The 115343-nt window shown below is 65.0% G+C and carries 99 protein-coding genes, 2 other RNA genes and 1 pseudogene (2 of these 102 running past the window's edge); 77 read left to right on the plus strand and 25 right to left on the minus strand.

From position 1 onward, the window contains the following. A protein-coding gene (locus RE429_RS06900) for a UxaA family hydrolase (protein WP_414473581.1) crosses the window boundary here: on the minus strand, positions 1-280 show its start. It extends 1256 nt beyond the left edge of the window; 280 of the gene's 1536 nt are visible here — the first part of the coding sequence; it begins with the start codon at positions 278-280; its stop codon lies beyond the left edge, outside the window. A gap of 39 nt (positions 281-319) precedes the next feature. Beyond that, entirely contained in the window at positions 320-1015 is a 696-nt protein-coding gene (locus RE429_RS06905) for a GntR family transcriptional regulator (protein ID WP_414473582.1), read from the minus strand. Positions 1016-1166: 151 nt separating this feature from the next. Here RE429_RS06905 and uxaC point away from each other — a divergent pair, with 151 nt between their 5' ends. From uxaC to RE429_RS06935, 6 genes are read left to right on the plus strand one after another with little or no spacing between them, the layout of a single operon-like run. Next, a complete protein-coding gene (gene uxaC, locus RE429_RS06910) occupies positions 1167-2570 on the plus strand; it encodes a glucuronate isomerase (protein ID WP_414473583.1) in 1404 nt (467 codons plus the stop codon). A gap of 50 nt (positions 2571-2620) precedes the next feature. Next, positions 2621-3808 (plus strand): ABC transporter substrate-binding protein, encoded by a 1188-nt coding sequence (locus tag RE429_RS06915; protein ID WP_414473584.1) that lies wholly within the window; start codon positions 2621-2623, stop codon positions 3806-3808. A gap of 15 nt (positions 3809-3823) precedes the next feature. Then, complete coding sequence (locus RE429_RS06920) at positions 3824-4909, plus strand: ABC transporter ATP-binding protein (protein ID WP_414473585.1); 1086 nt, start codon at positions 3824-3826, stop codon at positions 4907-4909. Beyond that, complete coding sequence (locus tag RE429_RS06925; protein ID WP_414474141.1) at positions 4909-5817, plus strand: ABC transporter permease; 909 nt, start codon at positions 4909-4911, stop codon at positions 5815-5817. The genes RE429_RS06920 and RE429_RS06925 overlap by 1 nt, the downstream gene beginning before the upstream one ends. 4 nt (positions 5818-5821) lie before the next feature. After that, complete coding sequence (locus tag RE429_RS06930; RefSeq protein ID WP_370436671.1) at positions 5822-6664, plus strand: ABC transporter permease; 843 nt, start codon at positions 5822-5824, stop codon at positions 6662-6664. 7 nt (positions 6665-6671) lie between these two features. After that, positions 6672-8159: a mannitol dehydrogenase family protein gene (locus RE429_RS06935; RefSeq protein WP_414473586.1), complete on the plus strand. Its 1488-nt coding sequence runs from the start codon at positions 6672-6674 to the stop codon at positions 8157-8159. Here RE429_RS06935 and RE429_RS06940 read toward each other — a convergent pair. Genes RE429_RS06940 through RE429_RS06955 form a run of 4 tightly spaced genes read right to left on the minus strand, consistent with a single transcriptional unit; the run spans position 8149 to position 13756 of the window. Then, entirely contained in the window at positions 8149-9267 is a 1119-nt protein-coding gene (locus RE429_RS06940; protein ID WP_414473587.1) for an adenylate/guanylate cyclase domain-containing protein, read from the minus strand. The two genes, RE429_RS06935 and RE429_RS06940, sit on opposite strands and share 11 nt — an antisense overlap. Positions 9268-9273: 6 nt before the next feature. Next, positions 9274-9639, minus strand: a complete 366-nt coding sequence (locus RE429_RS06945; RefSeq protein WP_370436674.1) for a response regulator — start codon at positions 9637-9639, stop codon at positions 9274-9276. Then, positions 9639-12944 (minus strand): PAS-domain containing protein, encoded by a 3306-nt coding sequence (locus tag RE429_RS06950; RefSeq protein WP_414473588.1) that lies wholly within the window; start codon positions 12942-12944, stop codon positions 9639-9641. Before RE429_RS06950 ends, RE429_RS06945 begins: the two co-directional genes overlap by 1 nt. Then, positions 12941-13756 (minus strand): ABC transporter substrate-binding protein, encoded by an 816-nt coding sequence (locus RE429_RS06955; RefSeq protein ID WP_414473589.1) that lies wholly within the window; start codon positions 13754-13756, stop codon positions 12941-12943. Before RE429_RS06955 ends, RE429_RS06950 begins: the two co-directional genes overlap by 4 nt. Positions 13757-14831: 1075 nt before the next feature. Here RE429_RS06955 and RE429_RS06960 point away from each other — a divergent pair. Next, complete coding sequence (locus RE429_RS06960; protein WP_414473590.1) at positions 14832-15395, plus strand: class I SAM-dependent methyltransferase; 564 nt, start codon at positions 14832-14834, stop codon at positions 15393-15395. Positions 15396-15529: 134 nt separating this feature from the next. On the opposite strand, the gene RE429_RS06965 is transcribed toward RE429_RS06960, so the two are convergent. Continuing rightward, positions 15530-15781 (minus strand): hypothetical protein, encoded by a 252-nt coding sequence (locus RE429_RS06965; RefSeq protein WP_414473591.1) that lies wholly within the window; start codon positions 15779-15781, stop codon positions 15530-15532. Positions 15782-16335: 554 nt separating this feature from the next. Here RE429_RS06965 and RE429_RS06970 point away from each other — a divergent pair. Both RE429_RS06970 and RE429_RS06975 read left to right on the plus strand, forming a co-directional pair. Further along, positions 16336-17013: a DUF1194 domain-containing protein gene (locus RE429_RS06970; RefSeq protein ID WP_414473592.1), complete on the plus strand. Its 678-nt coding sequence runs from the start codon at positions 16336-16338 to the stop codon at positions 17011-17013. A 339-nt stretch (positions 17014-17352) separates the two neighbouring features. Then, a pseudogene (locus tag RE429_RS06975) lies at positions 17353-18110 on the plus strand (IS5 family transposase). Positions 18111-18123: 13 nt separating this feature from the next. On the opposite strand, the gene RE429_RS06980 reads toward RE429_RS06975, so the two are convergent. From RE429_RS06980 to RE429_RS07000, 5 genes are all read right to left on the minus strand, one after another. Continuing rightward, positions 18124-19293, minus strand: coding sequence for an alpha/beta hydrolase family esterase (locus tag RE429_RS06980; RefSeq protein WP_414473593.1), 1170 nt, complete (start codon positions 19291-19293; stop codon positions 18124-18126). A 252-nt stretch (positions 19294-19545) separates the two neighbouring features. Beyond that, on the minus strand, positions 19546-19704 hold the full coding sequence (locus tag RE429_RS06985) for a hypothetical protein (protein ID WP_414473594.1): 159 nt from the start codon (positions 19702-19704) through the stop codon (positions 19546-19548). Between the two features lie 240 nt (positions 19705-19944). Continuing rightward, positions 19945-21822, minus strand: a complete 1878-nt coding sequence (locus RE429_RS06990) for a DEAD/DEAH box helicase (protein ID WP_414473595.1) — start codon at positions 21820-21822, stop codon at positions 19945-19947. Positions 21823-21875: 53 nt separating this feature from the next. After that, a complete protein-coding gene (locus RE429_RS06995) occupies positions 21876-22193 on the minus strand; it encodes a hypothetical protein (protein WP_414473596.1) in 318 nt (105 codons plus the stop codon). A gap of 84 nt (positions 22194-22277) precedes the next feature. Further along, complete coding sequence (locus RE429_RS07000) at positions 22278-23060, minus strand: IclR family transcriptional regulator C-terminal domain-containing protein (protein WP_414473597.1); 783 nt, start codon at positions 23058-23060, stop codon at positions 22278-22280. 177 nt (positions 23061-23237) lie between these two features. Between RE429_RS07000 and RE429_RS07005 the strand changes: the two genes are divergently transcribed. The 33 genes from RE429_RS07005 (at position 23238) to metH (ending at position 61576) form a co-directional block, all read left to right on the plus strand. After that, positions 23238-24419, plus strand: coding sequence for an ABC transporter substrate-binding protein (locus RE429_RS07005; protein ID WP_414473598.1), 1182 nt, complete (start codon positions 23238-23240; stop codon positions 24417-24419). A gap of 93 nt (positions 24420-24512) precedes the next feature. Next, entirely contained in the window at positions 24513-25376 is an 864-nt protein-coding gene (locus RE429_RS07010) for a branched-chain amino acid ABC transporter permease (protein WP_414473599.1), read from the plus strand. A 10-nt stretch (positions 25377-25386) separates the two neighbouring features. Beyond that, positions 25387-26379 (plus strand): branched-chain amino acid ABC transporter permease, encoded by a 993-nt coding sequence (locus tag RE429_RS07015; protein ID WP_414473600.1) that lies wholly within the window; start codon positions 25387-25389, stop codon positions 26377-26379. After that, complete coding sequence (locus RE429_RS07020) at positions 26376-27140, plus strand: ABC transporter ATP-binding protein (RefSeq protein WP_414473601.1); 765 nt, start codon at positions 26376-26378, stop codon at positions 27138-27140. The genes RE429_RS07015 and RE429_RS07020 overlap by 4 nt, the downstream gene beginning before the upstream one ends. Beyond that, entirely contained in the window at positions 27121-27837 is a 717-nt protein-coding gene (locus tag RE429_RS07025) for an ABC transporter ATP-binding protein (protein WP_414473602.1), read from the plus strand. The genes RE429_RS07020 and RE429_RS07025 overlap by 20 nt, the downstream gene beginning before the upstream one ends. Before the next feature lie 8 nt (positions 27838-27845). Then, positions 27846-28640, plus strand: a complete 795-nt coding sequence (gene pcaD, locus RE429_RS07030) for a 3-oxoadipate enol-lactonase (protein WP_414473603.1) — start codon at positions 27846-27848, stop codon at positions 28638-28640. After that, entirely contained in the window at positions 28633-29025 is a 393-nt protein-coding gene (pcaC, locus tag RE429_RS07035; protein WP_414473604.1) for a 4-carboxymuconolactone decarboxylase, read from the plus strand. Before pcaD ends, pcaC begins: the two co-directional genes overlap by 8 nt. Before the next feature lie 39 nt (positions 29026-29064). Next, entirely contained in the window at positions 29065-29790 is a 726-nt protein-coding gene (pcaH, locus tag RE429_RS07040) for a protocatechuate 3,4-dioxygenase subunit beta (protein ID WP_414473605.1), read from the plus strand. Further along, positions 29790-30416, plus strand: coding sequence for a protocatechuate 3,4-dioxygenase subunit alpha (pcaG, locus tag RE429_RS07045; protein WP_414473606.1), 627 nt, complete (start codon positions 29790-29792; stop codon positions 30414-30416). The genes pcaH and pcaG overlap by 1 nt, the downstream gene beginning before the upstream one ends. 11 nt (positions 30417-30427) lie before the next feature. Further along, positions 30428-31273, plus strand: a complete 846-nt coding sequence (locus tag RE429_RS07050; RefSeq protein WP_414473607.1) for a CoA transferase subunit A — start codon at positions 30428-30430, stop codon at positions 31271-31273. A 2-nt stretch (positions 31274-31275) separates the two neighbouring features. Next, positions 31276-32064: a CoA-transferase subunit beta gene (locus RE429_RS07055; RefSeq protein WP_414473608.1), complete on the plus strand. Its 789-nt coding sequence runs from the start codon at positions 31276-31278 to the stop codon at positions 32062-32064. A 2-nt stretch (positions 32065-32066) separates the two neighbouring features. Then, positions 32067-33269, plus strand: coding sequence for a 3-oxoadipyl-CoA thiolase (pcaF, locus tag RE429_RS07060; RefSeq protein WP_414473609.1), 1203 nt, complete (start codon positions 32067-32069; stop codon positions 33267-33269). Between the two features lie 18 nt (positions 33270-33287). Continuing rightward, the gene (locus RE429_RS07065) at positions 33288-34352 is read left to right on the plus strand and encodes a 3-carboxy-cis,cis-muconate cycloisomerase (RefSeq protein ID WP_414473610.1); all 1065 of its coding nucleotides are present in this window, start codon (positions 33288-33290) and stop codon (positions 34350-34352) included. 168 nt (positions 34353-34520) lie between these two features. Next, positions 34521-35690: a 4-hydroxybenzoate 3-monooxygenase gene (gene pobA, locus RE429_RS07070; RefSeq protein ID WP_414473611.1), complete on the plus strand. Its 1170-nt coding sequence runs from the start codon at positions 34521-34523 to the stop codon at positions 35688-35690. Between the two features lie 70 nt (positions 35691-35760). Continuing rightward, the gene (locus tag RE429_RS07075) at positions 35761-36639 is read left to right on the plus strand and encodes a hypothetical protein (protein WP_414473612.1); all 879 of its coding nucleotides are present in this window, start codon (positions 35761-35763) and stop codon (positions 36637-36639) included. A 78-nt stretch (positions 36640-36717) separates the two neighbouring features. Further along, the gene (locus RE429_RS07080; RefSeq protein ID WP_414473613.1) at positions 36718-37968 is read left to right on the plus strand and encodes an extracellular solute-binding protein; all 1251 of its coding nucleotides are present in this window, start codon (positions 36718-36720) and stop codon (positions 37966-37968) included. A 156-nt stretch (positions 37969-38124) separates the two neighbouring features. Continuing rightward, complete coding sequence (locus RE429_RS07085; protein WP_414473614.1) at positions 38125-39057, plus strand: carbohydrate ABC transporter permease; 933 nt, start codon at positions 38125-38127, stop codon at positions 39055-39057. Beyond that, positions 39054-39905 carry a carbohydrate ABC transporter permease gene (locus RE429_RS07090; protein WP_414473615.1) on the plus strand — a complete coding sequence of 284 codons (852 nt, stop codon included), beginning with the start codon at positions 39054-39056 and terminating at the stop codon, positions 39903-39905. Before RE429_RS07085 ends, RE429_RS07090 begins: the two co-directional genes overlap by 4 nt. 9 nt (positions 39906-39914) lie before the next feature. Continuing rightward, entirely contained in the window at positions 39915-40595 is a 681-nt protein-coding gene (locus tag RE429_RS07095; protein ID WP_414473616.1) for an N-acetylmannosamine-6-phosphate 2-epimerase, read from the plus strand. Positions 40596-40722: 127 nt separating this feature from the next. Continuing rightward, positions 40723-41793: an ABC transporter ATP-binding protein gene (locus RE429_RS07100; RefSeq protein ID WP_414473617.1), complete on the plus strand. Its 1071-nt coding sequence runs from the start codon at positions 40723-40725 to the stop codon at positions 41791-41793. Positions 41794-41872: 79 nt separating this feature from the next. After that, the gene (gene msrP, locus RE429_RS07105; RefSeq protein ID WP_414473618.1) at positions 41873-42817 is read left to right on the plus strand and encodes a protein-methionine-sulfoxide reductase catalytic subunit MsrP; all 945 of its coding nucleotides are present in this window, start codon (positions 41873-41875) and stop codon (positions 42815-42817) included. 53 nt (positions 42818-42870) lie between these two features. Further along, a complete protein-coding gene (msrQ, locus tag RE429_RS07110) occupies positions 42871-43461 on the plus strand; it encodes a protein-methionine-sulfoxide reductase heme-binding subunit MsrQ (protein ID WP_414474142.1) in 591 nt (196 codons plus the stop codon). Positions 43462-43722: 261 nt separating this feature from the next. After that, positions 43723-44418 (plus strand): molybdate ABC transporter permease subunit, encoded by a 696-nt coding sequence (gene modB, locus RE429_RS07115; RefSeq protein WP_414473619.1) that lies wholly within the window; start codon positions 43723-43725, stop codon positions 44416-44418. Further along, on the plus strand, positions 44418-45524 hold the full coding sequence (gene modC, locus RE429_RS07120; RefSeq protein ID WP_414474143.1) for a molybdenum ABC transporter ATP-binding protein: 1107 nt from the start codon (positions 44418-44420) through the stop codon (positions 45522-45524). The genes modB and modC overlap by 1 nt, the downstream gene beginning before the upstream one ends. 78 nt (positions 45525-45602) lie before the next feature. Further along, a complete protein-coding gene (locus RE429_RS07125) occupies positions 45603-46868 on the plus strand; it encodes an aminopeptidase (RefSeq protein WP_414474144.1) in 1266 nt (421 codons plus the stop codon). Beyond that, positions 46865-48802: a dipeptide ABC transporter ATP-binding protein gene (locus RE429_RS07130; protein ID WP_414473620.1), complete on the plus strand. Its 1938-nt coding sequence runs from the start codon at positions 46865-46867 to the stop codon at positions 48800-48802. The genes RE429_RS07125 and RE429_RS07130 overlap by 4 nt, the downstream gene beginning before the upstream one ends. Positions 48803-48814: 12 nt before the next feature. Then, positions 48815-50581: a M14 family zinc carboxypeptidase gene (locus RE429_RS07135; protein WP_414473621.1), complete on the plus strand. Its 1767-nt coding sequence runs from the start codon at positions 48815-48817 to the stop codon at positions 50579-50581. Between the two features lie 44 nt (positions 50582-50625). Then, on the plus strand, positions 50626-51969 hold the full coding sequence (locus tag RE429_RS07140) for an erythromycin esterase family protein (protein ID WP_414473622.1): 1344 nt from the start codon (positions 50626-50628) through the stop codon (positions 51967-51969). Between the two features lie 176 nt (positions 51970-52145). Further along, positions 52146-53798, plus strand: a complete 1653-nt coding sequence (gene ettA / locus RE429_RS07145) for an energy-dependent translational throttle protein EttA (protein WP_414473623.1) — start codon at positions 52146-52148, stop codon at positions 53796-53798. A gap of 158 nt (positions 53799-53956) precedes the next feature. Beyond that, a complete protein-coding gene (locus RE429_RS07150; RefSeq protein ID WP_414473624.1) occupies positions 53957-55432 on the plus strand; it encodes an AMP nucleosidase in 1476 nt (491 codons plus the stop codon). A gap of 274 nt (positions 55433-55706) precedes the next feature. Beyond that, complete coding sequence (locus tag RE429_RS07155; RefSeq protein WP_414473625.1) at positions 55707-56720, plus strand: ArsR/SmtB family transcription factor; 1014 nt, start codon at positions 55707-55709, stop codon at positions 56718-56720. After that, entirely contained in the window at positions 56720-57625 is a 906-nt protein-coding gene (metF, locus tag RE429_RS07160; RefSeq protein ID WP_414473626.1) for a methylenetetrahydrofolate reductase [NAD(P)H], read from the plus strand. The genes RE429_RS07155 and metF overlap by 1 nt, the downstream gene beginning before the upstream one ends. A gap of 195 nt (positions 57626-57820) precedes the next feature. Beyond that, positions 57821-61576: a methionine synthase gene (gene metH / locus RE429_RS07165; RefSeq protein WP_414473627.1), complete on the plus strand. Its 3756-nt coding sequence runs from the start codon at positions 57821-57823 to the stop codon at positions 61574-61576. A 75-nt stretch (positions 61577-61651) separates the two neighbouring features. On the opposite strand, the gene RE429_RS07170 is transcribed toward metH, so the two are convergent. The 3 genes from RE429_RS07170 to RE429_RS07180 form a co-directional block, all read right to left on the minus strand. Then, positions 61652-62422, minus strand: a complete 771-nt coding sequence (locus RE429_RS07170; protein ID WP_414473628.1) for an N-acetylmuramoyl-L-alanine amidase — start codon at positions 62420-62422, stop codon at positions 61652-61654. Positions 62423-62426: 4 nt separating this feature from the next. Beyond that, positions 62427-63152 carry a TerB family tellurite resistance protein gene (locus tag RE429_RS07175; RefSeq protein WP_414473629.1) on the minus strand — a complete coding sequence of 242 codons (726 nt, stop codon included), beginning with the start codon at positions 63150-63152 and terminating at the stop codon, positions 62427-62429. 87 nt (positions 63153-63239) lie between these two features. Next, positions 63240-63518, minus strand: a complete 279-nt coding sequence (locus RE429_RS07180; RefSeq protein WP_370436716.1) for a hypothetical protein — start codon at positions 63516-63518, stop codon at positions 63240-63242. A gap of 359 nt (positions 63519-63877) precedes the next feature. Here RE429_RS07180 and RE429_RS07185 point away from each other — a divergent pair, with 359 nt between their 5' ends. The 26 genes from RE429_RS07185 to RE429_RS07310 all read left to right on the plus strand — a co-directional run bounded on the left by RE429_RS07185 (position 63878) and on the right by RE429_RS07310 (position 93638). Next, positions 63878-64543, plus strand: coding sequence for a transglycosylase SLT domain-containing protein (locus RE429_RS07185; RefSeq protein WP_414473630.1), 666 nt, complete (start codon positions 63878-63880; stop codon positions 64541-64543). Between the two features lie 47 nt (positions 64544-64590). Continuing rightward, positions 64591-64971, plus strand: an RNA gene (gene rnpB / locus RE429_RS07190) — RNase P RNA component class A. 310 nt (positions 64972-65281) lie between these two features. Continuing rightward, positions 65282-65779: a division/cell wall cluster transcriptional repressor MraZ gene (gene mraZ, locus RE429_RS07195; protein WP_414473631.1), complete on the plus strand. Its 498-nt coding sequence runs from the start codon at positions 65282-65284 to the stop codon at positions 65777-65779. After that, positions 65776-66825: a 16S rRNA (cytosine(1402)-N(4))-methyltransferase RsmH gene (gene rsmH, locus RE429_RS07200; protein ID WP_414473632.1), complete on the plus strand. Its 1050-nt coding sequence runs from the start codon at positions 65776-65778 to the stop codon at positions 66823-66825. The genes mraZ and rsmH overlap by 4 nt, the downstream gene beginning before the upstream one ends. Continuing rightward, a complete protein-coding gene (locus RE429_RS07205; protein ID WP_414473633.1) occupies positions 66822-67217 on the plus strand; it encodes a hypothetical protein in 396 nt (131 codons plus the stop codon). The genes rsmH and RE429_RS07205 overlap by 4 nt, the downstream gene beginning before the upstream one ends. A gap of 5 nt (positions 67218-67222) precedes the next feature. Next, positions 67223-68986: a peptidoglycan D,D-transpeptidase FtsI family protein gene (locus tag RE429_RS07210; RefSeq protein ID WP_414473634.1), complete on the plus strand. Its 1764-nt coding sequence runs from the start codon at positions 67223-67225 to the stop codon at positions 68984-68986. A gap of 2 nt (positions 68987-68988) precedes the next feature. Beyond that, positions 68989-70455: a UDP-N-acetylmuramoyl-L-alanyl-D-glutamate--2,6-diaminopimelate ligase gene (locus tag RE429_RS07215; RefSeq protein ID WP_414473635.1), complete on the plus strand. Its 1467-nt coding sequence runs from the start codon at positions 68989-68991 to the stop codon at positions 70453-70455. Then, a complete protein-coding gene (locus tag RE429_RS07220; RefSeq protein ID WP_414473636.1) occupies positions 70452-71882 on the plus strand; it encodes a UDP-N-acetylmuramoylalanyl-D-glutamyl-2,6-diaminopimelate--D-alanyl-D-alanine ligase in 1431 nt (476 codons plus the stop codon). Before RE429_RS07215 ends, RE429_RS07220 begins: the two co-directional genes overlap by 4 nt. Before the next feature lie 7 nt (positions 71883-71889). Then, positions 71890-72975 carry a phospho-N-acetylmuramoyl-pentapeptide-transferase gene (gene mraY / locus RE429_RS07225; protein ID WP_414473637.1) on the plus strand — a complete coding sequence of 362 codons (1086 nt, stop codon included), beginning with the start codon at positions 71890-71892 and terminating at the stop codon, positions 72973-72975. Between the two features lie 4 nt (positions 72976-72979). Beyond that, positions 72980-74371 (plus strand): UDP-N-acetylmuramoyl-L-alanine--D-glutamate ligase, encoded by a 1392-nt coding sequence (gene murD, locus RE429_RS07230; protein WP_414473638.1) that lies wholly within the window; start codon positions 72980-72982, stop codon positions 74369-74371. A 2-nt stretch (positions 74372-74373) separates the two neighbouring features. Then, complete coding sequence (locus RE429_RS07235) at positions 74374-75516, plus strand: FtsW/RodA/SpoVE family cell cycle protein (RefSeq protein ID WP_414473639.1); 1143 nt, start codon at positions 74374-74376, stop codon at positions 75514-75516. Further along, positions 75513-76634, plus strand: a complete 1122-nt coding sequence (murG, locus tag RE429_RS07240; protein ID WP_414473640.1) for an undecaprenyldiphospho-muramoylpentapeptide beta-N-acetylglucosaminyltransferase — start codon at positions 75513-75515, stop codon at positions 76632-76634. The genes RE429_RS07235 and murG overlap by 4 nt, the downstream gene beginning before the upstream one ends. Then, on the plus strand, positions 76631-78046 hold the full coding sequence (gene murC / locus RE429_RS07245) for a UDP-N-acetylmuramate--L-alanine ligase (protein ID WP_414473641.1): 1416 nt from the start codon (positions 76631-76633) through the stop codon (positions 78044-78046). Before murG ends, murC begins: the two co-directional genes overlap by 4 nt. Further along, positions 78043-78966, plus strand: coding sequence for a UDP-N-acetylmuramate dehydrogenase (gene murB, locus RE429_RS07250; protein ID WP_414473642.1), 924 nt, complete (start codon positions 78043-78045; stop codon positions 78964-78966). Before murC ends, murB begins: the two co-directional genes overlap by 4 nt. Positions 78967-79030: 64 nt before the next feature. Continuing rightward, positions 79031-79954, plus strand: a complete 924-nt coding sequence (locus tag RE429_RS07255) for a D-alanine--D-alanine ligase (RefSeq protein WP_414473643.1) — start codon at positions 79031-79033, stop codon at positions 79952-79954. Next, a complete protein-coding gene (locus tag RE429_RS07260) occupies positions 79921-80883 on the plus strand; it encodes a cell division protein FtsQ/DivIB (RefSeq protein ID WP_414473644.1) in 963 nt (320 codons plus the stop codon). Before RE429_RS07255 ends, RE429_RS07260 begins: the two co-directional genes overlap by 34 nt. Then, entirely contained in the window at positions 80880-82202 is a 1323-nt protein-coding gene (gene ftsA, locus RE429_RS07265; protein WP_414473645.1) for a cell division protein FtsA, read from the plus strand. The genes RE429_RS07260 and ftsA overlap by 4 nt, the downstream gene beginning before the upstream one ends. Before the next feature lie 103 nt (positions 82203-82305). Continuing rightward, on the plus strand, positions 82306-83982 hold the full coding sequence (ftsZ, locus tag RE429_RS07270; RefSeq protein WP_414473646.1) for a cell division protein FtsZ: 1677 nt from the start codon (positions 82306-82308) through the stop codon (positions 83980-83982). Between the two features lie 269 nt (positions 83983-84251). After that, positions 84252-85196 (plus strand): UDP-3-O-acyl-N-acetylglucosamine deacetylase, encoded by a 945-nt coding sequence (gene lpxC, locus RE429_RS07275; RefSeq protein WP_414473647.1) that lies wholly within the window; start codon positions 84252-84254, stop codon positions 85194-85196. Between the two features lie 177 nt (positions 85197-85373). Continuing rightward, a complete protein-coding gene (locus tag RE429_RS07280) occupies positions 85374-86270 on the plus strand; it encodes an outer membrane protein assembly factor BamD (protein WP_414473648.1) in 897 nt (298 codons plus the stop codon). A 12-nt stretch (positions 86271-86282) separates the two neighbouring features. Continuing rightward, positions 86283-87959 (plus strand): DNA repair protein RecN, encoded by a 1677-nt coding sequence (recN, locus tag RE429_RS07285; RefSeq protein ID WP_414473649.1) that lies wholly within the window; start codon positions 86283-86285, stop codon positions 87957-87959. A 169-nt stretch (positions 87960-88128) separates the two neighbouring features. After that, entirely contained in the window at positions 88129-89334 is a 1206-nt protein-coding gene (locus RE429_RS07290) for a multidrug effflux MFS transporter (RefSeq protein ID WP_414473650.1), read from the plus strand. Positions 89335-89415: 81 nt separating this feature from the next. Beyond that, the gene (gene ligA / locus RE429_RS07295; protein ID WP_414473651.1) at positions 89416-91575 is read left to right on the plus strand and encodes an NAD-dependent DNA ligase LigA; all 2160 of its coding nucleotides are present in this window, start codon (positions 89416-89418) and stop codon (positions 91573-91575) included. Between the two features lie 46 nt (positions 91576-91621). After that, on the plus strand, positions 91622-92491 hold the full coding sequence (locus RE429_RS07300) for an AraC family transcriptional regulator (RefSeq protein WP_414473652.1): 870 nt from the start codon (positions 91622-91624) through the stop codon (positions 92489-92491). Between the two features lie 140 nt (positions 92492-92631). After that, on the plus strand, positions 92632-93342 hold the full coding sequence (locus RE429_RS07305) for an AzlC family ABC transporter permease (protein WP_414473653.1): 711 nt from the start codon (positions 92632-92634) through the stop codon (positions 93340-93342). Continuing rightward, positions 93339-93638 carry an AzlD family protein gene (locus tag RE429_RS07310; protein WP_414473654.1) on the plus strand — a complete coding sequence of 100 codons (300 nt, stop codon included), beginning with the start codon at positions 93339-93341 and terminating at the stop codon, positions 93636-93638. Before RE429_RS07305 ends, RE429_RS07310 begins: the two co-directional genes overlap by 4 nt. Positions 93639-93748: 110 nt before the next feature. Here the strand turns inward: RE429_RS07310 and RE429_RS07315 are convergent, their stop codons facing one another. After that, positions 93749-95569 carry an aminopeptidase P family protein gene (locus RE429_RS07315; RefSeq protein WP_414473655.1) on the minus strand — a complete coding sequence of 607 codons (1821 nt, stop codon included), beginning with the start codon at positions 95567-95569 and terminating at the stop codon, positions 93749-93751. 293 nt (positions 95570-95862) lie between these two features. On the opposite strand from RE429_RS07315, the gene RE429_RS07320 reads away from it, so the two are divergent. Beyond that, positions 95863-96087, plus strand: coding sequence for a hypothetical protein (locus RE429_RS07320; protein ID WP_414473656.1), 225 nt, complete (start codon positions 95863-95865; stop codon positions 96085-96087). 150 nt (positions 96088-96237) lie between these two features. On the opposite strand, the gene RE429_RS07325 is transcribed toward RE429_RS07320, so the two are convergent. Beyond that, a complete protein-coding gene (locus tag RE429_RS07325; protein ID WP_414473657.1) occupies positions 96238-97158 on the minus strand; it encodes a 50S ribosomal protein L11 methyltransferase in 921 nt (306 codons plus the stop codon). A 156-nt stretch (positions 97159-97314) separates the two neighbouring features. Here RE429_RS07325 and RE429_RS07330 point away from each other — a divergent pair, with 156 nt between their 5' ends. Further along, positions 97315-98190, plus strand: a complete 876-nt coding sequence (locus tag RE429_RS07330; RefSeq protein ID WP_414473658.1) for an SDR family NAD(P)-dependent oxidoreductase — start codon at positions 97315-97317, stop codon at positions 98188-98190. A gap of 36 nt (positions 98191-98226) precedes the next feature. Here RE429_RS07330 and RE429_RS07335 read toward each other — a convergent pair whose 3' ends face one another. Next, on the minus strand, positions 98227-99498 hold the full coding sequence (locus tag RE429_RS07335) for a class I SAM-dependent methyltransferase (protein WP_414473659.1): 1272 nt from the start codon (positions 99496-99498) through the stop codon (positions 98227-98229). A gap of 305 nt (positions 99499-99803) precedes the next feature. After that, positions 99804-102209 carry an ATP-dependent helicase gene (locus RE429_RS07340; RefSeq protein WP_414473660.1) on the minus strand — a complete coding sequence of 802 codons (2406 nt, stop codon included), beginning with the start codon at positions 102207-102209 and terminating at the stop codon, positions 99804-99806. A gap of 141 nt (positions 102210-102350) precedes the next feature. Between RE429_RS07340 and RE429_RS07345 the strand changes: the two genes are divergently transcribed. Beyond that, positions 102351-102617 (plus strand): hypothetical protein, encoded by a 267-nt coding sequence (locus RE429_RS07345; protein ID WP_414473661.1) that lies wholly within the window; start codon positions 102351-102353, stop codon positions 102615-102617. Between the two features lie 220 nt (positions 102618-102837). After that, complete coding sequence (locus RE429_RS07350; RefSeq protein WP_414473662.1) at positions 102838-103896, plus strand: acyltransferase family protein; 1059 nt, start codon at positions 102838-102840, stop codon at positions 103894-103896. Positions 103897-104047: 151 nt separating this feature from the next. On the opposite strand, the gene RE429_RS07355 is transcribed toward RE429_RS07350, so the two are convergent. After that, positions 104048-104590 carry a thioesterase family protein gene (locus RE429_RS07355; RefSeq protein WP_414473663.1) on the minus strand — a complete coding sequence of 181 codons (543 nt, stop codon included), beginning with the start codon at positions 104588-104590 and terminating at the stop codon, positions 104048-104050. A gap of 181 nt (positions 104591-104771) precedes the next feature. On the opposite strand from RE429_RS07355, the gene RE429_RS07360 reads away from it, so the two are divergent. Both RE429_RS07360 and RE429_RS07365 read left to right on the plus strand, forming a co-directional pair. Then, a complete protein-coding gene (locus tag RE429_RS07360; protein WP_414473664.1) occupies positions 104772-106187 on the plus strand; it encodes an FAD-binding oxidoreductase in 1416 nt (471 codons plus the stop codon). Between the two features lie 81 nt (positions 106188-106268). Beyond that, positions 106269-109838, plus strand: coding sequence for an AsmA family protein (locus RE429_RS07365; RefSeq protein WP_414473665.1), 3570 nt, complete (start codon positions 106269-106271; stop codon positions 109836-109838). A gap of 56 nt (positions 109839-109894) precedes the next feature. On the opposite strand, the gene RE429_RS07370 is transcribed toward RE429_RS07365, so the two are convergent. Genes RE429_RS07370 through fumC form a run of 3 tightly spaced genes read right to left on the minus strand, consistent with a single transcriptional unit; the run spans position 109895 to position 111708 of the window. Then, positions 109895-110110, minus strand: coding sequence for a ribbon-helix-helix domain-containing protein (locus tag RE429_RS07370; RefSeq protein WP_414473666.1), 216 nt, complete (start codon positions 110108-110110; stop codon positions 109895-109897). Further along, positions 110111-110299 (minus strand): DUF4169 family protein, encoded by a 189-nt coding sequence (locus RE429_RS07375; RefSeq protein WP_414473667.1) that lies wholly within the window; start codon positions 110297-110299, stop codon positions 110111-110113. Between the two features lie 14 nt (positions 110300-110313). Further along, on the minus strand, positions 110314-111708 hold the full coding sequence (gene fumC / locus RE429_RS07380; protein WP_414473668.1) for a class II fumarate hydratase: 1395 nt from the start codon (positions 111706-111708) through the stop codon (positions 110314-110316). 88 nt (positions 111709-111796) lie between these two features. Between fumC and RE429_RS07385 the strand changes: the two genes are divergently transcribed. Further along, complete coding sequence (locus tag RE429_RS07385) at positions 111797-113191, plus strand: cytochrome P450 (RefSeq protein ID WP_414473669.1); 1395 nt, start codon at positions 111797-111799, stop codon at positions 113189-113191. Between the two features lie 61 nt (positions 113192-113252). Here the strand turns inward: RE429_RS07385 and RE429_RS07390 are convergent, their stop codons facing one another. Together RE429_RS07390 and ssrA are read right to left on the minus strand one after the other, a co-directional pair. After that, complete coding sequence (locus RE429_RS07390) at positions 113253-113864, minus strand: SspB family protein (RefSeq protein ID WP_414473670.1); 612 nt, start codon at positions 113862-113864, stop codon at positions 113253-113255. A gap of 24 nt (positions 113865-113888) precedes the next feature. Continuing rightward, positions 113889-114265: a transfer-messenger RNA gene (gene ssrA, locus RE429_RS07395) on the minus strand. Between the two features lie 155 nt (positions 114266-114420). Here ssrA and RE429_RS07400 point away from each other — a divergent pair. Both RE429_RS07400 and RE429_RS07405 read left to right on the plus strand, forming a co-directional pair. Further along, positions 114421-115215 (plus strand): thymidylate synthase, encoded by a 795-nt coding sequence (locus RE429_RS07400; protein WP_414473671.1) that lies wholly within the window; start codon positions 114421-114423, stop codon positions 115213-115215. Positions 115216-115220: 5 nt separating this feature from the next. Then, positions 115221-115343: the 5' end (the start) of a DUF2293 domain-containing protein gene (locus RE429_RS07405; RefSeq protein ID WP_414473672.1), read on the plus strand. Its footprint extends 183 nt past the window's final position; only the first 123 of its 306 coding nucleotides appear in the window; it begins with the start codon at positions 115221-115223; the stop codon falls past the right edge of the window.

A 115343-nucleotide genomic window follows, 5' to 3' on the forward strand; every position in this document is an offset into this window, starting at 1 on the left:
AATCGCGGGAGAACGCGTGCATCTCCACATTGTGTTCGTGGACCCATTCGCCGGGTTCGATGGGTTTGGAAGCAAAGCCGATGATCTGGCCGAACTTGAGGATCGCTTCCCCTTGCGCGATGGGCGCAACGGCCATCTTGTGGCCCTTGGGGACCCGGTTTTTGGCCATGACCCCGTGCGCGGCCGCTCCAGGGGCGATGGAATCGACGGCCACCACAAGATTGTCGCGCTCATGGAGGCGCACGATCCGCGGGGACGAGGCCTGCTTGTCCAACATCATCGATCCTTCCGGCGCGCCAGGTCCTCCAAGGCGGATGGCTCAGGCGCTGAGAACGTCCGGAGACGGTTCCGTCTCCGGCTCAAAAAGATGCGGGTGCTGCGCGGCGAGTTCCGGCAGCGTGCGCAGGATCTCACAGAGGTGCTGGTGCATCGCCTCATGCGCGGCCATCGGATCCTTCTCCTTGATGGCCTTCACGATGAGAACGTGCTGCGCGAGCACCACATGGCGCGGGACGGCCTTCGTCATGTCGAGGAAACGCACGCGGTCCATCTGCGGCTTGATGTCCTCGATCATCCGCCATGCCGCGGGGCGGCCGGCCGTTTCGGCAAGCAGCCGATGAAACTCTTCGTCGAGCGCCAGAAATTCTTCCGTCGAGGCAGAGCGCTGCGCGCGCCGCTGACGGGTGAGGCTGGCATCGAGCTCCGCAAGAATGACGGGCGTCGCGTTGACGGCTGCATCGCGCACGACCGCGCATTCCACGGCTTCCCGGATGAAGCGGGCATCTTCGACGGCGGCTCGCGAAATCTTGACGACCTGGGTGCCCCGCTGAGGAAGAACGCGCACGAGCCCGGCTTCGCTCAGCTTGATCAGCGCTTCCCGGACCGGCGATCGGCTGACCCCGAACCTCTGGGCAAGGTCCTGCTCCGACAGCATCTCTCCCGGTGCAATCTGCATGGTCACGATGGCCTGGCGCAAGGCGCGCGTGACCTGCCGGGCCATGGGCTCGCGGCTCATATCGAGCTTTGCAAGGGAGGGTCTATTAGTCATAAGTGGCACACTACCATACTAGTAGGCCATTGCAAAGCCGCTCCAATCGCTCTAATCTCCGTTGCACAATCTCGATAACTGACCGGGAAGGTCGAGCGTAACGTCTAGGGAGAAACCCATGCTGATCCATCCGGACCGGCTGTTCCCCATCGAGCCTGCGGCGCGGGATGTGGCGCGACGGCTCTATGAGGGCATCCGCGATCTGCCGATCGTCTCGCCGCATGGCCACACGGACCCGCGCTGGTACGCCGAGAACGAGCCCTTTTCCGATCCGGCGACGCTGTTCGTCATTCCCGATCATTACATTTTCCGGATGCTCTACAGCCAGGGCGTGAGCCTCGAGGAGCTCGGCATTCCGGCACGGGACGGCAAGGTGGCCGAGCGCGATCCCCGCGCGATCTGGCGGCGTTTTGCTGCCCATTACCATCTCTTCCGCGGCACGCCCACGCGCGCGTGGCTCGATCATACGTTCGCGACCCTGTTCGGCTTCACGGAGCGTCTTAGCGCCGCCAATGCGGATGCCTATTACGACCGGATCGATGCGGCCCTGCGCATGCCGGAGTTTCGTCCCCGCGCCTTGTTCGAGCGCTTCCGCATCGAAGCCATCGCCACGACGGAAAGCCCGCTCGATCCCTTGAAGTATCACGAAATCATTCGTCAGTCGGGCTGGGGAGGGCGTGTCGTCACGGCCTATCGTCCCGATCCGGTCGTCGATCCCGATTTCGAAGGTTTCCGTGAGAACCTCGTCCGCTTCGGCGAGATCACGGGTTGCGACACCTCCACATGGACCGGCTATCTGGAAGCGCATCGCAAGCGGCGCGCGTTCTTCCGCACTTACGGTGCGACCTCGACGGATCACGGGCATCCGACGGCGCGAACCGCCGATCTGTCGCGGGCGGATGCGGAGGCTCTGTTCCAGCGCGTCGCGACGGGGAAGGCCGGCGCCGAGGATGCCGAGCTGTTCCGCGCTCAGATGCTTACCGAGATGGCGGCCATGAGCGTCGAGGACGGCATGGTCATGCAGATCCATCCCGGTTCGTTCCGGAACCACAACGATGCGATCTTCGGCCGCTTCGGCCGCGACATGGGGGCCGACATTCCCACGCGCACCGATTATGTCAGGGCTCTGAAGCCCCTCCTGGACAGGTTCGGCAACGAGCGCAGCTTCACGCTCATTCTCTTCACGCTCGACGAGACGAGCTATTCGCGCGAGCTCGCGCCGCTCGCAGGTCATTATCCCGCGCTCAAGCTCGGTCCGGCCTGGTGGTTCTTCGATGCGCCGGAGGGCATGCGCCGTTTCCGCGAGCTGACGACGGAAACGGCCGGTTTCTACAATACGGTCGGGTTCAACGACGACACCCGGGCCTATCTCTCGATCCCGGCTCGCCACGATGTGGCGCGCCGCGTGGATTGCGCCTTTCTGAGCCATCTCGTGACCACTCATCGCCTCGACGAGGATGAGGCGCATGAGGTGGCCTACGACCTCGCATACCGCCTCGCGAAAGAGGCTTACAAGCTGTGAGAGCTGACTGGGCCGGCAAAGAGGCCAGTCGCACAGAACGGGAGGAAGACATGACGAACCTGATCACCAGACGAACCTTCGTCGGGGGCGTCGCTGGCGCCGCCGGCGTCGCCGCCTTCGGCGGGCCGAGCTTCGCGCAGCTGGCGCTGCCCAAGGAGCCGGTTGCGCTTAACGTCATCGACGTCGCCGGCAACCTGGCGCTGACCCAGAAGGCCATCGAGAACTACCGCAAGGCGAAGCCGAACCTGGTTTCGCGCATCACCTTCACCAAGGCTCCGGCTCCGGAGCTCGCGGGCAAGATCAAGGCGCAGCAGGATGCGGGCCGCGTCGACATCGATCTCGTGCTCACCGGCACCGATGCCTTGTCGGCCGGCATCGACCAGAAACTCTGGGTCGAACTGATCCCGCAGCACGCGAACGCGCTGCCGAAGCTCGACGACATCTATCTTCCGCCTGCCGCCAAGATGCAGACTCTGGCGAAGGGGCAGGGCGTCGTCGTCACCTATTATCCGTCGGGTCCCATTCTGGAGTACATGCCCGACCGTGTGAAGAAAGTTCCGACGACCGCCGAGGAACTGCTGGCCTGGACCAAGGAGAACCCGAACCGGCTGATCTATGCCCGTCCGGCGAATTCCGGCCCTGGCCGCACCTTCCTCATGGGCCTGCCTTATCTGTTGGGAGACAGCAACCCGCAGGATCCCGCCAAGGGCTGGGACAAGACCTGGGCGTACCTCAAGGAGCTCGGCCAGAATATCGAATATTACCCCTCCGGAACGGGCGCGGTCATGAAGGAGCTGGGCGAAGGCTCGCGGGACATGACGGTTTCGACCACGGGCTGGGACATCAATCCGCGCGTCCTCGGCGTCGTTCCGAAGGAGGCGAAGGTCGCCGCGCTGAAAGGCTTCCACTGGGTCGCGGATGCTCACTACATGTGCGTCCCGAAGGGCCTCTCGAACGAGAAGACCGCTGTTCTTCTCGATCTGATGAGCTTCCTCCTCACGAAGGAGCAGCAGGCCTACACCTACGACGAGGGCTATTTCTATCCCGGCCCCGCCGTGAAGGACGTTACCCTCGACATGGCTCCCCCGGAAAGCCAGGCTGCGATCAAGGAATACGGCCGGCCTGAATACGAGAAGTGGATCGCCGAAAACCCGATCGAACTGCCGCTCCAGCCGGAGCAGATGGTGGTCGCGTTCCGCATGTGGGACGAGCAGGTCGGCGGAGCGAAGCGTAAGTAAATCTGAGGACCCGCGATGACGATAGCTCTTTCACAGTTCAACGAAGTCCGGCTCGACCGCGTTAGTCGCGAGTTCGGAGCGCTCAACGCTCTTCGCGACGTCTCCCTGACGATTCAGCGGCGCGAGTTCATCGCCCTGCTCGGTCCGTCCGGTTGCGGCAAGTCGACGACATTGAACTGCATCGCGGGTCTTCTACCTGTGACCGGCGGCGCAATCTGGCTCGACAAGAACCGGATCGACACGATGCGTCCGGAGGAGCGCGGGTTCGGAATGGTCTTCCAGAACTACGCGCTCTTTCCCCATCTCAACGTCCGCCAGAACATCGGCTTCGGCCTCAAGATGCGTGGAACGCCGAAGGCGGAGATCGACCGCAAGGTCAACGAGGCGCTCAGCCTCGTCCGTCTTCAGGGGCAGGAGAACAAGCTGCCGGGCCAGCTCTCCGGCGGCCAGCAGCAGCGTGTCGCCATCGCCCGCGCCATCGTCATCGAGCCGCCGCTCGTCCTCATGGACGAGCCGCTGTCGAACCTCGATGCCAAGCTGCGTCTCGAGATGCGGGCCGAGATCCGGCGCATCCACAACGAGCTTGGTGCGACGACCATCTACGTCACCCATGATCAGGACGAGGCGTTGTCGCTCGCGGACCGGATCGTGGTCCTGCGCGACGGCGTCGTCCGCCAGGTCGGAACGCCAAAAGAGCTCTACGAGTCGCCCGCCCATCTCGACGTCGCGGATTTCATGGGATTCCGCAACAAGCTCAAGGGCACGGTCGTGTCCGTCGAGAACGGCAGGGCGCTCCTCGATGTGGAGGGGACGCGGATCAGCGGCGTCGCCCGGGAGAACCTGTCTGTGGGCTCTACGGCCTATGCGGCAATCCGCCCGGACGATCTGGTCCTCGGCGAGGCGGGCGGCAATGCGCTGAAAGTCAAGGTCGATACGATCGAGTATCGCGGGCGTGAATTCGTGGGAACGGCGCATTCGGAGGGTGGCCTCGACTTCGTCTTCCGCTCCGATCAACCGGTCGAGCTGGGATCGACCGTTCACCTGCAGGCCGACGATCAGCGCATTCTCGTCTTCGCCGAGCCGATCAAGGGGAAGAAATGATGGAAGCTCTCGCTCCCACGACCCACGCCGAGCAAGGCCCCAGTCTGCGGCAGCGACTGGCGGCCAAGGGCTTCGACGCCGTCACGCTCCTGGTCGTTCCTGCCGCCATCTTCAGCCTGCTGCTCTTCGTCTATCCGTTCGCCTTCGGGTTCATTCTCTCCTTTGAGCCGAAGAACGGCGGCTGGCTGGCCAATTACCAGCGCTTCTTTTCCGATTCCTACCTTTATGGCACGATCGCCAACACGCTCGGGCTGTCCATTCCCGTCACGCTCGTGAACCTGCTCTTGGCCGTGCCGATTTCGTTCCGCGTACGGCTCATGCGGCGCCAGCGCCTTCTGACCACGATCCTCGTTCTGCCGATCACCCTCGGTACGGTGCTGGTCGCCGAAGGGCTCCTGAACTATCTCGGCCCTCAGGGCTGGTTCAACCGCACCCTCGTCACGTTCGGGATCATCGACCATCCCGTGAGGCTCGTTCACAATTACTGGGGCGTCTTCGCCTCTCTCGTGATCACGGGGTTTCCGTTCACGTTCCTGCTGACCCTGTCCTACGTGACCGGCATCGATCCGGCCCTGGAACAGGCGGCGGCGACCCTCGGCGCGAGTGCGTGGCAGCGCTTCCTTCATGTCTATCTGCCGCTCCTGATGCCGGGATTCGCCATCACGTTCTGCCTGTCGTTCGTGCAGGCCTTCTCGGTCTTCCCCTCAGCGGTCCTGCTCGGCGAGCCCGCGGGCTCGACCCGTGTGATCTCCATTGCCGCCTATCAGGCCGCTTTCGAGGAGTACGATTACTCCATGGCCTCCGCGGTCGCGATGATCATGGGCTTCGTTCAGCTCGGCATCGTCGTGCTGGTGCTCGCGTCCCGCGGGCTGTTCTACCGTGGGCCGGCCTCCGGCGCGAAAGGATAAGGCAATGATCCGCGACACGACGCTTGGCGCGAAGCTGTGGGCCGTGGCCGTCTGGAGCCTGGTCGGTTTCTTCATCATCAACCTTCTGGCCATGATCGCCACGGTGGTGACGAGCTCCTTCGCCACCCGCTGGCTGGGGACATGGCTTCCGCTCGGTTGGACGACGCGCTGGTACTCATCGGCCTGGAACGAGTTCCAGCTTTGGGACGTGCTGATCGTCACGTTCCAGGTCGTCGGACTGGTCGTCCTGATCTCGGGCGTGCTTGGCGTGACGGCGGCCTATGCTCTGGCGCGCCGCGATTTCGCCGGCAAGCGCCTTCTGGTGCTGCTCTTCCTGTTGCCGCTTCTGATCCCGCCGATCACCTTCGGCATTCCTTTGGCGACCGTTCTCTACCGGACGGGACTCGCGGGCACGTTCTGGGGCGTCGTCGTGGCCAATCTCGTGCCGACGGTTCCCTTCGTGATCCTCGTCATGATTCCCTTCATCGAGCAGATCGACCCGAAGATCGAGGCGGCGGCGCGCGTGTTCGGAGCGAATACCTTCAAGCTCTTCATCCACGTGCTTCTGCCGCTTCTGCTTCCGGGCATTCTCGCGGCGCTGCTGCTGGTCCTGGTGCGAACCATCGCAATGTTCGAGCTGACCTTCCTCGTGGCGGGCCCGACGAGCCAGACGCTGGTCGTGGCGCTCTACTACGCGGTCTTCGCTGCGGGCGTTCGCGCGGTGCAGTCCATCGATGCCATGGCGGTGGTCTATATGGCCACCACCCTGGTATGGCTCATCATCGCGCTGCGCTTCGTCAATCCCACGCAGATCGTCACCCGGGCGAAGCAGCAGCCTGCCCATTGAGGATGCCATGTCGAAACGCCTGAGCGATGCTACGCTCGCCGATCTTCCGAATGCCGTCATGCGCCCACGTTACGATCGCCGCGCCGTCACGACGGGGATCGTGCATCTCGGCGTCGGTGCGTTCCATCGCGCTCATCAGGCCGTCTATGTCGACGACGTCCTGGCGCAGGATCCGCACTGGGGAATCGTGGCCGCGAGCCTGCGCAGTCCCGATACCTCCGATGCCCTGGAGCCGCAGAACGGGCTCTACACTCTCTCGATTCGTTCGGGTGAGGGGGAGGCACTTCGGGTCATCGGCTCGATCGGGCGCGTGATCGTCGCACCCCAGGCCGTGGACGATCTCCTGGGCGTCATGACCGATCCGAGGACGCGGATCGTCTCCCTGACCGTGACCGAGAAGGGCTATTGCCATGATCCGGCAACGGGAATGCTGAACGAGACCCACCCGGATGTGGTGCACGATCTCCAGAACCCCCATCAGCCCCGGTCGGCACCCGGCTTCATCGTCGAGGCTCTGCGCCGAAGAAGAATGGCGGGCATCGCGCCGTTCACGGTTCTGACCTGCGACAACCTTCCTTCCAACGGCCGGACGGTGAAGCGCGTCCTGACGCGGTTTGCGGAACTGTCCGATCCCGCATTCGGACGGTTCGTCGCAGACGAGGTATCCTGTCCGTCGACCATGGTCGACCGGATCGTTCCCGCGACAAGCGACGAGGATCGCCAGCGGATCCGTGAGACGCTGGGATTGTCGGACGCATGGCCCGTGGTGACCGAGCCCTTCACGCAATGGGTCATCGAAGACCGGTTTCCTCAAGGCCGCCCGGCCTGGGAGGAATCGGGAGCCCAGTTCGTGACCGATGTGGAGCCCTACGAGCATATGAAGCTTCGGCTTCTCAACGGAAGCCACTCGACGCTCGCCTATCTCGGCTACCTCGCCGGTTACGAAACCGTTGCGGACACGATGGCGGACGGATCCTTCGAGCGGCTGATCACGGGCCTCATGAACCAAGAGGTCACGCCGACGCTTCATATGCCGGCCGATGCCGACCTCACCGCCTATAAGCGCGCCCTGATCGAGCGATTCAAGAATCCCGCGCTGCGGCACCGGACGTGGCAGATCGCCATGGACGGCTCCCAGAAGCTGCCGCAGCGGCTGCTCGGCACCGTTCGGGACCGGTTGCGCGAGAATGCGTCCATCGATCGGCTCGCGCTCGGCGTCGCCGCCTGGATGCGCTATGTGACAGGCGTCGACGAGCAGGGCGGAGTGATCGACGTGCGCGACCCCATGGCCGTTCGCCTGCGTGAAACGGCTGATCGCGCCGGTGGTTCGCCTGAGCGGTTGGCCGGTGGCCTGTTCGCCATGCGGGAGATCTTCGGAGATGATCTTCCCAGAGATCCGCGCTTTACCGGCCCTGTCGGCACTGCACTGGCACGGCTCTACGCTCAGGGCGCCAAGCGGACCGTCGCCGAGTGGATCGCGACCGTCAGGCCTTGAGGCCCTCGATATTGTAGATCGGCACGGGACGGCTTAAGCCCTTCAACGGAAAGTCGCCGAGCGAAACCGCGTCGGCAATGCCCTCCACCTCGTTCGCGATGCGCTGCGTCACCAGGATCTGACCGTCGCGCGCTTGCGAGCAGAGGCGGGCCGCGACATTCGTCACGGTGCCGATCGCCGCGTAGTCGAACCGGCCTTCGAAGCCGATTCGACCGAGCGTCGCATAGCCCTGGGCGATGCCGATCCCGAACCCGATGGAATAGCCGCGAAGCCGCCAGTCATGCGCGAGCGCCCGGGTGCTCTCGCGCATGGCAACGGCGAGCCGCACGGCCCGGTCGGCAGGGTCGGGGCAGGGCACGGGATCGTTGAAGAAGATCATCATGCCGTCCCCGGTAAAGCGCTCGAGCGTTCCCTCGGCTCCATGGATCAAGGGTCCTAGGTTGGAGTGATACGCTTTCAGCAGCGCCATCACCTCCTCGGGCGCGGCGAGCTCGGCAAAACTCGTGAAACCGCGCAGATCGCAGAAGAGGACGACGATCTCCCGGCGATGATGCTCGAGGATTTCGGCATTGCCTCCTTTCGAGGCGATCATGTCCGCGAGCTGGGGCGCGAGAAAGCGTCTGAGGTCGCGGAGCCGATCGAGCTCCTGCACCTGCCGCTCGACCCGCGCCTCCAGGTTGCGGTTCAGCACAGCCAGTTCGGCCGCCTGCGCCTGAACGGTGTCGTAAAGCATCTTGATCCGCAGGAGAGAGCGGACCCGAGCGACGAGAGTGGCGGGCTCGAACGGCTTGGTGAGATAATCGTCGCCGCCCGCATCGAGGCCCGCGACGACATCCTTGATGCTGGACTTGGCAGTCAGAAGAATGATGGGAACGGCGCGAAAAGCCTCGTCGCTCTTGAGGCGCTTGGTGACTTCGATGCCGTCCATCCCAGGCATCATGATATCGAGGAGGATCAGGTCGGGGCGCAGCGTCTCAACCTGTTCGAGGGCAGCATGGCCACTGGTCGCTGTCGCGATCTCATAGCCTTGCGCCTCCAGGCGCACCCGGACGATCTCGATGTTCTCCTCGATGTCATCGACCACCAGGATGAGAGGATGCTCGCGCATGACGGATCATTCCAGGAGTTCGCGAATCTTCGCGAGAATCTGACGCGGGCTGAACGGCTTGGCGATGTAGCCGTCGCACCCGGCGGCCCACGCCTTTTCCTCGTCTCCCGAGAGGGCATAGGAGGTGACCGCGATGATCGGAGGCGGCTCAATCGTGCCGTTCGCCTTGATGTGCCGGATGGCTTCATAGCCGTCCAGAAGGGGAAGCTGAATGTCCATCAGGATCAGGTCGGGGCGGAACTCTGCCGCCGCCGTCACGGCCGCCAGTCCGTCATGGGCCTCGCAGATGTCGAATCCGGCATTGGTCAGAAGATCGCGCAGGATGCGCCGGTTGTCCTCCGTATCCTCAACGATCAGGATCCGCTTGCCCATCACGCGGCCTCCGTGGCGCGGGTGTCCAGCGGGAGATCGATGGTGAAGGTCGAGCCTTGCCCCACGACCGATCGGACATGAATCGTTCCGCCATGCATCTGTACGATGCGTTTCGAGATGGCGAGCCCGAGGCCTGTTCCCGTGCCTCCGTTCACGGCGTTCGACCCCTGCTGGAAAGCCTCGAAGATGAGCTTCTGATCTTTCGGGGAAATCCCGATGCCCGTGTCCTGAATGACGATTCTCAGCCGCCCGCTCTCCACCTCGGCCGCGACTGAAACAGAGCCCTGATTGGTGAATTTGATGGCATTGCCGACGAGGTTGACGAGCACCTGGGTCAGCCTGCGCTCATCGCCGCTGCCATAGGGGAGACCCTCGGGCATGGAAACCTGGAGCGAAAGTCCCTTGGCTTTCGCGAGCGGCTCCGCCGTCGTCACGGCGGCATGGACCAGATCCGAAACGGAATAGGGCTCGGTTGCTATCATGAGTTCGCCTGCCTCGATCTTCGACAGGTCGAGGATGTCGTTGATGAGAGCGAGCAGGTGACGACCGTTCACCTGCACGCGGGTGAGAACCCCATGGGCCTTTTCCGGCAGATCGCCGTAGAGACCATCGATCAGGAGTTCGGTATAACCGAGAACCGCATTGAGCGGCGTGCGAAGCTCATGGCTTACATTGGCCAGGAAACGGGATTTGGCCTGGCTTGCCTCCTCTGCCTGTTCCTTCGCCTGCCGCAGGACATCCTCGAAGAGCTTCAGGTCCGTGATATCGAAATAGGTGAGCATGCGGCCCCCGTCGGGCAGGGAGATGATGCGGTACTGGAGCACCTGGCCACTCTTCAACCGCATCTCCGTCATGGCCGTGAAGCCGTTCCTGATCTCCTCGACGCGCTGCGTCTTGTACGCGTCCCACTCCTCCTCCGAGACGTCATAGCTGCCGAGTTCCCGGCTCTCTTCCATATCCTCCTCGAGGGAGCGGGGCCGCTCGTAGAACCCTTCGGGCATCTGCCAGATTTCGCGATAGGCGCGGTTGGCCAGGCGAATATGAAAATCCGGATCGAGGAATAGAATGCCGTATTGAATGGTTTCGAGAACGGCGTTGAGATCGCGCAGCGCCGCTTCGGTTTCCTTCTTCGCCTGCTTGAGCTGCGCTTCTCTTTGCTTCAACTCGGTGATGTCGTTGAAGGCGAAGAGAAGGGCCGGCGAAGATTCGTAATCGGCGAAGGTGGCATTCACCAAGGCCCAGAACTGGGTTCCGTCGTGGCGATGCAGAAGGACTTCGATATCCTGGACCCGGCCTTCCTGGGACAGAATATTCAGGATGCGATCCCGGTCGACGGGGTTCGCATAATAGTTCGGTGCGGATGTTCCCCGCAATTCCTCCTGCGTGAGACGGATCGCTTCGGCCGTGCGGGCATTCGCATAGAGGATGCGCCCATCCGACATCCGCGTCACCACGAGGGGGAACGGTGCCAGCTCCAGAAGGCGCCGCTGCCGCTGCTCGGCGAGGGCGACGGCGTCGAGGGCCCGCTTCTGGTCCGTGATGTCCACATAGGTGAGCATGCGCCCGCCATCGGCCAGGGCGACGCAGTGGTAGCGAAGCACATGATTGTTCGGAGACTGAATCTCGATCGGCGTCTCGTCGCAATGCCGGATGTCTTCCATGCTGCGTTCAACGAAGGCATCCTCATATTCCGGTTCGATCCCCATGGCCTTGCCGTGATGCGCGATCACGTCGCGAATCGGGGTGCCCTTGAGAAGCTGCGTTTCCGATACGGCCCACATGGTCTTGTAGGCACGGTTGGCGAGGCGGATCCTCAGGTCGGGGCTCAGGAAAAGAATGCCGTAATCGATGGTGTCGAGAAGGGCATTGAGCTCGCGATGGCGGGCGAGTTCCCGCTCGGCGCGTTCGCGCTCGCTCAGCTCGCGGGCCAGCTCCTCGTTCAGCTTGGCCAGGCTCTCGCTGCGCTCGCTGAGCGCCGACTCGCGCGCGTCGATCTGGCGGGCCATCGTGGTAAAGGCCTCGGCCAGCTCGCCAATCTCGTCCTCGCGCTTCATGTTGAGGTGTGTTTTGAACTCGCCCTTGGCGACGGAACTCGTGGCGCGCACCAATAGGCGCAGCGGTACCGCAATCTGGCTTCTGAGGGTCGAGCTCAGGATCGCTATTTCGAGAAGCAGCGCCAATGCGCCCATGAGGAGAATGAGGCGCGCGGTCTTCCACGCACTCTGGGCCGCAAGATCCAGCGGATAGACCGTGGCGAGAGTCCAGGCCGGGCCGCTGAGTTTCGTGACGGCAATCACTTGGTTGTTGCCCTGGTCGCGAATGACCGTCTGCTGAGGTGAGCGCTCGAGCGTCAGACGGTAGATTTGCTCCAGGCGGGGATCTCCCGTCTCCGAGATAGGCAGCGAACCGCTGCGCGCCTGAATGGCGTCCATGAAGCGTGGATGCGCGATGATCCGTCCTTCATCGGAAAAGAGGATGTTGTAGGTTCCGTCCACATCCGTGCTCATGGCACGCCCGATCAGGTCATGAACGAGAATGTCCTGCCCGATCTGGATGGCGGGGCGATTGTCCAGGAGCGCGGGGCGCGTCACCGATACGAGCCAGTCGTTGATCCCATAATCGAAGTAGAGTTCCGACCAGCGCTCTTTGGCCGGATTGCCTGTTGATCCGGTATTGGCGACGAGAATGCCGTCCTTCTTGTCCAGGAGCAGGTTCAGCTTGCCGGAAATCTCCCAATCCTCGGCGCGCAGAGCCCAGGGCTGATCCGGCCAGTACATGAGGAGCGCCCCTTCGGGAGTCATCACGTAGAGATTGGCGAACTGGCTCTTCCAGGCAGGACCGAACTGCGTGATCAGGTCGAAAGCGACCACGAGCCGTCGCTTGAGATCCCGCTCGATCATCACATTCTTGCCGATGAAACCGGTAACGCCATAGGTCTTGAAGACATTCTCCGTCAGTCGCGTGGTTCCGTCGGAGAGCTGCTCGAAAAGAGCAGCGAAGCGCAGCTCGGCCCCTTGGAGATCCATCTGGCTGATTTCGCGCAGGTAGCTTTCCGAGAAAGTGCGGACATTGCTGCTGGCAAGGTCGAAAATGGCGCTTTCCCTGACCCGTCTCTGTTCAACGTAGCGCTCCAGATTTTCCGTCGCTTGCTGCTCGAAGCCGGTCTTCACATGCCAGTAGCTCAGGATGGTCGCGGCGGCGACGACGAGGCTGATGCGGATCGCGATCTTGCGGAGCGTCTGCAATGTGAGCGAGCGCTTCGGACTGGTGACCTTGCGGCGCTCCGTGTGTGCGGGACTTGTCATGGAACGGCCCTGGCGAGAGGCGGCAGGTCCCGGATGCCGAGTTTGCGGGCGATCTTGGCGTTGAAGAACAATTCGCCCTCGCGATTGTACGAGAGGGGGATATCGCTGGGCTTGACGCCCTCGAGGATACGGAGCGCCGCATGACCCGCCCAGCGCCCCTGTTCCTGCGGGCTTTTGACGACCCCGATCAGGCTCACGGCCGTCAGCCATTCGAAGTCCGTTCCACTCGGGATTTCGCTGTTCTCCTCGGCAAGGCGGCTCGCGTCGGCAAGGTTCCAGTCCGGCAGTGCCCCGACGCCGAGGATCATCAGCATGTCGACTTCCTTCTGGGCGCGCAGGAATGCGGCCTTCCAGTCCGCAAAGGATTGGACGAAATAGGTCCTGTCGTAGGTGATCCCGAACAGGCGCTCGTGATAGGCGAGTTCCTTGCGCTTCACCGGCGTATCCTCGGCGAGGAATCCGAGCCTCGGGCCGCGTGCATGCCGGCGCATCAGTCTGACGATCTGCGGAATGGAGGAAACCTCAACCATGCCCGTGGTATTGCGATATGGAAGGCCGTAAGTGGCGGCATCCCAGTTCAAGCCGCAGAAGACCACAGGAAGACCCGTGTCGCGCAGATAAGGCATGACGAGATATTTCGCGGCAGGGTCGTCATTGATCGTGACCACATCCGGCCTGAATTCGTCGATGATGCGCAATGCATCGAGAGCAGAGGCTTGGATATCGGTCTCCGACGGGCGCCGCTTGGTATCCATATGGAATACGCGCAGTTCGATAGCCTTTCCGCTCAGGGTTTCCTGAAGTGCGGCCACGATCCGATCGTTCCATTCGTTGCCGGCATGATAGGAATCGACGTGGAGGATTTTCTTCCGGGTTTCTTGGGCGTGTCCAGTTTCTTGGGCGTGTCCAGCCTGGATCGGCGGAGCGAGGATCATGGCGCAGGCAAGGAGGCCAGCCAGTGCCACATCCCGCAGCCAGGGCCGTGCATGTTCGAAACATCTTAACATGGCATATTCCGATCGCGTGAACGTTCGATTGCCTTCGGCGGACGTATGTCCTCCTCACATTGTGCCGCGGGCCTATGCCTTGCTTGTGAGTTTCACGCTTCGAACCATACTATGCGCCGATAACCGCGGCTCCCAACTCTTTTGCGCTCTCACACCTCTTTAGGGGTAATCCCGTCTATCGATCGGCTCCCTGCCATCTGAAGCTCACCCGTGGACGAAAACACCTGCAGCGTATCGGTTGCCGCGGCAACCGAGGCCGTCCGGCTCGCGGGCTTCGTCCTTGTCGGGCCGTCGTACAACTTCGCCTCGAAGCGAGGTCTGCAGTTTAATTGCAGGGGATCTATCGGTCTGTGATCTGGATCACACGACGATGCCGGCGACGGCATTGTCCGATCGGGACCGTGCCCACGCCACGAGCGTCGCAGTGGCTGCAATCGATCCGGCGTCGCACCGGCGAGGCAATCGCCGGTCCCGAACAGAGCAAAGGGGCGTGACGCCGTGCCACGAGAGGGAGCCCTTTGCCAGGCATGCCGATCGATATCGTCATGTGATCGAAGTCACAGAAATCCAGTCATGAGCGGGGGAGGATCGGCGACATCGACAAGGGTCGACTTCGATGGCGACCGATTAGAATCCGGAGGCACACCACAATGCGGAATGTTGCTTGGCTGAATGACATCGACGTGTCGCATCCCGGCGGGCCTACGGGCGCGGCCAGGGGCGCTTCCGAAAACATGCCCTTCGTCATGGCGATCATGAACGCGACCATCGGGCGCGAGCTGAACCACCGGAGGCCGGCGCGATGCTCGCCTCACGGAGCACAATGATGAGCCTCTATTCTCGCTATATCGGGCCGAAAATCGTGAGCTGTCTGTGCGGCATGGATGACGTTACGGCCGAACGGGAGCGGGTCATTCCTCTCGCAAGAGGTGTGGTTCTCGAAATCGGGATGGGGCCGGGATTGAATCTGCCATTCTACAATCCGCTTCACGTGACGAAAATCATCGGCGTCGATCCCAACGATGCCTTTCTGCACCTCGGCGAGGTCCGCCATCGCAGCAGCCGCGTGCCCCTGGAGATCATGCGTGCGCCCGCTGAAGAACTGCCCCTGAGCGACGATACCGTCGATACGGCCGTGATCACCTACACCTTGTGCTCTGTCGATGATCCCGAGCTGGCGCTCGGAGAAGTCCGGCGGGTCCTCAAACCCGACGGGAGAGTGCTCTTCCTGGAACATGGATTGTCGCCGGAGGACGATGTGGCGCGTTGGCAGCAGCGGCTGAACCCGATTTGGCGCGCGCTCGCGGTGGGCTGCAACCTCACGCGCCCGGTGGCGGAGCTTCTTCAGCGGGCGGGATTTTCGATCAGTGACATGGAGGAGTATTACCTTGGCGGCACTCCCCGCGTTCTCGGCTTTCATTGTCGCGGTGTCGCCCTGCCTTGATCATCGGGACGGCGCCGCTCGGTGCGGCCACTCGGTCCGATATCTGCGCCAGAGCATCGAACGTGAGTTCGATTCCATGTCCGACGCCGTAGGCAACGCACCGCCATAAATGTATGGCGGTGCGCCTTCATTCGTTAATTGAGAGCGTATGAGGGAGCATCGCCCATGAGGGCGGCCCTGGCGGCGAGCAGCAGCGCCTCGCCGAGTTCGCGGGCATGCTCGGCCGTCATCGCCACCGGCATCTGCCGGCGCACGCCGCTCTCGTACTCCTCCGGCGTGGCTGCCATCTCGATGACCATCATCGCATCGTGCCCGTCGAGCGTGCCGACCGAGAACGACGTAAGGGCTCCGATCAGATCCATGTTCAGATCCATGTCAGGCTTCATTGTTCTTATCCCTCTGGCTTGTGGTGTGTGCCCCTACGGCATACCGGGCAATCTACTCCCGCCGACACACCCTGTCTGCTCTCCGCCCGGAGAGTGGATACTGTTACACGCGATGGATCGAAAACGCATTGGGCCGCGGCGGGCCTTCAAATACGTTCAAGCGTGCTTGAAGGGATGGTTCCGCACGGCTGGTGAGACCTGCAGGAGCATCGCATTCCGCAGATCCTCTCGCTCCGGGCATGAGATCGCGTGCGAACGGCGATCGCGCATGACCACGACAAGCCGGGGAAACGAGCCTGGATGCTTCTCTTCTCGGACGGAGCGCTCATCTTTTCGCCACCCTGTCGTATCAAAGTCGAGCCCGGTGCGTTGAGGGAAGGGCAGCGGGTGCTGAACATGACCTGAGGGCTGGGGCGGAGGTCATCATGCTTCGTCGTTTCTGGTGCACTGCCGTGTGCCTTGTTCTCACGGGCGGTTTCCTCGATGGACCGCCGGCCCTGGCCGAACCCCAACTCGACGTGGCTCTCGTGCTTGCCGTTGACATATCCTCTTCCATGGAGGCGGAAGAGCAGAGTCTTCAGCGCGTCGGTTTTGCCGAAGCATTCCGCTCTTCTCTCGTGCACGAGGCGATCCAAAACGGCACTGCAGGCCGCATCGCAGTGACCTATATCGAATGGTCAGGCGCCAAGGATCAGACGGTGATCGTGCCCTGGACTGTCATTGACGGACCGGACAAAGCGAAAGCCTTCGCCGATAGCCTCACCAGCAGACCCATCCGGCAGGCCGGCATGACATCGATTTCCGGTGCCATCGACTTCAGCCGTACCCTTTTCAGCGATGTCGGCAGGATCGCCGCGCGCCGCGTGATCGACATTTCAGGCGACGGTCCCAACAATGACGGACGCAAGGTCATCCTTGCACGGGACGAGGCGGTTACGGAGGGCATCGTCATCAATGGTCTGCCGATCATGTTCAACCGGAGTCAAAACAGTCCGGAAATGGACGGCCTGGATGTCTATTATCGCGATTGTGTCGTCGGCGGTGTCGGCGCCTTCGTGATCCCGCTCCACGATCCTGAGCAGTTCGCCATGATCATTCGTAGCAAGATCATGCGGGAGATCGCAGGAATCGAGGATCGGCAGCCAAATGTCATCCCGACGCAATCACGCATGAACTGTGTCACAGGCGAGAGGAAGGCCGACGACGACCTCAGCCTACAGAAAGATCCATAAGGTCTGCACGCGTGGTCCGGTTCGTGGAGGTTGTTACGAGCCGCGTGCTGCTCGTCAGAGGCAGCATCGGATGGAGTCCCAAAAGTGCAGATCCACTGATGGCGTTCGATGCTCCCGTCAGAATGCAATATGCAATTTCCGCTAGAGCATCGGACCCAAAGGTGGACCCACTTTTGGGATCCAATCCGATGCTCCACTCCATAAATGGCGCATCGTTCGGAGGGAAAAACCGGGTCCACTTTTTCGCACGATGCGCTAGGGCCAATCCACATTCAGGATTCACACGAGCGAAGAAAGCTGACTCACTGGGTTGCAGGTGGTTTGATTCGGAGCCGGACGATGGGTGTGAAGCGATACGAACTGAGCGAAGCCCAGTGGCGGCGCATCGCCCCCCTGCTGCCGGGCAAGGTGGGCGACCCCGGCCGCAGCGGGGCGGATAACCGCCTGTTCGTCAACGGCGTCTTGTGGGTGCTGCGCTCTGGAGCATTCTGGCAGCATCTGCCCGAGCGCTACGGCAAATGGAAGAGCGTCCACGCCCGCTTTACCCGCTGGACCAAGGCCGGGGTCTGGGAGCAGGTGTTTGCCGAGCTGATCAAGGATCGCGACAATCACTATCTCATGCTCGACACCACCCTGGTGCGCGTCCATCAGCAGGCCGCCGCCGGAAAAGGGGGGCCGCCACTCAGGCGCTGGGGCGTTCCCGCGGGGGTCTGACCACCAAGATCCACATGATCTGTGACGGCCTCGGCCGACCGCTGCGCTTCCTGCTGAGCGCCGGCCAGCGCCACGACTGCCTCGGCGCCAAGGCGCTGCTCGACGGCTTCCAGGCCCGGTCCGTCCTGGCCGATCGGGCCTATGACACCAACGAGCTGCGCCAGACCATCGCGGCGATGGGCGCCGAGGCGGTCATTCCCTCAAGCCGATCGCGCAAGCAGCCGATTGCCCATGACGCCACCGCCTACAAACTGCGCAATCGGATCGAACGCTGCTTCAACAAGCTCAAGCACTGCCGACGCTTTGCAACCCGGTACGACCGGCGCGCCTGCCACTTCCTCGCCTTCATCCACCTCGCCGCCATCATGCTCTGGCTGTGCTGAATGTGGATTCGTCCTAGCGCATGAGCCCCGCGGCCTTCAGGGCTTTCGCGATCACTCCAGTGACGTCGGGAACGGGTGAGGGGGCGGGCTTGTCATGCTCAGGCCCACTCTCGGCCAGTTCGGGTGTCCGTTGTCGGGCATCGGATTCCTGGACGGCGAGCGGTCGTCGCTTGGCGACGGCATGGTTCGTGAGGCCCCAGAATTTCGCGATGTGGTAGCTTGACGAGATGCCGGTCTCGAGAAGGAATGGACCCGCAACGCCATACTGGTTCTCGGCGGTGCCGGTCGCGATCGGCGTACCATGGGCCATACCGTTGATGATGTACTCCTCGATCACATCCTCGCCGGCGGCATTCGTCCAGACGCGGCGCGGATAGCCGTCCACCGTCTCTTTCCGGCTCGGAGAGGCCGACAGGCTATGGACATCGGTCCATTGCTTGAGGATCTCGTCAGCGTTCACCGGCTTCACGGTGGCATCGGCGCTGCCGTGCCAGACCGACACCTTCGGCCAGGGTCCCCGATGGGGCGATGCATGGCGCACCAGGTCCCCCCATTCCGTGGCGGGGCGCGTCTGTCCCTGGAACATGCATTCGAATGCTTCCGGGACGCTGGCGGCGCATCGATAGGGCAGGCCGGCAACGATGGCTCCGCCCGCGAAGACTTCCGGATAGGTTGCCAGCATGGCGGCCGTCATGGCGCCACCGGCCGAGAGACCCGTCACGAAGATGCGGTCGCGATCGACGCCGTGGTCGCGGACGGCGCGTTCGACCATCTGGCGGATCGAGGCGACCTCGCCCTGGTCACGCTCGGTGTCTCCCGGCTGAAACCAGTTGAAGCAGCGCTTGGGGTTGTTGGCCTCCTGCTGCTCGGGAAGGAGCACGACGAAGCCGTAGCGCTCGGCCAGGACCGACCAGCCGGAGCCGTGATCGTAGCCCGCCGCACTCTGAGTGCAGCCGTGTAGAACCACGACAAGGGCCGGAGAATGCGCGAGCTCCGGTGGCGCAAAGGTGAACATGCGCAGATTGCCCGGATTGGGACCGAAATTCTGCACTTCGGTGAGACGGCCGGGCACTCCGGATGAAGGCTCGAGCAACGCTGCGTTCGTCGCTGCGGCCTTCATCAGCCCGTCCCACTGGCGGCGGTAACGGGCCAACTGGCGGATCATGCTTCCCAGGCGCTGCATCGAGCTTGTCCTTCAAGACACTGATCGAAGGATAACGCCAGACGGATGTCTGTGTTGCAATGCAAAAAAGTGAATATTGCGTCGCAGCAGCGTTCCGCAGATGTCCGAAGAGCAAGATGCAAGGCCAAGATGCAAGGCCAAGTTACAAGGTAAGGTCGCATCAATTGAGGGCGTATGAGGGAGCATCGCCCATGAGGGCGGCCCTGGCGGCGAGCAGCAGCGCCTCGCCGAGTTCGCGGGCATGCTCGGCCGTCACGCCACCGGCATCTGCCGGCGCACGCCGCTCTCGTACTCCTCCGGCGTGGCTGCCATCTCGATGACCATCATCGCATCGTGCCCGTCGAGCGTGCCGACCGAGAACGACGTAAGGGCTCCGATCAGATCCATGTTCAGATCCATGTCAGGCTTCATTGTTCTTATCCCTCTGGCTTGTGGTGTGTGCCCCTACGGCATACCGGACAATCTACTCCCGCCGACACACCCTGTCTGCTCTCCGCCCGGAGAGTGGATAATATTACCGTGGTGCCGGCCTGACATTTCCAGCCTGACGGTTCATGGGGGTGCTCCACCGTCGCAAAAAGATCAGGCCGGAACACGAGAGCGTTCCGGCCTGCCTGGGAATTACCAGCCTGGGAATTACCTGTCTGGGAATTAGCGTCGCTTATCTGCGTCCCGTTTCTTGTCCTTCGGGCGCTGGGAGGTTTGCGCCTCCTTTTTACCCCGGAACGGCTTGGAGTCCTGAGGGCGTTTCCCCTCCTGCGGGCCTTTGCGCTCCGAGAATTCACCCTTGCTCCTGGGCCCTTTGGGCTTGGGTCCGCCGGACTTGGGTCCACTGGACTTGGGGCCGTCCCAGGACTTGCTCTGCGGAGCATCGGCCGGCTCGATCCGGATATCTTCATCATTCGCCTTGCGCACGGCTGCGGCGAATTTCGGCGCATGAGACTGGGCGATCTGGAATTTCGATTCCCGGTCGAAGATCTTGATCGATCCGATTTCCTTCTTGGTCACATGGCCAAGGCGGCAGATGATCGGCAAAAGCCAGCGCGGATCGGCGTTGTTGCGGCGCCCGACGCTCATGCGGAACCACACCATGTCCTCCGACGCGCCATAGGCATGATCGCCCGCCTCTCCGCGGCGACCTCTCTCCCCACGCTCGCCGTGTGACCGCTCGTCCTGCCGCTCGCGCTTGTCCTTGCGCTGCCGCGGCCCGCGATCTTCGCCAGGATCGAAAACCTCTTCGGGCGCGGGCAGTCTCGCGCGATGGAAACGCGCCAGAGCTTTGGCAAGCTCTTCCGCCGACTTGGATGCAAGAAGGGCGTCCGCCATGGCGAGATCCTCGTCCGTGGTCTCTTCCGAGAACATCGGATCCTGCATCAAACGGTCGCGGTCGAGCTTGCGGATCTCGTCGACGGAAGGCGGTCCGGCCCAGGAAGCGTCGATCCCTGCCTGATCGATCAGGCGTTCGGCTTTGCGGCGGCGCGTATAGGGCACGAGCATGACGCACACGCCCTTGCGCCCGGCACGGCCCGTGCGGCCGCTGCGATGCAGGAGCGTTTCATGGTCGTTCGGCAGGTCCACGTGGATGACGAGTCCGAGATCCGGCAGGTCGATGCCCCGTGCGGCCACGTCGGTGGCGACGCAGACCCGGGCCCGCCCGTCGCGAAGCGCCTGGAGGGCGTGGCTGCGCTCGCTCTGGCTGAGTTCGCCGGAGAGCGCGACTGCGGCGAATCCGCGCTCGACCAGGCTCGCATGGAGGTGACGCACCGCCTCGCGCGTATGGCAGAACACCATCGCGCCGCGGCTCTCGTAGAAGCGCAGCACGTTCACGGTGGCGAGTTCGGTCTCGTTCGGCGCGCAACGGACGGCACGGTATTCGATGTCCCCGTGGGACTCGTTCTCGACCAGGGTGTCGATGCGATGCGCATCGCGCTGATAGCGGCGCGCGAGCGCCACGATGTTCTTGGGCAGGGTCGCGGAGAACAGAAGCGTGCGGCGCTCCCCGGGCGTGGCGTCGAGAATGAATTCCAGGTCCTCTCGGAAACCGAGGTCCAGCATCTCGTCGGCCTCGTCGAGCACGACGACCTTCATCTGGGATGTATCGAGGCGCCCGCGCTCGAGGTGGTCCCGCAGGCGTCCGGGCGTGCCGACGACGATATGACAGCCGTCCTCCAGCGCGCGCTGTTCCCGGCGCACATCCATCCCGCCCACGCAGGAAACGACCCGCGCGCCGGCCGGGCCATAGAGCCAAATCAGCTCACGATTGACCTGGAGCGCCAGCTCCCGGGTCGGGGCGATGATCAGCGCCAGGGGCTCGCGAGGCGCTCCGAAGCGCTCCGCGGCGCCCAGCAGGGTCGAGGCCATGGCCAAGCCATAGGCCACGGTCTTGCCCGATCCGGTCTGGGCGGAGACGAGGAGGTCGCGATCGAGGGCTTCCGCGTCGAGAACGGCCGCCTGGACGGGGGTGGGGTCGTTGTATCCTCGATCGACAAGAGCGCGCTCGAGGCTTGGATTGGTCTTGGGAAAAGGCATGAGTTTAGGGCTGAACCGGTTTGAGGGAGCTTTCCAAGCTCCGATGAGGATGATCAGCCGGAGGCGGCACCGTCGTCTATTTCGTCGATCGACACCAGGAAAACGACATCGATATTGATGTCACCAGAGTCTTCGTCGTTTTCGACCTCGTCCTCATCCTCGTCGTCCAGAACCTCATAAAACGCATCGATTTCGTCTTCGGATGCGGGTCTGGTTGTCAAGGCAGCTGAGCCGTCCCAAAGGAATCGGCCCTCGCTCTTAAACGACTTGAGGTCATCTTTAAAGCTCTCACTCAAAAAGAGCTCCTGAGCCTGCTCCTGATCGGCATTGGTCACTGCAACCGCTTTGCCGGCAATTTCCAGGGTAACCATGGCATGTCCTTCATCGCTTAAGCTGGGGCTCTTAGGCTAACGCGCATCCGGGCGATTCGATCATCGCGGCCAGGCCCGCGAGCCCTACAATGTGTAGCGCAGGGCCTCGCTGGCGGCCCTCAGAGCCGGCAGGAAGCGTTCCTCCATCTCGGAGGCGGGTACGCGCGCCGCCTGAGCGCTGATGTTGAGGGCGATGGATGCCTGTCCGTTCTTCTGCACGAGCGGCACGGCAATGGAGCGAAGGCCGAGCTCCAGTTCCTCGTTGATGATGGCATAGCCCTGCCGGCGCACGGCGTCCAGCAGGGACCGGAATTCATTCCTGTCGGTGACGGTCCTCGGCGTGCGCGCCTCAAGGCGTACGCGCCGCAGGTAGGCCTCGACGGTTTCGGGCGGCTGATAGGCCAGGATGGCCCGGCCAAGGGAGGTGCAATAGGCGGGCAGCCTGCTTCCGACACCGAGGCCGATGGACATGATCCGGCGCGTGGCCGAGCGGGCGATATAGACGATGTCGTCTCCGTCCAGCACCGCGGCAGAGCTTGACTCGCCCGTCTCCTCGGAGATCCGTTCGAGGAAAGGCTGAAGGCGGGTGGGAATCGCCGTGGAGGAGAGATAGGCATAGCCGAGCCTGAGGATGCGCGGGCTCAATGAAAAGTAGCGCCCATCGAAATCCGCATAATGGAGACGCGTCAGGGTTCGCAGATAACGACGGGCGGCCGCCCGGGTGATGCCGGTGATCTTGGCGACGTCGGACAGGGTCAGCCGTGGGCGGCCGGCATCGAAGGCTTCGATGACCAGGAGGCCCTTTTCGAGACTCGCGACGAAATCGCGATCCTCGCGCTCCGGATTGTCCGTCTCCTGCGCCTGCATTCTCATGTCCGAAAGAGAGGGGTTCGACTCATGGAGCCTTGACACCCGGGGTGTGAATCGTCCTTGATGTGCGGAATGGTAATCAATGTTCGCAAAGCGCACAAGTGTGAGTGACCAGAAGCAGGGGACCGGGATCCGTCGAACGAGATTCCCTGGCTCGCGGGGAAGGAGACGAGGATGACAGCAGGCAAGAGATTACTGGGCGTGGCCGTCGGCGCGTTGCTGATGGGCTGCGTCTCCGCTTACGCCGATACCATCAAGGTCGGCATCATCGGCCCGTTCTCGGGGCCGTTCGCCCTGCAGGGCAAGAACTTCCAAGCCGGCGTGGAAGCCTACATGGCGCTGAACGGAAAATCCGTGAAGGGCCACGACATCGAGGTCATCTATCGCGACCTTCCGGCCGCCAATCCCGCTCAGTCCCGCGCCCTGGCGCAGGAGCTCGTGGTCAAGGAGAAGGTGCAGTATCTGGGCGGCGTCTACTTCACGCCGGACGCCATGGCGATCACGCCGCTGCTGGCGCAGGCCAACACGCCGCTCGTCATCTTCAACGCGGCCACCTCCGCGATCATGAACACGTCGCCGCTCGTGGTCCGCACGTCGTTCACGACGGCCCAGACGACGCACCCCCTCGGCAAGATCGCCTCCGACGAGGGTGTGAAGAAGGCCATCACCGTGGTGAGCGATTACGGGCCCGGCGTGGATGCCGAGAACGCGTTCAAGAAGGCGTTCGAGGCAGCAGGCGGCCAAGTGGTCGAGGCTGTCCGCATGCCGATGAACACCACCGATTTCAGCCCGATCATGCAGCGCGTGCGCGATTCCGGCGCGACGGGCCTCTTCGCTTTCCTGCCCTCCGGCCCTCCCACCCTGGGCTTCGTGAAGGCCTTCAACGAGACGGGCCTGAAAGCGGCCGGAATCAAGTTCTACGCGCCCGGCGATCTGACCCAGGAATCCGACCTGCCGGCTCTCGGCTCCGCGGCCGAAGGCCTGAAGACGAGCTTCCACTATTCGGTGGCGCACGACAGCCCGGAGAACAAGGCCTTCGTCGAGGCCGCGGTCAAGGCCATCGGCTCGGCGGGCCAGCTCTCCTTCCCGGCAGCCGGCGCCTATGACGGCATGCATGTCATCTACAAGATGATCGAGGCCACCGACGGCAAGCAGGATGCGAAGAAGGCGGTCGAAGCCGTCAAGGGCCTGTCCTGGACGAGCCCGCGCGGGCCGGTGCGCATCGAGCCCGAGACCCGGCACATCACGCAGAACATCTATCTGCGCGAGGTCGCGAAGGGGGCGGACGGAAAATACGTCAACAAGGAGATCCAGACCTTCCCGGATCAGAAGGATCCTGGTTTCGCCGCCCAGTAAGGCACACCGACGAAAGGCGGGCGCAGTCCCAAAAGGGGGCTGCGCCCGCCAACTCATTCCTTCCGGCGATATGCGAGCGAGCGGACGCTTTTCATGCAGACCATCCTCAGCATTGCCATCGACGCTCTGGCGTTCGGCATGGTGCTGTTCATCATCTGCATCGGCCTGTCTCTCACGATGGGCCTGATGCGGGTCGTGAATCTCGCTCATGGCGCCTTCGCGATGATCGGGGGCTATATCGCTTCCTATGCGGCGCGCGATCTCGGACTTGGCTATGCGGCTGCGGTTCTTCTGGCGATCGTCGGCACGATCGTCATCTCGATTCCGCTCGAGCGCTTTCTCTATCGCCGGATCTACGGCAGCTCCGAGCTGACCCAGGTGCTGATGACCATCGGCATCACCTTCTGTGTCATCGGCATCACCAATTATTTCTTCGGTCCGACCCTGAAGATCATTCCGCTGCCTCCGCTTCTCAGCGGGCCGGTCGACATGGGCTTCCGCACCATCGCGGCGCACCGGCTCTTCGTGATCGCCTGCGGCGCGGCCGTGGCGGGCGGGCTGTGGTATCTGATCGAGCGGACGAGCTTCGGGATCAAGCTCAGGGCGACGGTCGACAATGCGGCCATGAGCGACGCGCTCGGCGTGCGCACGCAGGTGGTCTATGCCGTCAGCTTCGCCATCGCCATCGGTCTCGCCGCATTCGGCGGAGTGGTCGGCGCCGAGTTTCTGCCCATCGAGCCCTATTATGCCCTGCGCTACATGGTGACCTTCCTCGTGGTCGTCTCGGTCGGCGGGGCCGGCTCCATTCCCGGCGCTCTCATCGCCTGTCTCGTCCTCGGGCTGGTGGATACGGCCGGCCGCTATCTGATGCCCGATTTCGGCAATTTCTTCTTCTATGCTGCCGTCATCCTCATCGTCTGCCTCTTCCCGCGCGGCTTCCTCGGGAGGGCGCAGTAAAGTGCAGGTCATGGCTCAGGCAGGAACGGTATCGGCAACACCCCGGGAAAAGGGCCTCCGGTGGCGGGACGTCATCGGAATTGTATCGATCGCCGCCTTCGGGGCGGCGGGCTACTGGCTGTTTCCGGACAATCTCGCCCTGCTCACCCGTATCGTCGCGGTGGCTCTGCTGGTGCTGTCGATCGATCTGATCGTCGGCTATTGTGGCGTCGCCACCCTCGGGCAGGCCGCCCTGTTCGGCGCCGGGGCCTATGCCGCCGGCATCGCCTGCGTGAACGGGGTGACGGAGCCGCTGACCCTGATCGCCATCGGGGCTGCCGGGGGTGCCGCGGCGGGTCTCCTCATGGGCGCTGTCATGCTCCGTGCGCACGGGTTGGGCCAGCTGGTTCTCTCCATCGCCATCGTGCAGCTCTTCCATGAGGCGGCGAACAAGGCCTCCGCCTATACGGGGGGCAGCGATGGCCTCCCGGGCCTGATGGTCAGTCCGCTCTTCGGAGTCTTCGAATTCGATCTGTGGGGGCGCACGGCCTATCTGATGGGGCTTGCCCTTCTTCTCGTCGTCTTCGTCGTGCTCAAGTTCGTCGTGTCCTCGCCCTTCGGGATGCTGTGCCGGGGCATCAAGCAGGATCCGGTGCGCATCCGCGCCATGGGCTCCTTCGTGTTTCCGGTCCTCCTGAAGATGTTCGTGATCTCGGGAGCGGTCGCCGGGATGGGAGGCGCCCTGGCGGCCATATCCACCCAGGTCGTCGGCCTCGACAGCGTGAGTTTCGAACTCTCCGCCAATGCCCTCGTCATGCTGGTGATCGGTGGGCTCGGCACGCTCTACGGCGCATTGATCGGCACTGTGATCTTCATGGGCTTCGAGCACGTGGTCTCCGCCTTCAACCCGTTCCATTGGATGACGATCGTCGGCGCATTGCTGATCGCCGTGGTGCTGGCGGCGCCGGGAGGCTTGAGCAGCCTGACCGAGAAAATCGCCTCGGTGAGGGGAGGCAGGCCATGAGCGCTCTGTTTCGTGTCGAGGGCCTGTCCAGATCCTTCGGCGGCCTGGCTGTCAGTCGCAACATCTCCCTGTCGATGCCGGCCGGTGAGCGCCTTGCCTTGATCGGTCCCAACGGAGCCGGGAAGACCACCTTCGTCAATCTCGTGACGGGCCAGATCAAGCCCAGCGCCGGACGCGTCCTGCTGAACGGCGAGGATGTCACGCAGCTCGGCGCCGTGCGGCGCGTGCGAAAGGGTCTGGTGCGGACCTTCCAGGTCACCCGCCTCTTCTCCGAACTGACGCCGGAGGAGCATGTCACTCTCACCGTGCTGCAGCGGGACGGGAGGGCCACGCGGATCTTCAGCCGCTTCCGTGGAAATTCCGGCGTCGCGGACGAGGTCGAGGGCATTCTCGAGACGCTCGGCCTGACCGAAGTCGCGCGCCGCAAGGTCGGACAGATCGCCTATGGACAACAGCGCCTCCTGGAGATCGCCATCGCGCTGGCGCTCAAGCCGAAGGTGCTCCTGCTCGACGAGCCGGCCGCCGGCGTGCCTTCCGCCGATACCCCGCGCATCGAGCAGGCCCTCGAGCGTCTTCCATCGAGCCTCGCCGTGCTCATGATCGAGCACGACATGGACCTCGTGTTCCGCTTCGCCAGGCGCGTCGTGGTCCTGGCGGCGGGCGAGATCATCTTCGAAGGTCTGCCGTCGGAAGTGGCCGCCGATCCGAAAGTGCGCGAAGCCTATCTGGGGAACTATGCCAATGCCCGCAGCGTCGCTTGAGGTCAAAGGCCTGAGTGCGGGCTACGGCCCGACCCTGGTGCTGGAGGACGTGTCCTTCTCCGTACCGGCCGGGGCGCGCCTGTCCATTCTCGGCCGCAACGGCATGGGAAAGACCACGCTGCTCTCATCCCTCATGGGGATGAACCGGCGCTACGGCGGCGAGATCCTGGTCGGCGGCAGGGATCTGGCGTCCCTGAAGAGTTCGGAACGCGCCCGGCAGGGCATCGGGCTCGTGCCGCAGACGCGCGACATCTTCCGTTCGCTCACCGTGGAGGAAAACCTGATCGTCGGGATCAAGGATCGCCCGCGGCAGGTCATCCAGGAGGCCTACGACATGTTCCCGCGCCTCCACGAGCGCCGGAGCAATCTCGGCTGGCAATTGTCCGGGGGAGAGCAGCAGATGCTCTCCACCGCCCGCACCATCCTCGGGAAGCCCTCGGTGCTTCTTCTCGACGAGCCGCTCGAAGGCCTGGCTCCGGTGATCTGCGAGGAGCTGATGGCGGCCTTCACGCGCCTGGCGTCCAGCGGCGAGATGACGATCCTGCTCGTGGAGCAGCGCCTGGAGAGCGCCCTCGACTTCGCCGAGGCCGTCCTGATCCTGGAGCGAGGGCGCATCGTCTGGCAGGGCACGAGCGAGGCTCTGCGGGCGGACCACGGCCTTATCGAACACTATATCGGCGTCGGCTCGCTGCATTGAGGCAAGGCATGGCATTCGTTCGCGCTAACGGCATCGTTCTCCATCATCAGGTCACCGGCAGGCCCGATGCGCCGGCGCTCGTCTTCAACAATTCTCTGGGCAGCGACTTTCGCACCTGGCAGACGGTCGCGCCTCACTTCGCAGACCGCTTCCGTGTCGTGCTCTACGACAAGCGGGGCCATGGCCTTTCGGATGCGCCTCCCGCCCCCTACACGATGGACGATCACACGGACGACCTCCTCGCGCTGCTCGATCATCTCGAGATCGGGAGCGCCGCTCTCGTCGGATTGTCGGTCGGCGGCATGATCGCCCAGCGTGCAGCCGTGCGAGTTCCCGGACGCGTCAGGGCGCTCGTTCTCTGCTGCACGGCCGCGAAGATCGGCGCGCCGGAACTCTGGGCGGAGCGGATTGCCGCCGTGGAGAAGGGCGGCATCGAACCGATCGCCGACACCGTTCTGCAGCGCTGGTTCACGCCGGACTTTCACACGAACCGCCGGGACGAGGTTGCCGGCTGGCGAAACATGCTCGTGCGCATCCCGGCTCACGGCTATGCCGGGACCTGTGCCGCCATCCGCGACGCGGACCTGACGGCGGACGCAGGAAGAATCGATGTTCCGACGCTGTGCATCGCCGGCGATCAGGACGGCTCGACGCCTGCCGACGTGGTGCGCAACACGGCGAGCCTCATTCCCGGCGCGCGCTTCGAGCTGATCGAGGGATGCGGGCACATCCCGTGCATCGAAAAGCCCGCGGCGCTCACGCAACTGATCCAGAGCCATCTTCAGGAGGCCTTCCTTGTCTGACGAAACGAGAAGCGAACGCTACAGGGCGGGCATGGCGGTCCGCCGACAGGTTCTCGGCGATGCGCATGTGGACCGGGCCAGCGCGCAGATGAGCGACTTCGACGCCGATTTCCAGACCTTCATCACCGAAGGCGCCTGGGGGGCCGTGTGGACGCGCCCGCAGTTCACCAAGCGCGAGCGCTCCATCGTCACCATCGCGCTGCTCGCGGCGCTCGGACACGATGAGGAGGTCGCCATGCATGTGCGCGCGACGCGCAACACGGGCGCGACAAAGGACGATATTCGCGAGGCTCTCTTCCATGTGGCGGTCTATGCGGGCGTGCCCGCCGCCAATCACGCCTTCAAGGTGGTGAAGAAGGCCTACGAGGAAATGGAACAGGCGTGAAGACACACGGCACGTTCGGCTTCATCAGGGAGGGCAGCCATGTCGGATGAGGGATCATTCTATCAACGGGACAGGAATTGGCACCCGCCGGCCCTCGCACCGCAATACAAGACGACGGTCCTCCGCTCCCCGCAATATCCGCTTCTGTCTCTCGAGGGCACCATCTCCGAGATGACCGGGCCCGTGTTCGGGCACGGCAAGCTCGGGGCCCTCGATAACGACCTGATCCGCAACTACGCCAAGACCGGAGACGCGATCGGCCAGCGCATCGTCGTCTATGGCCGCGTGCTCGACGAGAACGGGCGCCCGGTGCCCGGCGCGCTTCTGGAGTTCTGGCAGGCCAACGCGGGCGGGCGGTACAGGCACCGCAAGGAGAGCTATCTGGCGGCGCTCGATCCGAATTTCGGAGGATGCGGACGCGCGATCACGGATGATGAGGGGCGCTACTGGTTCCGCACCATCAAGCCCGGGGCCTATCCCTGGCCGAACGGCGTGAACGACTGGCGGCCGGCGCATATCCATTTCTCGATCTTCGGCCATGCCTTCGCGCAGCGTCTGATCACCCAGATGTATTTCGAAGGCGATCCGATGATCTGGCAATGCCCCATCGTGTCGACGATCCCGGATCGAGCGGCGGTGGAGCAGCTGATCGCCGCCCTCGACCGGGAGAACACGCTCCCGATGGATGCGCTGGCCTACAAGTTCGACATCGTCCTGCGCGGCCGCCGCTCCACGATGTTCGAGAACCGCATGGAGGGGAACTGATGGTTCAGAAGCTGGGACGATTGAAGGAATCCCCTTCTCAGACGGCAGGACCCTACGTTCATATCGGCGCCACGCCGAATTGGGTCGAAATCACGGGCGTGTGGAAGGAGGATCTCGGCCTCGTCCTCGTCGCGCCCGAGACGAAAGGAGAGCGCGTCGTCGTGAAAGGCCGCGTCTTCGACGGCAGCGGGACTCCGCTGAAGGACGCGCTCATCGAGATCTGGCAGGCGGACGCCGAGGGGCTCTACAACAGCCCCCAGGAAAGGCGCGGCCAGGCCGATCCGCATTTCGCCGGCTGGGGCCGCCAGCCGACCGACGGCGTGACCGGCGAGTTCAAGTTCGAGACGATCAAGCCCGGGCGGGTGCCCTACAAGGACGGCCGCCCGATGGCGCCGCATATCACGTTCTGGATCGTGGCGCGCGGCATCAATGTCGGCCTGCACACCCGCATGTATTTCGGGGACGAGGAGACCGCGAACGCCGAATGCCCGGTGCTGGCCCGCATCGAGCATAGGGTCCGCGTCCAGACCCTCATTGCATCGCGCAGCGAGGAGAACGGCATTCCCACCTACACCTTCGACATCCATCTCCAGGGTGAGAAGGAAACCGTCTTCTTCGATATCTGACAGGGATCAGCATGGCCCAGTTTCAAAGCCTTCAGGAGGCCGTCAGGGACAACCTCCACGACGGGGACACCGTCGCGTTCGAGGGGTTCACCCATCTCATTCCGCATGCGGCGGCCCATGAGGCGATCCGCCAGGGACGCAGGGATCTGACGCTGATCCGCATGACTCCCGATATCATCTACGACCAGATGATCGGCATGGGACTCGTGAAGAAGGTCGTCTTCTCCTATGCGGGCAATCCCGGTGTCGGTCTGCTGCGCCGGATGCGCGACGCGATCGAGAACGGCTGGCCGCGCTCCATCGAGACGGTGGAGCACAGCCACGCCGCCATGGCCAATGCCTACGAGGCCGGGGCGGCGGGTCTGCCTTGCGCGGTCTTCCGCGGCTATCGCGGCGCCGGCCTGAAGGATGTCAATCCTGAGATCCGCAGCGTCACGTGCCCGTTCACCGGCGAGGAACTGGCGGCCGTTCCCGCGCACCGTCCGGACGTCGCGTTCATCCATGCGCAGAAGGCGAGCCGGCGCGGGGACGTGCTGGTCGAAGGCATCATCGGCGTGCAGAAGGAGGCGGTCCTCGCGTCCAAGCGCGCCGTGGTGACGGTCGAGGAGATCGTCGATGATTTCGACGACCTTCATCCCAATCTCTGCGTTCTGCCCCATTGGACGATTACCTCCGTCGCGCATGTGCCGGGCGGCGCGCATCCCTCCTACACCCACGGCTTCTACGAGCGCGACAACGCCGCCTATCTCGAATGGGACAAGGTCTCGGCGGATCGCGATCTGTTCATGCAGTGGATGAAGACGAACGTTCTCGAGAAGGGCCCGGAGGCCTTCGCAGAGCGCGTGAAAGGGCTGTGACCATGGCGAGCATCACCGACTTTACGCCCAACGAGATGATGACGATCGCGGCGTCCCGCGCGCTCTCCAACGACGACGTGTGCTTCGTCGGAATCGGTGCGCCGTCGGCAGCCTGCAACGTGGCGCGCCTCACCCATGCGCCGGACATCACCCTGATCTATGAAAGCGGCACCATCGGCACCGCGCCGGATGTCCTGCCGCTTTCGATCGGCGACGGAGAACTCTGCGAGACGGCGCTCACCACCGTCTCTGTGCCCGAGATGTTCCGCTACTGGCTGCAGGGCGGCCGCATTTCCATCGGCTTCTTGGGCGCCGCCCAGCTCGACCGCTTCGGCAACATCAACACGACCGTGATCGGCGACTACAACAAGCCCAAGGTCCGTCTGCCCGGCGGGGGCGGCGCACCTGAGATCGCGTCCTCGTGCAGGCAGGTCTTCATCACCATGAAGCAGGCGACGCGCGGCATGGTGGAGACGATCGATTTCTACACCTCTTTCGGGCATGGCGAGGGCGGCGATCACCGCCGGCGCCTCGGCATCACCACGAAGGGGCCGACGCTCCTGATCACCGACCTCGCGCTCTGGAAGCCGGATCCGGAGACCAAGGAGTTCACCGTGGTGTCGCTGCATCCGGGCGTGACGCGAAGTCAGGTGCAGGAGACCTGCGGCTGGAAGGTGCGCTTCGCCGAACGCGTCGAGGAGACGCCGCCGCCGACCGAACTCGAATTGACCACCCTGCGCGAACTCCAGGCGAGAACCGAGCGCGCCCATGGCGGCAAGAAGGGAGCGTGACGATGCGGGACGCGTATATCTGCGCCTATGTGCGCACGCCGATCGGACGTTTCGGCGGAGCCCTGTCGAGCGTGCGCGCCGACGATCTCGCGGCGGTCCCGCTCAGGGCGCTCATGGAGCGTTGCGGCAAGGTCGATTTCGAAGCCGTCGATGACGTGATCTATGGCTGCGCCAACCAGGCCGGCGAGGACAACCGCAACGTGGCTCGTATGGCCCTGCTGCTGGCGGGACTGCCCGGATCCGTCCCCGGCACCACCATCAACCGGCTCTGCGGCTCGGGCATGGACGCCGTCATCGCGGCGGCGCGCGCCATCAAGGCCGGCGAGGCGGAGCTGATGATCGCGGGCGGCGTCGAATCCATGTCGCGCGCTCCCTTCGTCATGCCGAAGGCGGAGACGGCCTTTTCCCGCAACGCCGAGATCTACGACACCACCATCGGCTGGCGCTTCGTCAATCCCCTGATGAAGAGCCAGTACGGCGTGGATTCCATGCCCGAGACCGGCGAGAACGTGGCGGAGGAGTTTCGCGTTTCCCGCGCCGATCAGGATGCCTTCGCCCTCGGCTCCCAGCGGAAGGCCGCTGCCGCGCAGGCGAGCGGGCGCCTGGCCCGTGAGATCGTTCCCGTCTCGATCCCCAGGCGCAAGGGCGAGGCGGTCGTGGTGGAGAGCGACGAGCATCCGCGCGACACCACCCTCGATCAGCTCGCCAGGCTGCCGACCCCGTTCCGCAAGGACGGGACGGTGACGGCGGGCAATGCGTCCGGCGTGAACGACGGCGCGGCGGCGCTCATCGTCGCGTCGGAGGATGCGATGCTCAAATTCGGGCTCGAGCCCATCGCCCGTGTGCTTGGCGGGGCCGCCGCGGGCGTTCCCCCGCGCATCATGGGCATCGGTCCGGTGCCTGCTACGCGCAGGCTCTGCGCGCGTCTCGGGTTGCAGCCCTCGGACTTCGACGTGGTGGAATTGAACGAGGCGTTCGCCAGTCAGGGTATCGCGGTTCTGCGCGAACTCGGGATCCCTGAGGACGCTCCGCACGTCAACCCGAATGGCGGCGCGATCGCGCTCGGCCATCCGCTCGGCATGTCGGGGGTGCGGATCGCCGGGACGGCGGCCCTGGAGCTGAAGCTCACGGGCAGGAAACGGGCGCTCGCCACCATGTGCGTCGGTGTCGGTCAGGGCATCGCCATCGCGCTCGAAGCCGTATGACGGGTGAGGAACATGCTCATGCACGGACAGTCCCATTCCATGCTGAAGGCTCTCGTCGGGGATGAGGCGGTAGGAGCCTTCTTTTCCGACGAGGCCGAGCTTTCGGCCCTGCTGGAGGTCGAGGCCGCGCTTGCCGCGGCGCAGGCCGGGGCCGGGCTGATCGGGCGGGAGGCCGCGCAGAGGATCGCCGAGGCCTGTCGCGGCTTTCGTCCCGACTGGGACGGGCTGGCCAGAGGTCTTGCGCAGGACGGGGTGATCGTTCCCGCCTTCGTCAAGCAGCTGCGGGCCGCGGTCGGAAAGCCGCATGACAAGGCCGTGCATCTTGGCGCGACGAGCCAGGACATCATCGACACGGCTCTCGTGCTTCGCCTGAAAGGCATCATCGCAATCCTCGAAGAGCGCATGGCCGACCTGATCTCGGCCCTGCGCGATCTGCGCGCCCGGGATGGCGCGGTGAGGTTGATCGCTCATACGCGCATGCAGCAGGCATTGCCGTTTACCGGGGCCGACAAGATCGACACCTGGCTGCAGCCGCTGGAGCGCCATGCGGAGAATCTGGAGGCTCTTGCACCGCGCCTTCTGGTGGTGCAGCTCGGCGGGCCCATCGGAACGCGTCACGAATTGAAAGACCGCGGCGGCGCGGTGGCCGACGCAATGGCGGAGGTTCTGGGGCTCGGATCCGGACCGTCCTGGCATTCTCAGCGCGATCGCATCGGCGAGTTCGGCGCCTTTCTCTCCCTCCTGTCAGGCACGCTCGGCAAGCTCGGGCAGGATGTGGCGCTGATGGCGCAGAATGAAATGGGTGAAGCGCGCCTCGCAGCGGGCGGCGGGTCCTCCGCCATGCCGCACAAGTCCAATCCTGTTCAGGCGGAGGTCCTGGTCACGCTCGCCCGCTTCAATGCAGGTCTGCTCGGCACGCTGCATCAGGCGCTCGTGCATGAGAACGAGCGCTCGGGAGCGGCATGGACACTGGAATGGCTCGTCTTGCCTCAGATGGCCGAGTCGACGGCGGCGGGGTTGAGCAAGGCGCAGGCGCTCATCGCGGGCATGCGCTTCCTGCCGTCCTCGGCGGACGAACACTAGGCGTCATCCACGATGGCCGCCACTCGTCCGCTCCCGCCGCAATCAGGGCAGGGTCGCTGGTTCAGCCGGCCCGATCCGCTGCAGGTCGGGCAGGACGAGAGCGGGGGAGCCGACAGGAGCGAACAATCATAGGCGCTGCAAGGGGATGCAGCGCAGGAGGAAACGAGGATGCGCACCAAGGTTGCGATCGTCGGCGCAGGTCCTGCGGGGCTGCTGCTCGGACAGCTCCTGCACAAGCAGGGGATCGAGACCGTCATCATCGAGCGGCGCAGTCGCGATTACGTGCTGGGCCGCATCCGGGCGGGCGTTCTGGAGCAGGGAACCGTCGAACTTCTCGAAAGGGCCGGCATCGGCGAGCGCATGCACGCGGAGGGCCTGGTGCATGACGGGGTCGAGTTCTGCTTCGACGGCGACAGGCACCGCTTCGACTTCCGTAAGCTCATCGGCCGCTCGGTGACGGTCTATGGGCAGACGGAGGTCACCCGCGATCTCATGCAGGCGCGTGACGCGTCCGGAGACGTCTCCATCTACGAGGCGGATCACGTCTCGATCCACGATTTCGGCACGGACAAGCCCAAGGTGCGCTTCGTCAAGGACGGCGTTCAGCAGGAGATCGCCTGCGATTTCATCGCGGGATGCGACGGCTATCACGGTGTGTGCCGGGCCAGCGTGCCTGCCGGCGCCCTGACGACCTTCGAGCGCATCTATCCCTTCGGCTGGCTCGGCATCCTGGTCGACCGCCCGCCGGTGGCGGACGAGCTGATCTATGCCCATCACGAGCGAGGCTTCGCCCTCTGCTCGATGCGTTCGCCCAGCCGCAGCCGCTACTATGTCCAGGTTCCCTCGGGCGAGAAGGTGGAGGAGTGGTCGGACGAGCGCTTCTGGGACGAGTTGCGCCGGCGCGTGGACGAGGAGACGGCGGACCGGCTGGTGACGGGCCCTTCCATCGAGAAGTCCATCGCGCCGCTGCGGAGCTTCGTGGCCGAGCCTTTGCGGTTCGGTCGTTTGTTCCTGGCGGGCGATGCGGCCCATATCGTGCCGCCGACGGGAGCCAAGGGCCTGAACCTCGCGGCCAGCGATGTGGGAGCCCTCGCCGAGGCGATGACCGAGTATTTTCATGAGCGCTCGTCTGCCGGCATCGACGGGTATTCGGCCCGCGTTCTCGCCCGGGTCTGGAAAGCGGAGCGGTTTTCCTGGTGGATGACCTCGATTCTCCATACCTTTCCGAATACCGATACTTTCGGACGGCGGATGCAGAGGACCGAATTCGATTATCTCGTCGGCTCCGAGGCGGCCTCGAGATCCTTGGCCGAGAACTATACCGGATTGCCCCTGTAGGTCTTCTCAGGTGTGAACAGTCTTTAAGACCAGTATGGACACTAGCCGACCAATATGAGACCAGTTAGGGGTGACCCTGACTGGCCCCGAACCCCGCTTCCGGTCCCTGTACCGGCAATCCGTGCCTGGCACCCGTATCAATGAGGACGGGCTGGGCCTGCTCGGCCATTGCGCCTGGATCATCGACGGCGCCACGGGGCTTTCGCCCGAGCCGCTGACGGATGGCGACAGCGACGCCGCGTGGCTCGCGGAAAGGATCCATGAAGCCCTGGAGAGGCTGACGGGCGAGGGGGAACCCTGGGATGATCTCCTCCGTCAGGTGGAGGCAGAGATCCGCCTGACCTTCGAGACCGCCACCGCGCATCGTTCCGGTCACCACGTCCACCATACCCCTTCGGCTTGCCTCGGGCTCGTCCGCGCTCGCGGGTCCGGCCCCGGATCCATGCGGGTCGAAGGCCGCTTTCTCGGCGACGTCGTGGCTCTGGTTCCTGTGGAGCAGGGAGTGGCCCGCTGGACCGACGAGCGGGCGAAGCCCTTCGAGAGAAAGACGCTTGCGGCACTCGAAGCCGGGGGGCACGCACCGGGCCTGATGCCGGAGGCGGTCCGGCGTCAGATTCAGGATAATCGCACCAGGCTCAACCGGCCGGACGGCTATTGGGTCGTCAATCCGTCCCGTCCCTGGGCCGGGCGCGAGTTGCGGTTCGAGGCCCAGGTGAGGACAGGCCAGCCGATCGTCCTCGCGACGGACGGTTTCATGCGCCTCGTCGATGTTTTCAAAGCCTATACGGATCTCTCTCTCCATGCTGCGCTCGCCGAGGGCAGGGGGGACGATCTGATCGAGGAATTGCGGGCGCTGGAACGCGGCGACCTCCTGTCGGGGGCGTATCCGCGTGTCAAAACGCACGACGATGCGACGGTGCTCGTGATCGCAGCCGAGACGAGCGGCTAGAGAGGATTCCGGCAGGCGGACCCAAGGGGATGCTTTCCGGTGGGAGGAAGAAGGACTTCAACGATGAGGGAACCTGCAATGAAACTGACCCGACGCATTCTGATGGGCGCTGCCGCCGGCAGCCTCCTTTTGTCATCCGGCGCCGCGATGGCCCAGCAGACCGAGCTGACCTTCTGGAGCTGGCGCCAGGAAGACAAGGCGTTCTATCAGGACGCCATCAAGAAGTTCCAGGCGAAGGAGCCGGGCATCTCGGTCAAGTTCGAGACCTATGCGCCCGAGAACTATCAGACCATTCTCTCCACGGCGCTGGCCGCCGGGCGCGGCCCGGACGTGATCCAGGTTCGCGCCTACGGCAACCTGGAAACCATCGCGACGCCCGGCTATCTGGTCGCCCTCGACAAGCAGGTCGTGCCGGAGCTCGCCAACTTCCCCGAGGCGGCTCTCGCGGCCGAGACCCTGCGCTCCGACGGCAAGGCCTATGCAGTGCCCTTCGCCATGCAGGCCCAGCTCGTGGTCTACAATAAGAAGCTCTTCCAGAATGCCGGCGTGAACCCGCCGAAGACATGGGACGAGCTGATGGCCCTGTGCCAGGCGCTGAAGGCCAAGAACGTCACGCCGTTCGCCAACGGAACCGCGACCGCCTGGCAGAACGAGACCATCGTCGGCGGCCTTCTGTCGTCCATGCTCGGCAAGCAATTCGAGGACGACATCGTCTCGGGCAAGGCCAACTTCACCGATCCGCGCTTCGTCGATGCCCTCGCCAAGCTGAAGGACGTCAGCCAGTACTTCTCGCCGAACTTCTCCGGCGTGGACTACCCGTCGTCCCAGCAGCTCTTCGTGGCGGGCCGCGCGGCCATGTTCGCGGGCGGCTCCTATGAGGTCGCGAACTTCAAGAACCAGAATCCGACCCTGGATCTCGGCGTGTTCCCGGCGCCGGTCCTGAAGGCGGGCGATCAGGCGCTCATCGCGACCTACTATGACGGCGGCTATGCCGTGAATGCGAAGAGCGAGAAGAAGGAGGCGGCCCTGAAATTCATCCGCTATCTCGCCACGCCAGAATACGGCACGGCCTTCACCAACACGCTGAAGAACCTGTCGCCGATCCAGGGGATCAAGATCGAAGACCCGATCACGCAGGAGGTCGCGAAGCTCGCCGAGAACTCCATGTCCTACCTGATGCTCGTGCGCTTCCGCTACCAGGAGCCGAGCGGGTCGGTGCTGCTGCAGTCGAACGTCCAGAAGATGCTCGCCGGACAGCAGACGCCCGAGCAGGCGGCCGCCGAGATCAACAAGGGCATCGCGACCTATTACAAGCCGTTCCAGAAGTAAGCTTCCAATTCCCGTCATCCCCGGACCTGGTCCGGGGATCCACGTCCTCGGCCCGCGCTGCTCTCTCGAGGCGTGGATGGCCGGGACTGATCCCCGGATCAAGTCCGGGGACGGCCATGACGGCGGGATGCTCTCAAGGATCTTCAGAGTCTGTCCATGCCCGTCTCGTCCAAACAGGCCCGCACATGGAAGCACCGCAGCTGGGTGGCGTTTCTTATCGTGCCGCCCGTCGTGTTCATGTCGCTGTTCGTGGTCTACCCGATCCTGTCCGCCTTCGCCTATGCGTTCTATGAATGGCGCGGGCTGGCGCGCGGCGATTTCGTAGGGCTGGCGAACTTCAGGGAAGTGTTGTTCGGGGCCACCATGGGGCCGACCGTCTGGAACGCCTTCCTGCACAACGTCTATGCCCTCGTCGCGCTCATGATCATCCAGAACGGCGGCGGGTTCTTCCTCGCATGGCTGCTCTACAAGGAGCCCTTCGGGTTCCGCTTCCACCGGATCGCAGTGTTCGTGCCCGTGGTGCTCTCCACGATCATCGTGGGCTTCCTCTGGAAGCTCTTCCTCAATCCGAACTTCGGCATCGTCAACCAGGCGCTCTATTCCCTGGGGCTCGATTCATGGGCCAAGCCCTGGCTCGGAGATTCGTCCACGGCGCTCGGCGCGCTCATCCTGGCCAATGCATGGCACTTCGTCGGCTTTCCGACGCTCGTCTATCTCGCCGGCATGCAGCGTATTCCGCCCGATATCATCGAGGCGGCACGGCTCGACGGCACCAGCGAGTGGCAGCTCCTCAGGACCATCGTGTGGCCCCTGGTCGCCCCCAGCACCACCATTCTCTTCACGCTGCTTTTCATCGGTGCGTTCAACTGGTTCGAGATCCCCTACGTGATGGTCGGCCTCGACGGATCGCCCTTCGGCACGACCGACGTGCTCGGCCTCGTCTTCTACCGCACGGCCTTCGGCAACCAGAGCGCGAGCATCCAGAACTTCGGGATGGGCTCGGCCCTCGCCACCCTGATCTTCCTCTTCATCGTCGTCTTCGCGTCCACGCTGACCTTGTGGTTGCGCCGCCGGGAGATTCAGTTTTGACCGCTCTGGCCAAGTCCTCCGCATCGCGGGAGCCGATCTCCTTCGCGCTTCTGGCGCAGGTGATCCTCATCGCGAACTCGTTCATCATGCTCTATCCGGTCGTGGTGATGGTGCTCTCAGCCTTCAAGTCCACGGGCGAGATCTTCGAGCATCCCTTCGCCCTGCCTGATTTCACGCAGGTGCAGAACTTCGCCAAGGTCCTGGGCGAAACGGCGATGCCGACCTATTTCTTCAACTCGATCATCGTGACCGGTGTCTCGATCCTGCTGATCCTGGCGCTCGGCACGATGGCGGGCTATGCGGTGGCCCGCTACGAGTCGCGCACCAACACCTTCATCCTGCTGTTCTTCCTGGCGGGCCTGATGCTCCCCCTGAAGCTCGCCGTCATCCCGCTCTTCATCCTGCTGAGGGACCTGAACCTGCTCGACAGCCGCTGGAGCTTGATCGTCACCTATACGGCGATCGGCCTGCCTTCGGCCGTGTTCATCATGGCGGGCTTCCTGCGGTCGCTCCCGGCGGAGCTGGAGGACGCCGCCCGCATCGACGGCGCTTCGGAGCCGCGCATCATGTGGTCCGTCATGCTGCCGCTGGCGCGCCCGCCCATGGCCATCGCGGCCATTCAGAACGCGGTGCCGATCTGGAACGACTTTTTCTTCCCCCTCGTGTTCATTCAGACGGACGCCTACAAGACGCTGCCGCAGGGGCTCACCACCTTCATGGGGGAATACACCACCGATTGGGGCATGCTGTTCGCGGGCCTCACCATCGCGGCGGCACCCATCACGCTTCTCTACATCGCGCTGTCGCGCCAGTTCATCCAGGGTTTGACCGCGGGCGCGGTGAAGTAGGACATGGTCATGTTGATCCCGAAAGGCACCCTCGTCGTCTCCTGTCAGGCCCGCGCGGACAATCCGCTGCACGGCCCCCTCCACATGTCCGCCATGGCGCTCGCTGCGGAAGCGGGCGGCGCCGGCGGCATTCGCGCCAACGGCGTGGACGACATCGCGGCCATCCGCGCCGTCACGAAGCTCCCGATCATCGGAATCGCGAAGGTCTGGGACGACCGTTTCCCGGTCTACATCACGCCCGGTTTCGACGACGCTGCGCGGATCGCGAAGGCGGGCGCCGACGTGATCGGTCTCGACGCGACGGCGCGTCCCCGCAACGGGGAGCCGGTGGATCGCCTGATCGCCCGCATACGCCGGGAGCTCGGCAAAGAGGTGTTCGCGGATGTCGCGACGCTCGAGGAGGGCCGGGCCGCGCATGCCCATGGCGCCACCTACGTGGCCTCGACCCTCGCCGGCTATACCGAAGAGACGGCCGCCCGCAAAGGGGAAGGGCCCGACTGGGAGCTGCTCGAGGCTCTCGTCGCTGCGCTCCCGGTGCCCGTCGTCGCCGAGGGCCGCTTCGATACGCCCGAACTCGCGGCGGAGGCGCTCCGCCGCGGCGCCCATGCGGTGGTGGTGGGCACGGCGATCACCAATCCGCGCGAGATCACGAAGAAATTCGTCCGGGCCACCCAGGCCCAGAGCCCCTAGAGCATCGGACGTGAAAAGTGGATTTGCACTTTTGGGATTGAATCCGATGCTCCCGCCTTGGAAAGAGCGCATCGTTCGCGCGAAAAACCGGGGCCACTTTTTCGAACGATGCGCTAAGGAGAGCAGAATGGCCCATGTCACGATCCGCGACGTCCGGAAGTCTTTCGGCCCCGTCTCGATCATCAAGGGTATCGATATCGACGTTCAGGACGGCGAGTTCGTCATTCTGGTCGGTCCCTCGGGCTGCGGGAAGTCGACGCTCCTGCGGATGATCGCGGGCCTTGAGGACATCACGGGCGGCGACATCCGCATCGGTCCTCGCGTCGTCAACGACGTTCCGCCGAAGGATCGCGACATCGCCATGGTGTTCCAGTCCTACGCCCTCTATCCGCACATGACGGTGGCGGAGAACATGGCGTTCTCGCTGAGATTGAAGGGCGTGCCGCAGGCCGAACAGAAGAAGCGTGTCGGGGATGCGGCCGCCTCTCTCGGCCTGACGACGCTTCTCGACCGCTACCCGCGCCAGCTCTCGGGCGGCCAGCGCCAGCGCGTCGCCATGGGCCGCGCCATCGTGCGCGACCCGCAGGTGTTCCTCTTCGACGAGCCGCTCTCCAACCTCGATGCCAAGCTGCGCGTGCAGATGCGCGCCGAGATCAAGGAACTGCATCAGCGCCTCAAGACCACGACGATCTACGTGACGCACGACCAGATCGAAGCCATGACCATGGCGGACAAGATCGTCGTGATGCACGACGGCATCGTCGAACAGATCGGCGCGCCCCTCGAACTCTACGACCGTCCGGCCAACCGCTTCGTCGCAGGCTTCATCGGGTCGCCGGCCATGAATTTCATCGAGGGACGCCTGGAGCAGGGCGGATTGGCTCTTCCGAGCGGAGCCCTTCTGCCGCTGGAGGCGCCGCCCGCGGCCGCTCCGGGGGCGAGGCTCACCTACGGCATCCGGCCCGAACACCTCCACGTGGAGCCGTCCGGAACGCCCGGCTCAATTCCGGCGACCGTTGCCGTGATCGAGCCGACGGGGGCGGATACCACGCTGATCGTGAAGGCAGAGGGCGGCAACCTCACCGTGATGCTGCGGGACCGCTGCGCCTTGCGGCCCGGGGAGGCCGTGGCCCTGAAACCCGTGGCCCATCAAGCCCATCTCTTCGACGAGCAGGGCATGCGGATCGCAATGAGGTAGGCTCCACACGGAAACGTGAAGCCACCGATGGCGTTCTCGGGTGTACCTCTATTGCATGGGCCATAACCGAGGTTTCGCCGTGTCGATCCGCCGTCCCTCCGATATCCTCCCTTCCGAGATCACGCCCCGGGAGGTCTATCTCAATCGCCGGCAATGGATGGCCGGCGCCGCCGGGCTCGCCCTGGCGGCGGCTCTGCCGGAGCAGGCGGGAGCCGCTCCCCTCTCGGCTCAAAAGAGCTCCTTCTCCACCGATGAGAAGCTCACGAGCCGCGCGGACGTCACGAGCTACAACAATTATTACGAGTTCGGGGTCGGCAAGGACGATCCGGCGAGGTACGCGGGAACGCTCAAGACGTCTCCCTGGACGGTGAAGATCGATGGGCTGGTGGGCAAGCCCCAGGAGATCGGAATCGAGGACCTGATCAAAGCCTCCGCACTCGAGGAGCGGATCTATCGGATGCGCTGCGTCGAGGGTTGGTCCATGGTGATCCCGTGGGTCGGCTTTCCCCTGGCGGATCTGGTCAAGCGGGCGGAGCCGCTCGGCAGCGCCAAGTACGTGGCCTTCGAGACGGTCAACCGCCCCGGCGAGATGTCCGGATTGCGCTCCATCTTCCCCGTGCTCGACTGGCCCTACAGGGAAGGCCTGCGCCTGGACGAGGCCATGCATCCGCTCACGATCCTCGCGGTCGGCCTTTACGGCGAGACCCTGCCGAACCAGAACGGTGCGCCGATCCGCCTCGTCGTCCCGTGGAAATACGGTTTCAAGGGGATCAAGTCGATCACCCGAATCAGCTTCGTCGAGAAGCAGCCGGAAACCGCCTGGAACATGCAGGCTTCGAACGAATACGGGTTCTATGCCAACGTGAACCCGAACGTGGACCATCCCCGCTGGAGTCAGGCGACCGAGCGGCGCATCGGAGAAGGCGGCCTGTTCGTGAAACGGCGGCCTACGCTCCTGTTCAACGGCTATGCCGAGCAGGTGGCGAGCCTCTATTCGGGCATGGATCTGCGGAAATTCTATTGATGGTCGGCAGAGCTTCCGTTCAGGGCGCGAAGAAGGGCGTCGCTCTGCCCAAGATGCCGACGATCCTCGTCTATATCCTCGGCTTCATTCCGGCCGTGTGGCTGTTCTATGCCGGCGTGACCGACCGGCTCGGGGCCGATCCGATGCGCGCCCTGGAACAGGCGCTCGGCCTCTGGGCGCTGCGTTTCCTCGTGGCGACGCTTTCGATCACGCCCTTGCGGCAGCTGCTTTCCATCAATCTGCTGCGCTATCGCCGCGCCCTCGGCCTGCTCGCCTTCTATTATGCGCTCCTCCACCTCACCACCTACATGGTGCTCGACCAGGGGCTCGATCTGGCGGCCATCGGGGCCGATATCGTGAAACGGCCCTTCATCACCATCGGCATGGCGACCTTCGTCATTCTCGTGCCGCTGGCTCTCACCTCCAACAATGCCGCGATCCGGCGCATGGGCGGGCAGGCCTGGGCGCGGCTGCACCGTCTCGTCTATATCGCCGCTATCGGGGCGGCCGTCCATTTCGTCCTCGTGGTCAAATCCTGGCCGATGGAGCCTCTCGTCTATGCCGCCATCGTGGCGGGGCTTCTCGGTTACCGCTTCGCCCGCTCGCTGGGGAAGAGGGCCGCGCCCGGACGCCGCACGGCTTGAAGCCGGGTCCGGGTTCGTTCGATGCTCAAGACCATACACCGACAGCATCGGATGTGGGTTCGATTCCACGGCCGATGCTGTAGGATGCACCGGGCCGATGGAGCTTGAGGAGCAGGGGATGCGGACAGCACGTTCGAGAATGGGCGCAGTCGCGGCGCCGATCTTCGGGCTGGCGCATGGTGCGTTCCCGCGATCCTCGCAGGCCATGTCCCTTGTCGACGAACGGGGGTTTCATACCGCGGGCATAGTGGGTTCCGGCGCGTGACGGATTGGCTCTCTCCCGAGGAATGGACGGCGGTCCACCTCAGCCTCAAGGTTGCGCTCGTGGCGGTCGGCGCGAGCCTCCTGCCCGCGATCGCGATGGCCTATGTCCTGGAGCGTGGGCGGTTCTGGGGACGGCAGGCGCTCGATGTGCTGGTCCATCTGCCGTTGGTTCTTCCCCCGGTCGTGGTGGGTTATGGGCTTCTCCTCGGATTCGGGAAGCGCGGGCCGATCGGGTCCTTTCTCGCCGAGTATTTCGGCATCGTTCTGTCTTTCCGGTGGACGGGCGCGGCGCTCGCCTGTGCCGTCATGGGTTTCCCCTTGCTCGTGCGCGCCATCCGCCTGTCCCTCGAGACGGTGGACCGTAAGATCGAGGATGCCGCGGGGACGTTGGGCGCCCATCCTCTTTGGGTCTTCCTCGTGGTGACGCTGCCGCTGATCCTGCCCGGAATCCTTGCCGGCATGGTTCTGTCGTTCGCAAAGGCGATGGGAGAATTCGGCGCCACCATCACCTTCGTGTCCAATATTCCCGGCGAGACCCAGACAATTCCCTCTGCCATCTACACATTCACGCAGGTGCCGGGCGGCGAGGGCGGCGCCTTGCGCCTGACCTTCGTGTCCATCGCGATCTCCGTCGCCGCGCTCTGGATGTCGGAATGGATGGCGCGACGGGTCCGGCGGAGGTTCCTCGCCTGATGCTCCTCGATGTCGAACTCCGCCACCGGCAGGGGGCTTTCACGCTTGACGCAAGCTTCCGGTCGGAGGGGCGCCTGACGGCTCTGTTCGGCCCGTCCGGCTCGGGCAAGACGACGCTCGTGAACGTCATCGGCGGTCTCATCCGTCCGGACGAAGGGCGCATCGCGGTGAAAGGACGGGTTCTCGTCGACACCGCGCAGGGCATCTTCGTGCCGAAACACAGGCGCAGGATCGGGTACGTTTTCCAGGAAGCGCGCCTCTTTCCGCATCTGAACGTGCGGCAGAATCTGCTGTTCGGGCGCTGGTTCACGCCGAGGAGGGAGCGAGCGGCCAAATTCGACGGCATCGTGGAGCTTCTGGGCATCGGGCACTTGCTGGGGCGCTGGCCTTCGACGCTCTCGGGCGGTGAAAGACAGCGGGTCGCCATCGGACGGGCGCTTCTGACCGATCCCCACCTGCTGCTGATGGACGAGCCGCTTGCCTCGCTGGACGAGGAAAGGAAAGCCGAAATCTACCCCTATATCGAGCGGTTGCGCGACGAAGGCCATGTGCCCATGGTTCTCGTCAGCCATTCCGTGCCCGAAATCGCAAGGCTTGCCACCACCATCGTGATCCTGAACGGCGGTCAGGTCGCCGCCTCCGGTTCCGCCCCCGACATCCTGCGGCACACGAGGCTCTTTCCGCATACGGGGCCCGTGGAGGCCGGCGCGTTGGTGGAAGCTCGCGTGCTCCGGCACGAGGAGGCCTATGGCCTGACGATCCTCCAGGTCGCGGCCGGGACGCTCACCGTGTCGCGCCTCGACCTGCCTGTCGGAGCGCCCGTGAGAGTTCGCCTGCGCGCGAGGGATATCATCCTGTCTCTCGATGCGCCGCAGGGATTGAGCGCTCTCAACGTGCTTCCAGGCACCATCGCGGAGATCGACGAGGCGAGCGGGTCCTCAATGGACGTGGTCCTCGATTGCGGCGGCGACAGCATCGTCGCCAGCGTCACGCGAAAATCCGTCGAGCAGCTTGGCCTTGTGGCGGGCCTGCCCGTGCAGGCGATCATCAAGAGCGTCGCTTTCGACCGCGAGGCACTTGGCTCCGTGCAGCCGGGGAATATGTGAGTCCCGGATCCTGGAGTTTGCTCCTGTCCCCGAGGCGTGTAGCCTGCTGCCAACCTCAATTCCTCAAGAGACGACATGATGAACGAACAATTCCCGAAGCCCCTCGACGCCGCATCCCACGCCCAGCTTCTCGACCGCCTCGCCGAGGTCGCCGTGCGGGTGGGGCTCGGGCTCAAGGAAGGCCAGGAGGTGGTCGTGACCGCTCCGCTCGACGCGGTTCCCCTGGTGCGTCGCATTACGGAGCATGCCTATAAGGCGGGCGCATCTCTGGTGACCACGTTCTTCTCCGACGAGGAGGCGACCCTGATGCGCTATCGCCACGGTCGCTCCGACGGCTTCGATACGGCCGCCGCCTGGCTCTACGAAGGCATGGCCGCAGCCTTCAGGAACGGCGCTGCGCGGCTGGCCGTCGTCGGCGAGGATCCGTCCCTGCTCGCCAAGGAGGACCCGGAGAAGGTCGCCCGCGCCAATCGCGCCCGCTCCAAGGCCTACATGCCGGCCCTCGGCCTGATCGCGGGCTTCGACATCAACTGGACGATCGTTTCCGCCGCGACGCCCGCCTGGGCCAAGGCCGTCTTCCCGGACGATCCGGAGGAGGTTGCGGTCGCGAAGCTCTGGAACGCGATCTTCTCCGCCTCGCGCGTCGACACGCCCGATCCGATCGCTGCCTGGGACAAGCACAATGCGGGCCTTCAGGCGCGCACGCGCATGCTCAACGAGAAGAATTACGCCGCGCTTCATTTTCGTGGCCCCGGCACGGATCTGCGCGTCGGGCTCGCGGACGGGCACGAATGGAACGGCGGCTCGGCCAGGGCGAAGAACGGTGTGGTGTGCAACGCCAACATCCCGACGGAAGAAGTCTTCACCACGCCGCACAAGGACCGCGTGGACGGATACGTCACCAGCACGAAGCCGCTCTCCTACAACGGTACTCTGATCCAGGACATCGCGGTGACGTTCGAAGGCGGGCGCATCGTGGAGAGCAAGGCCCGAACCGGTGAGGCGGTGCTGAACAAGGTGCTCGACACCGACGAAGGCGCGCGCCGCCTCGGCGAGGTGGCGCTGGTGCCCTTCTCGTCGCCGATCTCCCGGAGCGGTCTCCTGTTCTTCAACACGCTCTTCGACGAGAACGCCTCGAGCCATATCGCGCTGGGCCAGGCCTACAGCAAGTGCATCCGCGACGGCGGCGGCATGAGCGAGGAGGAACTCGCCTCGCGAGGCGCCAACAAGAGCCTCATCCACATCGACTGGATGATCGGCTCCGACAAGGTGGATGTGGACGGCATCACCCAGGACGGCACACCCGAGCCGCTGATGCGCGGCGGTGAATGGGTTTCCCGATGAACGGCCCCGACGCCGGCCGCAACGGGCCGGCGCGTTCTTCGAGCCCCTTGGTGTCGGATCGCGCCGCCTCTTCATCATCCTCGACGGAGCCGCTTCTCTCCGTCCGCAACCTGTCCGTCGCGTTCGGCAAGGGACCGGGGGCCTTTCGCGCCGTCAACGATGTGAGCTTCGACGTTCTGCCGGGCAGGACGTTGGCGGTCGTCGGCGAATCCGGTTCGGGCAAGTCGGTGACATCGCTCGCGATCATGCGCCTGACCGACTATTCCGGCGGGCGCATCGTCGGCGGGGAGGCCCTGCTTCGCCGCGACGGCGGCCATGCGGTCGATCTCGTCAAGGCGTCGGATGAGCAGCTCCGGACGATCCGCGGCAACGACATCGCGATGATCTTTCAGGAGCCGATGACATCGCTCAACCCGGTCTTCACGATCGGCGATCAGATCGCCGAGGCGCTCGTGCTGCACGAAGGAATGCCCCTTCGCGACGCCTCTTCGAGAGCGGAGGAGCTGCTGAGGAAGGTGCGTCTGCCGGATGCCCGGAGGATGCTGCAATCCTATCCCCACCAGCTCTCGGGCGGCATGCGCCAGCGGGCGATGATCGCCATGGCGCTCGCCTGCAACCCGAAGCTGCTCATTGCGGATGAGCCCACGACGGCTCTCGACGTGACCATTCAGGCCCAGATCCTCGACATCGTTCGCGACCTGCAGGCCGAAATGGGAACGGCCGTGATCTTCATCACGCACGACATGGGCGTCGTCGCCGAAATGGCCGACGACGTGGTGGTCATGTGGAGGGGCGAGAAGGTGGAGCAGGCGCCCGTGCGGGACATCTTCGCCGCCCCGCGGCACCCCTATACCCGCGCGCTGCTTTCCGCGGTGCCCCGGCTCGGCAGCTTGACGGGGCAGCCCTATCCGAAGCGCATGCCCGTCATGGCGCCGGACGGGGCGGCATCGAAGCCGGCCGGCGAAGCGCAGGAGCAGAGAACCGCCGATTACACGAAGCCTCTGCTTCAGGTGGAGAAGCTCACCACGCGCTTCGACGTCGGCAAATCCCTCTTCGGCCGCGTGACACATCGCGTGCATGCGGTGGAGGGCGTGAGCTTCGATGTCTATCCCGGCGAAACCCTGGCGCTGGTGGGCGAATCCGGTTCGGGAAAATCCACCATCGGCCGCACGCTTCAGCAGCTCGTCGCGCCGACCAGCGGCGCCGTGCGCTTCGACGGGCGGGACATGGCCTCGATGAACCAGGCGGAGCGCCGCCGGCTGCGGCAGGAGATCCAATACGTCTTTCAGGATCCCTTCGCCTCGCTCGATCCCCGCCGCACGGTGGGATACAGCATCGCCGAGCCGATCCTGGTGCACGGTCTGATCAAGGATCGCAAGGCGATCGATCGGCGCGTCCACGAACTGCTCGAACAGGTCGGCCTGCAGCCGCAGCACGCGAAGCGCTATCCGCACGAGTTCTCCGGCGGTCAGCGGCAGCGGGTGTGCATTGCGCGGGCGCTGGCGAGCGACCCGAAGCTGATCATCGCGGATGAATCCGTATCGGCGCTGGATGTCTCGATCCAGGCGCAGATCGTCAATCTTCTGATGGAGCTGCAGGAGAAGAGGAGCCTGTCCTATCTTTTCATCACGCACGACATGGCGGTGGTGGAGAAGATCAGCCACCGCGTGGCGGTCCTGTATCTCGGTCAGATCGTCGAGCTCGGCAGCCGCCAGGCGGTTTTCGAGAACCCGCAGCATTCCTATACCCGCAAGCTCCTGTCCGCGGTTCCGATCGCCGACCCGGCCCTCGACCGCACAAGGGCGAGAATCGAAGGAGAGATCCCGAGCCCCGTGCGCCCCGCCGGCCATGAGCCGGTCGTTCACCGGATGCGCGAGGTGGCGCCCGGCCATTGGGTCGCCGTCGAGGCCGAGGCGCTTCGAGGCGCGGCCTGAGTGGGTGATCGCATGACGGTTCTTCTCGAACAGCGATTTGAGCGCAGCCTCGACCGTCTCGTCCGCGAGTGGAGTCACGACACCACTCGGGGAGCGGCCATCGAGCTGTGGGTCTTCGAGGACGAGGAGGCGCGCCGCAGCGCGGAGGCCAAGCTCGCGGGGGCGGGCGTGAGGGCGCGCATCCGCAGCGCCTACAAGCCGCTCGTGCATGCCTTCCTGGAGGAGATCGACACGGCCGATCTGGCGCGCGTGGCGATCCGCTATCCCGTCCATGAACGCGCGGACCCGAACCGCTTCCTGTCGGAAGCCTACCCGCTGCCGGCCCTCCTGGGGGGCGTCGAGGTCGCCTTCCAGCCGGGCGGCGCGGACCTGACCTACGACGTGCTCTGCGAATACCGGGACGGGCGCGTGGCCGATCATGCGGTCTTCGCGCCGAACCGCTTGCGCGCGAACCATCTCGGGCAGGAGGATCTCGCCTGCACGGGATGGATCAGGGCGACGTCGCTTCCCAACGACGCACCGGACAGGGACGAGCCGGTCGAGACGGAGATCGAGCAGGTCTTCGCGGCGGCCATCGGCGCCCTCATGGCGCATGACTGGCCGCAAGGGGAGCCGTATGCGGACAGGATCGCCATCGATGTGATTGTGCCCGGCATCGAGCGGCCTCTCGGCTGCGGCGACGAGGTGATGAGCACGCGGGAGGCCCTGCACGAGGACCTCTATTTCTCCGCTCTCGAATGGTTCCATCATCACGCGGGCCGACCGCTCGACGACCGCGCTTTGAGGCCGGGACAGATCGTGCCGGATATTCGCGCGGGCGAGGGGGCGGTTCATCTTCGGGTGGCTCTGGAGCCCTTCGGTCCGCCGCAGGACCATGCAAGGCCCCTGCAGGATCTCGAACGGGCGGACGCCGCGCCAGGGCTGCTCCAGATCGAACGGGATCTTGCAGCCTTGCCGGGCGAGGCGTTCGAATCGGCCTCCCGCGAAGGCCGGACCGTTCGCGGCATCTACCGGCGCGGCACGCGCGCCGCCGTTCTCGTGACGGCCGGGCAGCATGCCAACGAGACCTCCGGCCCGGTAGGGGCCTTCAGGGCCGTGCACCGTCTGCTCGCCAATCCCGACGCCAATGTCGCTTTCATCCCGGTCGAGAATCCCGACGGCTACGCCCTGCACGGAAGGCTCTGCGAAGGTCATCCGCGTCACATGCACCACGCGGCGCGCTACACGGCGCTCGGCAACGACCTGGAATACGGGCCTGAAGCACCGGTCTACGAGATCGGCACGAGGCGAAGGGCGCTGGAGCTGTCGGGCGCGCGGCTGCACGTCAATCTGCACGGATATCCGGCTCATGAATGGACGCGGCCCTTCACGGGCTACCTGCCACGCGGTTTTGAGCAATGGGCTCTTCCGAAGGGTTTCTTTCTCATCCTGCGCTATCATCCGTCATGGGCCGACGAAGCGCGCACCTTCATCGAGGCCGTGACGCGGGGCCTCTCGGCCGTGCCCGGCCTGGCCGATTTCACCCGTGGACAGCTTGAGCTCTGCACGATGCTCTCGGACGCGCCGTCCCATGACATCATCAACGGGGTGCCTTGCCGGATGATGGCGCAGGACCGCTACCCGACGCCGCTGACGCTCGTCACGGAATTTCCCGACGAGACGATTTACGGCGAGGCTTACCGCTTCGCTCATACGGTGCAGATGGCGACCGTGATCGCGGCCGAGGAAGCATTCGCCACCATGATGGAGGCGCAGGCCCTTCCGGAACAGGAGTCATGAGCCGTCGTTAGTGGAGAAACCTCTCCACGCTTCGAGGTACGACGATGGCCCGACTTTCCTGGAAGCAGAACGAAAACGATGCCTCGATCAGGGAGGCCGTCAACGTCGTGCGCGATCATGGCGAGCCGCTTCCCCCGGTCGACGACACGGACGCGTTCGGTGCGCTGTTCGACCGGTTCGGAGACGCCAAGGTCGTGCTGCTCGGCGAGGCGACCCACGGCACCTCCGAATTCTACCGGGCGCGGGCCGCCATCACGCGCCGGCTGATCGAGCATCACGGCTTCAGCATCGTGGCCGTCGAGGCCGACTGGCCCGATGCGGCGCGCATCGACGCCTATGTGCGCCACCACCGCGTCCCGGACGGCGACGATGTCGCCTTCGAGCGCTTCCCGACATGGATGTGGCGCAACGAAGAGGTCTACGACTTCGTCAACTGGATGCGCGCCTACAACAAGGATCGTCCCGAGGACCGTCGCGCGGAGTTTCGCGGGCTCGACGTCTACAGCCTGAACGCCTCCATTCGCTCCGTGCTCGACTATCTCGACAGGGTCGATCCCGCGGCCGCCGGGGAGGCGAGGAGCCGCTACGGCTGCCTGAGCCCCTGGCAGTCGGATCCCGCCCGCTACGGGCGCGCGGTGATCACGGGACAGAAGAAGCCCTGCGACGAGAAGCTGCTGCGCCAGTTGCAGGAGATCCTGGACAAGAGGATGGACTATCTCGAGGCGGGCGGCGGCGAGCAGTTCTTCGACGCCGTGCAGAACGCCAAGATCGTCCATGCGGCGGAGCACTATTACCGGATCATGTATGAGGGCGCGACGGAATCCTGGAATCTGCGCGACCGGCACATGTTCGACACTCTCCAGAGCCTGCTGGCGCGACGCGAGAACGCAAAGGCGGTGATCTGGGCGCACAATTCCCATATCGGCAACGCCTCGGCCACCGCGATGGGCTGGCAGGGCGAGTTCAATATCGGGGAATTGTGCCGCAAGGCCTATCGCGGGGAGGCCGTCCTCCTCGGCTTCGGGACCGACCGGGGCACCGTGGCGGCCGCCGACGACTGGGATGAGCCGATGCAGGTGAAGAACGTCCTGCCGGCCCGGCCCGACAGTCACGAGCGGATCTTCCGCGAGACCGGGCTCAACCGATTCCTGACCGATTGGCGGGAGAACTTCCAGGACGACCTGAAGCAGGCCCTGTCCCGCCCGCGCCTGGAGCGCGCCATCGGCGTGATCTACCGGCCCGAGACGGAACTCTACAGTCACTATTTCGAGGCCATTCTGGCCGATCAGTTCGATGCCTTCGTCTGGTTCGAGGAAACCAGGGCCGTGACGCCTCTGACCCATGCCCATGGGGAAGGGATGCCGGAGACCTATCCGTTCGGGCTGTAAGCGCCAGCTTCGTCATGCCGGCTCACGGCCGGGAATGAGGGTGGAGGGGGCTTCCAAGGTCGCGCCACGGGCGGAAAGGGAAGGAGGCGGCGACACTCCCCGCCTTGCCCCGGCAGGCTGCCCCTGCTAACTGACGGCCAATCCCTTTCAACCGTCTCTCAAACAGGACTTTTCCCGTGTCCCGTCAGTTCATCTACCACATGCGTGGCCTCTCCAAGACCTATTCGGGCGGCAAGAAGGTCTTGGACAACGTTCACCTGTCCTTCTACCCGGATGCCAAGATCGGCGTGCTCGGCGTCAACGGCGCCGGTAAATCGACCCTGCTGCGCATCATGGCCGGCATCGACACCGACTGGGCCGGCGAAGCCTGGGTGGCCGAGGGCGCCCGCGTCGGCTACCTGCCGCAGGAGCCGCAGCTCGATCCGAGCAAGAATGTCCGCGAGAACGTGATGCTGGGCGTGGCCGCCAAGAAGGCGCTGCTCGACCGCTACAACGAGATCGCCATGAACTACTCGGAGGAGACGGCGGACGAGATGACCCGTCTCCAGGACGAGATCGAGGCCAAGGGCCTGTGGGATCTCGATTCCCAGGTCGACCAGGCCATGGACGCCCTGCGCTGCCCGCCGGACGACTGGTCGGTGGACAAGCTCTCCGGCGGCGAGCGCCGCCGCGTGGCCCTGTGCCGCCTGCTCCTGGAGCAGCCGGAACTGCTGCTCCTCGACGAGCCGACCAACCACCTGGACGCCGAGACCACGGCCTGGCTCGAAGGGCATCTGCGCAATTATCCGGGCGCGATCCTCATCGTGACCCACGACCGCTACTTCCTGGACAACGTGACGGGCTGGATCCTCGAGCTCGACCGCGGCCGCGGCATTCCTTACGAGGGCAATTACTCCTCCTGGCTCGAGCAGAAGCAGAAGCGCCTTCAGCAGGAGGGGCGTGAGGAAGCCGCCCACCAGCGCACCATCGAGCGCGAGCGCGAATGGGTGTCGGCTTCGCCCAAGGCCCGCCAGGCCAAGTCCAAGGCCCGTATCCAGCGCTACGAGGAACTCGTGGCCAAGGCCAACGAGAAGGGTCCGACGACGGCCCAGATCATCATCCCGATCGCCGAGCGCCTGGGCAACAACGTCATCGAGTTCAACGGCCTCAAGAAGGCCTTCGGCGACAAGCTCCTCATCGACGATTTGTCCTTCAAGCTGCCGCCCGGCGGCATCGTCGGCATCATCGGCCCGAACGGCGCCGGCAAGACCACCCTGTTCCGCATGATCACGGGCCAGGAGCAGCCGGATGAGGGAACCATCACCATCGGCGAGAGCGTGAAGCTCGGCTATGTGGACCAGAGCCGCGACTCCCTCGACGCCAACAAGACGCTCTACGAGGAAATCTCGGGCGGCAACGAGGTTCTTTATCTCGGCAAACGCGAGATCAATGCCCGCGCCTATTGCGGCGCCTTCAACTTCAAGGGCTCGGACCAGCAGAAGAAGGTGGGCGTGCTCTCGGGCGGCGAGCGCAACCGCGTGCATCTCGCCAAGATCCTGAAGTCGGGCTCCAACGTGCTGCTCCTCGACGAGCCCACCAACGACCTCGACGTGGACACCCTGCGGGCGCTCGAAGAGGCGCTGGAGGATTACGCGGGCTGCGCCGTGATCATCAGCCACGACCGCTGGTTCCTCGACCGCATCGCCACCCACATTCTGGCGTTCGAGGGCGACAGCCATGTGGAATGGTTCGAGGGCAATTTCGCGGATTACGAGGAGGACAAGAAGCGTCGCCTCGGGACCGATTCCACGATCCCGCACCGGATCAAGTACAAGAAGTTCACGCGATAAAGTCCCAAAAGGGGCGCGCTCGGATAGGGCGCGCCCTTTTCGCTTGCTGTCGGCGGGTCGAGGCTGGGCCTTTCTTGCCGTGGGTCTAAATGCTTGGGCCCCGAGCCGAAAGCGTGTATGACCCTTGAGGCACGGGACATCAGAGAAGAGACGCTCACGTGCCAGCCGATCCGACAGCCTTCCAGACCGCCGCCACCCCGGAAGAGGCCGTTGAGCGCCTGATCCGGCTCCATGACAGCGCCGTCGAGGCGCAGCGCCACGCTCTGGAGCATTTCTTCGCGACGGGTACGCCTCCCACGCCGCTCGAACGCTCCCGCTTCCGCTACCCGGAACTGAGGCTCGACTACCGGGCCACTTCCGTGCCGCCGGTCAAGCAGCGGGCCTATGCCAAGTTCCAGGGGCCCGGCGTCTATGCGACGACCATCACGCAGCCGGCGTTCTTCCGTAACTATCTGCTGGAGCAGCTGAATTATCTCGTCCGTGATTACGGCGCGACACTCGCGGTCGGTGTCAGCGACCAGGAAATTCCTTATCCCTATATCTTCGAGCGCGGGGACGAACTCGGACGCGGCGCGCATTCCGCATCCGAACTCGCGCAGCATTTTCCGACGCCGCTTCTGGCGAAGGTAGGTGACGAGATTGCCGACGGCACCTGGATCTTTCACGAGAACGAGCCGCGTCCTCTCTCGCTCTTCGATGCGGCGCGGGTCGATTACTCCCTGCGCCGCCTCGTCCATTACACGGGAAGCGACTGGCGTTCCGTGCAGCCATGGATCCTGCTCACCAACTATCACCGCTACGTGGACCAGTTCGTCCGCTGGGCCGTGAAGGAACTGGCGAAGGAGGAGGGCCTCTACAGCAAGCTCGTTCTGCCAGGCGGCATCGCGGTCGAGCGCGGTCTCGACGAGGCCGCCGTCGAGGAGCTGATCGGCTCCTCGCCCTGGCATCGCTTCCAGATGCCCGCGTATCACCTCATGCGCAAGGACGGGCAGGGCGTCACGCTCGTCAATATCGGCGTCGGCCCGTCGAACGCCAAGAACATCACGGACCACCTGGCGGTGCTCCGTCCCCATTGCTGGCTCATGGTGGGCCATTGCGGCGGCCTGCGTCAGTCGCAATCCATCGGCGACTACGTGCTCGCGCATGGGTATCTCCGGCGGGACAGGATCCTCGACGCCGCCGTGCCGCCGGACATTCCGGTGCCGGCACTGGCGGAAATTCAGGTCGCCTTGCAGGATGCCGCGGTGCAGGTGACGGGCGAGCGCGGCGATGCCCTGAAGCGCCGGCTGCGCACCGGCACCGTCGTGACCTACGACGACCGGAACTGGGAGCTCCGATGGGGCCAGGAGCGGCGGCAGATCAACCTGTCGCGGGCCATCGCGGTGGACATGGAAAGCGGCACGATCGCGGCGCAGGGATATCGCCTGCGGGTGCCCTACGGCACGCTGCTCTGCGTCTCCGACAAGCCTCTGCACGGCGAGATCAAGCTGCCCGGCGCGGCCAACGCATTCTATGAACGGGCGGTGAGCGAACATCTCATGATCGGCCTGGCGGCCGTCGACATCCTGCGCGACCAGCGGGCCTCCGTGCATTCGCGAAAGCTGCGCAGTTTCGACGAACCTCCGTTCCGCTGACGGATCGTGCGGCAACGGTTCGGCCGTTCCGCATCGAACCCAAGGCGAGTGCCGCTTTCCTACGATGGTCCCCCTATAGAAGAGCGCATCGTTCTGGCGAAAACCCGAATCCGGTTTTTCGCACGATGCGCCAGATGCGCCGGTCCCCGAAGCGTGTTCTTGCGCGTCTTGCTGCCGATAGGCCGGACAGAGCACGCGACGTGGCACGTCCCGCTTGCCCTCTCCATGAAAAAGATATAAATATATCTTTATATGTAAGAGCGAGTTTTGGCTCATGGCCGAAAAGGAAGCGCCATCGCTGGATTTGACCCTGGATGTCCTGCGGGCAGCCGCCGAGGAGACGCGTCTGCGCATCCTGGCCTTGTTGACCGAAGGGGAACTCTCGGTCTCCGACCTGACGGATATCCTCGGACAATCCCAGCCGCGCATCTCACGACATCTGAAGCTGCTGGTGGAGGCCGGCCTCGTGGTGCGGCATCGGGAAGGGGCCTGGGCCTTCTTCCGGCTGACGGACCGGGGCACGGCCCTGCGGATCATCCGTCCGACTCTGGAAAGTCTCGACCGGTCCGATCCGCAGCTGCGGGAGGACCGGACGCGCCTCGAGACCGTGCGCGCCCAGCGGTCTCAGGCCGCTCAGGCCTATTTTTCCCGTCTCGCCCCCGATTGGGACCGCCTGCGTTCGCTTCATGCGCCAGAGGCTGTCGTCGAAGCCGCCGTGATCGAGGCCGTCGGTTCCAAGCCGATCCGCAATCTGGTCGACCTGGGGACCGGGACGGGCCGAATGCTGCAGTTGCTCGCCCCCCGGGCGAACCGGACGGTGGGGCTCGACGCGAGCCATGCCATGCTCTCAGTCGCTCGCGCCAATCTCGAGAAGGTCGGCCTGCGGGGCATCGAATTGCGGCAGGGCGATATCTATGCGCCGCCGTTCCCGCGCGATACGTTCGATCTGGTCGTCATTCATCAGGTGCTCCATTACCTCGACGATCCCGCGCGTGCGATCCGCGAAGCGGCCCGCCTCGTCGCTCCGGGCGGGCGTATTCTCGTGGTGGATTTCGCTCCCCACACACTGGAGTTTCTCCGCGAAGCGCAGGCCCATCGTCGCCTCGGCTTCGCGCCTTCGCAGGTCGCGAGCTGGCTCGACGAGGCGGGCCTCGACTGCACGCTGACGAAGGAAATTGCGCCGCCCAGGAAGGGCGATGATCAATTGACCGTTTCCCTTTGGCTCGGACAGGACCGTCGCGTCGCGACGGATTGGCCCTTGTCGCAGCCCAACAAAGAGGTTGCCTGATGTCGCCCCTGACACTTCGCCCCAGCAGGCAGGCCTCTTGCCCGATCAAGGTGTCCTTCGAGTTCTTTCCGCCCAAGACGCCGGAAATGGAGGCGACCCTTTGGGCCTCGATTCAGCGGCTTGCTCCATTGAATCCGCAATTCGTCTCCGTGACCTACGGTGCGGGTGGCTCGACCCGCGAGCGCACGCATGCCACGGTTTCGCGGATCGTGCAGGAAACGCATCTCAAGCCTGCCGCGCACCTCACCTGCGTGGCTGCCACGAAGGACGAGGTCGATACGGTTGTCCGTTCCTACTGGGATGCGGGGGTGCGTCACATCGTGGCCCTTCGCGGCGATCCGGTCGCCGGCATCGGGTCCGCCTATGAGGCGCATCCCGGCGGCTATCTGGAAACCTGCGATCTCGTGGCAGGAATCAAGGCCATCGGCGATTTCGAGGTGTCGGTTTCCGCCTATCCGGAGAAGCATCCCGAGGCCGCCTCGCTCGATACCGATATCGATGTCCTGAAGGCGAAGGTCGATTGCGGTGCGGATCGCGCGATCACGCAGTTCTTCTTCGATAACGACCACTATTTCCGCTACCTCGACCGCGTGCGTGCGCGCGGCATCGACATTCCCATCGTGCCCGGCATCGTTCCCGTACAGAACTTCAAGCAAACGGCGAATTTCGCCGCGAAGACCGGTGCGAGCGTTCCCGCTTGGCTGGCGGCCCGCTTCGAGGGCCTCGACAGCGATGTGGAGACGCGCAAGCTCGTGGCCGCGGCCGTGGCTGCCGAGCAGGTGATCGACCTCGTCGACCGTGGCGTGAACGAGTTTCACTTCTACACCATGAACCGCGCCGATCTGGTCTATGCCATCTGCCATCTGCTCGGATTGCGCGATCAAGGCGTGAAGGTTGCGGCCTAGGGCATCGAACGCGGGAAGTGGGAACCGGTTTTGCGTGAAAAGATGCTCGAGCCCATAGGTTTACAGCATCGGATGAGTTCGGTTTCACATCCGATTCTGTAGGAGTTCAACGCCCGGCTTCGATCCGGGTGTTCTGATTTGCCATGCGAGGCATGGATGGTCGGGTGCAATCCCGATCGATTGAAAGTGACGATCATGACCGTGTTCGAACCTCGTCCTGCCGACGGCGCCGACATTTTCAAGGCGCTCCGTGAAGCAGCCATCAAGCGCATTCTCGTGCTCGACGGCGCCATGGGCACCGAGCTTCAGCGATCCCGCTTTTCGGAAGAGGACTTCCGGGGCAGGCGCTTCAAGGATTGGAAACAGGACGTGAAGGGGAACAACGATCTCCTGATCCTGACTCAGCCGGATGCGGTGCGAAACGTGCATCTGGACTATTTCCGCGCCGGTGCGGACATCGTCGAAACGAACACCTTCTCCGGAACCTCCATCGCCCAGGCCGATTACGGCATGGAGGAGATCGTCTACGAACTGAACTATGAAGGCGCGCGGCTTGCGCGCGAGGCCGCGCTGATCGTCCAGCGGGAGGATGGCCGGCGCCGTTTCGTGGCAGGGGCCGTCGGCCCGACGAACCGGACATTGTCCATCTCGCCGGACGTGAACAATCCCGGCTATCGCGCCGTGACCTTCGATCAGGTCCGAGACGCTTATGCCGAGCAGGTGAGGGGCCTCGTCGACGGCGGTGCGGAGATCATCCTCATCGAGACGATCTTCGACACTCTCAATGCGAAGGCCGCCATCGTCGCCGCGCATCGGGTCTTTGCTCAAAAGGGAGTGAAGCTCCCGATCATGATATCGGGCACGATCACGGACCTGTCCGGTCGTACCCTGTCCGGGCAGACACCCACCGCCTTCTGGCATTCCATGCGCCACGCGGAGCCTTTCTCCATCGGCCTCAACTGCGCCCTCGGCGCGCGCGAGATGCGCGCTCACATTCAGGAGATCGGCAGGGTCGCCGATACCCTCGTCTGTGCCTATCCGAATGCGGGCCTGCCGAATGAATTCGGGCTCTATGACGAGAGCCCGGAGGCCACGGCCCGCATGCTGTCCGAATTCGCCGATGCGGGCCTCGTGAACGTGGTCGGAGGCTGCTGCGGCACGACTCCCGCGCATATCCGGGCGATTGCCGAGGCCGTGTCCGGCAAAGCGCCGCGCCCCGTTCCGACGAAGCGGCCGCTCATGCGGCTGTCGGGCCTCGAACCTTTCACGCTGACGTCCGACATTCCGTTCGTGAACGTGGGCGAGCGCACGAACGTCACGGGCTCCGCCAAGTTCCGCAAGCTCATCACCAACGGGGATTACGCCGCCGCCCTCGATGTGGCGCGCGACCAGGTGGCGAACGGCGCGCAGATCATCGACGTCAACATGGACGAAGGCCTGCTCGATTCCGAGAAGGCGATGGTGGAATTTCTCAATCTCGTCGCGGCGGAGCCCGATATCGCCCGCGTTCCCGTGATGGTGGATTCCTCCAAGTTCCATGTCATCGAGGCAGGCCTCAAGTGCATCCAGGGCAAGGCCATCGTGAATTCGATCTCGATGAAGGAAGGCGTGGATGCCTTTCTCGAGCATGCGAAGATCTGCCGCTCCTACGGCGCCGCCGTCGTCGTCATGGCCTTCGACGAGCAGGGGCAGGCCGACACGCTGGAGCGCAAGGTCGAAATCTGTACCCGCGCTTACAGGATTCTGACGGAGCAGGCGGACTTCCCGCCTGAGGACATCATTTTCGACCCCAATGTCTTCGCGGTTGCAACGGGCATCGAGGAGCACAATGGATATGGCGTCGCCTTCATCGAGGCCGCGCGCATCATCCGCGAGACCCTGCCGCATGCCCATATTTCAGGCGGCGTCTCGAATCTTTCGTTCTCGTTCCGCGGCAACGAGCCCGTGCGCGAGGCCATGCATTCGGTGTTCCTCTTCCATGCCATCAAGGTCGGCATGGACATGGGCATCGTGAATGCGGGCCAACTCGCCGTATACGACGAGATCGACCCCGAACTGCGCGAACTCTGCGAGGATGTCGTGCTCAACCGGCGTCCCGATGCGACGGAGCGCCTGCTCGAGGCGGCTCCCCGTTTCAAAGGCGACGGTGCGGGCGCCTCGAAGGCGTCGGATCTCGAATGGCGTTCCTGGCCTGTCGAGAAGCGCATCGAGCATGCGCTCGTCAACGGCATCACCGAGTTCATCGAGGCGGATACGGAAGAAGCGCGCAGCGGCGTGGAGCGCCCGCTTCATGTGATCGAAGGACCGCTTATGGCCGGCATGAACGTCGTCGGCGATCTCTTCGGAGCCGGCAAGATGTTTCTGCCGCAGGTGGTGAAGTCCGCCCGCGTGATGAAGCAGGCCGTTGCGTATCTCATGCCGTTCATGGAAGCCGAGAAGGAGGCCTCGGGTCTCGTCGAGCGCACCGCCGCCGGCAGGGTGCTGATGGCCACGGTGAAGGGCGATGTCCACGACATCGGAAAGAACATCGTCGGCGTGGTTCTCGCCTGCAACAACTACGAGGTGATCGATCTCGGAGTGATGGTTCCGGCCCGGAAGATCCTGGAGACCGCGCGCAAGGAGAATGTCGATGTGATCGGCCTCTCGGGCCTCATCACGCCGTCTCTCGACGAAATGGTGAACGTGGCGAGCGAGATGGAGCGCGAAGGCTTCGATATCCCGCTCCTCATCGGCGGCGCGACCACGAGCCGCGTGCATACGGCCGTGAAGATCCATCCGAACTACCGGAATGGCCAAGCCGTCTATGTCACCGATGCGAGCCGGGCGGTCGGTGTCGTCTCGTCGCTGCTCTCGCCCGATGCCAGGGAATCCTATGTGGAGACGCTGCGGAGCGAGTACCGCAGAGTGGCCGAAGCCCATGCCCGCTCCGAGGCCGACAAGCAGCGCACGCCGATCGAGAAAGCCCGCGCCAACAAGCTGAAGATCGACTGGGATACCTATCGGGCGCCGAAGCCGACCTTCACCGGCGCGCGCGTGTTCCGCAGCTACGATGTGGGAGAACTCGTTCCTTATATCGACTGGACTCCCTTCTTCCAGACCTGGGAGCTCAAGGGGCGTTTCCCGGCCATTCTCGACGATGAGGCACAAGGACCGGCGGCGCGCCAGCTCTGGGAGGACGCCCAGGCGATGCTCAGGCAGCTCGTCGAAGAACGCTGGTTCAACCCCAAGGCGGTCGTCGGCTTCTGGCCCGCCAATGCGATCGGCGACGATATCCGCCTCTACACGGGCGAAAGCCGCAGCGAGACGCTCGCCACGTTCCACGGTCTCAGGCAGCAGCTTTCGCGGCGCGACGGCAAGCCCAATCTGTGCATTTCGGATTTCGTCGCGCCCGCCGACAGCGGACAGCCGGATTGGATCGGCGCCTTCGTCGTCACCTCGGGCATCGAGGAAGTGCGCATTGCCGAAAAGTTCGAACGCGCGAACGACGATTATCGCTCGATCCTCGTGAAGGCTCTGGCGGACCGCCTTGCGGAAGCCTTCGCCGAACGCATGCATCAGCGTGTGCGCAAGGAGTTCTGGGCCTATGCCTCCGACGAGAACCTCGCCAACGAGGACCTCATCCGCGAGGATTATCGCGGCATCCGTCCGGCTCCCGGCTATCCGGCGCAGCCCGACCATACGGAAAAAGCGACGCTCTTCAGCCTGCTCGAGGCTGAACGACGCATCGGGGTGAGCTTGACGGAATCCTATGCCATGTGGCCGGGCTCGTCCGTATCCGGTCTCTATCTCGCGCATCCGGAGGCGTACTACTTCGGTGTCGCGAAGGTGGAGCGGGATCAGGTGGAGGATTACGCGGAGCGCAAGGGGATGAGCGTGCAGGAGGTCGAACGCTGGCTCGGCCCGATCCTCAATTACGATCCGGCCGGTTATCGGCCCATGGCGGCCGAGTAGGGCGCAGCCAAGGCACGCACCTGAACCTCGACCGTCATTCCTCCGCTCGCGCCGGAATGGTAATCGGGGTGCGCCCTATACCGCTGAGGACGGCCGTCTGGCGATCAGGTCGCGTAGCGTGGTGATCGTGGAGGCATCCGCCACGCCGTCCACGCGCTCAGGGCGGAAATGGCGCTGGAATGCGGCGACGACCTTTTCCGTGTCCTCGTCGAACACGCCGTTGATCCTCAGGCCGTAACCATACATGGCGAGCATGGCCTGAAGTGCTTCGATGGGCATGCCCTGGTCGCCGCGCGAGAAGAAGCGTCCGTCGCTCAACGAGGCCGGCGGCACCCAATGGCCGATGCCGGCCTCGTGCAGGCGTCGCCACGGAAACAATTCACCGGGATCGACCTTGCGGCCGGGGGCCACGTCCGAATGGCCGAGCACGCGGGTCGACGGAATGCGCCAGCGTGTCACGACATCCTTCGCCAGGGCGATCACGCTCTCGATCTGCGCGTCGGGATAGGGAGGCAGGCCGCCCGGATGGCCGGGATTGGCGATCTCGATGCCGATGGAGCTCGAGTTGACGTCGGTCTCGCCATCCCAGGATGAAAGGCCGGCGTGCCAGGCCCGCCGCGCTTCCGGCACGAGCTGAAGAATGCGTCCGTCCCCGAACACGAAGTAATGCGCGGACACCTGCGAGACCGGATTGCAGAGCCACTGCAGAGCCTCGCCCTCGTCGGGCATGCCGGTGTAGTGCAGGACCAGCAAGGTGGGCCGCTGCCCGTCTTTCCGTTCCCCATGATTGGGTGAAGGAAACACCTTCGTGGCCACCGGGCTTTCGGGAGATAGGGACGCGCTCATACATTCACCTGAGGTTCCGCTCGGCGGCGATGCGCTCCCAAGCGGTGTTGATGGCCGCCAGCCGTTCCGTCGCGATCTTGACCGCCTCCGGCGGCAGGCCCCGTGCGATCTCCCGGTCGGGATGATTCTCGGCGGCCATCCTGCGGTAGTGCCGCTTCAGGTCCTCGTCGCTCATGGCCCGATCGGCCTTGAGGATGAGATAGGGATCGTCCGGCCGCTGGACGTGGCGCGCGGCGATGCGTTCGAATTCGCTGTCGGAGAACGCAAAGATCGTCGCGACATTCTTGAGATAGACGTACTCCGCCTCATGCACCGCCTCGTCCGCCTTGGCGATATGAAAGAGGCCGTCGAGCACGTCCTCCAGCAGGGCAGGCTCCTCCTTGAATTCCGCGCCGATCTGCCGGGCATAGGATTCGAACCCGTCGGAGGTCTGCATGGCGAGGTCGAACAGGCGCCGGACCCGGGCACGCTCCCCTTCCGGCACCTCGACGATCTGCTCGAAGGCTTTCACCTCCACGTCCACCACCACGCCGTCGGCCTTGGCCATCTTGGCGGCGAGCGCGACCAGGCCCATGGTGAACAAGACGTCGCGCGGCGGCTTCCCGAAGGGGGCGCCTTCGCGATCGATGAGCACGTGTCCGGCCACGCCGCCCAGGAGGGCGCCGATCGGCCCGCCGAGCGCCAGGCCGATGCCGGCTCCGCTCAATTTACCCCAAATCGACTGAATCATCTCAGGGACAGTGGTATGCTCAACTTCGGGCAAAAGAAAAGGGGCCGGGAAGATCCCGGCCCCTTAAATCCGATCTCTCGGATCGTCTTAGCGGCAGTAGATGTTGCCGTACATGTCCTGGTACGTGCCGTAGGGGCAGGCGGGGCCGCGCGGAGCCGTCGCGGCGCCGACGACCGCGCCACCGGCAGCACCGATGGCTGCGCCGGCCAGAGCGCCACCGGCGCGGCCCGTGGCAGCGCCACCAATCGCAGCACCGGCGAGACCGCCAACAGCGGCACCGCCCACGGCGCGCTCGCCAGGCGTGTTGCAGGCTGCCATCGAGAGGGTGAGAGCACCGGCGGCAATCGCGGTAATGATCTTCTTCATGGAGGCTTCCCTGTGTCTAGCGGGCTGTAGGCTGCCCAGTTCTCATTAGCTTGACCTTACGCAGACGCCAACTCTTGACTGGGGGAAGAAGTTCCTTGTCCCCCAAATGAGCTGTAGAAAAATTTTTCGTTAAGCCGAATAGGCTATTTCTGCTCGTTTTTTCGCCGAATCGGTGAGCGGTTATCGTTTAATTCGGGCGGACCTGTAATGGGTCTGCGACTAGCAAAGTCACAACTTTGCCCCATTTGGTCCCCAGGCAGCTCTCTTGCGCAGCCTATGCCATTTGGAGCTTCGATATGACTTTGCGGCATTGTATAAAATCAATGGCTGCTGCGGTTCTGGTCTGGATTGCACCTTCGATGCAAGCGCAAGCCGAGGGCAATATTATCCCTCCTGATGAGGCTGCGGCCCTCGCGCGCGCTCAGGCCGAAGAGGTGATGGCCGCTGCCGCTCCTGAAGGGGACGGGGATTCCGGCGTTGCCGCGGCCGGGAAGCCCGAAAAATCCGCTCCGCGGCCCAAGGGAAAGAGGGTCGCCGAAGTGGTCGCGCCCCCCGGAGAGGGCCCGAATGAGGCCTCGGTCGAGGAGACGGTCTCGGTTCCGCCCGGCTTGACGGGACGCTCCCGCCCGGGACGCATCGACGCCGCCAGGGCGAATGCGCTCAGGCCTCTGATCGTCCGCTATGCTTCGGAAAACGATTTGCCGTTCGAGCTTGCCGACGCGGTGGTGCGTCTCGAAAGCCGCTATAATGCCGGCGCCCGCAACGGCGCCAATGTCGGCCTGACCCAGATCAATGTCCGCACCGCCCAGGCGATGGGCTACCAGGGCCAGATCGCCGGCTTGCTCGATGCCGAGACGAATCTGCGTTACGGCCTGAAGTATCTCGCCCAAGCCTACAAGCTCGCGGGCGGCGACACCTGCGGGACGATTCTGCGCTACCAGTTCGGTCATCGGGCGACGGCCATGGTCGGTGCTTCGCGCGCCTATTGTGCGAAGGTCAAGGTGATCACCGCGGCGGCCGATTGATCATCCGGCCTTGACGGGAGGCTGTCTTTTGCACCACATCCCCATCGTCAGCCGGCCGGGCGGCCGCTTCGAGCTTGCTCGGGGAGGAAAGTCCGGGCTCCATGGACGCAAGGTGCCGGATAACGTCCGGCGGGGGTGACCCCAGGGATAGTGCCACAGAAAGCAAACCGCCCTGCTGATGCAGGGTAAGGGTGAAAGGGTGCGGTAAGAGCGCACCGCGGACGCAGTAATGCGGACGGCACGGTAAACCCCACCAGGAGCAAAACCGAATAGGGACGACAGGCGCTTGCGCCAGGCCCGCTTCCAGGCTGGTCGTCCGGGTTGGTTGCTTGAGGCGGTCAGCAATGGCCGTCCCAGAGGAATGGCCGCCACGTTCAGGGTCTCGACCCTGGGCCCTACAGAACCCGGCTTATAGGCCGGCTGACCCCTCTTTTCCACAGGCCCGAAACTGCGACAAAGCGGACCAAACCCTTGGTCTGCTTACGATTCATTAACCCTAAACGCGTCTGATGGAGGCTGCATGTCGCGAGGCTTGCGTCCCAGTCCCGTTCCGTTGACGCCCATATTGTCCCATGTTATCCCAAATCATCCCGTCGACGGTTTCTTCCGAAGGGGAGGTTAGGCGCACCGAGAGCGCCAACGTCCTGCTTCGAAAAGAGGCGTTAACGCCGGCTGCGGGTGGCAGGCCATCGAGGCCTGCCGGGGGGCTGACAATCGGGAGCTTGCGAGCTGCGGCCAATGAACCGCTTCGTGTCCAATTTCACCAACAAGTTGGATTCGAAGGGTCGCGTCTCGATCCCCGCTTCCTTCCGGGCCGTTCTGGCCAGGGACGGATTCGAGGGTCTCTACGTTCATCCTGCGCTCGATGCGCAGGCCTTGGACGCAGGCGGCAATATGCTTCTGAACGAGATCGATGCGTTCTTGTCGACGCTGTCGCCCTATTCGGACGAACGGGATCAGCTGTCGACCGCATTGTTCGGGACCAGCGAAATCCTCAAAGTCGATCCGGAGGGGCGTGTCATCCTGACGGACTCAGTGAAAGTGCATGCCGGGATCGGCGATACGGTGACGTTCGTCGGACTCGGTCACAAGTTCCAGATTTGGGAGCCGGAGCGCTTCTGTGCGCACTTGGAGGAGGCGCGCACGAAGGTCAGAGACCTGAAGAAGTCGCTCGGGGCCCGGGTTCAGGAGCCACGTATGGTACAGAACACCTCACCAGGAGTGCGGGAGCAATGATGGGACGCGGCGACGGCCCAGGAGCCGGAGCCGCTGGCGGACCGACCCGTCACGTTCCCGTGCTCCTGGCGGAGGTGTGCGATGCGCTCGATGCGAAGCGCGGCGGCCTCTTCATCGATGGGACGTTCGGCGCAGGCGGATATACCCGCGCCATTCTCGATGCCCATCCACAGAACAAGGTGATCGCCATCGACCGCGATCCGGATGCGATCGCGGGCGGCGCATCGCTGGTCGGCAAATTCAAGAAGCGCCTGATTCTTGTGCCGGGACGCTTCGGCGATCTCGACGAGATCGCACGCGACCAGGGCTTCGATGGCGCCGAAGGCGTCGTTCTCGATATCGGCGTCTCGTCCATGCAGCTCGATCAGGCCGAGCGCGGCTTCTCGTTCCGCAATGACGGCCCGCTCGACATGCGCATGGAGCGGGAGGGGCCGAGCGCCGCCGACATCGTCAATGAATCCTCCGAGGCGGAACTCGCGGATATCTTCTATCATTACGGCGAGGAGCGCCGTGCCAGGGCCGTCGCACGCGCCATCATCGAGGCGCGCCGCAGGGAGCCGTTCCAGACGACGCGCCAGCTCGCCGATCTCGTCGCCTCGCTCATCCGTCAGGAGCCGAGCGGCATTCATCCGGCCACGCGCGTGTTCCAGGGCCTGCGCATCGCCGTGAATGACGAGTTGGGCGAACTCGTGCGCGCGCTGCATGCGGCCGAGCGGATTCTGAAGCCCGGCGGACGCCTCGTGGTCGTGACCTTCCATTCGCTCGAAGACCGGATCGTGAAGCAGTTCTTCGCGGCCCGTACCGGGCGAATGCCGAGCGGCTCGCGCCACATGCCGACGGTCGCTGCGGCCGAGCCGACCTTCCACGCGGTCACAAGGGGACCGGTCGGCCCGAGCGATCAGGAAATGGCGCGCAATCCGCGCGCGCGGTCGGCAAAACTTCGGGCCGGCGCCCGCACGGACGCGCCGCCGCAGGAACCATTGAGCGCCATCACCATGCTGGCCGAGCTTCCGCAGACAGCGGAGAAAAGGGGAGGGCGGCGATGACCAAGCTGCTCCACATCGTCGCGATCTCCGCCCTCATCGCATCGGCGGGCTACGCCTATTCCATCAAGTATGAAACGCTCTATTATGCCGAGCAGGTGGCGAAGCTGAAATCCAAGGTGCAGCGCGAGCGTGACGCCATCGCGGTTCTGCAGGCGGAATGGCAATATCTCGATCGCCCGGATCGCCTGCAGGCCGCGGCCGATCAGCATCTCGATCTGCAGCCTCTGAAGATCCAGCAGCTGGCGCGCTTGTCCGATCTGCCGAACCGTCCGGAGCGCGGGGACGAGATCGGCCGCAAGCTCGAAGCGCTCGGTCTGCTCGGGCCGACCGCAACGCCCAAGGATACCAGGACCGAAGCCCGAATCCCATCGACTCAAACCCCGAGACGGTAACTCCCGTGTTGCATGAGACCCAGCCCGAACTGAAGGCCAAGAGCCCTCTGCCCAAGAGGGGTATCCTCTCCCATGCGCGCGAGCTGTTCCGGTTGCGCGTCGACAAGAGTACGTCCCGTGTGAGCCTGGCGGCAATCTGCTTCGCCGTGCTTTTCAGCGCCATTGCCGGCCGGCTCGTGCAGCTCGCCGTCACGAGCGAGACCACGAGCGAGTTCCGCCGCGCGGCTTCCTCCGAGATTTCCGCGGCCCGTCCGGACATCGTGGACCGCAACGGCGAAATCCTCGCCACCGACGTGAGGATGGTGTCCGTCTTCGCGGAGCCGCGCAACATCATCGACAAGGACGAGGCGGTGGAACTGCTCACCGCGGTGCTGCCGGACCTCAATGCCACGGAATTGCGTGACAAGCTCAGCACGAAGAAGGGCTTCGTGTGGGTGAAGCGCGAAATCACGCCGCGTCAGCAGGCGGAGGTGCACCGTCTCGGCATCCCGGGTATCGGCTTCCTGCCGGAGAACAAGCGCGTCTATCCCAATGCCGAGGCGGCGGCGCACGTGCTGGGCTTCGCCAATGTGGACAATGTGGGCATTGCAGGCATCGAGAAGTATATCGACAGCATGGGCCTGCAGGACCTCAACGGTGCGGGCTTCAACATCTCCGCGGCCGACCTGAAACCGGTGCAGCTCTCCATCGATCTTCGCGTGCAGCATGCACTGCGCGACGAGCTGATGAAGGGCATGACGAAGTTCAAGGCGAAGGCCACTGCCGGCGTCGTCCTGGATGTGAACACCGGCGAGATCCTCGCCCTCGTGTCGCTGCCCGATTACGATCCCAACAACCCCGTCGACGCGCTCGACAAGGATCGGATCAACCGGATCAATGTCGGCGTGTTCGAGATGGGATCGACCTTCAAGGCGCTCACCGTCGCCATGGCGCTCGATTCCGGCAAGTACAACATCAACTCGACACTGGATGCCCGCTCGGGACTTCGCTACGGAAAATTCACCATCGGCGATTATCACGCCACGCACCGCGTTCTCACGGTGCCGGAGGTGTTCATCCACTCGTCGAACATCGGAACCGCCCGCATGGCGCTCGGCATCGGCGTCGATGGCCACAAGGCCTTCCTGCGCAAGATGGGCCAGCTCACGCGTCTCGAGACCGAATTGCCGGAGAGCGCCCTGCCGATCATCCCGCCTCGCTGGGGCGAGCTCAACACGATGACCATCGCGTTCGGCCACGGCCTTGCCGTCGCGCCCCTTCAGGCGCTCATGGCGGTCGGCGCCCTCGTGAATGGCGGCGTGCTCATCAAGCCGTCATTCCTCAAACGGGACGAGGCGGCCGCCCGACAGGACGCCCTGCAGGTCATCAAGCCCGAGACCAGCGAAGCCATGCGCTATGTGATGCGCCTCAACGCATCGAATCCGGCAGGTTCCGCTGCATCGGCGGCCATTGCGGGCTTCTATGTCGGCGGCAAGACCGGCACGGCGGAGAAAGTCATCAACGGCCGCTATTCCAAGAACAAGAACTTCACCACATTCACGGCCGTGGTTCCCGCCGACAAGCCCAAATACGTGTTCCTGACGATCATGGACGAACCGCAGGCGATCGAGGGTACGTACGGCTTTTCGACGGCGGGCTGGAATGCGGGACCTGTGACGGGCAATGTCATCGAGCGCGTTGCGCCGCTCCTCGGCATTCCTCCCCGCTTCGAGCCGCCTGCCCAACCTTTCCCACTCATGTCGCGTCTCAATGCATGGGGCGTCCGGTGACCATGACGAACACATTCCAACTGAGCGATCTGCTTCCGGAAGCCAAAGGGCTCCCGGAGGCATCTTTGTCTGTAGCCGGCCTTGTCTCCGACAGCCGCAAGGTGGGGGCGGGCAGCGTCTTCTTCGCGGTGCCGGGCACGAAAGTGGACGGCATGAGCTTCGTGCCGCAGGCGGCGGCGTCCGGCGCGGTCGCGATCGTCGGGGAGGCGGAGCGCCCCGCCGATCTGCCGGGCCATGTCGCCTATGTCCAGGTCGGCGACGTGCGGAAGGCACTCGCTCTCGCCGCATCGCGCTTCTTCCCGCAGCAGCCCGAGACAGTCGTCGCCGTGACGGGGACGAGCGGCAAAAGCTCCGTGGCGGATTTCACGCGTCAGCTCTTCGCCGTTCTCGGGTATAAATCCGCGAGCCTCGGCACGCTCGGCGTGATCACCTCGGACGGCGCCGTCTATGGCTCGCTCACGACGCCCGATCCGATCTCGCTTCACCGGACGCTCGATACGCTGGCGAAGGACGGCGTCACGCGCCTCGCCATGGAGGCGTCTTCGCACGGCATCGACCAGCGTCGCCTCGACGGTGTGCGCCTGAGCGCAGCCGGGTTCACCAATCTCGGTCGCGACCATCTCGATTATCACAATACCACCGAGGCCTATGCGGCCGCGAAGCTGCGCCTGTTCGACACGCTCCTGCCTGCCGATGCGCCGGCCGTCATCAATGCGGACGGCCCCTATGCGGATGTCTTCCGGCAGGGTGTCGGCGACCGCGGCCTGACGATGGTCACCACGGGAAGCGGCGGCGAGACGCTCCGGCTCGCCGATGCGCGGCCGGAAGGCTTCAAACAGGCGCTGACCGTCGAGGCGTTCGGCAAGACCTTTGAAACGGGCCTGCCGCTTCTCGGCGCGTTCCAGATCGAGAACGCGCTCGTGGCGGCCGGTCTCGTGCTTTCCGTCGAGGGCGAGGATCGGGCGGCCGAGGTGTTCGAGGGCTTCAAGACCCTGAAGGGCGTTTCCGGCCGCCTGGAGCAGGTGGGTGAAGTGGACGGCGCCATCTGCATCGTCGATTATGCACACAAGCCCGATGCGCTGGCTCACGTGCTCGATGCGCTGCGCCCGTTCGCCAAGGGGCGGCTCGTCTGCATCCTCGGCTGCGGCGGCGATCGTGATCGGGGCAAACGTCCGCTCATGGGGCGGATTGCCGCCGACAAGGCGGATATTGTCATCGTGACGGACGATAATCCTCGCTCGGAAGACCCGGCGGCGATCCGCGCCGAGGTGCTCAAGGGCGCTCCGGGCGCCCGCGAAATCGGCGACAGGGCCCTGGCCATCCGCACGGCCGTGAAGGAACTCCGGAACGGCGATATTCTGGTCGTTGCGGGCAAAGGTCATGAAACGGGCCAAATCATCGGCGACCGGACCCTGCCGTTCTCGGACCACGACGAGGTCCGGGCGGCAATCGCGGAGAGGCATGGATGAATTCGCCCTTGTGGACCTTGGATGACATTGCGGCCGCCACCGGCGCTCGCATCGGCAGCGGCTTCCGGCAGGCGTCGGGCGCCTCCATCGACACGCGCACGCTGGAGCCGGGCGATCTCTATTTCGCCATCCGGGGCGATGTGCACGATGGCCACGATTTCGTGCCCGCCGCGCTGGAGAAGGGCGCGTCCGCCGCTGTCGTCTCGGACGAGAAGGCTCCCGGCTTCCCGTCCGACAAGCTCATCGTCGTGCCCGATGTGCTGGAGGCCATGCGCCAGATGGGGCGCGCAGCCCGCGGACGCACGGAGGCCCGCATCGTCGCGATCACAGGTTCCGTCGGCAAGACCGGGACGAAGGAGGCCATGCGCCTCGCATTGTCGCGCCAGGGCGCGACCCACGCGTCGGTCGCCTCCTACAACAACCATTGGGGCGTGCCGCTCACCCTGTCGCGCATGCCGCGCGAAACAGCGTTCGGCGTGTTCGAGATCGGCATGAATCATGCCTACGAAATCCTGCCGCTCACCGCGATGGTTCGTCCCCATGTGGCCGTGATCACCACCGTCGAGCCGGTCCATATCGAGTTTTTTCCGTCGCTCTGGGGCATCGCGGATGCCAAGGGCGAGATCTTTTCGGGCCTGGAGCCCGGCGGAACGGCCGTCGTGAGCCGGGACAGCCCTTACTTCGAGCGCGTGAAAGCGCATGCGCTCGCCTCTGCGGCGGGTCGCGTCGTCTCCTTCGGCGAACATGAGGGTGCCGATATCCGCGCCGAGCGGATCATCGTGAAGCCCGATCAATCGATCGTCGAGGCGCGCGTCTTCGGACAGCTCGTCACCTACCGGATCGGAACGGCGGGACGTCACATCGCCCTCAATTCCCTGAGCGTGCTCGCCGCCTGTCATGCCCTCGGCGCGGATCTCGCGCAGGTCGCGCTGTCCTTCGCCGGCCTGAAGCCGCCCGTCGGCCGCGGCGAGCGGACGATGCTCGCCCTGGGCGATGAGGACGCGCTTCTCATCGACGAGAGCTACAACGCCAACCCCGCCTCCATGCGCGCCGCGCTCGCCAATCTCGGAACGGTGGAACTGGGCCGCCATGCGCGGCGCATCGCCGTTCTGGGAGACATGAAGGAACTGGGCGAGACGGGCCCGCGCCTGCACGAAGAACTCGCCGATGTCATCGAAGCCGACGGGATCGATCTCGTCTTCGCGGCCGGACCGCTGATGAAGAACCTCGTGGACCGCCTGCCGAAGGCGAAGGTCGTGTTGCATGCAGAGACTTCCGCCGGGCTCATCGACGCGGTCTGCGCGGCGATTCGTCCCGGCGATGCCGTGATGGTCAAGGGGTCGCTCAGCATGAAGATGGCCCTGATCGTCAAGGCGCTGAAAGAACGTTACGGCGCAGGCCTGGCAGCCTCCGCGCTGAAAGGATGAAGACCCCATGTTGACCTGGTTGGCTGAGCTCAGCCCCTATATCAGCCCCTTCAATATCTTCCGCTACATCACGTTCCGCACCGGTGGCGCAACCGCGACCGCGATGCTCTTCGTGTTCCTGTTCGGTCCTGCGATCATCTCGCTCCTGCGCGTGCGCCAGGGCAAGGGACAGCCGATCCGCGAGGATGGGCCGCAATCGCATCTGCTGACGAAGCGCGGCACGCCGACCATGGGCGGATTGATGATCATGGCGGGCGTGCTGGTCTCGACGCTTCTGTGGGCCAATCTCGCCAACCCGTATGTCTGGATCGTGCTCTTCGTCACGGTGGGCTTCGGGGCGATCGGCTTCTACGACGATTACCTGAAGGTCACGAAGCAGTCCCACAAGGGCTTTTCGGGCAAGTCCCGCCTCGCCATCGAAGCGATCATCGCGGCCGTCGCCTGCATCGCCATCTCCTACGTGGAGGCCCCCGGCCTCGCGAACAAGCTCGCCTTGCCCTTCTCGAAGGACCTGATCTTCAATCTCGGCTGGTTCTACATCGTCTTCGCGGGCTTCGTGATCGTCGGTGCGGGCAATGCGGTGAACATCACCGACGGCCTCGACGGTCTGGCCATCGTGCCGGTGATGATCGCGGCGGGCACCTTCGGATTCATCGCATATCTCGCCGGCAACGCGGTCTTCGCCAATTACCTGCAGATCCACTTCGTGCCCGGCACCGGCGAACTCGCCGTCATCTGCGGCGCCCTGATCGGCGCGGGCATCGGCTTTCTCTGGTTCAACGCGCCGCCCGCGCAGATCTTCATGGGCGACACGGGATCGCTTGCACTCGGCGGCCTGCTCGGCACCATCGCGGTCGCGACCAAGCACGAGATCGTCCTCGCCATCGTCGGCGGGCTCTTCGTTCTGGAGATCATGTCCGTCATCATCCAGGTCGCTTCGTTCAAGCTGACGGGCAAGCGCGTCTTCAAGATGGCGCCGATCCACCATCACTTCGAGCAGCTGGGCTGGACCGAGCCGCAGGTCGTGATTCGTTTCTGGATCATTGCCGTCGTGCTCGCCCTCGTCGGCCTCGCGACCCTCAAGCTCCGGTAAGCGAATGACACCCGTCACGACATTTTCCGGCAGGACAGTCGCACTCTTCGGTCTTGGAGGATCGGGGCTCGCGACGGCGCTTGCCTTGAAGGAAGGCGGAGCCCGCGTCATCGCGTGGGACGACAATCCGGCAAAGGTGACGGAGGCCGCTTCCAAAGGCATCGAGACGGCCGACCTGCGTCAACTCGACTGGGCGCCGGTCTCGGCCCTCATCCTCTCACCGGGCGTGCCGCTCACCGATCCCGAGCCGCATTGGTCGGCCGATCGGGCGAAGAAAGCCGGCGTCGAGATCATCGGCGATATCGAGCTTTTCTGCCGCGAGCGCGAAAAGATCGCGCCGAACGCTCCCTTCGTGGCGATCACCGGAACCAACGGCAAGTCCACGACGACGGCCCTCGTCGCTCATATCCTGCGCGAGGCGGGCCGCGACGTGCAGATGGGCGGCAATATCGGAACCGCGATCCTCTCGCTCGAGCCGCCGTCCGACAGCCGCGTCCATGTGATCGAGTGCTCCTCGTTCCAGATCGACCTCGCGCCGTCGCTGGCGCCCATGATCGGCGTGCATCTCAATCTGTCCCCCGATCACATCGACCGGCACGGGACGATGGAGAACTACGCGGCGATCAAGGAACGGCTGGTGGCGAAAGCGGGCCTTGCGGTCATCGGCGTCGACGATCCGATGAGCCGCGCCATGGCCCGGCGCTGCCAGGAGAAGGGTATGAACGTCGCCCTCGTGTCGGTCGAGCCGATCGAGGGGAAAGGCGTCTTTGCCGACGGTGAAACGCTCGTCGGGGTGACGGGGAGCGAAACTGCTCCCGTCGCCGACCTGTCGGGCATCGGTTCGCTGCGGGGGGCGCACAATGCGCAGAATGCGGCCGCGGCTGTCGCCATCGCCTTGGCCTTGAACGTGTCTGCGGAGCAGATCCGCTCCGGCCTCCATACGTTTCCCGGCCTTCCTCACCGGATGGAAGAGGTCGGCCGGATCCGTGAAACGCTCTTCGTCAACGACTCGAAAGCCACCAACGCCGATTCCACCGAAAAGGCGCTCAAGTCCTTCGACGACATTCTCTGGATCCTCGGCGGCAAGGCGAAGGAAGGCGGCATCGAGCCGCTCCGGCCCTATTTTCCAAAGATCCGCAAGGCCTATCTGATCGGCGCGGCGGCGGACGAATTCGCCGGAACGCTCGGTCGTGACGTTCCGCATATCCGCAGCGAGACGCTCGACAATGCGGTTGCTCAGGCGGCTGCGGATGCCGCTGCGATGGAGGGCGCTGCGGTCGTTCTCCTGTCTCCGGCCTGTGCGTCCTACGATCAGTTTCCGAACTACGAAGTGCGCGGCGATCATTTCCGCGAATTGGTCCGGGCATTGCCGGACATTGACGTCAAGGGGGCTTGAAGATGGTATCGCGGGCGGAACGCTCGGCCTTCAGCGATTGGTGGTGGACCGTCGACCGGCTGCTGCTGGCGGCGCTCGCCATCCTCATGCTGGCGGGCCTCGTCTTTCTCATGGCAGGTGGTCCGCCCGTCGCGGAGCGTCTGGGGCTTTCGACATTCCACTTCGTGAGCCGCCAGGTGATGTTCCTGGTCCCGGCGCTTCTGATCCTGCTGCCGGTGTCGTTCCTGTCGCTGCGCCACATCCGGCGTCTGGCCCTGCTGGTCTATGTGGGCGGCATGGCGATGATCATGCTGGCCTTCCAGTTCGGGCCCGAGATCAAGGGCGCGCATCGGTGGATCATGATCGGTCCGCTCGGCGTTCAACCGTCCGAATTCGTGAAGCCCGCCTTCGTCGTTCTCGCCGCGTGGGCGTTCTCCGAGGGAGCCCGGCGCAAGGACATGCCGGGCGCGCTGCTCGCGCTGATGATCCTTCCGGCGACGATCATCCCGCTCATCCTCCAGCCCGATTTCGGGCAGACCATGCTGATCACCATCGTGTGGTGCGGCCTCTTCTTCGTCGCCGGTCTGCATTGGTTCTGGGTGATGGGCCTCGGCGGCGCGGGTCTCGTCGGCATCGTGGCCGCTTACGAATTCCTGCCGCACGTGCGCGCCCGCATCGAACGGTTCCTCGACAAGGATTCCGGCGATACCTTCCAGGTCGACATGGCCATGGAATCCTTCTCGCGCGGCGGCTGGCTCGGCCGCGGGCCCGGTGAGGGAACCGTGAAGCGCATCCTGCCCGACGCGCATACCGACTTCATTTTCGCCGTGACGGCGGAAGAGTTCGGCATCATCGTGTGCCTCGGCCTGCTTCTGCTGTTCGGTTTCATCGTCCTGCGCGGCCTGATGCTCGCCCGCCGCAACGAGGACACCTTCTGCCGCCTTGCCGCCACGGGCCTCATCCTGATGTTCGGTCTCCAGGCCGCCATCAACATGATGGTGAACGTGCACCTCATGCCGGCCAAGGGCATGACGCTGCCGTTCATCTCCTATGGCGGCTCCTCGCTGATGTCCCTGGCGCTCGGCATGGGGTTCCTCGTCGCGCTCACCCGCCGCCGACCGCGGGCGGAAATGATGGAGCACTTCAATCAGGATTGGCAGCGGTGACCGGTAAGCCTCTCATCCTTCTGACCGCCGGCGGCACCGGCGGCCATCTCTTTCCCGCCGAAGCGCTCGCCAATGCGCTCAAGGCCTCCGGCTGCGGGGTGGCGCTCGCGACGGACAAGCGCGCGAACGCCTATGCGGGTTCCTTCCCGGCGGACGAGATCGTCGAGATTCCTGCCGCGACCCCTTCCGGCCGTTCCGTGCCGAAGATGGCGAAGGCGGCGCTCCTGCTCGCCCAGGGCACGCTGAAGGCCATGGCCGTCATCCGCCGCCTGAAGCCGGATGCGGTCGTGGGCTTCGGCGGCTATCCCACCGTGCCGCCGGTCGTTGCCGCATCGCTCCTCAGGGTGCCCACGGTCATCCACGAGGCCAATGGCGTGATGGGGCGCGCCAACCGTCTGCTCGCGCGCCGGTCCTCGCTGATCGCGACCGGCTTTGCCAACACCAGGGGCGTGCCGGCGAATCAGCCCGGCCGGGTCATCCACACCGGAAACCCGATCCGTCCTGCGGTGGTCGAGGCGGCGAGGCAGCCCTATGCCGCCCTCGATCCCGACGGAAAGATGCGCCTTCTCGTCGTCGGCGGCAGCCAGGGCGCGCGGGTGATGAGCGATGTCGTGCCGCCTGCGATCGAGCTCCTGCCCCAGGAGATGCGGAACCGTCTCGTCATCACCCAGCAGGCGAGGGGGGAGGACCTGGAGCGGGTGCGGGTCCATTACCGGAACCTCGATGCGGAATTCGAGGCCGAGCCCTTCTTCACGGATCTGCCGAGGCGCCTCGGCGAAGCGCATCTCGTCATCGCCCGTTCGGGCGCCTCGACGGTCGCGGAACTGGCCGCGATCGGCCGTCCTTCGATCCTCGTGCCCCTGCCGGGCTCCCTCGATCAGGATCAGGCCGCCAACGCCCGAACGCTCGGAGAAATCGGCGCCGCCATCGTTTGCCCACAAAAGGAATTCACCCCTGAGCGCCTGGCGAGCGAGATTCGATCCATTTTTCAAGAGCCTGAACGCTTGACCAAAGCCGCCGCCGCCGCACATAGCGCCAGCATCACGGACGCGGCCGAGCGTCTGGCCCATGCTGTCCTCAATCTGATCCATCTCAACAAGAACGGAACGTCTTCATGAAACTGCCGCCGAAGCTAGGTCCCATTCATTTCATCGGTATCGGCGGCATCGGCATGTCGGGCATCGCCGAGGTCATGCACAATCTGGGCTACACGGTTCAGGGTTCGGACGCGGCCGACAACTACAACGTGAAACGCTTGGCCGATAAGGGAATCAAGACTTTCATCGGCCACAAGGCCGAGAACGTGGACGAGGCCGAGATCGTCGTGGTGTCCACCGCGATCAAGCGCGACAACCCGGAACTCGTCGTCGCCCGCGAAAAGCGCCTGCCGGTCGTTCGCCGCGCGGAAATGCTCGCCGAGCTCATGCGCTTCAAGTCCTGCGTCGCGGTGGCGGGCACCCACGGCAAGACCACCACGACCTCCCTCGTCGCGACGCTTCTCGATGCGGGCGGCCTCGATCCGACGGTCATCAACGGCGGCATCATCAACGCCTACGGCACCAATGCCCGCATGGGCGACGGCCAGTGGATGGTGGTCGAGGCGGACGAATCGGACGGCACCTTCCTGAAGCTCCCGGCGGATGTCGCCATCGTGACCAACATCGACGCCGAGCATCTCGATCATTTCGGCACCTACGACGCGATCAAGGACGCCTTTCGCTCCTTCATCGATTCGATCCCCTTCTACGGTTTCGCCGTGATGTGCATCGATCATCCGACCGTGCAGGATCTGGTCGGCCGCATCGAGGACCGCCGCATCATCACCTATGGCGAGAACCCGCAGGCGGACGTGCGCATCATGGACGTGGATTCGCGGGGCGGCCAGAACCACTTCCGTGTGATGATCCGCGATCGCCGCCCCGGCTTCCGCCTCGAGCTCGAGGACCTGGTTCTGCCGATGCCCGGCGCCCACAACGCGCTCAACGCCACTGCCGCCATCGCCGTCGCGCATGAACTCGGCGTCTCGCCGGAGGCGATCCGCAAGGCGCTCGCGGGCTTCGGCGGCGTGAAGCGCCGCTTCACCCGCACCGGTGAATGGAACGGCGTCACCGTGTTCGACGATTACGGCCACCATCCCATCGAGATCGCGGCGGTGCTGAAAGCCGCGCGGGCGTCGACGGACGGCCAGGTGATCGCCGTCGTGCAGCCGCACCGCTATTCGCGCCTGTCGTCGCTGTTCGATCAGTTCTGCACCTGCTTCAACGATGCGGATTCCGTCATCGTCGCGCCGGTCTATGCGGCGGGCGAACAGCCGATTCCGGGGGCCGACCGCGACGGGCTCGTCTCCGGCCTGAAGGCGCGCGGCCATCGCAACGTGATGGCGCTCGAAAAGTCGGAGGATCTCGCCGGGCTCATCAAGGGCATCGCGAAGCCGGGCGATTACGTGCTCTGCCTCGGCGCCGGCAACATCACCCAATGGGCCTATGCGCTTCCGGGCGAACTCGAAGCGCTCGGCGAAAAGGCCGCTTGATGTTCGCCGACATCACTCCCGACCTGAAGGCGGCGATGCCGGAACTGCGCGGCCGGCTGGAGGCCAATGCGCCGACCGCGCCGCTGTCCTGGTTCCGGACCGGCGGTCCGGCCCAGGTCCTGTTCACGCCTGCAGATGAGGATGACCTCGCTTACTTCCTGCAGCGCCTCGACAGTCAGGTGCCGGTGCTCGTCGTGGGCCTCGGCTCCAATATGCTCATCCGCGACGGCGGTTGGGCCGGGATCGTGATTCGGCTGGGCAAGGGCCTGGCGGAGGTCGCCGTCGAGCCTGACCTGCGCGTTCGCGCCGGTGCCGCCGCGCCCGACGTGAAGGTGGCGCGCGCCGCGGCGGAAGCGGGCATCGCGGGCCTCTCCTTCCTGCGCGGCATTCCCGGCACCATCGGGGGGGCCATGCGCATGAACGGCGGCGCCTATGGCGGCGAGACGAAGGATGTGCTCGTCGAAGCCAGGGGCGTGACCCGCACGGGCGAAGTCGTGGCCTTCACCAATGCGCAGATGGGCTTCACCTATCGTCACTCGAGCGTGCCGGACGACGTGATCTTCACCGAAGCTCTGTTCCAGGGCCGTCCCGGGAACCCGGACGACATTCTGGCCGAGATGAATGCGATCACCGAGGCCCGCTCGTCCACGCAGCCCGTCAATACGCGCACGGGCGGGTCGACCTTCAAGAACCCTCCCGGCCGCAAGGCCTGGGAGCTGGTCGACGCCGCCGGATGCCGCGGCCTGCGCATCGGCGATGCGCAGGTCTCCGAGATGCATTGCAACTTCCTGATCAACCATGGCTCGGCATCGGCGGCCGACATCGAGAACCTCGGAGAGGAGGTCCGCCGCCGGGTCCGCGACATGTCGGGCGTGGAGCTCGAATGGGAGATCAAGCGGGTCGGTCTCGGCCGGGCGTAGAACCGAATCACTTTGTTAACGCCCGGCTGGTTCACTGAAGCGGCTGCAGGCGAAGGAGCATGTCATGGCCAAGCACGTTGCCGTTCTCTATGGCGGCTGGTCCGCGGAACGCGAGGTGAGCCTCGCCACCGGCCGCGCCTGCTGCAAGGCCCTGGAGGGGCAGGGGTACAGGGTCACCCCCATCGATGCACAGCCGGACATCGCGACCGTCCTTCAGGCCACGGCCCCGGATGTCGTGTTCAATGCGCTCCACGGCCGCGTCGGGGAGGACGGCACCATCCAGGGCCTCCTGGAAATTCTGAGAATTCCCTATACCCATTCGGGCGTCCTCGCCTCGGCACTTGCGATGCAGAAGGACAGGGCCAAGGTCGTCATGGCGGCCGCCGGCGTGCCGGTGCCCAAGGGAATAGTTGTTAACAGATCGGAAGCGGCCAGAAGCCATGTCCTGCCGGCGCCCTACGTGATCAAGCCGGTGAGCGAGGGTTCCTCCGTGGGGGTCATCATCGTCCGGGAGGACCGTTCCCATCCGCCTCAGGAACTGCTCAGGGAAGACTGGGCTTTCGGCGAGAAAGTCCTTGTGGAATCGTATGTTGCGGGGCGTGAACTCACCTGCGCGGTCATGGGCGACCGGGCGCTCGGGGTGATCGATATCCGCCCCGCGACCGGCGTCTTCTACGACTATGACGCAAAGTATGTGAAGGGCGGGTCCATTCACGTGCTGCCGGCAGAAATTAAACCGAATATTTACCAAAAGGTCCAAGAGTTGGCGTTAACGGCGCATCAAGCGCTCGGCTGCAGGGGAATCAGCCGCGCCGACTTGCGGTACGACGACACCCCCGGTGGAACCGGGGAACTCGTGGTCCTGGAGGTCAACACGCAACCCGGCATGACCGAGACGAGCTTGGTGCCAGAAATCGCAGCCCATGCGGGCTACACTTTTGGCGAGCTTGTGCAATGGATGGTGGAGGACGCTACCTGCAATCGATGACGGCCTACCCGGCCGGCGTTGTTGCGACGCGCGCTGCCTCCAGCAGGCAGCCTTCCCGAATCAAGAAATTCTTCGGCTCCTCGCAGAGCGTCCGGCGTCGACCCGCCGGCGCTCCGCTCGAGAGGCGGATCCCCCGCTATCTGGGGACCTGGCTGACGCTCGGCTTCCTTTCGGGGGTCGTGACCCTCGGTCTCTGGCAGGGCGGTCACCTCGATACCTTCATCCGCGAGCATGGCCAGCCGCATCATGCGCTGGCCCGCGCGCTCGGTCTCGGACTCGAGAGCATTACGATTTCCGGGATTTCCCAGATGCGCGAGACCGAGGTTCTGGCGGCTGGGGGGCTGAACTCCAAGCTGGCTTTGGTCTTCCTCGACGTGAACGAGTTGCGCGAACGCCTCGAGCGCGTTCCGATGATCGAGAGCGCCACGGTCCGCAAGCTCTATCCGAACGAGCTCGTGATCTCGCTCACCGAGCGCCGGCCCTATGCCATCTGGCAGAACAACGGCGAACTCTTCGTCATTGCGGCCGACGGCACGGTCATCGACCTGATGCAGGACGAGCGCTTCGTCAACCTGCCCTTCGTCGTGGGCGAGGGCGCCAATGCCCGCAGCAAGGAATATTTCGCGCTGCTCGATGCGGCCGGCCCGCTGAAGGAACGGATCCGCGCCGGGACGCTCGTCGCAGGCCGTCGCTGGACGCTGAAGATGGATAACGGCATGGACGTGCGCCTGCCCGAGAAGGGGGCCGCCGATGCGCTGGCCCGTCTCGTGAAGCTCGAGAACGAGCAGAAGATTTTGGAAAAGGACGTGCTCGCGATCGATCTGCGGATGGCTGATCGCGTCGTGGTCCGTCTCACGGAGGAGGCGGCTCTGGCCCGCGCCGAGTCGCTGAAGAAGAAACCGATGCGCGGCAAGGGGGTCGATACATGAGTCTCTCGGGTCACGGGCTGACGCCGCGCCTCAAGCCTTTGTCCGCGCGCAAGAGCGCCATTCTCTCGGTCCTCGACATCGGAACGAGCAAGGTGGTCTGCGTCGTGGCGGAGCTGAAGCCGGCCGACGAGGTCGAGTCGCTGCGCAGCCGCACCCATGTGGCGCGCATCCTCGGCATCGGCCATCAGCGCTCCGCCGGCTTGAAGGGCGGCGTCGTCGTTGATTTGGAAGCGGCCGAAACAGCCATTCGCCAGGCCGTCCACGCGGCGGAGCGGATGGCGAAGGTGGAAATTCAGTCGGTGATCGTGAATCTCACCGGCGGCCGCCTCGCCTCGGAGCATTTCGAGGCGCATGTTCCGGTGCGCGGCGCCGTCAACGATGGCGACGTTCATCGCGTGCTCGATGCGGCATCGTCTTACGATCTGCGTCGCGGCCGCGCGATCCTCCACGCGCTGCCGACGGGCTTCTCGCTCGATGCGCAGAACCATATCGTCGATCCCGCCGGCATGATCGGTGAGCAGCTCGGCGTCGATCTTCACGTGGTCACCACGGAAGCCGCTGCCGCGCGCAACCTGATGCTGGCGGTCGAGCGCTGCCATCTCGGGGTGGAGGCGGTGATCTCCTCTCCTTACGCCTCGGGTCTCTCGGCTCTTGTGGACGACGAGGCCGATATGGGCTGCGCCGTCGTCGACATGGGCGCGGGCACCACGAGCGTCGGCATTTTCTCCAACGGGCATCTCGTGCATACGGATGCCATCGCGGTCGGCGGTCACCACGTGACCATGGACATCGCGCGCGGGCTCACGACCCGCGTTTCCGCCGCCGAGCGGCTCAAGACCCTCTACGGATCCGCGATCACGTCGAGCGCGGATGACCGGGACATGATCGCGGTGCCGCAGGTCGATGAGGACGAACGGGACGTTCCGAATCATCTGCCGAAGTCGCACCTCGTTCGCATCATCAAGCCGCGGGTCGAGGAAATCCTCGAACTCGTGCGCGACCGCCTGAAGAGCGCGGGCTTCGCAGCCCAGGCCGGACGGCGCGTCGTGCTGACGGGGGGCGCAAGCCAGCTCGTCGGGCTGCCGGAAACGGCACGCCGCATTCTTCAGGGCCAGGTTCGTGTCGGGCGTCCGCTCGGCATCAAGGGTCTGCCCGAGGCGGCGAAAGGCCCTGCCTTTTCGGCGGTGGTCGGTCTCCTGGTCTACCCCCAGGTGGCGCATATCGAGTACTTCGAGCCGCGCTCGAGCGGCTTGTTTCAGAGTACGGGAACCGACGGCTACTTCTCGCGGGTGAGCCGGTGGATTCGCGATAGTTTTTAAAGCGTAGCGCGGTGACGCGGCGGGTCATCGCGAGAGTTCGAAGTCAACAAGGGTAAGCGTCGGCCAAACGCTGTCAGTCTAAAGGGCCAAAGAGGCACAGGTCATGGCAATCAATCAGCAAGCTCCGGACATCCGGGAACTCAAGCCGCACATCACTGTCTTCGGTGTCGGCGGCGCCGGCGGCAACGCCGTGAACAACATGATCGAGTCCGGTCTGGAGGGCGTCGAGTTCGTCGTCTCGAACACCGATGCCCAGGCGCTGGCCTCCTCCAAGGCTCAGCGCGTGATCCAGATGGGCATCCAGGTCACCGAGGGCCTCGGCGCGGGCTCGCAGCCGGAAGTCGGGCGCGCTGCCGCCGAAGAGGTGATCGACGAGATCCGCGATCAGCTCGCCGGCTCCCACATGGTGTTCATCACCGCCGGCATGGGCGGCGGCACCGGCACGGGCGCGGCTCCGGTCGTGGCGCGTGCCGCCCGCGAACTCGGCATACTGACAGTCGGCGTCGTCACGAAGCCGTTCCAGTTCGAGGGCGTGCGCCGCATGCGTCTGGCCGAAGCGGGAATCGCCGAGCTCCAGCAGGCCGTCGATACCCTCATCGTCATCCCGAACCAGAACCTCTTCCGCGTCGCCACCGAGAAGACCACCTTCGCGGATGCCTTCGCGATGGCCGACCAGGTGCTCTATTCGGGCGTGGCCTGCATCACCGACCTGATGGTGAAGGAAGGTCTGATCAACCTCGACTTCGCCGACGTGCGCTCGGTCATGCGCGGCATGGGCAAGGCCATGATGGGCACCGGCGAGGCTTCCGGCGAGAAGCGCGCGATCCGCGCCGCCGAGGCGGCCATCGCCAATCCGCTCCTCGACGACGTGTCGATGAAGGGCGCCCGCGGCCTGCTGATTTCGATCACGGGCGGCAACGACCTCACCCTGTACGAGCTCGACGAGGCCGCCACCCGCATCCGCGAGGAAGTGGACCAGGATGCCAACATCATCCTCGGGGCCACCTTCGACGAGAGCCTGGAGGGCATCATCCGCGTGTCCGTGGTGGCCACGGGCATCGACCATGCCCTGCTGGAAAATGCCGGGGACCTGACCGCCACCGAGCAGCGGATCTCCGAGGTGGCCGAGCGCCTGCGCGCCGAGGCCCGGGCCCGCGCCACGCAGACCCCGGCCATGCCGGGGGTTCGGGCCAATGTCCAGGCCGAATCGGTGAAGGCGGCTCAGACCATGACCGAGGCGCACCCGGTCACGGCGCAGGCTCCGGCCGCTGCGGCTCCCCGTCCGATCGAGCAGGCTCCCCAGGCGATGGTCCGCGACGACGTGGTCCTGACGCCGGCTCAGCCCAAGTCCGCGATGGTTTATGAGACCCAGGCTCCCCAGCAGCCCGTCTATGACGAGCCGGCCGCGGATGAGACCTTCATCCCGCCGCAGGCCGAGCGCGCCATGCGCCCGGCGCGGATGCCTCGGATCGATGAGCTGCCGCTTCCGGCCCAGAATCAGATCCGTGCCAGCCGTGGCGAGATCGATCCGGTTCAGGAGCACAAGCCGTCCCTGATCCAGCGCCTGGCCACGATGGGCTTCGGCCGCCGCGACGAGCCTCAGCACGCGCCTGCCGAGCAGGCTCCGCGCCAGGAGGCCCCGCGTCAGCAGATGTCCCCGGTCCACGCGGAATACGCCCGCCGCCCGGCTCCCCAGGCGCAGCGTCCCGCTCCGGCTCAGAGGGGCATGGAGGACGATCAGCTGGAGATTCCCGCCTTCCTCCGTCGCCAGGCGAACTAAGAAGTCCGATCGAATCGTGACAGGAAGGGCTCCGGTTGCACTGCAACCGGAGCCCTTCTTGCATAAATCCCTTATTTAACAGACGGTTAAGAATTGCCGAGTTTGTAACAGATCGTAAAAAAGCGTGATTTGGCCTAGCCTGAGCGGGAGACTATGTTGCCCTTGTCGAAAGGGCGGGGCCCAGTTCGATCCCGCCAGTCAAACAGTTACAGCGAACGCATCGCGCAGTGGGTCTCACAAGCGGCGATCATGTTCGAGGTTCAAAGATAATGAAGCAAAGCCATCAAACCACACTCCGCGCCGCCGTTACGCTCGTAGGCATCGGCGTCCATTCCGGGGATGAGGTGAAGATGATCCTCCATCCGGCGGAGGTGAACCATGGCATTGCCTTCCTGCGCACCGGCTTGCCGGGCGGCCTGGACCGCCTCATCGATGCCCGCCATCTCGCGGTGACCGCGACCGAGCTTTGCACCGTGATCGGAGATCGCGAGAGCGGGGCGGTGGCGACGATCGAGCATCTGATGGCGGCCCTGACCGGCCTCGGCATCGATAACGTGCTCGTCGAGATCGACGGGCCGGAAGTGCCGATTCTCGACGGCAGCTCGGCGCCCTTCATCGATGCCATCGATCAGATCGGGATCGTGGCCCAGGGCGCGAGCCGCCGCTATCTCAAGGTTCTCAAGCCGGTCCGCGTGAGCCAGGGCAAGGCTTTCGCGGAGCTCTTCCCGAACGAGCGCGCCTTCCGCCTCGATGTGGAGATCGATTTTCCGACCCCGGTGATCGGACGCCAGCGCAAGGCGATCGATCTTTCGCCGTCCGTGTTCCGTCGCGAAATTTCCCGCGCCCGCACCTTCGGCTTCATGCGTGACGTGGAGAAGCTCTGGGGGGCCGGCTTCGCCCTTGGCGCTTCGCTCGAGAACACGGTCGCCATCGGCGACGACGGCATCATGAATCCCGAGGGGCTGCGCTACAGGGACGAGTTCGTCCGCCACAAGCTTCTCGACGCAGTCGGCGATCTGTCTCTCGCCGGTTTTCCGCTGCTCGGGACCTACCGGTCCTATTGCGGCGGTCATCGCCTGAACTTCTCCGTGCTGGAGGCTCTTTTCTCGAGCCGTTCGAACTACGCGATCGTGGACGCCGTTCCGCGCCGCGAGCCCGGCTATGCGGAGGTCGGCAGCGCGGCGATGGCCGCGTTCGCTCCCGAGATCCATTGAGGCCTTGCGGCCGAAGTCGCATCGAGCGCCTTTTGGCCGCATGATTTCGGGCGGCTTTGCCCCATCCATGTGGGTAAAGCCTCTCGGATGGGGTTGGCTGTTGGCCCCTGCATAGGTTAAAGAACCTCAGTGCATCGTTAAAAATCACCGGGCACGGATTTTGGAGGACCGCGAGGCATGTCTTTCGCGAAGGTTTACTTGAGTTTGCGGGCCGCTGCTGGACGCGCGCTGTTGGTGGGTGCCTGCGGACTGGCGCTCGCCGGCTGCGATACGCTGTCGTCAATCAACCCCTTCGACAAGAGCGATGCCTACAAGCCGGAGATCGTCGCGGACGTTCCGGCCGAAGAGATCTACAATGACGGTCTCGCGCGGATCCAGAAGAAGGATTACGAAGGCGCCGCCAAGAAGTTCAACAGCCTCGACCGCCAGTACCCATATTCCGAATGGGCGCGCAAAGGGCTGATCATGGAGGCCTATGCCAATTACGAGGGTGGCCTCTACGAGGAGGCGATCACCGCCTCCAAGCGCTACCTGCAGCAGCATCCGAGCACTCCGGATGCCGCGTATGCCCAGTATCTGATGGCCTCGTCCTATTACGATCAGATTCCGGACGTCACCCGTGATCAGGCTGCATCCGAGCGCGCCATCGCGTCGCTGCAGGACCTGGTCCAGCGTTATCCGCAGTCCGAATACTCGGCCGACGCGAAGAAGAAGATCCAGGTCGCCAGCGACCAGCTCGCCGGCAAGGAGATGGAGATCGGCCGCTTCTACCTTCAGAAGCGCAACTATTCCGGAGCCATCAACCGGTTCCGCATCGTGATTTCGCGCTATCAGACGACCCGTCACACGGAAGAGGCGCTCCAGCGTCTCGCCGAGGCCTACATGGCCATGGGCGTCGTCGGCGAGGCGCAGACCGCCGCCGCCGTTCTCGGCCACAACTTCCCTGACAGTCCCTGGTACAAGGACGCCTATGCCCTGCTGACCAAGGGCGGCGTTGAGCCGCGCGAGGATTCCCAATCCTGGATCAGCAAGGCCTTCCGCGGCGTGCCCCAGGTCAGTCAGCGGGCGGGGTAAGCCTCACTTTCCATGCTGATCCAGCTGGCGATACGCGACATCGTCCTGATCGACAGGCTCGAGCTCCATTTCCACCAGGGGCTCTCCGTCCTCACGGGTGAAACGGGCGCGGGCAAATCGATCCTGCTCGACGCCTTTGCTCTGGCCCTCGGCGGCCGAGGCGATGGAAGCCTCGTCCGCCATGGCGAATCTCAAGGGCAGGTCACTGCCGTTTTCGATTGCCCGGTGGATCATCCTGCCCGACGCATCGCGCGGGAGGCGGAGATCGATGTGGACGGGGACCTGATCCTGCGCCGGATCCAGGTCGCCGACGGGCGCACCCGCGCCTTCGTCAACGATCAGCCGGTCAGCGTCCAGGTGCTCCGGGCCATCGGGGCAACCCTGGTCGAGATCCACGGACAGCATGACGACCGCGCCCTCGTGGACCCCGTCAGCCACCGGGCCATTCTCGATGCGTTCGGGGGGCTTTCGGACGAACTGCAGGCCGTGGGCGAAGCAGCCCGGCGCGTGCGGGAAGCCCGCACCGCCCTGCAGGAGCATCGCAGCCGCATCGAAAAGGCCCGCAAGGAGGCCGACTTTCTTCGCCACGCCGTGGAGGAGCTGACCACGCTCAACCCACTGGCCGGGGAGGAGGAGGCTCTGGCCGAGCGCCGGGTCGTCATGATGCAATCCGAGAAGGTCGCTCAGGATCTCAGCGAGGCCTTCGAGGCCGTTGCGGGCCACTCGTCTCCGATCCCGGAGCTCTCGGCCGCCGTGCGCAAGCTGGAGCGGCGCAGCGCGCAGGCTCCGGCTCTCGTGGAGCCGTCCGTCAAGGCGCTCGATGCGGCGCTGGTCGCCATCGACGAGGCCCGCGCGGCTCTCGAAGAGGCGATCCGCGCCACCGAATACGATCCCCGTGAGCTGGAGCAGACCGAGGAACGTCTCTTCGCGCTTCGGGCCGCCGCCCGTAAATACGACGTGCCCGCCGACGATCTCGCCGCTTTGCGTCAGCGTTTCGAGGGTGACGTCGCGGCCATCGATGCCGGGGAGGAGCGGCTCGCAACCTTGGAAAAGGCCCTGAAGGAAGCCGACCGGGCCTATCTCGCCGCCGCCAGGAAGCTCTCCGAGGGGCGCCGGAAAGCCGCGCAGTCGCTCGATGCGGCCGTGCAGGCCGAGCTGCCGCCCCTCAAGCTGGAGCGCGCCCGCTTCATCACGGACATCCAGACCGACGAGGACAGCCGCGATCCTGCCGGCTTCGAGCGCGTGGAGTTCTGGGCCCAGACCAATCCGGGCACCCGTCCGGGGCCGCTCATGAAGGTGGCGTCCGGCGGCGAGCTCTCCCGCTTCATGCTGGCGCTCAAGGTGGTGCTGGCCGACAAGGGCTCGGCGCCGACCCTCGTCTTCGACGAAATCGACACGGGCGTCGGCGGCGCCGTGGCGGATGCCATCGGCCAGCGCCTCGCGCGCCTGGCCAAGCGCGTCCAGGTCATGGCCGTGACCCATGCGCCGCAGGTGGCCGCCCGGGCTTCGAGCCATTTCCTCATCGCCAAGGAGGGGATCGTCGGTGCCGAGGACCGCGTGGCGACCCGTGTCATTCCGCTGGATGCCGCTCCGCGACGCGAGGAGATCGCCCGCATGCTCGCCGGTGCGACGATCACCGAGGAGGCCCGCGCCGCCGCCGCCCGTCTCCTGGAAGCAGCCGCGCATTGAGGATCGCGTCGCCGTCGCGGGCCCCATCGCCCTGCGGAGGAAGCCGGCTAACCGGTTGCTAAGGAATTGAGGCGCAAACAGGAGGCTCGCTCAAGGCTTGGCCCCTCGGGTGCGGCTCCGTGAGCGGCCCGGGCCTTCATTCCTCATTCTTTGGCAAGGCTTCATCCTTGTGAGGCACAATCCCTTCTCTGCAGACGGCACGACGCGCAAGCCCGCTCTCTGGCTGCTGGTGCTGATCACCTTCACCGGCACCCTGGCGATGCACATGTTCGTGCCGGCGCTTCCGATCGCCGCTCAGGATCTGGGCGCCGGCTTCGCCGCCATGCAGATGACCATCAGCCTGTACATTCTCGGCCTTGCCTTCGGCCAGCTGGTCTACGGTCCTCTCTCCGATTGCTTCGGGCGCAGGCCGATCCTCATGGTGGGGCTCGTCCTCTACACCGCGTCCGGGATCGCCGCAGGGTTGGCTCCCGGAGTCTATGCCCTGATCGCCGCGCGGCTCTTCCAGGCGCTCGGCGGCTGCGCCGGCCTGGTGCTGGGGCGCGCCATGGTGCGGGACATCTCGGGCCCCGAGGCAGCCGCCCGTCAGCTTGCTGTGATGAACCTGATCGTGGTCATCGGACCGGCCCTCGCGCCGCTCTTCGGCGGGCTCCTGGCCTCGAGCTTCGGCTGGCGTTCGATCTTCCTGCTGCTCGTCGTGCTTGGGGCGACGAACATCCTGTGCGTCTGGCGGCTGCTGCCGGAAACCGGGCAGCGCTCGGGCACGATCAGCGTGGCCTCCCTGGGGCGCGACTACAAAGGGCTTCTGGGTTCACGGGCGTTCCTCGGCTATGCGCTCGGCGGGAGCTGCGCGACGACGTCGAGCTATGCCTTCATTGCGGCGGCCCCGTTCATCTTCGAGGAGCTGGGCCGCCCTGCCCATGATGTCGGGATCGCGCTCGGATTGCTGGCCGTGGGGGCCTCCATCGGAAGCGCCCTTGCAAGCCGTCTCATCGGCCGGGTGAAGATGGAGCCTCTGATGATCGGGGCCAACGCGCTGAGCGCCTGTGCGGCGCTGATGCTCCTGGGCCTCGTCCTGCTGGGGGCGGTCGATGCGTTTTCCGCGACCGGTTTGATGGTTCTGTTCACGATCGGCGCCAGCCTGTCGAGCCCTGCCGCTCTGACCAAGGCCGTGAGCGTCAATCCGAAGCTGATCGGTTCGGCATCGGGCCTCTACGGGTTCACGCAGATGGCGGTCGGAGCGATCTGCACATCCTTGTCCGGATTGGGGCGCGATCCGGCGCTCGCCGCGGCCGGCGTTCTGGCCGGGGCCGGGGTGATCAGCCAGATCGCCTTCTGGATCGCCTCGCGGCAGGAGGGGGCGCTCAAGGTCTAGCTCGGCCTCCGGTTTCTCCGGCCCACTGGAGAGTTGGAGCCAAGGCGCTATGGTTCACCTCACATCAACCTCGATTCGATCATGTCCGCGAAACACGCCCCCTCCCTGAAGTCCGTCGACGAATTGACACTCCCGGAAGCCCGTGCCGAGCACGAAGGCCTGGGCCGCGAGATCGCGGAACACGACCGGCGCTATTACGAAGAAGACGCGCCCACCGTCTCGGACGCGGAATACGACGCCCTGCGCAAGCGCTACGAGGCTCTGGAGGGGCTTTTCCCCGAGCTCAAGACGTCCGAGAGCCTGACCCAGAAGGTCGGTTCCAGGGCCTCCGAGAAATTCACCAAGATCCGGCATCGAATCCCGATGCTTTCACTGTCCAACGGCTTTGCCGACGAGGAGGTGGAGGAGTTCGTCGAGCGCATCCGCCGCTTCCTGCAATGGAAGGCCGATGCACCGCTGGTGTTCACGGCGGAGCCCAAGATCGACGGCCTTTCCCTGAGCATCCGCTACGAGAAGGGAAAGCTCGTCACGGCGGCGACCCGCGGCGACGGCGCGGTGGGCGAGGACGTAACGAACAATGCCCGAACGGTCGGCGACATTCCGCATGTGCTGAAGGGCCGGAACATTCCCGACGTGTTCGAGGTGCGCGGCGAGGTCTATCTCTCGCACAGGGATTTCGCGGCGATCAACGAGCGGCAGGAGGCGGCGGGCAAGCCGCTCTTCGCCAATCCCCGCAATGCGGCGGCCGGCAGCCTGCGCCAGCTCGACCCGAAGATCACGGCTTCGCGTCCCTTGTGCTTCTTCGCCTATGCCTGGGGCGAGGTGAGCGCGATGCCGGCCGATACGCAATACGGCATGATGGAAGCGTTGAGGGGCTTCGGTTTCCAGGTGAACCCGCTCACGCGCCGCTGCTCCAGCGTTGCCGAGATGCTCGACCATTACCATGCCATCGAGACCGATCGCGCCAATCTCGGCTACGACATCGACGGCGTCGTCTACAAGGTCGACGACCTGAGCCTCCAGCAGCGCCTCGGCTTCGTGTCGCGTTCGCCGCGGTGGGCGCTCGCTCACAAGTTCCCGGCCCAGAAAGCCGTGACCGTGCTGGAGGACATCGAGATCAATGTCGGCCGGACGGGCTCGCTCAATCCGATCGCCCGCCTGCGCCCGGTGACGGTGGGCGGCGTCGTGGTGTCGAACGCCACGCTGCACAACGAGGACTACATCAAAGGCATCGGCGGCAACGGCGAGAAGATCCGCAACGGTGTCGATATCCGCATCGGCGATACGGTCGTCATCAACCGCGCGGGCGACGTCATTCCGAAGGTGCTCGACGTGGTGCTGGAGAAGCGCCCCGCCGACGCGAAGCCTTATGAGTTTCCGACCCATTGCCCGGCCTGCGGCAGTCACGCGGTGCGCGAGGTCAATCCACGCACAGGCAAGGAGGATGCGGTGCGCCGATGCACCGGCGGCCTCATCTGCCCGGCGCAGGCGCGTGAACGCCTGAAGCATTTCGTGTCACGCAATGCCTTCGACATCGAGGGCATGGGCGAGCAGCGCATCGACGAGTTCTACGAGGAGGGCCTGGTGCGGCGCCCGCAGGACATCTTCACGCTGGCGGAGCGCAACGCGCGCAGCCTCAAGCGACTGGAGAACCGGGAGGGTTGGGGCGAGACGAGCGTGCGCAATCTCTTCGCGGCCATCGAGGCCCGGCGCGCGATTGCTCTCAACCGCTTGATCTTCGCCCTCGGCATACCGCATGTGGGCGAAACCTCCGCGCGCCTGCTCGCCCGGCATTTCGGCACCTTCGAGGCTTTGCGGGAAACGGCCAAGGCGGCGGCGGATCCGGCATCGGAAGCCCATGCGGAACTCACTGCCATCGGCGGGATCGGCCCCGTGGTCGCCGAGGCCATCGTCGAGTTCTTCAAGGAGGAACACAACGAAGAGATGCTCGATGCCCTGCTGACCCAGGTGAAAGCCGAGCCCATGGAGGCGCCGGCGGGCGTCGACTCGCCCGTTGCGGGCAAGACGGTGGTCTTCACCGGTTCCCTCGAGCAGATGACCCGCGAGGAGGCGAAAGCCATGGCCGAGCGTCTCGGCGCCAAAGTCGCGGGTTCGGTTTCCAAGAAGACCGACATCGTGGTTGCCGGCCCCGGAGCCGGGTCGAAGCTGGCCAAGGCGGCCGAGCTCGGCCTGCAGGTCATGGACGAGGACGGCTGGTTCGCCCTCGTGGGGCGAGGATGAGACTCCCGTCCAAGACTTGAGCCGGCCGATATGGCATGATCCGGACATGACGGTGATCACTCCCGAGCTTTCGATCGATCCCGACCAGAGGGGGGCGGGCGATGTGACGCATTTCTGGCGGGTCTCGCGTCTGCGCGGCCTGGGGTGTCTGCGGGCCACCTTCCGGCGTCATTCCTATGCCCGCCATACCCATGAAACCTACGCCATCGCGGCGATCCTGGCCGGGTGCGAGACCTTCTTTCACCGGGGCGAGCAGCGCTATGCCCCTGCGGGCAGCATCGCCGTCGTGTGTCCGGACGAGATCCATGACGGTGAGCCTTACGGGGAAGGCTTCGTCTATCGGACCTTCTATCCGCCGCCGGAGCTGATGAAGGAGATCGCGGAGGACGTCGCAGGGCGGCCCCTGCCGCAAGCCCCCTGGTTCCGCCATTCCGTGATCCACGACCCCGAACTGGCCCTGACGCTCGCGCGGCTTCTCGCCTGCCTGGGGCAGGAGGGGGTGCGCGCGACCGAGCTGGAGCAGGATACGCGTCTCATCGCCTTCCTGACCAGGCTGATCGCCCGCTGGGCCGACCTCGACGGGCTTCCGCCCGCGCGCGACGCTTCAAAGAACATCGGGCCGGCGAAGGATTACCTGGAGGCTCATTTCGACCGGGAGGTCGAGTTGGACAATCTCGCCCGGCTTGCCGGACTGTCACGGAGCCATTTCATCCGGGCCTTCACCAGGGAAACCGGCCTGACCCCCCATGCCTATCTCATGGATCGGCGTTTCCGGGCGGCAAGCCGCCTCCTGGCGAAGGGCGATTCCCCAGGCGATGTGGCCCTGGCCTGCGGGTTCTTCGATCAGAGTCATCTCAACCGTGTCTTCAAAGCCCGCATGGGCGTGACGCCAGGGGCTTACCGCCAAGGGGCCTGACATCGAGGGGGCCTGACATCGAGGGGGCCTGACATCGAGGGGGGCCCTGACATCGAGGGAACGGCCGTCAGGCGTGAATCGCAATTTTATCCAAGACGCTTCCTCCTCTCTGTCCCATAGGAGAGGGAACGAGGATGGCCATGGATCAACCGACCCCAATTTTCCCGACATACAGGCGCGAGATCCGCGCGGGCCTGCGTGACATTGCTCCCGTGGCGGTCGCCGCCGTTCCCATCGGGCTTCTCTTCGGCGCCGTCGCCGCGGCCAAGGGGCTGTCGGCGCTCGAAGTCGCGCTCATGTCCGCTTTCGTCTATGCGGGCGGCGCGCAATTCGCCGTCATCGAGGCGTGGGCGCATCCCGCGCCGATTGCCGCGCTGACCTTCGCGACCTTGCTGATCAATGCGCGCCACGTGCTGATGGGCGCTTCGCTCGGACCGAAGATTCATCTCACCGGGCTCCAGAGGTTCTTCGCCTTCTTCTTCCTGACCGATGAAGCCTGGGCCCTGTCGGAGCGCCGGGCTCTCGAGCGGCCCGTCACCGGCGCCTATTGGGTGGCGATGGCCCTTGTTCTCTGGGCGAACTGGACCGTCTCGACGACGCTCGGCGCCGTGCTCGGCTCCTTCATGGGGGATCCCGCGCGCATCGGTGCGGACTTCGCCTTCACGGCCCTCTTCATCGGCCTCATCGCCGGTTTCGGCCGCAGCCGCGTGACCTTGGTCACGGTCGGCGTCAGCGCGGCCGTGGCGGCTCTCGTGCATCATCTCATCGGAGCGCCATGGCACGTGGCATCGGGCGCGCTGGCAGGCATCGCCGCGGCCTATCTCTCGGCACCTCAGGAGGGAAAGCCATGAGCCTCGACATGACGACCCTCGCCACCATCGTGGCCATGGCCGTGGTCACCTACTTCACGCGGATCGCGGGCCTCTTCGTGGCGGACCGCCTCGTGCTCACGGGGCGAGCCAAGGCGGCCTTCGATGCGATCCCGCCGGCGGTGCTGGTCTCGGTCATCGCGCCGACCGCGCTGACGACCGGGTGGGCGGAAGCGATCGCCGCCGCCATCACGGCTGTCGTCGCCTTCCGGCTGCCGCTGCTGGCGACGATCGTCGTCGGCGTCGCATCCGTCGTTATCCTGCGCAACCTGATCTAGCGCATCGTGCGAAAAAGTGGACCCGGTTTTTCGCAGCAAACGATGCGCTGTTCTTTAGTGGGAGCATCGGATTGATCCCAAAAGTGGATTCCACTTTTGGGTCCGATGCTCTAGCCGACGGCGCGGGTTGCGTCCTCAAGCCAGCTCCGTGTCCGCTCATCGAGAAGCGGGCCGATCTTTTCGCGCACGGCGGCGTGATAGTCGTTGAGCCAGGCGATCTCGTCCGTATTCATCATGGCGGGCTCGACGAGCCGCAGATCGATGGGCGTGAAGGTCAGCGTCTCGAAGCCCATCATCTCACGGTCGCCGCCAGGGATCGTGCGCGGCTCCACGAGAATCAGGTTTTCGATGCGGATGCCGTAGGCGCCCGGCTTGTAGAAGCCCGGCTCGTTGGACAGCATCATGCCGATCTCCAGCGGTGTCGTGCCGGTCTTGGCGATGCGCTGCGGGCCCTCGTGCACGGAGAGGAAGCTCCCGATCCCGTGGCCGGTGCCGTGATCGAAGTCGAGGCCCGCATCCCACAGGGGCTTGCGCGCGAAGGAGTCGATCTGCGCGCCCGTCGTGCCCTTCGGAAACACGATGCGGGCGATGGCGATGTGCCCCCGCAGCACGCGGGTGAAGCGATCCTTCATCTCGGGGCTGGGCTCGCCCACGATGATCGTGCGCGTGATGTCCGTCGTGCCGTCCTCAAACTGAGCGCCGGAATCGATCAGAAAGATCTGGTTGTTCTCGATCCTGCGGTTGCTCGAAGCCGTGACCCGGTAATGGGGCAGGGCCGCATTGGGGCCGGCGCCGGAAATGCTCGGGAACGAGATGTTCTTCAAAGCCCCGGTCTCGACCCGGAAGGCTTCCAGGGCTTCGACCGCGTCGATTTCGGTGAGTTGTCCCTTCGGCGCCTCCCGGTCGAGCCAGGCGAGGAAGCGGGCGACCGCGACGCCGTCGCGCAGGTGTGCCGCATGAGAGCCCGCGATCTCGGCGTTGTTCTTCACGGCCTTCATCAAGGCGATGGGGTCCGCTCCCACGTCCACCGTGCCGCCGGCGGCTTCGATCCGGCGGATCAGGGCGACGGCGCCCGTCGCCGAATCGACGCGCACCTTGCCGCCGGTCTGCCCGAGGGCATCCAGGGCGCTCTGGAAGGACGCGATGGGGGCAAACTCGGCGAGCTCGCCCACCGCAGCCCCGGCTTCGTTGGTGATCTTCGCCGGATCGAAGAACAGGCTCGCGCGGCCTTGCCTCGGCAGCACGGCATAGCCGAGGGGCAGAGGCGTATGGCCGACGTCGCCGCCCCGCAGGTTGAAGGCCCAGGCGAGGTTGTGCGGGTCGGAGATCACGAGCGCGTCGAGCTTGGCCTCCGCCATCTTCTTCCGGACCCGCTCCAGCTTCGCCGCGGCCGTCTCGCCGGCATAGTCGAGCGGATGGGGACGGACCGGCGCCTGCGGCGGGGCAGGGCGGTCGATCCAGATCACGTCGACCAGGTTCATGTCGACGGGCGAGAGCGAACCGCCCGCGCGCGCCACCGCCTGCTCCAGGCGCTTGAGGCTGTCGCTCGTGTGAAGCCAGGGATCGTAGGCGAGCACGCCGCCTTCCGGCAGGTTCGCGGCGATCCAATCCTCGGCCGACATGTCGGCGAGCTGAACGGGGGCGATCACCGAGGTATCGACCTGCTCGGCCGCCTGGACCGTGTAGCGTCCGTCGACCACGAGGGCCGCCTTGTCCAGCAGGATGACGGCCGTTCCCGCCGACCCCGTAAATCCGGTGAGCCAGGCCAGGCGCTCGGCGCTCTTGGGCACGTATTCGCCCTGGTGCTCGTCGGCCCGGGGCACGATGAAGCCGTCGAAGCCGCGGCGGGTCAGTTCGGCCCGCAGCTTGGCAATATGAACGGGCCCCTGGGAGGGGGAGGTCGTGTCGTCGAAAAATTGAAACTGAGCCATCCGAACAGCACCGGAAAATCGAACGAGGGAGGCAGCACGCTATGCCGGAGCGGGATGTCCTGCAACCGCGACGCTGCGCATGGGTCTGCATATGCAGCAGACATTGTGCCTGTCCACCGAGCGGGATCTGCCCGCCGGGCGGCCCCCGTCGATTGTGCAGTGCAAAATGCGCATGGCTCGCCTGCAAACGGCCCATCTACTACTAAAGTCGGGTAGAGCTTACATGAAGCGTAACAAGAACAGAGGAGCGCTGATCTGAAGGGCCTCAACACCAATCCGTTGGAGACGAGCCCATGAACACAGCCGCTTTCCCGCCCGTCCATGCCGGTCGGGTTCAGACCCCGTCCACGTTTTCATGGGTCGTCCGGAACGTCGTCGGCGCCCTTGCCGAAAGCCGCGCCCGGGATGCCGCGCGCCAGTTGCGCCGTCACGAAGCTCTGATGGCGGATCTCGCCCGCAGGCAGACACACACCGCCGACTTCTTGATGCAGAGCAATGATCTGCCGTTCAAGATCTGAGACAAGAATTCGACTGAAGAGAGAAGGAACAAGCCATGTTGATCGCCGCCGCCATGAAAGCCATCCGCGAGATCGTCGCCGACACCATCAGCCTCCGCCGCGAACTGGCACGGCGCTACCCTGGCGCCCTCGCCGAGTAAGCCTTACGGATCAATGGCGGGGTTGCGGACGTGCGCTGCCCCGCTTCAGCACGAGGGCTGCCCAGCCTTCGAGATCGTAGCGGCGCTGAAGATACCAGCCCTGATGGGCATAGGCCGACAGCACGCCCGGAACGTCGTGGCCAAGAAGCCCTGACAGGATCAGCGCTCCGTCGCCGCTCGCCACGCGGGCCAGCGAGGGCGCCAGCACGCGCAGGGGCTTTGCCAGGATATTGGCGAAGACCAGATCGAAATGGCCCGGCCGGTCGGCTTCCACGTTGCGCGTGCCGGGGCCCACATAGAGCTTCATCCACGGCCCGATGCCGTTGAGCCGCGCATTCTCCTTCGCGACCCGCACCGCTTCCGGATCGATATCGCCCGCGATCACGGGGCGCTTGAGAACCTTGGCGGCCGCAAAGGCCAGGATGCCCGTCCCGGTTCCCACATCCAGGACGTGGCGGGGCGTGCGGATCTTCAACTCGTCCGCGAAAGCCCTCAGACATCCCAGCGTCGTGCCGTGATGGCCGGTGCCGAAGGCAAGACCCGCCTCGATCTCGATGGCGATGTCGTTGCTGCGGCGCTGCTCGCGGTCATGTGAGCCGTGAACCAGGAGGCGCCCGGCCCGTACGGGCTTCAGGCCTTCGAGGGAGTTCTTCACCCAGTCCTTCTGCTCCAGGGGCAGGAACACGCCCTTGTCCGCCTCGGCTCCGACGATGGGGCGGACGAGGTCGCGAATGGCGGCCTCGTTGGGCTCATGGGCGAAATAGGCCTCGAGCAGCCAGGGGCCGTCCTCCGTCGTCTCGAAGGAAGCGACGGCCGTTTCGGCCGGATCGAAAATCTCTCCGATCAGATCCGTCATGGCGCGCGCGGAGCGCCCGTCCGTCGTGATCCGGAAGACATGGGTGGGGCGATTGGGGTGGAGACCTTCAAGCATGGGGCTGCTCTAGCACCGCCCGTGTCACGCCTCAAGCGACCATGAGGCGCACATGAGCCGGAACCGCCCGGAGTCATGCCCGTTTTGCAAGCGCCCAATTCCTCATCCGTTTGCAAGGGCGGGTGCGCCCGCAAGAGAGCCCCCAGGAGAGTCCCCATGTCCGGACGTCTTTTCGATAAGGTCGCTATCATCACCGGTGCCGGCACCGGGATCGGCGAGGCCATCGCGCTCAAATTCGCCCGCGAAGGCGCGCGCCTTCTCCTCGTCGGCCTGCCCGACGATCCGGTGGAGGACGTGGCAAGGCTCATCAACGGGGTGGGGGGCTTCGCGGAGATCTATCTTGGCGATATCGCCGAGGAGCATCACGCTCAAGCTGCCGTCGAGGCCTGCGTGAGCGCCTATGGACGCATCGACGTGCTCGTCAACAATGCGGGCGTGTTCCTGGCGGTCGCGGAGACGCAGGATTATCCCATCGACAAGTTCGACGAGACCTTCCGGTCCAACGTGCGCTCGGTCTTCCTGATGACGAAGTACGCCTTGCCTCATCTTCAGGAGACCCACGGCAACATCCTCGCCACGGGCTCCGAGGCCGGCACGCTGGGACATCCGAAGAACACGCCCTATGGGGGCACGAAGGCCTTCATCCATTCCTTCATTCGCGGTGTCGCGGCGGAGCAGGTGCCGTATGGCGTCCGCGCGAACTGCGTCTGCCCCGGGCCGATCGATACGGCCTGGACGCACAAGTCGACGGGCCCGATGGATTCGGAATTGGCCGCCATGATCACGCAGGCGACCCCCATGGGGCGGCGCGGGACCCCGGAGGAAGTGGCCAACGTGTTCTGCTTCCTCGCCTCGGACGAGGCGAGTTTCGTCACCGGCGCGCTCTACGCGGTCGATGGCGGCATCACGATCTCCAAGGGCCCCGTGGGAACAAAGGCGTCCTCCCACTTCAAGACGCAGCCGAAGAACACGCTGCCCACGCGCCACTCCCATGACGGTCTGAGGAACAAGGATTACGAGACGCTGACCTGATGGACCGTCCTTGCCGAAGGCGGCGATCAGGGACGATCAGATCGGCGTCAGCTCCCTGGCGGCGTCGAGAACCTTGAGGCGCTCGTTTTCCTTTGCCATGTACGCGCGCTGCGTGTCGGTGACGTAGTCGCGCACGATGGGGGCGGCATCGCGTTTCCGGGCGAGCTGCATATGGAAGACGAGCTGGCTGCCCGTGGTGAACATCGTCTCGGCGCTGATGAGATAGAATTCGAACATCCGGCAGAAGCGCTCGTCATACATGGCGGCGATCGTCTCGCGGTTGGCTTCGAAACGCCTGTGCCAGTGATTGAGGGTTTTCGCGTAATGCAGGCGCAGGAACTCGAGATCGGTCACCCACAGGCTGTTCTGCTCCACGACGGGAAAGACCTCCGACAGGGCCGGAGAATACGCGCCGGGGAAGATGTATTTCCGCAGCCACGGGCTTGCGGTTCCCGGCGGGCTCATCTTGCCGATGGAGTGCAGCACCATCAGGCCGTCATCGTCGAGCAGCGCGTTGATCTTGGCGAAAAACTCGCCGTAATGATGCACGCCCACATGCTCGAACATGCCGACCGACACGATGCGGTCGAAACGCCTGTCGATGTTGCGGTAGTCGAGAAGCTCGAAGCGCACGCGATGCGACAGGCCCGCGCGCCGCGCCTTCTCGTTGGAGAGCTCGTACTGCTCCTTCGAGAGCGTCACGCCGGTCACGTCCACGTCCTCCATCGCCGCGAGATAGAGCGCCAGATCACCCCATCCGCTGCCGATATCGAGGATCCTGAGACCGGGCTTCAATTGCAGTTTCGACGCGATCAGGCGCAGCTTGTTCTGCTGCGCCTCTTCGAGGGTATCGTCGTCGTTGATGAAATAGGCGCAGGAATACTGCATGCCCTTGTCGAGGAAGAGCTTGTAGAAGTCGTTTCCGAGGTCGTAATGGTGCGCGACGTTCTGCTGCGCCTTGCCGACGGGGTTGGCTTGCTGAAACCGTTTCACGGCGCGGGAGATGCGCTTGAGCGCGTTCTGAAGGGGATAATTGGCCAGGGTCGAGCGGTTCTGGGAGAAGAGATTCAGGAAGTCCCGCAATGTGGAGCCTTCCTCGAAGCTCATGCGGCCGTCCATATAGGCCTCGCCTGCATGCAGCTCCGGATTGAGGAAGAGCTTGTGATAGAGCGAACGGTCCGTGAGCCGCATGGTGACGTTGAGGCCCGGCTTCGTTCCGCCGAAGACATGCACGTTGCCGTCCGCGTCGATGACCTTCAGCGTGCCCGTGCGCACGAAGGATCTCAGCATGTGGGACAAGGGGAACATGAGAGCCTCTCTCGACCATTTCGGGGCGGGATGGTTCCATAGTTACCAGCTCGAAGCTAGAGGTTAAATGCGGATCGGAACTAGCCTAAAGTAAGGGGGGCCGCGCCGAAGATCAGGAGCAGCCGCAAATCGCTCTCGTTGGAGGACGGACTCCCATTCGGGGACGGAGGCGTCACTTGCGCTACCGGCGTTCTCAAGACGTGGATGGCCGCAACGAGTGCGGCCATGACGATGGCGCCTGCACCAGACACGAGAGTTGCCGCAATTTTTGACGACGAACCGGATCCACTTCGCCGAAAAATGCTCTAACCCATGGCCTCGACGAAGCTGTCGAGCACCATCTTGCGCCCGGCCTTGTCGAATTCGACGGTGAGCTTGTTGCCGTCCACAGCCTCGATGGTGCCGGGGCCGAATTTCGAGTGCAGAACACGTCCGCCGACGGAAAAGCCCGAGGTCCCGGTGGATTTTGCGACGAGCTCGCCCTCGATCATCATCGGGCCGCGGCGCTCGCCCGAGCGGCGGGCGGAGTAGCCGCCATCCGTGGTGCTCGCGCGGTGGGCCTGGGCCCGCTGCCAGCCGGGCGTCTGATAGGAGGAGCCGCCGAACGGCTGCGCCCGGTCGAAGCGCGATCCGCCGTATCCGCCGCCATAGGAGAAGTTCGCGGGCGCCTCCACGATCTCCACATCCGCCTCCGGCAGGTCGTCGACGAAGCGGCTCGGCACCGTGGAGTTCCACAGACCGTGAATGCGCCGGTTGGACGCGAAGTAGATCTTCGCGTGACGCTTCGCGCGGGTGAGGCCCACATGGGCCAGGCGCCGCTCCTCCTCCAAGCCCGCGCGGCCGCTCTCGTCGAGGGCGCGCTGACTGGGGAAGAGGCCTTCCTCCCATCCGGGCAGGAACACGGTATCGAATTCGAGGCCCTTGGCGGCGTGGAGCGTCATCAGGCTCACGCGCTCGGTGGTATCGCTCTCGTTCGCCTCCATCACGAGGGAGACATGCTCCAGGAAGCTCTGGAGATCCGGGAACTCCTCCATGGAGCGCACGAGCTCCTTGAGGTTTTCGAGGCGACCTGCGGCATCGGCGGATTTCTCCTTCTGCCACATATCGGTGTAGCCGGATTCCTCCAGCACCGTCTGGGCCACGTCCGACTGGGACATGGTCTCGGACAGTTTCGACCAGCGCGAGAACGAGATGAGAAGGTCGCGCAGCGTCGCGCGCGGCTTCGGCTTCAGCTCGTCGGTCTCGACGATGAAGCGGGCCGCCTCCGTCAGGGGCACGCGCGCGGCGCGCGCATGGTTGTGGAGCACCTGGATCGTCGCATCGCCCAGGCCGCGCTTCGGCACGTTGACGATGCGCTCGAAGGCCAGGTCGTCGGCGGGCTGGTTCACGACCCGCAGGTAAGCCAGCGCGTCGCGGATTTCCGCGCGCTCATAGAATCGTGGGCCGCCGATGACCCGATAGGGGACGCCGGGCTGCACGAGACGATCTTCGATCTCGCGCATCTGCGCCGAGATGCGCACGAGAATCGCGATTTCCGAGAGCGGATGCTTCTTGGCGTGCAGCGCCTCGATTTCCTCGCCGATGAGGCGCGCCTCGTCCTCCGAGTCCCATGCGCCGGTGATCGTCACCTTCTCGCCGAGCTCGTCCTCCGTGCGCAGGGTCTTGCCGAGGCGTCCCTGATTCTTGGCGATCAGGACGGAAGCTGCCGAGAGGATGTGGCCGGTGGAACGGTAGTTGCGCTCGAGGCGGATGACCGTGGCGCCCGGAAAGTCGTGATCGAAGCGCAGGATGTTGTCGACCTCCGCGCCGCGCCAGCCGTAGATCGACTGGTCGTCGTCGCCGACACAGCAAAGGTTCTTGCGCTTCTGAGCGAGCAGGCGCAGCCAGAGATACTGCGCGACGTTGGTGTCCTGGTACTCGTCCACCAGCATGTAGCGGAAACGCTCCTGGTACTGTTCCAGGACATCCGGATGCTCGCGCCAGAGGCGCAGGCATTCGAGCAGAAGGTCGCCGAAATCGACGGCGTTGAGGACCTTCAGGCGCTCCTGATAGGCGCGGTAAAGCCGTCCGCCCTTGCCGTTGGCGAAAGCGCCCGCTTCCCCGGCCGCGACCTGATCGGGGCCGAGGCCGCGATTCTTCCAGCTGTCGATGAGGCCGGCGAGCTGGCGCGCGGGCCAGCGCTTCTCGTCGATCCCTTCCGCCTCGATCACCTGCTTCATCAGGCGCAGCTGATCGTCGGTGCCGAGAATGGTGAAGTCGGACCGCAGGCCGACGAGTTCCGCGTGACGGCGCAGGATCCGGGTGCCGATGGAGTGGAAGGTGCCGAGCCATTGCATGCCCTCGGCCACGTCCCCGATGGCGCGGCCGATGCGCTCCCGCATCTCCCGGGCCGCCTTGTTGGTGAAGGTGACCGCGAGGATCTGCGACGGCCAGGCTTTGCCGGTGGCGATCAGATGGGCGATGCGGGTCGTGAGCACCCGCGTCTTTCCCGTGCCGGCGCCGGCCAGCACGAGGACGGGGCCTTCGGTGGCCTCCACGGCGGCGCGCTGCTCGGGGTTCAGGCCGTTCAGATAGGCCAGCTGAGGCGCGACCGCCGCGCGGGCACGCGCGCTCAGGGAGCCGGAGGAGGGCTGGTGCGCCAGGGAGTCCGGGGCCAAATCGTCCGGGGCCGGGCCGTCGTGAGGATCGGGGCTGTTGTCAGGCTGATTCATCGGGGCGACCATGGATCAAAAGGCGAACGGCGTCGAGCCCGGAAATGCCTCTCGGCGCGCGGGCGGGCGAGAGCCCGCGCCGTTGCCGGACGAGGCTCCCATCGCCATATAAGGATCGAGTGCTTTTAAAGGAATGTTCCCATGCGTTTCTTCGTCACGGCTGTCCTCTGTCTCGGTATCGTCATGCCCATGGCCGCAGAGGCGCAGACGGCGCGGTTGCCGCGCAAGAGCGTCAACGAACGGCAGGTCGAGGATATCAACCGCAACATTCAGGAAGACCAGCGCCTGAAAAGCCTGCAGCAGCAGAATCAGGTCGAGCACAACCTTCTCAGGCAGAACCTCGACCGGGACCGGCTGTTCTCCAGGCCGCCCGGCGCGTGCCCTCCCGGCGCGGTCCGTTGCTACTAGCGCATCTTGTAGCGCATCTTGCGAAAAACGGGGTCCACCTTTCCGCACGGTTCGCTCGTGCGAAGTCGTCCCGGGTGAGGGGCGTTTTCTGAATCGATGCCCTGTTGCGCGCCGGGCCTTCCCGCCCGGCCGGCGCGCCCTGTCGCTTGCTCGCCGCCTTGTCAGGGCAAGTTCCCATGGTTAAGCACGACGTTGAGGTGCATGGGGGCGGGCTCGCGGAATGTCGAAGCTGCTTTACATCCAGATTCTCAGGGCCTGCGCGGCTCTGGCGATCGCAATCCACCATGCTCAATTCGATGCGGGTGCGATCGCGGCAAGGCTCGGCGGGCCGTTTCAGCCGCTCGATCGGATTCCCTGGGCCGCCGGAGTCGATGTCTTCTTCGTCATTTCCGGCTTCATCATCGTCTATTCGTCGCAGACGCTGTTCGGCTCTCCCGGTGCCGGCAGGGTTTTCCTCATGCGTCGCCTGGGGCGCGTCGTTCCCCTCTACTGGACCGTCACGAGCCTCTACCTTGCCGTCGCCCTCGTCCTGCCCGGCGTCCTCAACAGCGAAATCCTCGAGCCCGGCTTCATCCTGGCGTCCTATCTGTTCATCCCCTTAGGTCGCCCCGACGGAGCGGTGCAGCCGCTCTATTCCCTGGGCTGGACGCTCAACTACGAGATGTATTTCTACGTCCTCTTCGCCCTGACCCTCGCATGGCCGAAGCGGACGTCGATCGGGATGCTGATCGGCGTCCTGCTCGCCGCAACGGTGGTCGGCAGCGTGGTCTCGCTCCCGCAGCCCCTGGATTTCTGGACCGGGCCGATCATCCTGGAATTCGCCTTCGGCGTGGCGCTCGCGCATCTCAAGTCCCAAGGGCTCGTTCTTCCGCGCGGCGTACGCGCCGCGTTCGCGATCGGGGGGCTGGGCCTGCTCCTGGCCGGAGCGAACCTGTCCATGCCCAGACCGGTCGCCTATGGCGTCCCGGCGGCCCTCTTCGTCGCCGCCGCGGCGCTCGGCGCGGACCGCGTCAGGCCGGAGACATGGCTCGTTCGCATGGGGAATGCTTTAGGGGACGCATCCTATGCGCTCTACCTCGTCCATCCCTTCGTCATCCGGGCCGGCCGGGAGGTCGTGCTCCGGACGGGCCTCGGCGCCGTGATCGGCCCATGGGGCTATGTTGCGCTGGTCCTCGCGGGCGCGGTCCTGGCATCCCTCATGATCTTCCGCTGGTATGAGCGGCCCATGACCGAGTGGCTCCGCCGGAGATCGGAGCCGGGGCGGCTGAAACTGGCTTGATCGGGCCGGATGCCGGGCCGGCCCGGGGCTGCCGATGGGGAGCGTCTAGAGCGTCGGACGTGAATTCGAACCCGCATCCGATGCTGCCAGTTCCTATTCTTGAGCATCTTTTCACGCAAAACCGGTTCCCACTTCCCGCGTCCGATGCTCTCTAGTGTCGCGTTCGGGACGCGAGCATGGCCTCGTGCCGCTCGGGCCGCGCCGGAATGCCGATGATCCGCCCGAGGGTCTGCGGTCTGGCAAGCCGCGCATGAGCCGCCTTCATCACGGCGAGATTGGCCGCGATATCGTCCGGAAAGGGTGAGACCTTGCGGGTATCCATGTCCACGTGGAGAGACAATCCCTCCGTCGTGGCTGCGACCCAGCCTTCTTCCGCATGGCGGATTTCCAGGTAGAAGTGGATCCGCTTCTCGTCATGGTCGATGAGCTGGAGGGTGACGCGAACCCGGTCGCGGGCCTTCAGTTCGCGCCTGTAGAGCGTATGGGTCTCGGCAGCGAAGAAGGACGCGTTGCGTTCCTCCACATAATCCCGGCCCAGGCCCACCATCCCGAAGGCTTCGTCGACGGCCCGGTCGAACAGCACATGGTAATAGGCCATGTTCAGGTGGCCGTTATAATCGACCCAGGCAGGCTCGACCCGCATCGCGGACGAAACGAAGGGTGCGAAGAAGAACACGGGCGTCTTCTTCTCCATGGTCAGCTCATTGTTTCCGCGTAAGTCACGAGCATCGCCCTCGACAAGAATGGGAATGTTAGCACGTATCTCCAGGTCATGCATGGGCTTTTTGGCCCATTTGCCTTCTAGAGTATTGCGTTGGGGAAGGTTTTGTTAGGTATGGATAACGAGCATTGCAATCGGAACCGACAGAACCACCATGAACGCGTCCCTTTCACCCAGCCGCCCCAGACCTTCGGAGGCCGCCGTCGCCTCCCTCGCGGCCGATCTTGCCAGCCGCTTCGGCGACCGGGTCGTCACCTCCGCCGCCGTGCGGGAGCAGCACGGGCATACGCTGACCTGGGTGAAGAACCAGCCGCCGGACATCGTGGTCTATGCACAGACCACGCAGGACGTGTCCGACATCGTGAAGCTCTGCGCGGCGGCAGGAGTCCCGGTCATTCCCTTCGGGACGGGCACCTCGCTCGAAGGCCACATCAATGCGCCGGATGGCGGCGTCTGCATCGACTTGAGCCTCATGAAGCGCATCATCGCCGTCCATGAGGAGGATCTCGACTGCGTGGTCGAGGCGGGCGTGACCCGCAAGGCCCTGAACGAGTTCCTGCGCGACAAGGGCCTGTTCTTCCCCATCGACCCGGGCGCCGATGCCTCCATCGGCGGCATGGTCGCCACCCGCGCGTCCGGGACCAACGCTGTCCGCTACGGCACGATGAAGGATGCGGTGCTTGCCCTCACGGTCGTGCTGCCGAACGGCGAGATCGTGAAGACCGCGAGCCGCGCCCGCAAAAGCTCGGCAGGCTACGACCTCACCCGTCTCATGATCGGCTCCGAGGGCACGCTCGGCGTCGTCACCGAGATCACCCTCAAGCTCAACGGCATTCCGGAAGCCATCTCGGCCGGCATCTGTCCCTTCCCGTCGGTGAAAGCCGCCTGTGACGCGGTGATCATGACGATCCAGTCGGGGATCCCGGTCGCCCGCATCGAGCTTCTCGACGAGGTGCAGGTCAGGGCCGTCAATCTGCATGCGAAACTCTCCCTGCCGGAGAGCCCCCTGCTGCTGCTGGAGTTCCACGGCACCGATGCCGGTGTCCGGGAGCAGGCCGAGCGGTTCGGCGAGATCGCGGCCGAATTCACGGATCAGCCCTTCGAATGGGCCACGAAGCCCGAGGAGCGCTCGCGCCTCTGGCAGGCCCGGCACGACGCCTATTGGGCGGCGCGGGGCCTGCGGCCCGGGGCGCAATCGGTGGCCACGGACGTGTGCGTGCCGATCTCCCGCCTGGCCGAATGCGTGGACGCCACCAAGCGCGACATCCTGGAAAGCGGCATGATCGCTCCCATCGTCGGCCATGTGGGCGACGGCAATTTCCACGTTCAGCCGCTGGTGAACATGGACGATCCTGCGGAGGTCGCGGCCTGCGAAGCCTTCGTGGATCGCCTGGTGAAGCGGGCCGTCGCCATGGAGGGGACCTGCACCGGAGAGCATGGCGTGGGCCAGAAAAAGATGAAGTATCTGGAAATTGAGCATGGAGAAGCCGCACTCGACCTCATGCGCGTCTTGAAACGGGCCCTGGACCCGCACAACATCATGAACCCGGGTAAGATCGTTGCACTTTGAGGTGGAAGGAGCGCCTGGTGCGCTCCCGATCGCCCGATCGATGGGCTAGAGAGCTAGAGTGAAACGGAGACCAGAACCCTCTTGCGCGATATCCTGACGATCATCGCAGCCATCGTGATCCTGATCCTCGCGGTTGCCGTCGCTGCCCCTCCTTTCATCGACTGGAAGGACTACCGTGACACCGTCGACGGGATGATCTCGCGCGCGTCGGGCATGGAGGCGCGGACCGAGGGGGCCATTTCCATTCGCCTGCTGCCCTCTCCGAGAATCGTTCTCGACCGCTTGCGGCTCGGCGGCAAGACGGCGGATTCCCCGATCCTGACCGCCGACGACGTCCTGGCCGAAATCGCCCTGACTCCGCTCCTCAAGGGCGAGGTGCGGTTCACGGAAACCCGGGTCGGCCGGGCCGATATCCGCGTCCCCGTCTCGGGGAAGGGCGACTGGCGCCTGCCCGCCGATCTGGTGTCGGGCAGCGGCCGCAGCCGCGAATGGGCCATCGAGAGCCTCAACATCGGCCAGCTCCTGGTCACCACCCAGGCCGCGGCGACGGGGCATACGAACCAGGCCTTCGCCGAGAACGTCCATATCGAGGGCCAGAAGCTCATCGGCCCCTGGCGGGTCGAGGGCACGACGGCCGGGGTGCCTTTCCGGCTGGTGACGGGCGAACTCGCCGAGGACAAGAGCGTTCGGGTCAAGCTCGCGGGCGGGGGCGACATCTACCCGCGCTTCGACATCGATGCCCGGGTCGCCCTGGACGACATTTCGTCTGGAAACAGCATCCCGGACGTTGCCGGCAAGGCCAAGGTCCTGTTCGGACCCCCGGCGCAGGTCGCGGCCGCCGGAATTCCCATTCCCATTGCCGTCGAAACGGATTTCAAGACCGCGAACGGCGCCGTGGCGCTGGAGACCGTCGCGGTGGAAGCCGGCGAGGGCGGCGCGAGCCTACGCATGACGGGAACGGGCAGCATCGGCATCACCGATCCCCGCATCGCGCTCAAGCTCGAGGGGCGGCGGCTCGATGCCGACAGCTTCATCCTCTCCTCCAACGGCCAGGATTTCGCCACCCGGCTCAAGCAATGGTCGTTGCCGCCCATCGCCCTGCCGATCGATCTCGATCTCAAGATCGACAGCATCGGCTTGGGACAGGAGGATCTGACCAACGCCAAGCTCCGCCTGTCGCTGGAGCGCGGGCGGGCGCGCCTCGACCTCGTCGAGTTCAATGCTCCGGGCGAAACCCGCGTCGCCATGGAAGGTCAGCTCGGCCTGACGGCCCCGGGCGGAATCGAGGGCAAGGTGGCCCTCGCGTCGAACGCCTCGGACCGCCTGGCGCGCTATCTCGATCGCATCAAGATCCGCTCGCCGTTCCTGGACATGCTCGACGGGCGACCCGTCGAGGTTTCCTCCGACGTCGTCTTCAGCAACCCGGTTCTGTCTCTGAGCCGGATGCGGCTGAAGGTCGGCGACGCGGTCACCACCGGCAACCTGCGCTACACGCTTCCCGAACCCGACGAACGCGGCCGGCTCGAAGCACAGGTCGCCATTCAGAACCTCAACCTCGATCAGCTGCCGCAGGTCTCCAGCGTGTTCGAGGCCACCCAGAACCTGGATGTCGGGTTCATTCTCGATGCCCGCGGCGTCAGCGCGGGCAAGAGTTCCGCGACCGGCCGCATCGCGGCGCGCATTCTCTCCGACGGCAAGGCGCTGCTCGTCGAGAACCTCGACATCGTGGATCTCGCCGGAGCCAATGCCCGTGTGAGCGGGCGCATCGCGCCCGACGGTTCCGGCAGCATCAGCGGCAAGGTCACGGCACAACGCGCGGCACCCCTGATCGATCTGATCGGCAGCGTGTGGATCGGCGGCGTGTCGAAGCTCGTGCCGCATTTCGTGCGCGAGGGCGCGCTCAACGTGCAGGTGGGAGCCGAGCGGGTGGCTCCGCCTCCAGGCTCCACGGAGCTGCGCCTGCGCACGACCATGAAGGGCACGGCCGCGGGAGGCTCCATCGAGGGCAGCGTTGACGCGGTCGACGGGCGCACCGAGAGCTTGAACCTGGCTCTGGCGACCGAGAATACCGGCCGCTGGGTGAACCGCGCCAACCTGGCGGGGCTCGACCGTCCGTCCAGGATCGAGCTGCGCGGCGCCCGGGTCGGGTCCGGCCGGTTCAACGTCACCGTGGCGGGCGACGTCGCAGGAGCGCAGATCACGACCTCGCGGCCTTTCGCCCTGAGCGAGGGCGACGATGTCGTGGACAGCGGCGAGGCGGAATTCGCCACGGCGGACGTGACTCCCTTCCTGCTGCTCCTGGGCGATGGCGCAGGCGTGAAGCCGCCCGTGCCGGTCAAGGCACGGGTCACGCTGGGACGGGTCCGCGATGCGAGCCATCTCGATGTCTCGGGCCAGGTCGCGGGCAATGCCGTGCAGGCCGGCCTCAACGTTCGTTCCCGTTCGGACATCGACGGCGAAGTCTCGCTCGACAAACTGTCCCTCCCGTGGCTGACGGCGGCGCTTGCGCTGAACGTGCCGGGCGACCCGAATGCCACCGCCATCTGGTCCAACGCCACGTTCGGCCAGAGCGGACGGCTCGTGAGTGGCGGACAGGTGCTCTTCCGGGTCGGAGCCCTCGACCTCGGGCGCGGCATTCAGGCGACCCGCGCGGGCTTCACCGTCGCGGCGCAGCCGGACGGCATCTCGATCCGCAATCTCGATTCCAGCCTCGGCACGGGGCGACTGACAGGCACGACGACCATCACCCGCCAGGGAGCGACGGCGACCGTCGTGGGCGAGGGCGCCCTCGACAGCGTGCCGCTGTGGGCCTTGGGCGGAACGACGCCCATCGAGGCGATCCTGTCGGGCACTCTGAAGTTCGGCACGGCGGGCGCGAGCATGTCGCAGCTGGTTTCGGCGCTCGGCGGGGCCGGCGACTGGAAGATCGCGAAACTCCGTGTTCCATCGGCCGATCCCGCCGTGTTCGAACGTGCGCTCAAGCGCGCCTTGGCCGAGAACGAGCCTCTCGCCGAAGGGAAGGCGGAGGGCATCATCGATGGCGAACTGGGCCGCTCCCCGCTCGCGACGCAAACGGTCACCACTTCGGCGGCGCTCGTCGGCGGATCGCTGCGGCTGTCGCCCTTCGTCGTCGATGGCGGGCCGTCCACCTGGCAGGGCGCGGTGACGTTCGATCTCAATACCCTTGGACTCGATGCGCGGGGCTCGCTCGTCGCGAAAGCATCGCCCGCCACCTGGACCGGCGCACCGCCCTCCATCGGCCTGAACTGGCGCGGCCCGCTCGCCAATCCCGTGCGCGAGGTGGATGCGGGTCCGTTCCGCAACGGGCTTGCCGCCATCGTCCTCAAGCGGGAGCTCGAAAAGATCGAGGCCTTCGAGCGGGCCGCTGCCGAGCGCGAGCGCCAGATCCAGGCCCAGCAGGAGGCGGAGCGTCAGCGGGCCAAGGCCGCGGCCGAGGAGGCGGCTCGTCAGGCCCAGGCTCAGGCGGAAGCCGAGAAAGCGCGCCGGGATGCGGAGCGGCTTCAGTCGGAACAGCGCCAGCAGCCGGACGACGGGACGCCCGCGCCGCCGCCCCGGAGCCCGCTGCCGCCCCTGAATCCTCCCATCGAGCTCGGAGCTCCCCCGTCCGTCTACGGCAACCCGGAGCGGTAGAGCCTGGAGCGGTAGAGTCTGGAGCGGTAGAGTCTCTTGCCCGGGCGAGGAGCGGGTCAGCGGTCGCGCAGATCCATCACCACGAACACGCGAATGGCCGACGAGAGGTTCTGCTCTCCCCGCTCGGCGTCGATACGCCCGATCAGGGCCTGGACGGAGAGTGTCTCGCGCTCGGCGATCTCCCGCAGGATCTGCCAGAACGGTTCTTCGAGAGAGATGCTGGTCCTGTGACCCGCGATCGAGACGGAGCGCTTGACGATGCCCGCGGCCATTCAGGGCGTCTCGGGCTCGTCGCGCTTGTGGGAATCGATCCGGCGCTCGGCCAATTCGCGCTCGGCCCTGGTCAGTTCCCTCTCGGCCCTGGTGCGGCCGAACGCAATCCGGTTCTGTTCGGCGCGGGCCTCTTTCTCGGCCCGCGCCTTCTGCTTGCGCGCCTGGCGCAGATTGATGATCTCAGCCATGGCGCGATTGTATCCTATTCGCCCGGCTGAAGCATCGTCTCGGGACGGACGACGGCCTCGAAGTCCTCCGACGAGACCCCGGCCTTGAGCGCCTCTTCCTTCAGGGTCGTGCCGTTCTTGTGCGCGGACTTGGCGATGGCGGCGGCCTTGTCGTACCCGATGGTCGGAGCCAGCGCGGTCACGAGCATGAGGGAGCGCCCCATCAGCTCCTTGAGGCGGTCCTCATTGGGCTCGATACCGACGACGCAGTTGTCGGTGAAGCTGATCGCGCCGTCGGCGAGCAGGCGGATCGACTGCAGCACGACGTTCACCATCACCGGCTTGAACACGTTGAGCTCGAAATGGCCCTGGCTGCCCGCGAAGGTGACGGTGGTCTGGTTGCCGGCCACCTGGCAGCACAGCATCGTCATGGCCTCGGCCTGGGTCGGGTTGACCTTGCCGGGCATGATCGACGAGCCGGGCTCGTTCTCGGGCAGCGAAATCTCGCCGATGCCCGAGCGCGGGCCGGAGCCCATGAGACGGATGTCGTTGGCGATCTTGAACAGGCCGGCGGAGAGGCTCGCCAGGGCGCCGTGGGTGTAGATCAGGGCGTCGTGGGCGGCGAGAGCCTCGAACTTGTTGGCGGCCGAGGTGAAGGGCAGGGCGGTCAGCTCCACCACCTTGGCGGCGAAGCGGTCCGCGAATTCGGGATGGGCGTTGAGGCCCGTGCCGACGGCGGTGCCGCCCTGGGCCAGGGCATAGATGCCGGGCAGCGTCTGCTCGATGCGGGCGATGCCGAGGCGCACCTGCGCCGCATAGCCGGAGAATTCCTGGCCGAGCGTGACCGGCGTCGCGTCCTGGAGATGCGTGCGGCCGATCTTCACGAGATCCTTGAAGGCTTCCGACTTGGCCTCGAGGGCCTTGAGAAGATGCTTGAGGGCAGGCACGAGACGGTCGTGGATCTCGCGCGCCACGGCGATGTGCATGGCGGTCGGGAACGAGTCGTTCGACGACTGGCCCATATTCACGTGATCGTTGGGGTGAACCGGCTTCTTGCTGCCGCGTTCGCCGCCGAGGCGCTCGATGGCGAGGTTCGAGAGCACCTCGTTCATGTTCATGTTGGATTGGGTGCCCGAACCCGTCTGATAGACCACGAGCGGGAATTCGTCGTCGTACTTGCCCTGCACCACGTCCGCGGCGGCCGACGCGATGGCGTCGGCGATGCGGGGCTCCAGCTTGCCGAGGTCCTTGTTCACCAGGGCCGCGGCCTGCTTCACGATGGCCAGCGCGTGGACGAGCGGGACGGGCATCCGGTCCGTGCCGATCCGGAAGTTCTGGAGGGAGCGCTGCGTCTGAGCGCCCCAGAGCTTGTCGGCGGGAACTTCGATGGGGCCGAAGGTATCTGTTTCGATGCGGGTTGCGGGCGACATCCTGACCTCTTTCGATGGAGTTGGGTGTTCTTATCTCAAACTGACGCTCTCGCAACAGTGAACGCACATACAGGGCTTGCATATTCCGATGACCGACGCGCTCGACGCCCCTCTTTTCCGCCCACCGGCGCCCGAACCGCTCCAGGAGGCGCCGGGGCTGCTCTCGTTTCTCCTGGCCCTGCGCCGGAATCCGCTGACGACATGGACCGCGCGCCATTTCGAGGAGCGGATCATCTCGGGCAGCGGAGCGCTGGGGCGGATCACCGTGGTGAACGATCCCGAGGTCATCCGCCATGTCCTCGTCGACAATGCCGCCAATTACCGGAAGGACGATCTGCAGCTGCGGGTTCTGGCGCCGGGCCTGGGCCGGGGCCTGCTGACGGCCGAGGGCGAGGAGTGGAAGCTTCAGCGCCGCACCATCGCTCCCCTGTTCCCGCCGCGTATCGTAGCGGGATTTTTCCCGGCCATGGTCGAATCGGCGGAGCGCCTCGTGCGCCGCTGGCGGCGGCGGCCGGAGGGCCGGGAGGTCGACATCTCCCTCGAAATGACCCGCGTGACCCTCGACGTGCTGGAGCGGACGATCTTCTCGAAAGGCGTGGCGCGGGACCCGGATGCCCTCGGGCGTGCCATCACCCGTTACTTCGAGGGGCTGGGCCGCATCGATCCCGTGGACATCTTCGGCCTGCCGGACTGGGTGCCGCGCATCGGGCGCTGGCGGGCCCGGCCCGCCATCCGCTTCTTCGAGGAACTCGTGAACGAGCTGATCCAGACCCGGAAGGCCCTTCTGCGACGGGGCGAGTCCGCCCCGCGCGATCTCCTGACCCTGCTTCTCGAGGCCGCCGACCCGGAAACCGGCAAGGGGCTCAGCGACCTGGAGGTGGGTGCCAACATCGTGACCTTCATCGGCGCGGGCCATGAGACCACCGCCAACGCCCTGTCCTGGTCGATCTATCTGATTTCGCAGGACGAGCGCGTCCGCCGCCGGATCGAAGAGGAGGTGGATGCGGTCCTAGGCAAAGGGCCGATCGAGCCCCGGCACCTGGACAGGCTCATCTATACGCGCGCCGTGCTCGACGAAGCGATGCGCCTCTATCCGCCGGCGCCGTTCCTCAGTCGCGCGGCCATCGAGGACGACCGGATCGGGGATCTCACGATTGCCGCCGGGACGGTCGTGACGATCGCCCCTTACGTGCTGCACCGCCACCGCACCCTCTGGGACGAGCCCGACGCGTTCCGGCCCGAGCGTTTCCTGCCCGACGAGAAGGCCGGGATCGACCGTTTCGCCTATCTGCCCTTCGGGGCGGGCCCCCGGGTCTGCATCGGGGCGACCTTCGCGCTGCAGGAAGCCGTGATCGTTCTCGCCACCGTCGTGAGGGCGGTGCGCCTCGATTTGAGGGAGGGGCACCAGGTCACGCCGCTGCACCGCATCACGCTCAGGCCGCATGGCGGCCTGCCCATGCGCCTGACGCACCGCTCGATCTGATCGGCGGCGTTTATGGGATACCCCGGCGCGGGGATGTCAGGCGGAGGGGGGCGGCGGAGGATCAGTTCTTCTTGCGGAAGGCGTCGAGGCTCACGACTTCGGCGGTGCCGGAGGCTGCGGCATCGGCGGCCTCGGGCTTCGCGGCGGGAGCCGCTTCGCCCGGGGGCTGCTCGGCCTTGGCCGGGGCCGTCTCGGGAGCGGCCTTCTTGTCCGCGGCGGGCGCGGACTTGCGGGGCTGCTTCAACTCCACAGGCTCGGATCCGCGAATCGGCTGCGGCGCCGGCGGGGCTTCGGCGATCTCGTCCTCCTCGTCGTCCTGACCGTCGAACTTGAGGCCGAACTGGACGGACGGATCGAAGAAGCCGGTGAGCGCATCGAAGGGGATGAGCAGCCTCTCGGGAATGCCGGAGAAGGAGAGACCCACTTCGAAGGTGTGCTCGGTGACGTTCAGATCCCAGAACTGGTGCTGGAGGACGATCGTCATCTCCTGAGGATATTTTTCGCGTAGCCGGTTCGAGAGCCGGACGCCTGGAAAATCCGTCTGGAAGGAGATGTAGAAGTGGTGCTCGCCAGGAAGGCCATCCTTGCCGGCATCGATCAGCACTTTGCGCACGACGCCCTTCAGCGCGTCCTGCACCAGAAGATCGTAGCGGATCAGGTCTTTGCCGGCCATACGCGGTTCCTACTGAGAAATAAAAGTGGAGGCTTCTGTTGCCAGGTGCCTCCGGACCCCGCCTGACGGTGCTACCCGCCAGGGCTTTGAGTCGGCTTTAGGGACCGCTTACGCAGCCACTGCAACCGGAGCATAGTTGTCGTTGGCAACTATAGAATCGGCCCGATATCGGTGGAACCATGCCGAGCAAAAGCCTACCCTTTATGCCCTCGTCGATCCTATTTCGCCCCCGCCGAAACCCAAGCTTTGCCTGGATTTGGCAAGCTTTGCCTGGGTTTGGGTGGAGGCGCCGGGTACCGCCCCCGGGTCCGATGGGTTTATTCCGATAGCCGTTTATCGCCATAGCCGGTCTCGCGACCGGCATCTCCAATATAGGGAGGACGGATCGAATTTGAAAGAGCGGGGATGGGCTTGAAATGACACGTCGAGGAGTGTTGCAGGCATGCAGCGCCGCGCCGGCTCCGCGCGCCTCCCGAACCGAGTGATTCACACAAAACGAGAACTCATGACTCGGAGCCGGGCGCTTCCTACCCTATGATGGCGGCAGGAGCGACCCATGCACGTCTATCACGATCTTCTGCGCCGCATCATGGACGAGGGCGTCCGCAAGGACGACAGGACCGGAACCGGGACGATTTCCGTCTTCGGGCACCAGATGCGGTTCGATCTGAGCCAAGGGTTCCCGCTCGTCACGACGAAGAAGCTGCACCTGCGCTCGATCGTCCACGAACTGCTCTGGTTCCTGAAGGGCGACACCAACATCCGCTACCTGCGGGAGAACGGCGTCACCATCTGGGACGAATGGGCGGACGAGAACGGCGATCTCGGTCCCGTCTACGGCAAACAATGGCGTTCCTGGGCGAAGCCCGACGGCGGCACGGTCGATCAGATCCGGTGGGTGCTCGACGAAATTCGCCGCAATCCCGATTCGCGCCGCCTGATCGTCTCGGCCTGGAACCCGGCGGATCTCGACAGGATGGCGCTCGCGCCCTGCCACTGCCTGTTCCAGTTCTATGTCGCGGAAGGGCGGCTCTCCTGCCAGCTCTATCAGCGCTCGGCGGATGTTTTCCTCGGCGTGCCGTTCAACATCGCGTCCTATGCGCTCCTGACCCACATGATGGCGCAGGCCACCGGGCTTCAGCCGGGCGATTTCGTGCATTCCTTCGGCGATGCGCATCTCTACCTGAACCATCTGGAGCAGGCGCGCCTGCAGCTCTCGCGCGAGCCGCGCGCCCTGCCGAAGCTGCGGCTCAACCCCACCGTGCGGTCCCTGTTCGACTTCACCTTCGACGACATCGCCATCGAGGGCTACGACCCGCATCCCGCCATCAAGGCACCCGTTGCGGTCTGATTTTCATGAACAGGCGCGAGGCCATCCAAAGCGCCGTCCGGGTTCTGGCTCCGCGGATCCCGAAGCACGAGTTCGAGTCCGTGACCGATCACGCCCTCGGCAGCCGGGGCCTCCACACGGCATCGCCC

Origin of the sequence: Microvirga sp. M2, from assembly GCF_047497095.1 — a bacterium.
In the GTDB taxonomy this organism is placed as follows: Bacteria; Pseudomonadota; Alphaproteobacteria; order Rhizobiales; family Beijerinckiaceae; genus Microvirga.

Excerpts from the sequence above, each read along its gene's own strand:
- RE429_RS06905 (WP_414473582.1), bottom strand. The coding sequence starts at position 1,015 with ATGAGCCGCGAGCCCATGGCCCGGCAGGTCACGCGCGCCTTGCGCCAG.
- uxaC (WP_414473583.1), top strand. The coding sequence starts at position 1,167 with ATGCTGATCCATCCGGACCGGCTGTTCCCCATCGAGCCTGCGGCGCGG.
- RE429_RS06915 (WP_414473584.1), top strand. The coding sequence starts at position 2,621 with ATGACGAACCTGATCACCAGACGAACCTTCGTCGGGGGCGTCGCTGGC.
- RE429_RS06920 (WP_414473585.1), top strand. The coding sequence starts at position 3,824 with ATGACGATAGCTCTTTCACAGTTCAACGAAGTCCGGCTCGACCGCGTT.
- RE429_RS06925 (WP_414474141.1), top strand. The coding sequence starts at position 4,909 with ATGGAAGCTCTCGCTCCCACGACCCACGCCGAGCAAGGCCCCAGTCTG.
- RE429_RS06930 (WP_370436671.1), top strand. The coding sequence starts at position 5,822 with ATGATCCGCGACACGACGCTTGGCGCGAAGCTGTGGGCCGTGGCCGTC.
- RE429_RS06935 (WP_414473586.1), top strand. The coding sequence starts at position 6,672 with ATGTCGAAACGCCTGAGCGATGCTACGCTCGCCGATCTTCCGAATGCC.
- RE429_RS06940 (WP_414473587.1), bottom strand. The coding sequence starts at position 9,267 with ATGCGCGAGCATCCTCTCATCCTGGTGGTCGATGACATCGAGGAGAAC.
- RE429_RS06945 (WP_370436674.1), bottom strand. The coding sequence starts at position 9,639 with ATGGGCAAGCGGATCCTGATCGTTGAGGATACGGAGGACAACCGGCGC.
- RE429_RS06950 (WP_414473588.1), bottom strand. The coding sequence starts at position 12,944 with ATGACAAGTCCCGCACACACGGAGCGCCGCAAGGTCACCAGTCCGAAG.
- RE429_RS06960 (WP_414473590.1), top strand. The coding sequence starts at position 14,832 with ATGGATGACGTTACGGCCGAACGGGAGCGGGTCATTCCTCTCGCAAGA.
- RE429_RS06965 (WP_414473591.1), bottom strand. The coding sequence starts at position 15,781 with ATGAAGCCTGACATGGATCTGAACATGGATCTGATCGGAGCCCTTACG.
- RE429_RS06970 (WP_414473592.1), top strand. The coding sequence starts at position 16,336 with ATGGAGGCGGAAGAGCAGAGTCTTCAGCGCGTCGGTTTTGCCGAAGCA.
- RE429_RS06980 (WP_414473593.1), bottom strand. The coding sequence starts at position 19,293 with ATGCAGCGCCTGGGAAGCATGATCCGCCAGTTGGCCCGTTACCGCCGC.
- RE429_RS06985 (WP_414473594.1), bottom strand. The coding sequence starts at position 19,704 with ATGAAGCCTGACATGGATCTGAACATGGATCTGATCGGAGCCCTTACG.
- RE429_RS06990 (WP_414473595.1), bottom strand. The coding sequence starts at position 21,822 with ATGCCTTTTCCCAAGACCAATCCAAGCCTCGAGCGCGCTCTTGTCGAT.
- RE429_RS06995 (WP_414473596.1), bottom strand. The coding sequence starts at position 22,193 with ATGGTTACCCTGGAAATTGCCGGCAAAGCGGTTGCAGTGACCAATGCC.
- RE429_RS07000 (WP_414473597.1), bottom strand. The coding sequence starts at position 23,060 with ATGCAGGCGCAGGAGACGGACAATCCGGAGCGCGAGGATCGCGATTTC.
- RE429_RS07005 (WP_414473598.1), top strand. The coding sequence starts at position 23,238 with ATGACAGCAGGCAAGAGATTACTGGGCGTGGCCGTCGGCGCGTTGCTG.
- RE429_RS07010 (WP_414473599.1), top strand. The coding sequence starts at position 24,513 with ATGCAGACCATCCTCAGCATTGCCATCGACGCTCTGGCGTTCGGCATG.
- RE429_RS07015 (WP_414473600.1), top strand. The coding sequence starts at position 25,387 with ATGGCTCAGGCAGGAACGGTATCGGCAACACCCCGGGAAAAGGGCCTC.
- RE429_RS07020 (WP_414473601.1), top strand. The coding sequence starts at position 26,376 with ATGAGCGCTCTGTTTCGTGTCGAGGGCCTGTCCAGATCCTTCGGCGGC.
- RE429_RS07025 (WP_414473602.1), top strand. The coding sequence starts at position 27,121 with ATGCCCGCAGCGTCGCTTGAGGTCAAAGGCCTGAGTGCGGGCTACGGC.
- pcaD (WP_414473603.1), top strand. The coding sequence starts at position 27,846 with ATGGCATTCGTTCGCGCTAACGGCATCGTTCTCCATCATCAGGTCACC.
- pcaH (WP_414473605.1), top strand. The coding sequence starts at position 29,065 with ATGTCGGATGAGGGATCATTCTATCAACGGGACAGGAATTGGCACCCG.
- pcaG (WP_414473606.1), top strand. The coding sequence starts at position 29,790 with ATGGTTCAGAAGCTGGGACGATTGAAGGAATCCCCTTCTCAGACGGCA.
- RE429_RS07050 (WP_414473607.1), top strand. The coding sequence starts at position 30,428 with ATGGCCCAGTTTCAAAGCCTTCAGGAGGCCGTCAGGGACAACCTCCAC.
- RE429_RS07055 (WP_414473608.1), top strand. The coding sequence starts at position 31,276 with ATGGCGAGCATCACCGACTTTACGCCCAACGAGATGATGACGATCGCG.
- pcaF (WP_414473609.1), top strand. The coding sequence starts at position 32,067 with ATGCGGGACGCGTATATCTGCGCCTATGTGCGCACGCCGATCGGACGT.
- RE429_RS07065 (WP_414473610.1), top strand. The coding sequence starts at position 33,288 with ATGCACGGACAGTCCCATTCCATGCTGAAGGCTCTCGTCGGGGATGAG.
- pobA (WP_414473611.1), top strand. The coding sequence starts at position 34,521 with ATGCGCACCAAGGTTGCGATCGTCGGCGCAGGTCCTGCGGGGCTGCTG.
- RE429_RS07080 (WP_414473613.1), top strand. The coding sequence starts at position 36,718 with ATGAAACTGACCCGACGCATTCTGATGGGCGCTGCCGCCGGCAGCCTC.
- RE429_RS07085 (WP_414473614.1), top strand. The coding sequence starts at position 38,125 with ATGCCCGTCTCGTCCAAACAGGCCCGCACATGGAAGCACCGCAGCTGG.
- RE429_RS07095 (WP_414473616.1), top strand. The coding sequence starts at position 39,915 with ATGTTGATCCCGAAAGGCACCCTCGTCGTCTCCTGTCAGGCCCGCGCG.
- RE429_RS07100 (WP_414473617.1), top strand. The coding sequence starts at position 40,723 with ATGGCCCATGTCACGATCCGCGACGTCCGGAAGTCTTTCGGCCCCGTC.
- msrQ (WP_414474142.1), top strand. The coding sequence starts at position 42,871 with ATGCCGACGATCCTCGTCTATATCCTCGGCTTCATTCCGGCCGTGTGG.
- modC (WP_414474143.1), top strand. The coding sequence starts at position 44,418 with ATGCTCCTCGATGTCGAACTCCGCCACCGGCAGGGGGCTTTCACGCTT.
- RE429_RS07125 (WP_414474144.1), top strand. The coding sequence starts at position 45,603 with ATGAACGAACAATTCCCGAAGCCCCTCGACGCCGCATCCCACGCCCAG.
- RE429_RS07130 (WP_414473620.1), top strand. The coding sequence starts at position 46,865 with ATGAACGGCCCCGACGCCGGCCGCAACGGGCCGGCGCGTTCTTCGAGC.
- RE429_RS07135 (WP_414473621.1), top strand. The coding sequence starts at position 48,815 with ATGACGGTTCTTCTCGAACAGCGATTTGAGCGCAGCCTCGACCGTCTC.
- RE429_RS07140 (WP_414473622.1), top strand. The coding sequence starts at position 50,626 with ATGGCCCGACTTTCCTGGAAGCAGAACGAAAACGATGCCTCGATCAGG.
- RE429_RS07155 (WP_414473625.1), top strand. The coding sequence starts at position 55,707 with ATGGCCGAAAAGGAAGCGCCATCGCTGGATTTGACCCTGGATGTCCTG.
- metF (WP_414473626.1), top strand. The coding sequence starts at position 56,720 with ATGTCGCCCCTGACACTTCGCCCCAGCAGGCAGGCCTCTTGCCCGATC.
- metH (WP_414473627.1), top strand. The coding sequence starts at position 57,821 with ATGACCGTGTTCGAACCTCGTCCTGCCGACGGCGCCGACATTTTCAAG.
- RE429_RS07170 (WP_414473628.1), bottom strand. The coding sequence starts at position 62,422 with ATGAGCGCGTCCCTATCTCCCGAAAGCCCGGTGGCCACGAAGGTGTTT.
- RE429_RS07175 (WP_414473629.1), bottom strand. The coding sequence starts at position 63,152 with ATGATTCAGTCGATTTGGGGTAAATTGAGCGGAGCCGGCATCGGCCTG.
- RE429_RS07180 (WP_370436716.1), bottom strand. The coding sequence starts at position 63,518 with ATGAAGAAGATCATTACCGCGATTGCCGCCGGTGCTCTCACCCTCTCG.
- RE429_RS07185 (WP_414473630.1), top strand. The coding sequence starts at position 63,878 with ATGCAAGCGCAAGCCGAGGGCAATATTATCCCTCCTGATGAGGCTGCG.
- mraZ (WP_414473631.1), top strand. The coding sequence starts at position 65,282 with ATGAACCGCTTCGTGTCCAATTTCACCAACAAGTTGGATTCGAAGGGT.
- rsmH (WP_414473632.1), top strand. The coding sequence starts at position 65,776 with ATGATGGGACGCGGCGACGGCCCAGGAGCCGGAGCCGCTGGCGGACCG.
- RE429_RS07205 (WP_414473633.1), top strand. The coding sequence starts at position 66,822 with ATGACCAAGCTGCTCCACATCGTCGCGATCTCCGCCCTCATCGCATCG.
- RE429_RS07215 (WP_414473635.1), top strand. The coding sequence starts at position 68,989 with ATGACGAACACATTCCAACTGAGCGATCTGCTTCCGGAAGCCAAAGGG.
- RE429_RS07220 (WP_414473636.1), top strand. The coding sequence starts at position 70,452 with ATGAATTCGCCCTTGTGGACCTTGGATGACATTGCGGCCGCCACCGGC.
- mraY (WP_414473637.1), top strand. The coding sequence starts at position 71,890 with ATGTTGACCTGGTTGGCTGAGCTCAGCCCCTATATCAGCCCCTTCAAT.
- murD (WP_414473638.1), top strand. The coding sequence starts at position 72,980 with ATGACACCCGTCACGACATTTTCCGGCAGGACAGTCGCACTCTTCGGT.
- RE429_RS07235 (WP_414473639.1), top strand. The coding sequence starts at position 74,374 with ATGGTATCGCGGGCGGAACGCTCGGCCTTCAGCGATTGGTGGTGGACC.
- murC (WP_414473641.1), top strand. The coding sequence starts at position 76,631 with ATGAAACTGCCGCCGAAGCTAGGTCCCATTCATTTCATCGGTATCGGC.
- RE429_RS07255 (WP_414473643.1), top strand. The coding sequence starts at position 79,031 with ATGGCCAAGCACGTTGCCGTTCTCTATGGCGGCTGGTCCGCGGAACGC.
- RE429_RS07260 (WP_414473644.1), top strand. The coding sequence starts at position 79,921 with ATGGATGGTGGAGGACGCTACCTGCAATCGATGACGGCCTACCCGGCC.
- ftsA (WP_414473645.1), top strand. The coding sequence starts at position 80,880 with ATGAGTCTCTCGGGTCACGGGCTGACGCCGCGCCTCAAGCCTTTGTCC.
- ftsZ (WP_414473646.1), top strand. The coding sequence starts at position 82,306 with ATGGCAATCAATCAGCAAGCTCCGGACATCCGGGAACTCAAGCCGCAC.
- lpxC (WP_414473647.1), top strand. The coding sequence starts at position 84,252 with ATGAAGCAAAGCCATCAAACCACACTCCGCGCCGCCGTTACGCTCGTA.
- RE429_RS07280 (WP_414473648.1), top strand. The coding sequence starts at position 85,374 with ATGTCTTTCGCGAAGGTTTACTTGAGTTTGCGGGCCGCTGCTGGACGC.
- recN (WP_414473649.1), top strand. The coding sequence starts at position 86,283 with ATGCTGATCCAGCTGGCGATACGCGACATCGTCCTGATCGACAGGCTC.
- ligA (WP_414473651.1), top strand. The coding sequence starts at position 89,416 with ATGTCCGCGAAACACGCCCCCTCCCTGAAGTCCGTCGACGAATTGACA.
- RE429_RS07300 (WP_414473652.1), top strand. The coding sequence starts at position 91,622 with ATGACGGTGATCACTCCCGAGCTTTCGATCGATCCCGACCAGAGGGGG.
- RE429_RS07305 (WP_414473653.1), top strand. The coding sequence starts at position 92,632 with ATGGATCAACCGACCCCAATTTTCCCGACATACAGGCGCGAGATCCGC.
- RE429_RS07310 (WP_414473654.1), top strand. The coding sequence starts at position 93,339 with ATGAGCCTCGACATGACGACCCTCGCCACCATCGTGGCCATGGCCGTG.
- RE429_RS07315 (WP_414473655.1), bottom strand. The coding sequence starts at position 95,569 with ATGGCTCAGTTTCAATTTTTCGACGACACGACCTCCCCCTCCCAGGGG.
- RE429_RS07320 (WP_414473656.1), top strand. The coding sequence starts at position 95,863 with ATGAACACAGCCGCTTTCCCGCCCGTCCATGCCGGTCGGGTTCAGACC.
- RE429_RS07325 (WP_414473657.1), bottom strand. The coding sequence starts at position 97,158 with ATGCTTGAAGGTCTCCACCCCAATCGCCCCACCCATGTCTTCCGGATC.
- RE429_RS07330 (WP_414473658.1), top strand. The coding sequence starts at position 97,315 with ATGTCCGGACGTCTTTTCGATAAGGTCGCTATCATCACCGGTGCCGGC.
- RE429_RS07335 (WP_414473659.1), bottom strand. The coding sequence starts at position 99,498 with ATGTTCCCCTTGTCCCACATGCTGAGATCCTTCGTGCGCACGGGCACG.
- RE429_RS07340 (WP_414473660.1), bottom strand. The coding sequence starts at position 102,209 with ATGAATCAGCCTGACAACAGCCCCGATCCTCACGACGGCCCGGCCCCG.
- RE429_RS07345 (WP_414473661.1), top strand. The coding sequence starts at position 102,351 with ATGCGTTTCTTCGTCACGGCTGTCCTCTGTCTCGGTATCGTCATGCCC.
- RE429_RS07350 (WP_414473662.1), top strand. The coding sequence starts at position 102,838 with ATGTCGAAGCTGCTTTACATCCAGATTCTCAGGGCCTGCGCGGCTCTG.
- RE429_RS07355 (WP_414473663.1), bottom strand. The coding sequence starts at position 104,590 with ATGGAGAAGAAGACGCCCGTGTTCTTCTTCGCACCCTTCGTTTCGTCC.
- RE429_RS07360 (WP_414473664.1), top strand. The coding sequence starts at position 104,772 with ATGAACGCGTCCCTTTCACCCAGCCGCCCCAGACCTTCGGAGGCCGCC.
- RE429_RS07370 (WP_414473666.1), bottom strand. The coding sequence starts at position 110,110 with ATGGCCGCGGGCATCGTCAAGCGCTCCGTCTCGATCGCGGGTCACAGG.
- RE429_RS07375 (WP_414473667.1), bottom strand. The coding sequence starts at position 110,299 with ATGGCTGAGATCATCAATCTGCGCCAGGCGCGCAAGCAGAAGGCGCGG.
- fumC (WP_414473668.1), bottom strand. The coding sequence starts at position 111,708 with ATGTCGCCCGCAACCCGCATCGAAACAGATACCTTCGGCCCCATCGAA.
- RE429_RS07385 (WP_414473669.1), top strand. The coding sequence starts at position 111,797 with ATGACCGACGCGCTCGACGCCCCTCTTTTCCGCCCACCGGCGCCCGAA.
- RE429_RS07390 (WP_414473670.1), bottom strand. The coding sequence starts at position 113,864 with ATGGCCGGCAAAGACCTGATCCGCTACGATCTTCTGGTGCAGGACGCG.
- RE429_RS07400 (WP_414473671.1), top strand. The coding sequence starts at position 114,421 with ATGCACGTCTATCACGATCTTCTGCGCCGCATCATGGACGAGGGCGTC.